Origin of the sequence: Winogradskyella sp. A3E31, assembly GCF_046720935.1 — a bacterium.
Lineage (GTDB): Bacteria > Bacteroidota > Bacteroidia > Flavobacteriales > Flavobacteriaceae > Winogradskyella.
Window position 1 is genome coordinate 1 of record NZ_JBHNWH010000011.1, and the last position, 114,649, is coordinate 114,649.

Annotated in this window: 108 protein-coding genes, 4 tRNA genes and 1 other RNA gene; 52 read left to right on the top strand and 61 right to left on the bottom strand. The window is 35.1% G+C overall.

Going from position 1 to position 114,649, the window contains the following annotated elements:
- Positions 1-1,811: HYR domain-containing protein (locus ACFEMA_RS13355; RefSeq protein WP_411768710.1), on the bottom strand; the 1,811-nt coding region annotated here is incomplete at its 3' end.
- Between the two features lie 469 nt (positions 1,812-2,280).
- On the opposite strand from ACFEMA_RS13355, the gene ACFEMA_RS13360 reads away from it, so the two are divergent.
- The 4 genes from ACFEMA_RS13360 to ACFEMA_RS13375 all read left to right on the top strand — a co-directional run bounded on the left by ACFEMA_RS13360 (position 2,281) and on the right by ACFEMA_RS13375 (position 6,474).
- The gene (locus ACFEMA_RS13360) at positions 2,281-2,769 is read left to right on the top strand and encodes a SixA phosphatase family protein (RefSeq protein ID WP_411768711.1); all 489 of its coding nucleotides are present in this window, start codon (positions 2,281-2,283) and stop codon (positions 2,767-2,769) included.
- A 108-nt stretch (positions 2,770-2,877) separates the two neighbouring features.
- Positions 2,878-4,926 (top strand): polyphosphate kinase 1, encoded by a 2,049-nt coding sequence (gene ppk1 / locus ACFEMA_RS13365; RefSeq protein WP_411768712.1) that lies wholly within the window; start codon positions 2,878-2,880, stop codon positions 4,924-4,926.
- 1 nt (position 4,927) lies between these two features.
- Positions 4,928-5,833, top strand: a complete 906-nt coding sequence (locus tag ACFEMA_RS13370) for a Ppx/GppA phosphatase family protein (RefSeq protein ID WP_411768713.1) — start codon at positions 4,928-4,930, stop codon at positions 5,831-5,833.
- A 101-nt stretch (positions 5,834-5,934) separates the two neighbouring features.
- Entirely contained in the window at positions 5,935-6,474 is a 540-nt protein-coding gene (locus ACFEMA_RS13375) for a porin family protein (RefSeq protein WP_411768714.1), read from the top strand.
- Positions 6,475-6,529: 55 nt separating this feature from the next.
- Here the strand turns inward: ACFEMA_RS13375 and ACFEMA_RS13380 are convergent, their stop codons facing one another.
- From ACFEMA_RS13380 to dnaX, 3 genes are read right to left on the bottom strand one after another with little or no spacing between them, the layout of a single operon-like run.
- The gene (locus ACFEMA_RS13380) at positions 6,530-7,111 is read right to left on the bottom strand and encodes a tRNA-(ms[2]io[6]A)-hydroxylase (RefSeq protein ID WP_411768715.1); all 582 of its coding nucleotides are present in this window, start codon (positions 7,109-7,111) and stop codon (positions 6,530-6,532) included.
- A complete protein-coding gene (locus ACFEMA_RS13385; protein WP_411768716.1) occupies positions 7,098-7,649 on the bottom strand; it encodes a hypothetical protein in 552 nt (183 codons plus the stop codon). Before ACFEMA_RS13385 ends, ACFEMA_RS13380 begins: the two co-directional genes overlap by 14 nt.
- A complete protein-coding gene (gene dnaX / locus ACFEMA_RS13390) occupies positions 7,642-9,372 on the bottom strand; it encodes a DNA polymerase III subunit gamma/tau (RefSeq protein ID WP_411768717.1) in 1,731 nt (576 codons plus the stop codon). Before dnaX ends, ACFEMA_RS13385 begins: the two co-directional genes overlap by 8 nt.
- A gap of 145 nt (positions 9,373-9,517) precedes the next feature.
- Between dnaX and rnpB the strand changes: the two genes are divergently transcribed.
- Positions 9,518-9,847: RNase P RNA component class A (gene rnpB, locus ACFEMA_RS13395), an RNA gene on the top strand.
- Between the two features lie 43 nt (positions 9,848-9,890).
- On the opposite strand, the gene ACFEMA_RS13400 is transcribed toward rnpB, so the two are convergent.
- From ACFEMA_RS13400 to ACFEMA_RS13420, 5 genes are all read right to left on the bottom strand, one after another.
- Positions 9,891-10,397, bottom strand: a complete 507-nt coding sequence (locus tag ACFEMA_RS13400) for a nuclear transport factor 2 family protein (protein ID WP_411768718.1) — start codon at positions 10,395-10,397, stop codon at positions 9,891-9,893.
- Positions 10,398-10,441: 44 nt separating this feature from the next.
- Positions 10,442-11,218: a hypothetical protein gene (locus tag ACFEMA_RS13405; RefSeq protein ID WP_411768719.1), complete on the bottom strand. Its 777-nt coding sequence runs from the start codon at positions 11,216-11,218 to the stop codon at positions 10,442-10,444.
- A 191-nt stretch (positions 11,219-11,409) separates the two neighbouring features.
- A complete protein-coding gene (locus tag ACFEMA_RS13410) occupies positions 11,410-11,946 on the bottom strand; it encodes an RsmD family RNA methyltransferase (RefSeq protein WP_411768720.1) in 537 nt (178 codons plus the stop codon).
- Positions 11,946-12,749, bottom strand: coding sequence for a DUF3822 family protein (locus tag ACFEMA_RS13415; RefSeq protein WP_411768721.1), 804 nt, complete (start codon positions 12,747-12,749; stop codon positions 11,946-11,948). Before ACFEMA_RS13415 ends, ACFEMA_RS13410 begins: the two co-directional genes overlap by 1 nt.
- A gap of 4 nt (positions 12,750-12,753) precedes the next feature.
- Positions 12,754-13,479 carry a hypothetical protein gene (locus ACFEMA_RS13420; RefSeq protein ID WP_411768722.1) on the bottom strand — a complete coding sequence of 242 codons (726 nt, stop codon included), beginning with the start codon at positions 13,477-13,479 and terminating at the stop codon, positions 12,754-12,756.
- 153 nt (positions 13,480-13,632) lie between these two features.
- On the opposite strand from ACFEMA_RS13420, the gene ACFEMA_RS13425 reads away from it, so the two are divergent.
- The 6 genes from ACFEMA_RS13425 to ACFEMA_RS13450 are packed head-to-tail and all read left to right on the top strand — an operon-like array spanning position 13,633 to position 18,832.
- Entirely contained in the window at positions 13,633-15,072 is a 1,440-nt protein-coding gene (locus ACFEMA_RS13425; RefSeq protein WP_411768723.1) for an ATP-dependent RecD-like DNA helicase, read from the top strand.
- 35 nt (positions 15,073-15,107) lie between these two features.
- Positions 15,108-15,836, top strand: a complete 729-nt coding sequence (kdsB, locus tag ACFEMA_RS13430) for a 3-deoxy-manno-octulosonate cytidylyltransferase (RefSeq protein WP_411768724.1) — start codon at positions 15,108-15,110, stop codon at positions 15,834-15,836.
- A complete protein-coding gene (locus tag ACFEMA_RS13435; protein ID WP_411768725.1) occupies positions 15,827-16,531 on the top strand; it encodes an HAD family hydrolase in 705 nt (234 codons plus the stop codon). Before kdsB ends, ACFEMA_RS13435 begins: the two co-directional genes overlap by 10 nt.
- A gap of 4 nt (positions 16,532-16,535) precedes the next feature.
- A complete protein-coding gene (locus tag ACFEMA_RS13440) occupies positions 16,536-17,153 on the top strand; it encodes a CatA-like O-acetyltransferase (RefSeq protein WP_411768726.1) in 618 nt (205 codons plus the stop codon).
- Positions 17,154-17,199: 46 nt separating this feature from the next.
- A complete protein-coding gene (locus ACFEMA_RS13445) occupies positions 17,200-18,282 on the top strand; it encodes an iron-containing alcohol dehydrogenase family protein (RefSeq protein WP_411768727.1) in 1,083 nt (360 codons plus the stop codon).
- 1 nt (position 18,283) lies between these two features.
- Positions 18,284-18,832: a 1-acyl-sn-glycerol-3-phosphate acyltransferase gene (locus tag ACFEMA_RS13450; RefSeq protein ID WP_411768728.1), complete on the top strand. Its 549-nt coding sequence runs from the start codon at positions 18,284-18,286 to the stop codon at positions 18,830-18,832.
- Between the two features lie 301 nt (positions 18,833-19,133).
- Here ACFEMA_RS13450 and ACFEMA_RS13455 read toward each other — a convergent pair whose 3' ends face one another.
- The 19 genes from ACFEMA_RS13455 to ACFEMA_RS13545 form a co-directional block, all read right to left on the bottom strand.
- Entirely contained in the window at positions 19,134-19,589 is a 456-nt protein-coding gene (locus ACFEMA_RS13455; RefSeq protein WP_411768729.1) for a nuclear transport factor 2 family protein, read from the bottom strand.
- 104 nt (positions 19,590-19,693) lie between these two features.
- Positions 19,694-20,335, bottom strand: a complete 642-nt coding sequence (locus tag ACFEMA_RS13460) for a peroxiredoxin (RefSeq protein WP_411768730.1) — start codon at positions 20,333-20,335, stop codon at positions 19,694-19,696.
- 49 nt (positions 20,336-20,384) lie between these two features.
- Positions 20,385-20,855, bottom strand: a complete 471-nt coding sequence (locus tag ACFEMA_RS13465) for a nuclear transport factor 2 family protein (RefSeq protein WP_411768731.1) — start codon at positions 20,853-20,855, stop codon at positions 20,385-20,387.
- Positions 20,856-21,073: 218 nt separating this feature from the next.
- Positions 21,074-21,787 (bottom strand): YebC/PmpR family DNA-binding transcriptional regulator, encoded by a 714-nt coding sequence (locus tag ACFEMA_RS13470; protein ID WP_411768732.1) that lies wholly within the window; start codon positions 21,785-21,787, stop codon positions 21,074-21,076.
- Positions 21,788-21,826: 39 nt separating this feature from the next.
- Positions 21,827-22,117, bottom strand: a complete 291-nt coding sequence (locus ACFEMA_RS13475; protein ID WP_411768733.1) for a 4a-hydroxytetrahydrobiopterin dehydratase — start codon at positions 22,115-22,117, stop codon at positions 21,827-21,829.
- 48 nt (positions 22,118-22,165) lie between these two features.
- A complete protein-coding gene (locus ACFEMA_RS13480) occupies positions 22,166-22,996 on the bottom strand; it encodes a sugar nucleotide-binding protein (protein WP_411768734.1) in 831 nt (276 codons plus the stop codon).
- 23 nt (positions 22,997-23,019) lie between these two features.
- Positions 23,020-24,102, bottom strand: a complete 1,083-nt coding sequence (gene gcvT / locus ACFEMA_RS13485; protein WP_411768735.1) for a glycine cleavage system aminomethyltransferase GcvT — start codon at positions 24,100-24,102, stop codon at positions 23,020-23,022.
- Between the two features lie 97 nt (positions 24,103-24,199).
- A complete protein-coding gene (locus tag ACFEMA_RS13490; RefSeq protein WP_411768736.1) occupies positions 24,200-24,643 on the bottom strand; it encodes a hypothetical protein in 444 nt (147 codons plus the stop codon).
- 30 nt (positions 24,644-24,673) lie between these two features.
- Positions 24,674-25,150: a hypothetical protein gene (locus tag ACFEMA_RS13495; RefSeq protein ID WP_411768737.1), complete on the bottom strand. Its 477-nt coding sequence runs from the start codon at positions 25,148-25,150 to the stop codon at positions 24,674-24,676.
- Between the two features lies 1 nt (position 25,151).
- The gene (locus ACFEMA_RS13500; protein WP_411768738.1) at positions 25,152-25,844 is read right to left on the bottom strand and encodes a LytR/AlgR family response regulator transcription factor; all 693 of its coding nucleotides are present in this window, start codon (positions 25,842-25,844) and stop codon (positions 25,152-25,154) included.
- Complete coding sequence (locus ACFEMA_RS13505; RefSeq protein ID WP_411768739.1) at positions 25,831-26,595, bottom strand: sensor histidine kinase; 765 nt, start codon at positions 26,593-26,595, stop codon at positions 25,831-25,833. Before ACFEMA_RS13505 ends, ACFEMA_RS13500 begins: the two co-directional genes overlap by 14 nt.
- A 289-nt stretch (positions 26,596-26,884) precedes the next feature.
- The gene (locus ACFEMA_RS13510; protein ID WP_411768740.1) at positions 26,885-27,544 is read right to left on the bottom strand and encodes a hypothetical protein; all 660 of its coding nucleotides are present in this window, start codon (positions 27,542-27,544) and stop codon (positions 26,885-26,887) included.
- A 108-nt stretch (positions 27,545-27,652) separates the two neighbouring features.
- Complete coding sequence (locus ACFEMA_RS13515) at positions 27,653-28,033, bottom strand: DoxX family protein (protein WP_411768741.1); 381 nt, start codon at positions 28,031-28,033, stop codon at positions 27,653-27,655.
- 82 nt (positions 28,034-28,115) lie between these two features.
- Complete coding sequence (locus tag ACFEMA_RS13520) at positions 28,116-30,527, bottom strand: thiamine pyrophosphate-dependent enzyme (RefSeq protein WP_411768742.1); 2,412 nt, start codon at positions 30,525-30,527, stop codon at positions 28,116-28,118.
- A 154-nt stretch (positions 30,528-30,681) separates the two neighbouring features.
- The gene (locus ACFEMA_RS13525) at positions 30,682-33,462 is read right to left on the bottom strand and encodes a metalloprotease (protein WP_411768743.1); all 2,781 of its coding nucleotides are present in this window, start codon (positions 33,460-33,462) and stop codon (positions 30,682-30,684) included.
- Positions 33,463-33,578: 116 nt separating this feature from the next.
- Positions 33,579-34,268 carry a TIGR00730 family Rossman fold protein gene (locus ACFEMA_RS13530; protein ID WP_411768744.1) on the bottom strand — a complete coding sequence of 230 codons (690 nt, stop codon included), beginning with the start codon at positions 34,266-34,268 and terminating at the stop codon, positions 33,579-33,581.
- 184 nt (positions 34,269-34,452) lie between these two features.
- On the bottom strand, positions 34,453-34,620 hold the full coding sequence (locus ACFEMA_RS13535; RefSeq protein ID WP_411768745.1) for a lmo0937 family membrane protein: 168 nt from the start codon (positions 34,618-34,620) through the stop codon (positions 34,453-34,455).
- Between the two features lie 121 nt (positions 34,621-34,741).
- Positions 34,742-37,570, bottom strand: coding sequence for an excinuclease ABC subunit UvrA (gene uvrA, locus ACFEMA_RS13540; protein ID WP_411768746.1), 2,829 nt, complete (start codon positions 37,568-37,570; stop codon positions 34,742-34,744).
- Positions 37,571-37,779: 209 nt separating this feature from the next.
- A complete protein-coding gene (locus ACFEMA_RS13545) occupies positions 37,780-38,130 on the bottom strand; it encodes a hypothetical protein (RefSeq protein ID WP_411768747.1) in 351 nt (116 codons plus the stop codon).
- Between the two features lie 163 nt (positions 38,131-38,293).
- Between ACFEMA_RS13545 and ACFEMA_RS13550 the strand changes: the two genes are divergently transcribed.
- From ACFEMA_RS13550 to ACFEMA_RS13560, 3 genes are all read left to right on the top strand, one after another.
- Complete coding sequence (locus ACFEMA_RS13550; protein ID WP_411768748.1) at positions 38,294-38,578, top strand: DUF2188 domain-containing protein; 285 nt, start codon at positions 38,294-38,296, stop codon at positions 38,576-38,578.
- Between the two features lie 262 nt (positions 38,579-38,840).
- Positions 38,841-42,542 carry a tetratricopeptide repeat protein gene (locus ACFEMA_RS13555; protein WP_411768749.1) on the top strand — a complete coding sequence of 1,234 codons (3,702 nt, stop codon included), beginning with the start codon at positions 38,841-38,843 and terminating at the stop codon, positions 42,540-42,542.
- A 3-nt stretch (positions 42,543-42,545) separates the two neighbouring features.
- Positions 42,546-43,070: a hypothetical protein gene (locus ACFEMA_RS13560; RefSeq protein WP_411768750.1), complete on the top strand. Its 525-nt coding sequence runs from the start codon at positions 42,546-42,548 to the stop codon at positions 43,068-43,070.
- 7 nt (positions 43,071-43,077) lie between these two features.
- Here ACFEMA_RS13560 and ACFEMA_RS13565 read toward each other — a convergent pair whose 3' ends face one another.
- The 5 genes from ACFEMA_RS13565 to ACFEMA_RS13585 form a co-directional block, all read right to left on the bottom strand.
- Positions 43,078-43,806 carry a hypothetical protein gene (locus tag ACFEMA_RS13565; protein WP_411768751.1) on the bottom strand — a complete coding sequence of 243 codons (729 nt, stop codon included), beginning with the start codon at positions 43,804-43,806 and terminating at the stop codon, positions 43,078-43,080.
- Between the two features lie 15 nt (positions 43,807-43,821).
- Positions 43,822-44,721: an ATP-grasp domain-containing protein gene (locus ACFEMA_RS13570; RefSeq protein ID WP_411768752.1), complete on the bottom strand. Its 900-nt coding sequence runs from the start codon at positions 44,719-44,721 to the stop codon at positions 43,822-43,824.
- An 8-nt stretch (positions 44,722-44,729) separates the two neighbouring features.
- A complete protein-coding gene (locus tag ACFEMA_RS13575; RefSeq protein ID WP_411768753.1) occupies positions 44,730-47,981 on the bottom strand; it encodes a PDZ domain-containing protein in 3,252 nt (1,083 codons plus the stop codon).
- 198 nt (positions 47,982-48,179) lie between these two features.
- Positions 48,180-49,886: a gamma-glutamyltransferase gene (ggt, locus tag ACFEMA_RS13580; protein WP_411768754.1), complete on the bottom strand. Its 1,707-nt coding sequence runs from the start codon at positions 49,884-49,886 to the stop codon at positions 48,180-48,182.
- A complete protein-coding gene (locus tag ACFEMA_RS13585; protein ID WP_411768755.1) occupies positions 49,883-50,485 on the bottom strand; it encodes an ACP phosphodiesterase in 603 nt (200 codons plus the stop codon). The genes ggt and ACFEMA_RS13585 overlap by 4 nt, the downstream gene beginning before the upstream one ends.
- Positions 50,486-50,554: 69 nt before the next feature.
- On the opposite strand from ACFEMA_RS13585, the gene glmM reads away from it, so the two are divergent.
- A complete protein-coding gene (gene glmM, locus ACFEMA_RS13590) occupies positions 50,555-51,943 on the top strand; it encodes a phosphoglucosamine mutase (RefSeq protein ID WP_411768756.1) in 1,389 nt (462 codons plus the stop codon).
- A gap of 34 nt (positions 51,944-51,977) precedes the next feature.
- Here glmM and ACFEMA_RS13595 read toward each other — a convergent pair whose 3' ends face one another.
- Positions 51,978-52,865 carry a lysophospholipid acyltransferase family protein gene (locus tag ACFEMA_RS13595; RefSeq protein WP_411768757.1) on the bottom strand — a complete coding sequence of 296 codons (888 nt, stop codon included), beginning with the start codon at positions 52,863-52,865 and terminating at the stop codon, positions 51,978-51,980.
- Between the two features lie 57 nt (positions 52,866-52,922).
- Between ACFEMA_RS13595 and ACFEMA_RS13600 the strand changes: the two genes are divergently transcribed.
- The 6 genes from ACFEMA_RS13600 (at position 52,923) to ACFEMA_RS13625 (ending at position 54,906) form a co-directional block, all read left to right on the top strand.
- Positions 52,923-53,576 (top strand): rhomboid family intramembrane serine protease, encoded by a 654-nt coding sequence (locus tag ACFEMA_RS13600; protein WP_391593190.1) that lies wholly within the window; start codon positions 52,923-52,925, stop codon positions 53,574-53,576.
- Between the two features lie 157 nt (positions 53,577-53,733).
- Positions 53,734-53,817: transfer RNA gene (locus ACFEMA_RS13605), tRNA-Ser, on the top strand.
- 74 nt (positions 53,818-53,891) lie between these two features.
- A tRNA-Pro gene (locus ACFEMA_RS13610) sits at positions 53,892-53,966 on the top strand.
- 66 nt (positions 53,967-54,032) lie between these two features.
- Positions 54,033-54,106 (top strand) — tRNA-Arg (locus ACFEMA_RS13615).
- A gap of 39 nt (positions 54,107-54,145) precedes the next feature.
- Positions 54,146-54,220 (top strand) — tRNA-Pro (locus ACFEMA_RS13620).
- Between the two features lie 92 nt (positions 54,221-54,312).
- Positions 54,313-54,906 carry a hypothetical protein gene (locus ACFEMA_RS13625; protein WP_411768758.1) on the top strand — a complete coding sequence of 198 codons (594 nt, stop codon included), beginning with the start codon at positions 54,313-54,315 and terminating at the stop codon, positions 54,904-54,906.
- Positions 54,907-54,909: 3 nt separating this feature from the next.
- Here the strand turns inward: ACFEMA_RS13625 and ACFEMA_RS13630 are convergent, their stop codons facing one another.
- The 4 genes from ACFEMA_RS13630 to ACFEMA_RS13645 all read right to left on the bottom strand — a co-directional run bounded on the left by ACFEMA_RS13630 (position 54,910) and on the right by ACFEMA_RS13645 (position 58,381).
- Positions 54,910-56,088, bottom strand: coding sequence for a THUMP-like domain-containing protein (locus ACFEMA_RS13630; protein WP_411768759.1), 1,179 nt, complete (start codon positions 56,086-56,088; stop codon positions 54,910-54,912).
- A gap of 1 nt (position 56,089) precedes the next feature.
- Positions 56,090-57,178, bottom strand: coding sequence for an AI-2E family transporter (locus ACFEMA_RS13635; protein WP_411768760.1), 1,089 nt, complete (start codon positions 57,176-57,178; stop codon positions 56,090-56,092).
- A 69-nt stretch (positions 57,179-57,247) separates the two neighbouring features.
- A complete protein-coding gene (locus ACFEMA_RS13640) occupies positions 57,248-57,754 on the bottom strand; it encodes a TrmH family RNA methyltransferase (RefSeq protein ID WP_411768761.1) in 507 nt (168 codons plus the stop codon).
- Between the two features lie 9 nt (positions 57,755-57,763).
- Positions 57,764-58,381 carry a DUF4159 domain-containing protein gene (locus ACFEMA_RS13645; RefSeq protein WP_411768813.1) on the bottom strand — a complete coding sequence of 206 codons (618 nt, stop codon included), beginning with the start codon at positions 58,379-58,381 and terminating at the stop codon, positions 57,764-57,766.
- A gap of 78 nt (positions 58,382-58,459) precedes the next feature.
- Between ACFEMA_RS13645 and ACFEMA_RS13650 the strand changes: the two genes are divergently transcribed.
- Positions 58,460-59,179, top strand: a complete 720-nt coding sequence (locus ACFEMA_RS13650; RefSeq protein ID WP_411768762.1) for a DUF1223 domain-containing protein — start codon at positions 58,460-58,462, stop codon at positions 59,177-59,179.
- On the opposite strand, the gene ACFEMA_RS13655 is transcribed toward ACFEMA_RS13650, so the two are convergent.
- The 3 genes from ACFEMA_RS13655 to tsaD all read right to left on the bottom strand — a co-directional run bounded on the left by ACFEMA_RS13655 (position 59,174) and on the right by tsaD (position 61,633).
- Positions 59,174-59,884 carry a 16S rRNA (uracil(1498)-N(3))-methyltransferase gene (locus ACFEMA_RS13655; protein WP_411768763.1) on the bottom strand — a complete coding sequence of 237 codons (711 nt, stop codon included), beginning with the start codon at positions 59,882-59,884 and terminating at the stop codon, positions 59,174-59,176. The genes ACFEMA_RS13650 and ACFEMA_RS13655 overlap by 6 nt on opposite strands.
- Positions 59,884-60,516 (bottom strand): peptidylprolyl isomerase, encoded by a 633-nt coding sequence (locus tag ACFEMA_RS13660; protein ID WP_411768764.1) that lies wholly within the window; start codon positions 60,514-60,516, stop codon positions 59,884-59,886. The genes ACFEMA_RS13655 and ACFEMA_RS13660 overlap by 1 nt, the downstream gene beginning before the upstream one ends.
- A 94-nt stretch (positions 60,517-60,610) precedes the next feature.
- The gene (gene tsaD, locus ACFEMA_RS13665; protein WP_411768765.1) at positions 60,611-61,633 is read right to left on the bottom strand and encodes a tRNA (adenosine(37)-N6)-threonylcarbamoyltransferase complex transferase subunit TsaD; all 1,023 of its coding nucleotides are present in this window, start codon (positions 61,631-61,633) and stop codon (positions 60,611-60,613) included.
- Between the two features lie 116 nt (positions 61,634-61,749).
- Between tsaD and ACFEMA_RS13670 the strand changes: the two genes are divergently transcribed.
- From ACFEMA_RS13670 to ACFEMA_RS13695, 6 genes are all read left to right on the top strand, one after another.
- Entirely contained in the window at positions 61,750-66,207 is a 4,458-nt protein-coding gene (locus ACFEMA_RS13670) for a translocation/assembly module TamB domain-containing protein (RefSeq protein WP_411768766.1), read from the top strand.
- Positions 66,208-66,347: 140 nt separating this feature from the next.
- Positions 66,348-67,334, top strand: a complete 987-nt coding sequence (pfkA, locus tag ACFEMA_RS13675; protein ID WP_411768767.1) for a 6-phosphofructokinase — start codon at positions 66,348-66,350, stop codon at positions 67,332-67,334.
- Positions 67,335-67,362: 28 nt separating this feature from the next.
- A complete protein-coding gene (gap, locus tag ACFEMA_RS13680) occupies positions 67,363-68,364 on the top strand; it encodes a type I glyceraldehyde-3-phosphate dehydrogenase (protein WP_411768768.1) in 1,002 nt (333 codons plus the stop codon).
- A gap of 60 nt (positions 68,365-68,424) precedes the next feature.
- Positions 68,425-69,288, top strand: a complete 864-nt coding sequence (locus ACFEMA_RS13685) for an N-acetylglucosamine kinase (protein ID WP_411768769.1) — start codon at positions 68,425-68,427, stop codon at positions 69,286-69,288.
- A 98-nt stretch (positions 69,289-69,386) separates the two neighbouring features.
- Positions 69,387-69,566 (top strand): hypothetical protein, encoded by a 180-nt coding sequence (locus tag ACFEMA_RS13690; RefSeq protein ID WP_411768770.1) that lies wholly within the window; start codon positions 69,387-69,389, stop codon positions 69,564-69,566.
- Between the two features lie 92 nt (positions 69,567-69,658).
- A complete protein-coding gene (locus ACFEMA_RS13695) occupies positions 69,659-70,999 on the top strand; it encodes a M24 family metallopeptidase (protein WP_411768771.1) in 1,341 nt (446 codons plus the stop codon).
- Here ACFEMA_RS13695 and ACFEMA_RS13700 read toward each other — a convergent pair.
- Together ACFEMA_RS13700 and ACFEMA_RS13705 are read right to left on the bottom strand one after the other, a co-directional pair.
- Positions 70,996-72,273, bottom strand: coding sequence for an MFS transporter (locus ACFEMA_RS13700; RefSeq protein ID WP_411768772.1), 1,278 nt, complete (start codon positions 72,271-72,273; stop codon positions 70,996-70,998). The genes ACFEMA_RS13695 and ACFEMA_RS13700 overlap by 4 nt on opposite strands.
- Before the next feature lies 1 nt (position 72,274).
- On the bottom strand, positions 72,275-73,918 hold the full coding sequence (locus ACFEMA_RS13705) for an acyl-CoA carboxylase subunit beta (protein ID WP_411768773.1): 1,644 nt from the start codon (positions 73,916-73,918) through the stop codon (positions 72,275-72,277).
- 155 nt (positions 73,919-74,073) lie between these two features.
- On the opposite strand from ACFEMA_RS13705, the gene ACFEMA_RS13710 reads away from it, so the two are divergent.
- The 7 genes from ACFEMA_RS13710 to ettA all read left to right on the top strand — a co-directional run bounded on the left by ACFEMA_RS13710 (position 74,074) and on the right by ettA (position 79,173).
- Positions 74,074-74,604, top strand: coding sequence for an NADPH-dependent FMN reductase (locus ACFEMA_RS13710; protein WP_411768774.1), 531 nt, complete (start codon positions 74,074-74,076; stop codon positions 74,602-74,604).
- Position 74,605: 1 nt separating this feature from the next.
- Positions 74,606-74,887, top strand: coding sequence for a GNAT family N-acetyltransferase (locus ACFEMA_RS13715; RefSeq protein WP_411768775.1), 282 nt, complete (start codon positions 74,606-74,608; stop codon positions 74,885-74,887).
- A gap of 35 nt (positions 74,888-74,922) precedes the next feature.
- Positions 74,923-75,360, top strand: a complete 438-nt coding sequence (locus ACFEMA_RS13720; protein ID WP_411768776.1) for a MarR family winged helix-turn-helix transcriptional regulator — start codon at positions 74,923-74,925, stop codon at positions 75,358-75,360.
- A 153-nt stretch (positions 75,361-75,513) separates the two neighbouring features.
- Positions 75,514-76,383 (top strand): pirin family protein, encoded by an 870-nt coding sequence (locus ACFEMA_RS13725; protein WP_411768777.1) that lies wholly within the window; start codon positions 75,514-75,516, stop codon positions 76,381-76,383.
- Between the two features lie 91 nt (positions 76,384-76,474).
- Positions 76,475-77,191 carry a pirin family protein gene (locus ACFEMA_RS13730; protein WP_411768778.1) on the top strand — a complete coding sequence of 239 codons (717 nt, stop codon included), beginning with the start codon at positions 76,475-76,477 and terminating at the stop codon, positions 77,189-77,191.
- A 108-nt stretch (positions 77,192-77,299) separates the two neighbouring features.
- The gene (locus ACFEMA_RS13735; protein WP_369972426.1) at positions 77,300-77,482 is read left to right on the top strand and encodes a CAL67264 family membrane protein; all 183 of its coding nucleotides are present in this window, start codon (positions 77,300-77,302) and stop codon (positions 77,480-77,482) included.
- Positions 77,482-79,173, top strand: coding sequence for an energy-dependent translational throttle protein EttA (gene ettA / locus ACFEMA_RS13740; RefSeq protein WP_411768779.1), 1,692 nt, complete (start codon positions 77,482-77,484; stop codon positions 79,171-79,173). The genes ACFEMA_RS13735 and ettA overlap by 1 nt, the downstream gene beginning before the upstream one ends.
- Before the next feature lie 70 nt (positions 79,174-79,243).
- Here the strand turns inward: ettA and ACFEMA_RS13745 are convergent, their stop codons facing one another.
- On the bottom strand, positions 79,244-79,468 hold the full coding sequence (locus tag ACFEMA_RS13745) for a hypothetical protein (protein ID WP_411768780.1): 225 nt from the start codon (positions 79,466-79,468) through the stop codon (positions 79,244-79,246).
- A gap of 115 nt (positions 79,469-79,583) precedes the next feature.
- Positions 79,584-80,381 carry an MBL fold metallo-hydrolase gene (locus tag ACFEMA_RS13750; RefSeq protein ID WP_411768781.1) on the bottom strand — a complete coding sequence of 266 codons (798 nt, stop codon included), beginning with the start codon at positions 80,379-80,381 and terminating at the stop codon, positions 79,584-79,586.
- A 167-nt stretch (positions 80,382-80,548) separates the two neighbouring features.
- Between ACFEMA_RS13750 and ACFEMA_RS13755 the strand changes: the two genes are divergently transcribed.
- The 11 genes from ACFEMA_RS13755 to ACFEMA_RS13805 all read left to right on the top strand — a co-directional run bounded on the left by ACFEMA_RS13755 (position 80,549) and on the right by ACFEMA_RS13805 (position 90,608).
- A complete protein-coding gene (locus ACFEMA_RS13755; protein WP_411768782.1) occupies positions 80,549-81,895 on the top strand; it encodes a microtubule-binding protein in 1,347 nt (448 codons plus the stop codon).
- Between the two features lie 3 nt (positions 81,896-81,898).
- Positions 81,899-82,972, top strand: a complete 1,074-nt coding sequence (locus ACFEMA_RS13760) for a hypothetical protein (protein WP_411768783.1) — start codon at positions 81,899-81,901, stop codon at positions 82,970-82,972.
- Positions 82,972-83,337 carry a four helix bundle protein gene (locus ACFEMA_RS13765; RefSeq protein ID WP_411768784.1) on the top strand — a complete coding sequence of 122 codons (366 nt, stop codon included), beginning with the start codon at positions 82,972-82,974 and terminating at the stop codon, positions 83,335-83,337. Before ACFEMA_RS13760 ends, ACFEMA_RS13765 begins: the two co-directional genes overlap by 1 nt.
- A 77-nt stretch (positions 83,338-83,414) precedes the next feature.
- A complete protein-coding gene (locus tag ACFEMA_RS13770; RefSeq protein WP_411768785.1) occupies positions 83,415-85,373 on the top strand; it encodes an AAA family ATPase in 1,959 nt (652 codons plus the stop codon).
- Between the two features lie 91 nt (positions 85,374-85,464).
- Complete coding sequence (locus ACFEMA_RS13775) at positions 85,465-85,872, top strand: hypothetical protein (protein WP_411768786.1); 408 nt, start codon at positions 85,465-85,467, stop codon at positions 85,870-85,872.
- A gap of 28 nt (positions 85,873-85,900) precedes the next feature.
- A complete protein-coding gene (locus ACFEMA_RS13780) occupies positions 85,901-86,479 on the top strand; it encodes an NUDIX domain-containing protein (RefSeq protein ID WP_411768787.1) in 579 nt (192 codons plus the stop codon).
- A 70-nt stretch (positions 86,480-86,549) separates the two neighbouring features.
- Entirely contained in the window at positions 86,550-87,785 is a 1,236-nt protein-coding gene (locus ACFEMA_RS13785; protein ID WP_411768788.1) for a DUF6638 family protein, read from the top strand.
- An 86-nt stretch (positions 87,786-87,871) separates the two neighbouring features.
- A complete protein-coding gene (locus ACFEMA_RS13790; protein WP_411768789.1) occupies positions 87,872-88,126 on the top strand; it encodes a four helix bundle protein in 255 nt (84 codons plus the stop codon).
- Positions 88,113-88,226 carry a hypothetical protein gene (locus ACFEMA_RS13795; RefSeq protein ID WP_411768790.1) on the top strand — a complete coding sequence of 38 codons (114 nt, stop codon included), beginning with the start codon at positions 88,113-88,115 and terminating at the stop codon, positions 88,224-88,226. The genes ACFEMA_RS13790 and ACFEMA_RS13795 overlap by 14 nt, the downstream gene beginning before the upstream one ends.
- Before the next feature lie 58 nt (positions 88,227-88,284).
- On the top strand, positions 88,285-88,821 hold the full coding sequence (locus tag ACFEMA_RS13800; RefSeq protein WP_411768791.1) for a hypothetical protein: 537 nt from the start codon (positions 88,285-88,287) through the stop codon (positions 88,819-88,821).
- 92 nt (positions 88,822-88,913) lie between these two features.
- On the top strand, positions 88,914-90,608 hold the full coding sequence (locus ACFEMA_RS13805) for a hypothetical protein (RefSeq protein ID WP_411768792.1): 1,695 nt from the start codon (positions 88,914-88,916) through the stop codon (positions 90,606-90,608).
- Positions 90,609-90,667: 59 nt separating this feature from the next.
- On the opposite strand, the gene ACFEMA_RS13810 is transcribed toward ACFEMA_RS13805, so the two are convergent.
- Together ACFEMA_RS13810 and ACFEMA_RS13815 are read right to left on the bottom strand one after the other, a co-directional pair.
- The gene (locus tag ACFEMA_RS13810; protein ID WP_411768793.1) at positions 90,668-91,033 is read right to left on the bottom strand and encodes a YbbC/YhhH family protein; all 366 of its coding nucleotides are present in this window, start codon (positions 91,031-91,033) and stop codon (positions 90,668-90,670) included.
- Between the two features lie 54 nt (positions 91,034-91,087).
- Entirely contained in the window at positions 91,088-92,563 is a 1,476-nt protein-coding gene (locus ACFEMA_RS13815) for a helix-turn-helix domain-containing protein (protein ID WP_411768794.1), read from the bottom strand.
- 119 nt (positions 92,564-92,682) lie between these two features.
- On the opposite strand from ACFEMA_RS13815, the gene aceB reads away from it, so the two are divergent.
- Both aceB and ACFEMA_RS13825 read left to right on the top strand, forming a co-directional pair.
- Entirely contained in the window at positions 92,683-94,281 is a 1,599-nt protein-coding gene (gene aceB / locus ACFEMA_RS13820; RefSeq protein WP_411768795.1) for a malate synthase A, read from the top strand.
- 74 nt (positions 94,282-94,355) lie between these two features.
- The gene (locus tag ACFEMA_RS13825) at positions 94,356-95,987 is read left to right on the top strand and encodes an isocitrate lyase (RefSeq protein WP_411768796.1); all 1,632 of its coding nucleotides are present in this window, start codon (positions 94,356-94,358) and stop codon (positions 95,985-95,987) included.
- A gap of 75 nt (positions 95,988-96,062) precedes the next feature.
- Here ACFEMA_RS13825 and ACFEMA_RS13830 read toward each other — a convergent pair whose 3' ends face one another.
- Together ACFEMA_RS13830 and ACFEMA_RS13835 are read right to left on the bottom strand one after the other, a co-directional pair.
- The gene (locus tag ACFEMA_RS13830) at positions 96,063-96,527 is read right to left on the bottom strand and encodes a GNAT family N-acetyltransferase (protein ID WP_411768797.1); all 465 of its coding nucleotides are present in this window, start codon (positions 96,525-96,527) and stop codon (positions 96,063-96,065) included.
- On the bottom strand, positions 96,517-97,533 hold the full coding sequence (locus ACFEMA_RS13835) for a formimidoylglutamase (protein ID WP_411768798.1): 1,017 nt from the start codon (positions 97,531-97,533) through the stop codon (positions 96,517-96,519). Before ACFEMA_RS13835 ends, ACFEMA_RS13830 begins: the two co-directional genes overlap by 11 nt.
- A gap of 101 nt (positions 97,534-97,634) precedes the next feature.
- On the opposite strand from ACFEMA_RS13835, the gene ACFEMA_RS13840 reads away from it, so the two are divergent.
- The gene (locus ACFEMA_RS13840; protein WP_411768799.1) at positions 97,635-98,528 is read left to right on the top strand and encodes a chromosome partitioning protein ParA; all 894 of its coding nucleotides are present in this window, start codon (positions 97,635-97,637) and stop codon (positions 98,526-98,528) included.
- A gap of 52 nt (positions 98,529-98,580) precedes the next feature.
- Here the strand turns inward: ACFEMA_RS13840 and hutI are convergent, their stop codons facing one another.
- From hutI to ACFEMA_RS13860, 4 genes are all read right to left on the bottom strand, one after another.
- Positions 98,581-99,816 (bottom strand): imidazolonepropionase, encoded by a 1,236-nt coding sequence (gene hutI, locus ACFEMA_RS13845; RefSeq protein WP_411768800.1) that lies wholly within the window; start codon positions 99,814-99,816, stop codon positions 98,581-98,583.
- A gap of 91 nt (positions 99,817-99,907) precedes the next feature.
- Positions 99,908-101,305, bottom strand: a complete 1,398-nt coding sequence (gene fumC, locus ACFEMA_RS13850) for a class II fumarate hydratase (RefSeq protein ID WP_411768801.1) — start codon at positions 101,303-101,305, stop codon at positions 99,908-99,910.
- A 71-nt stretch (positions 101,306-101,376) separates the two neighbouring features.
- Positions 101,377-102,039 carry an ABC transporter ATP-binding protein gene (locus ACFEMA_RS13855; RefSeq protein WP_411768814.1) on the bottom strand — a complete coding sequence of 221 codons (663 nt, stop codon included), beginning with the start codon at positions 102,037-102,039 and terminating at the stop codon, positions 101,377-101,379.
- Positions 102,040-102,083: 44 nt separating this feature from the next.
- Complete coding sequence (locus ACFEMA_RS13860) at positions 102,084-104,525, bottom strand: DUF5916 domain-containing protein (RefSeq protein WP_411768802.1); 2,442 nt, start codon at positions 104,523-104,525, stop codon at positions 102,084-102,086.
- A gap of 224 nt (positions 104,526-104,749) precedes the next feature.
- Between ACFEMA_RS13860 and ACFEMA_RS13865 the strand changes: the two genes are divergently transcribed.
- The gene (locus ACFEMA_RS13865; protein WP_411768803.1) at positions 104,750-105,028 is read left to right on the top strand and encodes a hypothetical protein; all 279 of its coding nucleotides are present in this window, start codon (positions 104,750-104,752) and stop codon (positions 105,026-105,028) included.
- A 30-nt stretch (positions 105,029-105,058) separates the two neighbouring features.
- Here ACFEMA_RS13865 and ACFEMA_RS13870 read toward each other — a convergent pair whose 3' ends face one another.
- The 8 genes from ACFEMA_RS13870 to ACFEMA_RS13905 form a co-directional block, all read right to left on the bottom strand.
- The gene (locus tag ACFEMA_RS13870) at positions 105,059-107,290 is read right to left on the bottom strand and encodes a TonB-dependent receptor (protein WP_411768804.1); all 2,232 of its coding nucleotides are present in this window, start codon (positions 107,288-107,290) and stop codon (positions 105,059-105,061) included.
- A gap of 45 nt (positions 107,291-107,335) precedes the next feature.
- On the bottom strand, positions 107,336-107,665 hold the full coding sequence (locus tag ACFEMA_RS13875) for a hypothetical protein (RefSeq protein ID WP_411768805.1): 330 nt from the start codon (positions 107,663-107,665) through the stop codon (positions 107,336-107,338).
- The gene (locus tag ACFEMA_RS13880; protein WP_411768806.1) at positions 107,662-108,156 is read right to left on the bottom strand and encodes a DUF6787 family protein; all 495 of its coding nucleotides are present in this window, start codon (positions 108,154-108,156) and stop codon (positions 107,662-107,664) included. The genes ACFEMA_RS13875 and ACFEMA_RS13880 overlap by 4 nt, the downstream gene beginning before the upstream one ends.
- A gap of 26 nt (positions 108,157-108,182) precedes the next feature.
- Positions 108,183-108,620, bottom strand: coding sequence for a DUF6146 family protein (locus ACFEMA_RS13885; RefSeq protein WP_411768807.1), 438 nt, complete (start codon positions 108,618-108,620; stop codon positions 108,183-108,185).
- 122 nt (positions 108,621-108,742) lie between these two features.
- Positions 108,743-109,381 (bottom strand): DUF937 domain-containing protein, encoded by a 639-nt coding sequence (locus ACFEMA_RS13890; protein ID WP_411768808.1) that lies wholly within the window; start codon positions 109,379-109,381, stop codon positions 108,743-108,745.
- Positions 109,382-109,474: 93 nt separating this feature from the next.
- Positions 109,475-110,425, bottom strand: coding sequence for a D-2-hydroxyacid dehydrogenase (locus tag ACFEMA_RS13895; protein WP_411768809.1), 951 nt, complete (start codon positions 110,423-110,425; stop codon positions 109,475-109,477).
- 147 nt (positions 110,426-110,572) lie between these two features.
- Complete coding sequence (gene serC, locus ACFEMA_RS13900) at positions 110,573-111,634, bottom strand: 3-phosphoserine/phosphohydroxythreonine transaminase (protein WP_411768815.1); 1,062 nt, start codon at positions 111,632-111,634, stop codon at positions 110,573-110,575.
- Positions 111,635-111,712: 78 nt separating this feature from the next.
- The gene (locus ACFEMA_RS13905) at positions 111,713-112,771 is read right to left on the bottom strand and encodes an acyl-CoA reductase (protein ID WP_411768810.1); all 1,059 of its coding nucleotides are present in this window, start codon (positions 112,769-112,771) and stop codon (positions 111,713-111,715) included.
- A 77-nt stretch (positions 112,772-112,848) separates the two neighbouring features.
- On the opposite strand from ACFEMA_RS13905, the gene ACFEMA_RS13910 reads away from it, so the two are divergent.
- Together ACFEMA_RS13910 and ACFEMA_RS13915 are read left to right on the top strand one after the other, a co-directional pair.
- Entirely contained in the window at positions 112,849-113,202 is a 354-nt protein-coding gene (locus ACFEMA_RS13910; protein WP_411768811.1) for a 4Fe-4S dicluster domain-containing protein, read from the top strand.
- Positions 113,203-113,519: 317 nt separating this feature from the next.
- On the top strand, positions 113,520-114,649 hold a 1,130-nt coding region (locus tag ACFEMA_RS13915), incomplete at its 3' end, for a hypothetical protein (protein ID WP_411768812.1).

Below are 114,649 nucleotides of genomic sequence, written 5' to 3' on the forward strand. Positions count from 1 at the left end.
CCGGTAGCAGTACCAGTAGCAGAAGGGTCAGTAGGATTAGTACACTCTACTGTTTCGTCCGCAGGCACGGTTAAAGAAGGAGCCGTAGTATCTACAATAGTAAATGTAGCTTCAGTAAATGAAGTATTGTTACAATCATCAGTTGCATTAAAACGTACCAGTCTTTCTAGAGTTCCTCCACAATTATTGGTAGTGCTTATAACTACAAATGAAAAGGACACATCATCATCGCAATTGTCTGAAGCAGCAGCTCCACCATTTGATTGTAACCAAGCATCATATTGTGTTGTATTACCACTACCATCACATTCAACAACAAGAGGGCTTGCCTGAGTGTCGATGTTAGGTGGTGTAGTATCTTGTACTGTAATTATTTGAGTATGTGTTATACTGTTGTTTGAAGCGTCTGTTGCAGTCCATGTTCTTGTTAATTGATAATTATCAGGACAAGAACCATCTGTTCTGGTTTGATCATAATCAACCAATACACCAGGACAGTTGTCCGATGCTGTCAAGACAGCAGGGTCTGGAATATTATCACATTCAACAGTAACATTTCCAGGGAGTGTTTCATTAAAAGTAGGATCTTGATTGTCCTCAACAACCACATTAAAAGTACAAGAAGATGCATTACTGTTATCATCACTTGCAGTTGCCATAACAGTAGTTGTTCCTACTGGGAAGTCATAAGGAAATGTAATAACGTTTCCACCAACAGAATAAACAATCGATGGATTCGATGTACAATTGTCTGTAGCTGTAGCTGTAAAGCTAAGAGATGTACTACATAAACCGTTATCTGCGTTGTAAGAACTATTTGGGGTTGGGCAAGTTATTGTTGGCCCTTCATCATCATCAATAACAGTTATAATAGCAGGAGTTGTAAAATAGGTTGTAGGGCATACATCCGTATTTTGAACTTCTACTCTATAATAGTAGTCGTTTCCAGCAACATATTGTGGGTTACTAGGATCTGGAGTATAGGAAGTTAATCCAGCAGTATTATTTATATCTGTATAATTAGCACCGTCATCAGTACTGATTTGCCATGTTACAATAGTATTATTAGTACCTCCATTAATTATAACGTTTAATTCATCTGGTGTTTCACCAAGACAAATTTCCTGATCTTCTTCGACGCTACCAGATAACTCTACGGTAAAGTCTAAAGTTTCACCTAAACAAAAGCTAGAGTTGGCAGAACCACCAGATACAGATGCATATTGGGCAATATTTATCTCACCTGGATTATCTTGATTACAGAGATCAAAATTAATTGAAGCAAAAGGAATGTAGAACTCAAAAAAGCGACCATCGCCACCATTTCCTGTAAAACAACCATTAGAATCTCCATTTTCACCAATAAGACCATTAGGTGGAATTTGTATTTTAGTATTTGGTCCAGTTGCTTGAAATAATGTTGTATTTCCGTTATTGGAATTTATCTGAAGAATATACTCAGCACCAGCTATAACTAGTGGGCCACCAAAAGTATCAGATATTAAACCTGTTGTTGGATTATTATCAGTATCTATATACACTCTAAATAGAGCTGTACCAGAGTTTCCAATCTTAAATCCCAACTTTAAAAATTCATTATCGATATCAATATCTGCCCAAATCTGCTGTATAGCACAAGTACCAGTTCCCATGGCATCAGGCGAAAAAGTTTGCGTGCCAGCATATTCATCCCCGACATCTCCAGGTCCTGGACAGTAACTACCATCGATTTGTGCATACGCATTAGTCATCCCAAGGAATACCAAAAGGATGAGTGTTTTTCGTAGCATCTTATAAGTATTAGTTTTCATAAGCTTTTGTTTTGTTTAACTACAACAACTTTGTTCTTTAAATATGTTATACTGCAATAGCAGTAGTATCATTGGTATTAACTGTCTTAACAAGGACTAACCAAACGTAATTCGATAAATTCTGAGGGAGGAAAAAATCGCCGATAAAATCTCGGCTCAAAGAAATAATTTGATTTGGGGTCATAATTAATTGATTAATAGCTACCAACAAAAGAACACATATAGTCAGTACGGTCAAAAAAAAACTTTTAAAGCACCTATATATTCGATAAGTGACTTCTAAATGCTAATCGTCGAAAAAATGTACTGTTTTATCGATACTGGTTTATTTTAATATTAATATTTAACTTTATACTTCAATTAATTCCTTAGTTTATAAGGGTTTAATTGATTAAAACGGTGCAATCTATGTATTTAATCCGATTAAAACAACATTTAATCGATAAAAATTATCATTTAATCGAATATTATGAAAGAACTTATTTTTGTTAGACACGGTAAATCGTCTTGGAAATACGATGTAGGCGATAGGGAACGTCCCTTAAAAAGTCGCGGTATTTCTGATGCTAAGCTTGTTTCACAAGTATTTAAAAATCAAAATGTTGGTATTGATGCTATTTTTTCGAGCCCTGCCAATAGAGCGTATTCAACCTGTAAGATATTTCTTCAAAACATGGATTTTGACCTTTCTAAAGCAATAATCTCTGATGAACTATACGATTTTGGAGGTGAATCGGTTTTAAATTTCATCAAAAACTTAGATGATTCACTTAGCTGTGTGATGTTATTTGGTCATAATCATGCCTTTACAAGTTTAATCAATGATTTAGGTGATCGCTTTATTGGTAACCTTCCCACTTCAGGATTGGCTAGGATTGCTTTTGATATTGAACAATGGCAACACGTTAAGCTTGGACAAACAAAATCATTAATCTTCCCAAAAGATCTAAAAGGATAATTATTCATACTTGTATAGTGATAAAAGATTTTACTTTAAAGTCACACTACCAATCGGGCATTTACATATAAATAAGATATATTTGTTTTTAGAGAACTAATACAATTAATGACAGAAAACAGATATATTAACCGCGAGCTAAGTTGGCTTCAATTTAATGCTCGTGTCCTACAAGAAGCCGCTGATGAAAACGTACCTCTGATTGAAAGGCTACGTTTTTTGGGAATATTTTCTAACAACCTTGATGAATTTTTTAAAGTACGTTACGCAACGGTTAAACGTATTGATGAAGCCGGTAAAGGTGGTAAAAGCCAACTTGGCGGTATTAAGGCTAGTGACTTATTGGAGGATATTACCGAAGTTGTTATTGAACAGCAAACAACGAGTTTAGAAATCCTTAAAACCATTCAAACTAGGCTAGAAGAAGAGAATATCTTCATTCTCAATGAGAAACAAATACAACCTCATCAGCACGAGTTTATAAAGTCCTATTTTTTTCAGGAAGTAAGCCCAGCATTAGTCACCATTGTATTAAATGACGATATAGAACTCCCTTTGTTGAAGGATAGTGCAGCCTATTTGGCGGTAAAAATGGATATGGTAAATGGAAAAAAGCAATTTGCGCTTATTGAGATTTCTAGATCCATGGATCGCTTTGTGGAGCTTCCAAAATCTGACGATAAAAACTACATCATTATCCTTGATGATTTATTGAGGTATTGTTTGCACGACATCTTTAATATTTTCGATTATTCTAAGATTTCGGCCTATATGATAAAAATCACCAGAGATGGAGAGCTAGACTTTGATAGTGATTTGAGTAAGAGCTTCTTGGCAAAAATATCAGACAGTGTAAAGGACCGTAAAATAGGAGAACCTGTCCGTTTTGTTTACGATAAATCCATAGATAAAGAAACACTTCAGTATTTTAAGGCTAAAATGGGGATTGAATCTTCGGATAGTGTAATTCCTGGTGGTAGATACCACAACCGAAGGGATTATATGTCTTTTCCAAGTTTGGGAAGAACAGATTTACTCTATAAAAAGATTGATCCGTTACCAATTAAAGACCTAGACCCAGAGCAAAGTATATTTAAAACCTTGGCAGAAAAAGATTATTTGCTCTACGCACCTTATCACACATTTTCTTATGTGGTCCGATTTTTAAGGGAAGCAGCTCTCGACCCAAAAGTTAAAACCATAAAAATTACCATATATCGATTGGCACAGATTTCCCACGTTGCTAGTTCATTAATCAATGCAGCCAAAAATGGTAAAAAGGTTACTGTTTCCATAGAATTACGTGCCCGTTTTGATGAAGAAGCCAATATCAGTTATGCTGAGCAAATGCAAGAAGAAGGTGTGCAAATGTTATTTGGGGTTACAGGACTAAAAGTACACTGTAAAATGTGTGTTATAGAGCGCGAGGAAAATGGTAAATTAAAGCGTTATGGATTTGTAAGTACAGGAAATTTTAATGAGTCAACCGCAAAAATTTATACAGACTTTACGCTGTTAACATCAAACTCAAAAGTATTAAAGGACGTCCTTAAAGTATTCGACTTTTTGGAAGTCAACTATAAGATTAAGCGCTATAAACATATTATTACATCTCCGCATTATCAAAAGAATAAACTTTTTGTCCTTGTAGATAATGAGATTGAAAATGCCAAAAAGGGTAAGCCTGCTTGGATGAAATTAAAAATGAATAGCATCAGCAGCTCTATAATGATTGATAAACTCTATGAAGCAAGTAGAGCTGGAGTAAAAATACAAATGGTCGTTAGAGGAATTTGTTGCCTGGTGCCGGGAATAAAAGGCATGAGTGAAAATATTGAGGTTATCAGTATTGTTGACAAATTTTTAGAACACACTAGATTGTTTATTTTTGGTAATAATAACGAGCCTAAGGTATTTATATCATCAGCAGATTGGATGACCAGAAATATAGATAATAGAGTAGAAGTCACCTGTCCTATATATAATGAAGACATTAAATCAGAGCTTCAGGATATTTTTGAGATTTGTTGGAATGATAATGTAAAGGCCAGGATAATAGATGAAGAACAGAGTAATGCCTACAAAAAGCAGACAGAGCCTTTAGTGAGGTCACAGTTTGCAACGTATGATTATTATCTCAAAAGATTAGAAAAATAGAATGCTGAAGATACAGAAATACGCTGCGATTGATATAGGATCTAATGCGGTACGATTATTAATTTCTAATATTATTGAGCAAAAAGATAAGCCCGTAGTCTTTAAGAAAAACTCATTGGTGCGTGTGCCTATTAGATTAGGGGCTGATGTTTTTATACACGAAGACATTTCTGAATATAATATCAAAAGGATGATTGATACAATGCAGGCCTTTAGTCTGCTCATGAAATCCCATGGTGTTGTTTTATACAAGGCATGTGCTACCTCTGCTATGCGTGAAGCTAGAAATGGCTCTGAGTTAAAGGATAAAATTGAGGAATTATGTGGAATAGGAATAGATATTATTGATGGTGAGGAAGAAGCCACAATAATAGCCGCAACAGACTTACATACATTTATAGATGAGAATAAAACCTATTTGTATGTTGATGTTGGTGGCGGGAGTACAGAATTTTCAGTAATCCATAATGGTGAAAAAATCACTTCAGAATCCTTTAAAATAGGTACTGTACGTTTATTGAATGACATCGTAAAAAATGAAACGTGGCGAGAGCTGGAAAGCTGGATTAAAACCAACACAAATAAATACGATAAAATTGAACTTATTGGTTCAGGCGGAAACATAAACAAAATCTTTAAAATCTCAGGAAAAGACATAGGGAAACCCCTGTCTTACTTCTACTTAACCAGTTATTATAATACGCTTCAAAACTACTCGTACGAAGAGCGAATTACAGAGTTAAACTTAAATCAAGATAGGGCAGATGTTATAATTCCAGCACTAAGAATCTATTTATCTGCGATGAAATGGAGCGGTGCAAAAGACATTTTAGTACCTAAAATTGGTCTTTCTGATGGTATCATTAAAAGTATGTACAATCAGACAATTCCAAGTACAAAACTGTAAATTTTTGCCGTTCATCCTACTTTTTCATTAATAAAACTAAAAAATGATTGAAAACTTGATATAAAATATATATTTACCAAGTATATAAAAAACAACTACTTATGAAAAAATTGATTACTATCGCCCTAGTAGTATCTTTTACTACAATTGGTTTTTCCCAAGCTAAACAAGATATAAAATACGGAGTAAGAGCTGGTTATAATATTTCTAATCTGGATTTTGACCCAGACGCTACGTTCGACAACCAACACCGAAACGGATTTGCCTTTGGTGGCTTTGCTGAAATACCATTTTCTGAAAAAGTATTTTTAATGACCGAATTGCAATGGTCGGCTGAAGGAGGTAAAGCAACAGACATCAGAGCTGATTATTTAAATTTACCAGTTCAATTACGTTATGCTATTAGTGAGAACCTAACTTTTGGACTAGGACCTCAAGCCTCGTTAAAAACATGGAAAAACAGAGATGGCTTTGAAACGTTTACGTTTTCTGCGGTTGCTGGTATAGAATATATGATTACGGTAGATATTTTCTTAGATCTACGTTACTCATATGGTTTAACAAACATTCTTGATGATGCGGCTGCCCCTTTCGAGGCAAAAAACAACAATATTCAAATAGGTATAGGTATTAAAATCTAAACGTGTTCAATTAATAATAAATAAGAAGCCTCAATTTTTTGAATTGAGGCTTTTTTTATCCGTGTATGGTTTCTTTTTTACTAAGGCCCTTCATAATATTAGCTTCATACTCTAAAAGTTGTTGCCATTTTTCATCCACTTCCTTACGGTTGCCGTATTGGCGAGCAAAACCTAAAAACATAGTGTAGTGATTGGCTTCACTGACCATTAGCTTTTTATAAAACTCAGCGAGCTCTTTGTCTTCAAGTTCTTCGGATAATAATCTAAAACGCTCACAGCTTCTGGCTTCTATCAAAGCAGCGTAGAGTAGGCGATGTACCATTTGTGTAGTTCTACTTCCCCCTTTGGGAAAGAATTTTAATAATTGAATAACATAATCATCTTTTCGGTCTCTTCCCAGTGTCCAACCACGTTCGATGATTTTATCATGAACCATTTTAAAATGGCTTATTTCTTCTTTTACCAAGGCTGTCATTTCTTGGACCAAATCGGTGTATTCAGGAAAACTGACAATTAAAGAAATAGCCGTGCTCGCTGCCTTTTGCTCACAATAAGCATGGTCAGTTAAAATATCTTCGATGTTTTTTTCTACAATATTAACCCAACGAGGATCTGTAGGTAGTTTAAGTCCTAGCATTTTGAGGTGTTATTTTATAGTTACCGTTGTTATCGATAATCATGTTGAAGATGTTCTCCTTTTTTGAATTGGGATTTAAAAAATGAAGATTAAGATGAATACCCTCTTCGAATAACGAGGCTTCTTCATTGATATAAGCAGCTCTTAGCACAAGGTTATCAAGAGAATTACTAACCATGTTTTGGTCTAATATGTGTCTTACAGTTCCAGTTTTTTCGTGCTGTAATTCAATTTCAACAATATGTTGTCTGTAAATTTCCTTATTAATAGTGTTATCTTGATTCGTTTCTACCTCAATATGAGATAACATATCGGTAGTGGTTTTAATCTTCACTTTATAGCCATTACTGAGAATGGTATCAGTAATACGTTCTGTATAGTATTCTGGGATATAGGTAACATTAGTCAATTCCACTTTTGCATTAAATTCTGAAATGCTTTTGTCTAATGCATTTTTTGAACTCATTCTTCCATCAAAAATTGTAAGTACAATGGCTGCAATAAATAGAAATAGCCCTATGTTTCTTAGTTTAGACATCTAATCCAAAGGTTTTTTTTAGGAGTTCTAAATTAGGATTTTTTTCTTTCAGTTTATTATACTTTTCTTTTGGAGTAAATGCATATTTCTTTGCTACCTCCTCATTGACCTTTATTTGCAAGTGCAGATCATAATTTTTTAATGTCTTTCTTAAGTACTGCATTAAGGGATATTGAGCACGTTCTAATTCGAGTTTGGACGTATTATTGGCATACTCCAAGCAGATAGCGGTGTCTTTTAACTTTGGGCTATCCATTTCCATAATGGAAGCCAAAATTTTCTCTCCCTTTTTATGAAGTGATTTTATATAGGTGTTCCAAACTTCGACCAATTCTTCTTGGGTTACGGGTTCTTTTGGCAAGTCCTCTTCGTCTATCACCACATCTAATTGTTTAATGTGATGCTCTTTCTTTTCTCGTATACTTTTTAATGAGAGGCCAGACGTGGTTTTTTGAATTTTGTCTATGGACAGTTTCGGAATTTCGGGCTCTGAAACTACACTTTCTTCTTTTTCAGAAACCGTTTCTTGCTTTACAGGCTCAGGTTCTGAAGAGGCTATTTTGGGTTTCTTGATTTTTACGGGCTTTGAAACGACGATAGGTTTAATGCCCTTAGCTTTAAAGTAGGATGGAGGGATTATGAACTGACTGCTATTTTTTTTTTCTCCATCAAAAGTGATAGAGGCCAATTGCATTAAAGTAAGTTCAACCAGCAGTCGCTGATTTTTACTCGTTTTGTATTTGAGATCGCACTCATTTGCTAGATCAATGCCCTTCATTAAAAAGGAATGCGAAGCTTTTTGACATTGAATCATGTATTTCTCTGCCGTTTCTTCTCCCACTTCTAACAGTTCTATTGTTGTTTGGTTTTTTGAAACCAATAAATCCCTAAAGTGAGATGCCAAGCCTGCAATATAGTGATGGCCGTCAAAACCTTTGGATAGAATAGTATTAAATTGAATCAACAATTCAGGAATCTTATTTTCAAGAATGAGATCTGTACTATCAAAATAAGTTTCGTAATCTAAAACATTTAGGTTCTCAGTTACGGCCTGTCTCGTCAGGTTTTTTCCAGAAAAACTGACAACCCTATCAAAAATTGAAAGCGCATCACGCATCGCTCCATCTGCCTTCTGGGCTATAATGTGTAATGCGTCATCCTCAGCTTCAATGCCTTGTTCTTTGGCTATATACTTTAAATACTCTTTGGCATCTTTTACAGTAATGCGTTTAAAATCGAATATTTGACAACGCGACAAGATTGTAGGAATGATTTTGTGTTTTTCGGTAGTCGCTAAGATAAATATGCAATGCTTTGGAGGCTCTTCTAGTGTTTTTAAAAAGGCATTAAATGCAGCTTGAGATAACATGTGAACCTCGTCTATGATATATACTTTGTATTTACCAACCTGAGGAGGTATCCTTACTTGATCCGTTAAATTTCTAATATCATCTACAGAGTTATTAGAAGCTGCGTCCAGTTCAAAAATATTAAACGCAAAATCTTCGGATTCGCTAGTGTTTTCATCACTGTTGATCATTTTAGCCAAAATCCGTGCACAGGTCGTTTTACCGACACCACGAGGCCCAGTGAACAAAAGGGCTTGGGCTAAATGATTATTTTCAATAGCATTTAAGAGCGTATTTGTAATAGCCTGTTGCCCCACAACATCCTTAAAGGTTTGGGGTCTGTATTTACGGGCCGATACTACAAAATGTTCCAATTGCTCTGAACTTGATTTAACACCTTACGATGCTATTAAATGTCTTTGAAAAAATTTATATACAAATTTAAAAATAACCAGCTAACTGGCATTTTGTGGTCTTTAAAAATACCATGAGTTATTAACAATTTACTTACTTTTGCCCTAAGTAAATCGCCTTATCGCTTTTGTGCTGAACTTGTTTCAGCACTTGGGAGGAAAGTCCGAACACCATAGTGCAATCATAATGGTTAACAGCCATCGGCCGTGAGGTTAGGAAAAGTGCAACAGAAAGAATGTACAGGTTAAGCTGTAGTGAAATCAGGTAAACTCTATGTGGTGCAATGTCATGTATACCAACGTTTGAGTGCTGCACGCACGATTGTTGGAGGGTAGGCAGCTAAAGTATGCTGGTAACAGTATATTCAGATAAATGATAAGGGTCAAGACGATAACTGTCTTGATACAGAATTCGGCTTATAGATTTACACAAAATAAAAAAACCCTTTTTTTAAAAAGGGTTTTTTTTAAAATTCTAATTAGTTTGATTCATCTGATTGTGATAATTCATCATCGGATGATGCCATCTCACTTTGTGTGATTTCCTCTACTATTTTGTTCATTTGCGTAGCGTCATAATAAACATGCTCTGCAACAATTTTTCCATCTTTAAACTGTACAGCGAGGTGCACTTGTAAATCTAAGCTCTTGCCGTTCGCGGCAAATGTACCATTGTGAGTTGCCCAATAATACACCCAAGTCTCATCGTCTTTGTCTAGAACCATTTCAATATAATCGTCAGAGTGATCAAAGCCATAAGATGACATCATAGTTGTCATTTGAGATAGATTTTCAGATCTTTCTGATAGAGACATAGGTTCTTTGGAATTAACGTAAATCTTTGCTGTATCTGCAAAATGACTTCTCCATGTATCCCAGTCGCCAGATTCATATGCCTTTATGCCTGCTTTTAGAGTTTCTATTTCAGATGAATCAGAAAAATAACGTTGTTTTTGTTCTTGGCAAGATGTGAATAGAACTACCATGAGCCCGAGTACTAATAAATTTTTCATTTTATTTTGAATTTTAGTTAATCATTATCGCCATTCATATAGCTTAATTCTGGTCTTACTGAACCTGTAAACTCTTCCATTTTTAAGGCGAGTCCGATAACCTTTTGAAATATAGGCCCTGCATCTTCTCCTAAAAGATTATCATTTTCTTTTGCTTTTTCTGCTAGGGCAACAGCGTCTTCACCAGCAATTGCAATCATATAAAATGAATCCATGGTTCCATAACCACTATGATAAACCCTGTATGATGATTTTGAATTTTTACTTTCAAATAATTTTTTTACGTCCATCATAGCCTCCCTCATTTTTGACCCATTTTGCGGCGAGTAATAGATGTAATAGAATTTTCTATAGTTTTTACCATCTGGTGTTTGCGATATACCTTCTGGCATATAGGTTAATTCTTTATCCATAAAAATGACATAACTTCCATGTCTATCGTAGCAGGGGTTAAATCCAGACATCATTTCACTAAAATCTTCTTGACCCATTTTCTCCCATAACTCACTCATCCCTGGATTTTCCTGTCCTAAGCTGTCGATTGGTCTAACACTTAAATATCTAAAATCATCTGTTGTTATTGTTAAAAAATCACCATCAGCGATTTTATGTTCACGCATTTTATCTGCAAATATTTTAGCAGTTTTCTCATATTGCGCCATCATAGATGGTTTCACTTGATCTTCATGTATCTCGTACATTTGATACATTTTTTCCTCCCCCTGTGCTAAGGACATAGAAACGAAAGCTATAGCAGTTGCGCATAGCATTACTTTAATTTTAATAAAATTCATAAGATGTTGATTTAAGTTAGTATATAATTGAACTATTAGTAATCACATCAAAAGGTTGCACATATTTTTAGGGGAGTAATGCAACGCTATAGTAACCTATAAAATAAGTAGAATAAAGTGGGTGAGCTTCAAGCGATTGTTAATTTACGAAATAAGTTTCACATTTTCAATGCGATGCAGTATTTAAATCACTATTTGTTAAAAAATGAAAAAGCATTGCCTCCATAATTTTTTTGTTCTGAGAAAAATTCTAAATCCGATAAATCTGTATGTTTTGAGTGTTCTACAATTAAAAGACCGTTTTCATTTAAACGATTATTCTCAAAAACTAAATCGGGGATTTTTGAAAACTCTTCTTTTGGAAAATCATAAGGTGGATCAGCAAAAATAATATCGAAAGATTCTGTAGTCATTTCCAAATACTTAAACACATCACTTTTAATGGTTTCTATGGGCATTTTAAAAGTATCTGAGGTCTCACTGATAAATTTTACACAGCCGTAATGGACGTCAACTGCAGTTATAGCCTCACAACCGCGTGACGCAAACTCATAACTGATATTACCGGTGCCTGCAAATAAATCTAATACAGAAAGCTCATCAAAATAATAGCGATTATTCAGAATATTGAATAAGGCTTCTTTTGCCATGTCTGTTGTTGGCCTAACAGGTAATTTGCTTGGAGCTGTAATTCGCCGTCCTTTAAATTCGCCAGAAATAATTCGCATTAAATGCTATTTAAAATAATGAAGTTATTAGGTAATCTATCTATTTCAGCTATTGTGTCACAATTAAAAGTAGTGCTACACTCTAAAACATCTACATGCCTTATGTATTTATAAATGGACTCAAATAGTGGGCTATCCTTTGTGACTGTACCAGATAGCTTTACGATTAAAGTCTCTGGGTTTAAGTTTAACTGTTCAGCAACAAAAAGAATGTAATATAAAAAGTCTTCAGTAGTGGTATAATCAAATCGGTTAAAAAGTTCAAGTTGCTTGTCCTTCATCACTATCACTTCCATGGAACCCTTATGCACATTGACAAAGAGTGTTTCGTCAAGGGTTGAATACTTTTCAATAATAGTATCAATTAATACTGTAGAAGCGTGTTTATAAGTAAACTCACCAAAAGTTTCGAAAATGTAATTGTTAATGTTTACATAAGGAATAAAAACATTAACCGCTTCAATGCTTTTTAGTTTGTCCTTAGTTATAAAATCTGTTTGTAGAATTTTTGAATTGAACTTTAGGTAGTCGGCATTGTTAGATGCGTCATAAAGTGCTTTTGGGACTAGAGTTGATAATTCATTTTGGTGTATTATAAGAACAGATTTAAAATCACCTGAGAAGACTGTATTAGAACTCAACTCAGCCTTTAATGCATTCAACGTGTCAAACGGCGTGAGTTTGGATTTAAACTCTAAACGTTTAAAATATGTGAATTTATCTTCTGAAGTGTCGAGAATACAAAAAGAAAGTCCATTCAAATCAACTTGAATGGACAGCTCTTTAGATATTTTATTTGTCAAACTCTTATTGATTAGAGAAATTTTTAGGCCAGTTACCAGTGGTCTTAACTTCAGTCATTGAACCAACAGTAATTGTTGGGCCGTTTACACCATCTACAGATACGGTTTGCTTTTCTTTATTGACTAAATTATTGTCTTGGTCAAAAAGAACAATTGACTTATCAACACTAGCTTCAAAGACAGGAATATCATCTAATGTACCAGCTTTTAATTCAAACTTTGCACCTTCTTTGCCAACACCAACATCAGCTAGGTTTTTATAGGTATCTTTTCCTTTAAATAAAGAATCTTTAACCGTATAGTAACCAAGTGTATCAATTAAAACTAATGTTTTTAAAGTTTCAACCCCACCAAAACGTCTTGTAGCTTCCTCATCAACTATAGAGGTATCTCTTCTTTGCGTAATAGGCACTTTAGCCGTATCAATGAATTTTATAAGATTATCAAAACTATCGGTGTACTTACCAGTAACCTCTTTGTGGGCTAATTGTGCATCCCTAACATCCTGTAAACGCTCAATTACAATTGCGTAACGCTTGTCTTTCAACTTGTTAAATTGAATTTCGCCATATACTGACATAAATGTGATGTAGCCCAAATAGATTATCAAAGCCCATAAGACAAGATGAATAAGTGGCTTAATTTTTTTAGGCACAAATTTATCAATTAACCATACAATTAAGATGGTTAAAAGTATAATAGCAACAACTGCAATAATTACTGTTAACATAGTTAGTTTATTTTATTAAGGTCTAACGCAAATCTACAATTTTTTTTTGTTCGTTAAAATCATTATAATAAAAAAACACCAAATAGTATTTTCGAGCATTTTTGTCATGGAAAGAATTTACATAATGGTATCTTGCTGGCAGATTACAAATTTATGATTTCTAACGCTTCAGAATTTTATTCACTTTTAAAATCTAAATTTCCTTTTACCACAACACCAAAGCAAGAGATTGTGTTACTTCAGTTGTCTGAATTTATTTTTAGCACTACATCAAACGGTCTATATTTATTAAAGGGATACGCAGGTACAGGTAAAACAAGTATTATAGGTACTATAGTGTCACAATTATGGCAAGCCAAAAAAAGTGCTGTTTTATTGGCACCTACAGGTAGAGCGGCTAAAGTGATCTCAAATTATTCTAAAAAGGAAGCATTTACCATTCACAAAAAAATATATTTTCCAAAAAAGGATAAAGGAGGTGGCGTAAAATTCGTTATGCAACCGAACAAGCATAGAAATACCATTTTTATTGTGGATGAGGCTTCTATGATTCCTGATATTCCGGCAGATTCAAAACTTTTCGAAAACGGATCTCTTTTAGATGACCTTATGCAATATGTCTATTCTGGGCATAACTGTAAATTATTACTGATAGGTGATAAGGCACAATTGCCTCCTGTAAAGTCAGAGTTAAGTCCGGCGTTGGATGCTGATAAATTAGAGTTGAATTACAATAAGCACGTTACAAGTATAGAATTAGACGAGGTTGTACGGCAAGAGCAAGATTCTGGTATTTTAGAGAATGCCACGGAATTACGTGCAGTTTTGGATACCGGTTTTTACGATAGCTTTAAATTTAATTTGAAGAATTTCAAAGACATCGTAAGATTGATAGATGGTTACGAAATCATGGACGCCATCAACGATGCTTACAGTACCAATGGCTATGAAGAAACCGCTATCATCGTTCGTAGTAACAAACGCGCTAACATGTACAATCAGCAAATTAGAGAGCGCATTTTGTTTAATGAGACAGAGCTTTCTGCTGGTGACTATCTTATGGTGGTGAAGAACAATTATTTTTGGATTAAACCAACCACGGAAGCCGGATTTATTGCCAATGGTGATATTATTGAGGTTTTAGAGATTTTTAGCCTAAAGGAATTGTACGGTTTCAGATTTGCTGAAGTAAAGATAAAAATGGTCGATTACCCAAGGATGAGACCTTTTGAAACCGTATTGCTGTTAGATACCATTACGTCCGAAACAGCTTCTTTGACTTATGATGAGTCTAACAAACTCTATCAAGAGGTATCAAAAGACTTTCAGGATGAAAAATCCAATTATAAACGCTTTTTAGGTGTAAAGAACAATTCATATTTCAATGCTCTGCAGGTAAAATTTTCCTATGCCATAACATGCCATAAATCTCAAGGGGGTCAATGGAATACGATATTTGTGGAACAACCTTATCTTCCAAATGGACCAGATAAAGATTATATTCGGTGGTTATACACTGCTGTAACAAGAGCCAAAGAGCAACTCTATCTTATCGGTTTTAAAGATAATTTTTTTGAGACGGATGGATTGTAATAAAACCTTTATTTTTGAATTAAGATAACTGATACATGAAAGTCATAGCCATGATTCCTGCGCGATATAGCGCATCCCGATTTCCAGGTAAATTAATGCAAGATTTAGGTGGTAAACCCGTCATTGTGAGAACTTATGAGGCGACAATAGCCACCAAATTATTTGAGGATGTATATGTCGTCACTGATAGTACTATTATTTTTGATGAGATTGTGGCTAATGGAGGTAAGGCTATTATGAGTGAAAAACCCCATGAGTCTGGCTCTGACCGCATTGCCGAAGCTGTGGCTAATGTAGATTGTGATATTGTGGTGAATGTGCAAGGCGACGAACCGTTTACCGAACGAGAAAGCTTAAAAAAGGTTTTAGATGTTTTTAAAACGGATAATGATAAAGACATCGACTTAGCCTCTCTAATGGTAGAGATTCACGATTGGGATGAAATTACCAACCCTAATACCGTAAAGGTGATCGTTGACCAAAATGACTTTGCCTTATACTTTTCGAGAAGCCCAATTCCATATCCAAGAGATAAAGAAACAAACGCTCGCTATTTTAAACATAAAGGAATTTATGCATTTAGAAGAGAAGCGTTATTAGAGTTTACCAAATTACCTATGCAGTTTTTAGAGGCTTCAGAAAAAATAGAATGTATCCGTTATTTGGAGTATGGTAAACGAATTAAAATGGTAGAAACCACTGTTGAAGGCGTAGAAATTGATACCCCCGAAGATTTAGAAAAAGCGAAACTATTGTGGAAGTAGATTTTAAGGAAATAGAAGTTATCGGTTTTGATGCCGATGATACACTTTGGGTCAATGAAACCTATTTTAGGGAGGCTGAAGAAGAGTTTGCAAAATTGTTGTCTCAATTTGAAACTCCTAACAAAATAGACCAAGAGTTGTTTAAGTTGGAGCTTAAAAACCTTCCGATTTATGGTTATGGAGTAAAAGGTTTTGTATTGTCAATGGTTGAAATGGCTTTAGAATTGTCTAACAATACCGTATCTAACGACACCATTAGCAGTATTCTAAATATTGGTAAAGATATGATAAACAAACCAGTAGAATTGCTGGACGGTGTAGAAGGAGTGCTAGAAGAACTTTCAAAAAAATACAAGTTGATCGTAGCCACTAAAGGAGATTTGTTGGATCAAGAACGAAAATTAGAAAAATCTGGCTTGTTAAAATACTTTCATCATATTGAAGTGTTGAGCGAAAAACAAGAAGCTAATTATAAAAAATTATTAGACCATTTAGAGATTAAGCCCAAAGCTTTTTTAATGGTGGGTAACTCATTAAAGTCCGATATTTTGCCATTGGTAAACTTGGGGTCTAAAGCAATTCATGTACCCTTTCATACCACATGGGCACATGAAAAAGTGGCTGATTCGGATGTAAAAAATAAAGAGTATTTGACCTTAAAACGAATAGATGAACTTTTAAAATATTTGAATTAATACATTGAAAACTATAAATAAACAGCATTGGAATAGACAACAGCAATTTGACCATTTTATGGGTTTAAAAGACCCTAGCTTTGCTATTACGTTCAAAGTAGATGTTACAAATGCCTATGCCTTTTCAAAATCGAGGTCTATTAGTTTTTTTGGAAAATACCTTCATGATTGTTTACGAGCTGTTAACTCTATTGAAAATTTCAGGTATCGTATAAAAGATGATGATGTCGTTGAATATGATGTTATTAATGCATCACCTACAATTTTAAGAGCTGATAAGACCTTTGGATTTTCATTTGTGAAATATGATGACAATCTCAATGCGTTTTTAGAAAACCTTTTAAAAGAAAAGCAACGTGTGCAATCTACTAAGAATTTATATCCTCCAGTAAATGGTGACGATTGCATTCATTGTTCGGCGTTGCCATGGATACCGTTTACAGGGCATAAAGAGCCAGTTTCCGGATTGGTAGAGTCGATTCCAGAGGTATCATTTTCAAAGGTAGAAGAGGTCGATGGTAACTGTATGATGAATGTAGCTGTTAGAGTAAATCATGCCCTGATTGATGGTTATCATGTTGGTCAGTTTTATGAAAAGTTTCAATATTTTTTGAATGAATAAACCAAAACACAATTGTATTTATATTTTTGTTGAAGAAATTGATTAAATGACGTATAAAAATTTCCCCATGGTGTCCAAAGTTATTTTTGGTCGCGGTAGTTTCAATCAGTTAGAAGAAATTATTGCTCCAAAACGTAATGGAAGGCATGCACCATTTATCTACTATGTTGATGATGTTTTTAAAGGCAACCATTGGTTGACCTCAAGAATAACTTTGTCCTACAAGGATAAAATCATCTACGTACCTACAAAAGAAGAGCCCAAGACGTCTCAAATTGACACATTAGTTGAAGATATCATTTTAGAATTCAGCGAAAAACCGTCAGGAATTATTGGTATTGGCGGTGGTATTGTTATGGATATTGCCAAGGCAGTATCTCTAATGTTGACCAATAAGGGTGAAGCTAAAGACTATCAAGGCTGGGATCTTATTAAAAATCCAGCAATATATCATGTCGGTATCCCAACCATTTCAGGGACAGGTGCTGAGGTGTCTAGAACAACGATACTTACTGGGCCAGAGCGTAAACTGGGAATCAATAGTGACTATACACCTTTTGACCAGGTGATTCTAGATCCAGAGCTGACCAAAGACGTGCCTAAAGATCAATGGTTTTATACTGGGATGGATTGCTTTATACATTGTATTGAATCCTTAAATGGAACATATTTAAATGCATTCAGCCAATCTTATGGTGAAAAAGCTCTTGATATGTGCAAGGACATATTTCTAAATGACACATTAGATACGGAAACGGCACAAGACCAATTGATGATGGCCTCTTGGCATGGAGGTATGAGTATCGCTTATTCACAAGTAGGTGTTGCACATGCGTTGAGTTATGGGTTATCTTATCTTTTAGGTATAAAACACGGTATTGGTAATTGTATTGTCTTTGATCATTTAGATGAATATTATCCAGAAGGGGTGAAGCTGTTTAAAGACATGAAATCTAAACACGGCATTGAACTTCCAAAGGGTATATGTGAAGATCTCGACGAGCATCAATTTGATGTTATGATAGACGTTGCCTTAAGTTTAGAGCCTCTTTGGGAAAATGCTTTAGGTAAAAAATGGCAGAAAATCATGACCCGAGACAAAGCAAAGGAACTGTATCAAAAAATGTAGTATGAGAGCATTGGCCAGATTCATCTATTTTAAATTACTAGGCTGGCAAATTGTTGGTAATACAGATTTTTCAAAAGACACGATTAAAAAAGCAGTTATAATTGCTGTGCCGCATACGAGTTGGCACGATTTCTATATCGGTCTCCTATTGCGCAAGATAGCAGGTGTAAAAACAAATTTTATAGGTAAGAAGGAACTTTTTAAATGGCCGTTTGGTTATTACTTTAGAGCTATAGGCGGGAGACCAATTGACCGAACTTCTGGTCAAAAAAAGGTTGAAGCTATTGCCAAGTTATTTAAGGAAAATGATGTTTTTAGATTGGCTTTAGCACCAGAAGGTACACGTAAAAAAGTTGAGCAATGGCGAACGGGATTTTACTATATAGCCAAGGCTGCACAGGTTCCGATTATAATGTTTACACTCGATTTTGAAAACAAGCAAAATAAGATCTCAGAGCCATTTTATCCTACGGATGATTTTGAGGCAGACATTGAGTTTATGAAATCTTTCTATAAAGGTGTGAAGGGAAAAGTGCCCGAATACTCATAAATGATTACTATCATTACAATTTTACACCCCTAAAGTCCCCTCAAGTGTTCATTTTTTTGGCTAAAAATAACTTTATAAGTTATATAAAGAGTTGAGCAAACACATTGGTTTGACCAGCATTCATAAACTTAAAATTACAAATTTTGGCATACGATTTGCATTTATTATAGTAACAATGAAACATAAAGTAAACGCAAGTCCCTAAAAAGAAACATTGTTATAAATAAGCTGCCTTTTAAGTGTTAATTTATGGCAGCTTTTTTTTTAGTAGATGATATACTGCTGTATGTTGTTTTCCTTTTTAGTCTTCTTTCTCATCGGGAAGAGCCATAGTATGGTTGGCGATTTGATAGCATTTATTATTGATTTTTACATAAGTCCTCATAAAATGGTAAGTAATTGGACTAAGGCCTCTGTCTATAACAGTAAATCCGCTGATAATACCAGTTGAACCAGAAATAATAACATTGACATCCTTGGAAACTCGGGATTTGGTGTCATTGGTATTAACATTTAGATATCGCTTTATCCTGTCTAAGACTGCTTTTTTATCATCAATCGTATTGGCATGATTATGAACCCATATATAATCTTCTGCCAGAATTGAGTCTATATGGTTGAGATCCAATTCTAATTGAGCCTTTTCCCAGGATGCATCTAATTGTATGAGACTGTCTTTGGTTAAACAATTTTCTTGCACTATTAGTGGGAAAAATGATAAACTGAATGCAATTATTACGGTACTAATTAATTTCATAGTATTTATTAGGTTGAGAATTTGCCACACAAGATTATCCCAATTGCTATTAGGATGCTATTAGCCAAAACTAACTCAGGACTTTCTTTTATTATGCTCTAAGACTAATTCAAATTTGGTTGAGGAGTTAGCCTTAAATAAGGCTTAACTTCTGTATGTCCCTTAGGAAACAAACTTGGTATTTCGTCATTTGAAACAGAAGGGACGATTACACAATCATCACTATTGTTCCAGTTGGCAGGTGTAGCAACTTTATGGTAGGCCGTTAGCTGTAACGAGTCAATGACACGAAGTAATTCGTCAAAATTTCTACCTGTTGATGCAGGATAAGTTATTGTTAGTTTTACTTCTTTATCGGACCCAATTACAAAAACAGACCTAACAGTATGCTTGCTATCTGCGTTAGGGTGTATCATATCATAAAGACTAGCGACCTTTCTATCTTCATCAGCAATAATTGGAAAGTTAACAGTTGTGTTTTGAGTTTCGTTAATGTCACTAATCCAACCCTTATGGGATTCTAATCCATCAACGCTCAGCGCTACTACCTTTACATTTCTTTTGTCAAACTCCGGCTTGTATTTTGCAACAGTTCCTAGTTCTGTTGTACAAACGGGTGTATAGTCTGCAGGATGAGAAAATAATACTCCCCAGCTATCACCAAGCCAGTTATGAAAATCAATTTCGCCTTCCGTGGACTGGGCTCTAAAGTTTGGGGCTTCATCTCCTAATCTAATTGTACTCATTTTCAGTATATTTAAGGTGTTGTTTTCAGATTTTTATATCAAGCATTATTTAATCCTTCTGCTCTTCAATATATTTTTCTAACATTTTTTTAGTCCTAAATTGTAATTTACGCTTAAAGTAACCTGTACCTCCCATTATAGCGCCTTTGACACCAAGGGCTTGCGAGGCCCATTTTTGTAGGTTAAAGCGATCTGTATGCTCAATGATCTTTCCGTCTTTAATCTTAAACTCAGCATCAATTTCATTATGTACTTTCCGACCAGTTCTACTAAAAATGTAATCTGCTTCCCAATGTGCTGTACCGCTTACTGCGTCTTCCATAACATCTGAGAATTCAATTTTAAAGCCCTTTCCAACTTGTGCTTCGCATAACATTTGCCACATATATTTTACACGATCGCCTTTTAGGGTTCCGAATGCAGGGTCATTAAAAACGATATCGTCGTGATATAATGAATTCATTTTTTCTGCATCGAGATTGGAAAATGCCGTATAGAATTGAGTAATAGTGTTCTTCATAGGTTAATAAAAGTGTCTTAAAACCGCTAACAAGAAATTTACGTAAGTAAGGTACAAATAAATGTTGCAATTAATTATGGTTTAGATGGTTAATTGCTATGAAAGAGAAGAAAGGCTACTGATACTATCAGTAGCCTTTTGTTTTTAGTTGTATCTTATATTTGGTTTGAGCATAGAGCCTCAATGTCCACACTTATAGCTAAACTTTACTACTCACCCTAAGATTCCTCCATAGTGTGGTACACATTCTGTACATCATCATCCTCTTCAATTTTTTCGAGAAGTTTTTCGACATCTTCGACTTCTTCTGGACTCAATGTTTTGGTAACCTGTGGAATGCGTTCAAAACCAGATGACAATATCTCTATGCCACGGGATTCTAATTCGGCTTGTATGGCACCAAAACTTTCAAAAGGCGCATAGATTAATATACCATCGTCATCAACAAACACTTCTTCAGCACCAAAATCTATAAACTCTAATTCAATTTCTTCAGGGTCTAAGCCTTCTGCCGGTATTCTAAAATTACAGGTGTGATCGAACATAAAGACAACAGAGCCAGAAACCCCTAAGCTTCCATCACACTTATTAAAATAACTCCGAATATTTGCCACTGTTCTGGTATTATTATCTGTAGCTGTTTCTACCAAAATTGCTATGCCATGGGGAGCATAGCCTTCAAAAACAACTTCCTTATAATCACCCTGATTTTTATCCGAAGCTCGTTTAATGGCACGCTCAATATTGTCCTTGGGCATATTAACGGCCTTGGCATTTTGTATTACCGCTCGTAATCTCGAATTGCTATCTGGATCTGGACCACCTTCTTTAACCGCCATAACAATGTCTTTACCAATTCTGGTAAAGGCTTTGCTCATGGCTGCCCAGCGTTTCATTTTCCGTGCTTTTCTAAACTCAAAAGCTCTTCCCATAACTCTTAATTGAAATTTTTGCTAAAGTATTAAAATGATTTATTCCTCGGGTTCTACTATAGCTTCAATTGCATCTACTAAAGCAAAGTCTTTTTGAGTAACTCCACCAACATCATGTGTTGATATTGAGATTTTAAGCACATTATAAACGTTGGACCAGTTTGGGTGATGATTAAGTGCTTCGCATTCAAAAGCAATGCGGCTCATAGCACTAAAGCAGTCCTTAAAGTTTTCGAATTCAAATTCTGCATTTAAGGCATCATCAAAATATTCCCAATCTGGAAATTGTAATAATTTGGCTTCTATTGTGTCTTTGTCTAGTGTACTCATATCTATTATTTTATTTGAAATGTAATAAATCCATTACCGACTTCCAAGCTATTTCTGTAACTCTTCTATAACGGTATGGCTTGTTAATTGTAAATGTTTTGGTAATCTGTTAAACTTTGGCAAAACAGCCAAGTAGCGGTCTTCATTTGTTGTAAATACATGTTTAAGCTGTACAGTTGTGTCCGAAATCATTGCCAGAATATCTTTAAAGAACTCATCATGATGCACTAAATCTGTACTGCCAGAGTGAAAAATACCATATTTATTCCTGTTGATGATATAATGAATCTGCTGGGTTACTTTTCTGTCTAAAGTGACATTCATTATAAGATTAGGGAAAATCTCAACCGCCTCTTTTTCTAAAATTAGTTGCTTCATTTCTTGAATGCGCGGAGAGTTTTGACCAAATACCATAGGCAACCTTATGATCGCTACTTGGCGTTTTGGCATGCGCAGTAACATATTTTCGATTTTTATCTTAAAGTGCCCATATATACTGTGACTCAGTGTTTTATCATTTTCATAACTTGGGAATTTGCTGTAGGCATCAAAAGCATTGGCAGACGATAGAAAAATAATTTTTGATTTATGCCTTAGCGCATATTCTGCCAAATGGATATGTGCAATGGTTTGTGCATGAAAATCGCCACGGAGTGCTGAAATAATAATAGAAGGTCTTGTGGCTTCTAAAATCTCCCAGATATCATCTTCTTCCACATTATAATGAAAGAATTGTTTGTTGGCTTCGTGTAATTTATTGGGCGTAAAATAAGTGCCGTAGGTTCTAAAATAAGGATAGAGCTCCTTATAGATTTCTCCACCCAAATAGCCGCTAACCCCTAAAATGAGAATTTTGTGTTTTTCTTGCTCCTTCGACATAAATCAGTTGCTCATACCTTGTGTTAGCCTTTGTAGAAGGGTAATTTAACAACAGTTGCAGGAAGGGCATTTTTACGGACTTGAATATAAATTTTACTACCAACATCTGAGAAAACAGGTGGTACATATCCGAGACCGATACCTTTTTTTAGAGAAGGTGACATGGTACCAGAAGTAACTCTGCCTATGGCTTTTCCATTAGAATCAACAATATCATAACCTTGTCTCGGAATACCTTTTTCATCCAATTCAAAAGCGACTAACTTTTGATCTAACACACGCTGTTTTTGTTCATACAAATTTTCAGAGTTTGTAAAATCTTTTGTGAACTTAACAATCCAGCCTAATCCGGCTTCAAATGGGGAAGTGGTATCATCAATATCATTGCCGTAAAGACTGTAGCCCATTTCTAATCTTAAGGTATCTCTTGCTGCTAAACCTATTGGCTTAATGCCAAAGTCTTTACCAGCCTCAAAAACTTTATCCCAAATTTGTTTGACTTCAGAATTCTTACAGTAAATCTCAAAGCCACCACTACCAGTATAACCAGTAGCAGAAATAATAACATGTTCAATCCCTGCAAAATCACCAACTACAAAATTGTAAAATTTAATATCAGATAAATCATGACTACTCAGTGACTGCATGGCTTCAACAGCTTTAGGACCTTGTATTGCCAAAAGGGAATAATCATCACTAAGATCTCGTAGTTGTGCTCCGACATCGTTTTTAGAGACAATCCAATTCCAATCTTTTTCAATATTACTAGCATTGACAACCAAGAGGTAGGTATCTTCTTTTATGCGATAAACAATAAGGTCATCGACAATGCCACCAGTTTCATTTGGAATACAGCTGTACTGTGCTTTACCAACAGTAAGTTTAGAAGCATCATTACTACTCACTTTTTGTATTAAATCCAAAGCATTTGGGCCTTCAACCAAAAATTCGCCCATGTGTGACACATCAAAAACCCCAACCGCATTTCTTACGGTTTCGTGTTCTATGTTTACCCCTTCGTATTGTACAGGCATATTAAAGCCTGCAAAAGGCACCATCTTAGCTCCGAGTGCTTTGTGAGTGGCTGTTAACGCAGTATCTTTCATAAAATTGACTTCAAAATTTGAATGTCAAAATTAAGTAAAATAAGTTGTTTTGTTTAATGCTTCAAGTATTAATTATCAAGAATAGACACCTCGAATTTTAGTTGGTATTATTCTTCTTCCATTTGATTTTCTCAGCAAGCTTGATGGCCATTTTACCACCTAACCATGCCATTGGAATGTAGGCCACTATAATATCTAATGCTGTAAACCACGTTGGTCCTGGTAAGATATAATTTACCATAATACCACCAAGTAAGAAGAGTGCACCGACAATCATGGCAAACGTCATTTTACGGTTTTCGGCTATAATACCAGCAATGAGAGCACCTGCCAGTGTTCCTAATGCATGGGCAAGAAAAGGAAAGATAAAATATTCTCCTGTTAAGGTCGGCATAACCTGAGCTAGAGCATCCATATCGGATGTGTCGACATTTTTTATCGGAAATATAATATGACCCAGTTGTATGAGTCCTAAGTTTATAATGCTGCCACTAAACCATCCGACAACGATAGCTAGTATTTTTCTAATAACAGGATACATATCTTACGTTTTATAGTTAGATTAAATGTACTAAAAATTTAATTCTTCAAGCTTTTGGTTATAGTCGAATTGCAAATCCTCGTGTAGTGCCTTTATTTTCTTTTCAATAGAGAGCACCTGTCTTCGGTACAAATTATCTAAGGTTTTATTTCGATGAATATCTGGTTTGAGACTGTTTAGACGCTCACAAAAGTAGAGGAGTAGCTCTACTTCGGTAGCCTTTTTCTGAGAATACCTGGCATAGGTTCTAATGTGACGAAGAATTTTACGAATGGTCTTTTTCATATAGAAGTAACTATCCGTATTTATGCCATTAAAATCGTCATCCAATGTGTCTTTTATACTTTGTATGTAACCATCTTCATTATGTGATTGAAACAATAAATACGTTAAAAGAGCCTTGTTTTCCTTTTTAAAACGCCCTAAACGAAGACAGAGCTGTAGCAAATCTTCTTTGGGTAAATATTGAAGCTCTTTTTTTATTGTGACTATGGATTCAATCTTCATATTATGGATTTATAATTTTGAGCACTTCATCTTTGTAGGTTTTACCAATTGGGATTTTATATTCATCTATGCCAATTTGGTTGCCCATAAGATAAGTCATTCGGTTTAAGTTGATACAAAATGATTTATGAACTCTTAAAAAATTAGGGGGAAGATTTTCTAAGAACTTAGAGAAGGTACTATGTACAGTAAGTATTTTGTTGTCGTAATGTACTTTTACATAATCACCGAAAGCCTCTATATAAGAAATATTGTCTAGCTTTACTTTATAAAGCGTTTTATTCTCCTTAAGTATAATGAAGTCTTTTTGTTCTCTTGAAACTTTGCTAAGTGCCTTTTCTACAGCTTCTAAAAAACGATGATAAGCAATAGGTTTTAATAAATAATCGGTGGCGTTAAGGTCAAAGCCTTGTAAAGCATATTGCGGGTAGGCCGTTGTGAAAATAACCTGTGGTGGATTTACTAAACGTTTATAAAAATCTAATCCTGATTCTTTTGGCATATTAATATCCAAGAAAATAAGATCTACATTCTTTTTTTCTTTAATTGTTTTGAAAGCCGATTCTGCATTTCTACAGGTCGCTATTAGATTTAGACCATTTGTCTCGCCCACAAAATGCTCTAAGACTTTCTGTGATGAAACTTCATCATCAACTATAATACATGATATAGTATAATTTTTATTGGTCTTCATCTATAATTTTGATGGTCACTTTAAATAAATCAGAGGTATTTTCAATCTTAAACTCATGTTGATTAGGGTATACCAAATTTAGGTTATCTTCAAGGGTTTTTAAGCCTACACCAGAATAGTCCTTATCTAAGTCGTTATTGTAATCGTTGTTTTTATTACTCACTTCAAAATAAAATCCTTTCCCTTGCTGAATTAATTTAATCTTTATTTTTGATGCTGAATCATCTGGGGATAATCCATATTTAAAACTATTTTCTAATAAGGGCAGTAGTAACATTGGATAAATCTTAAAGGCTATACTTTCAATATTTGTGTTAAACTCAATAAGCTCTGGGTTCAGACTCCTATAACTTTGAAAGGTGATGTAGTTTTTAATCAATTCAACTTCTTGTTTTAAGGTAACTCGCTCTGTATCTGAATCGTAAATGACATATCTTAAGAGATTAGACAATTCTACTATAGCCTTAGTGACATCTTTCTTTTGCTCTATTGCCATTGAATAGATGACATTTAAAGAATTGAACAAAAAATGCGGGTTCATCTGTGCTCTTAAAGCAGAGAGCTGTGTTTCAATATGTGTGTTTTTGAGTTTCAAGATTCTGTTTTCTGTGGCATTAAAATAGAACCAATCCTCTGTTAATTTCAAAAGGGTTGTTGCTACTAATACTATGATAAAAATAATATAGGCATTAATATCAGAGAGGTAAGAAATGAAGAAGAAATTTGGAAACAAGATGTCTATTATAGACATAAAGAAAAGTTGAAATACAAAAGCAAAAAAACATAAATTCAACAGAAATAAGATAATATATAGTTTATATTTTTCCGTTTTTAAAAAACTTGGAATTAGAATGTAAAAATTGATAACTACAGGTATAGCAATAAATACCAAAAACGAAAGCGTATATAAATAGTCTGTTTTTATGGGATTCTTTCCCTTAGAAAAAATAAATAACAGTATAATAAATGCCAAAGCCCATAAGCCTCCATTAAAAATGAGAGGCCTATGTGCATTTGTTTTCTTAATTATTTGGTCTAACCTAAGGGGCTGCATTGTAAGGCTCTAGTTTGTAAACATCATCATTATCCCATTTGTTATCTATTTCTGTTTTCATAAACTTTCTCAAAAATTGATATAATTCTTCAGAAGAGGCTGTCAATATTAAGTCGTTATCTACACCAGATTCTTCGTGTTTTAATCGTAGTTTTTGTTCTTCAAACAGTCGATTCATTACAGATTCTGACAACCACTTGAAAACAATGGATTTACCTGAATTAAATTGTACATAAGCCGTTGAATGTGTTTTTAGAAGATGTTCAGCAGCTAAACTGTTTATATCATCACTTTCATATTCAAAAGGTGTGACATCAATAAATAAGTAATCATCTACCATAAAAGGCATAGCAATAAAACTGGCTTGCTTTTTTGATCGCTCATAGGAAATAATATAACCGTCTTTATACCTTTCATAAGCTTCAAAATCTTCTTTCATTAATTTTGAAGGGTCTTTATTATCTTCTTTCCATTTGCTTTTAAAAGATACAATGTTCCAAGTGCTATTTCTTTGGTCTTTCCATTCGCCTACTAATTTGGTATTATACTTTAATTTACTTTTTATATAATATGGCTGAATTGATTTTACAATACAAGAACTAAATAGTCCTAAAGCAATAATTGATAGAAGGATTCGAGTTTTCATAAGTGTTGTTTTAAGATTGTTATACAAACCTCATAAAATTGTTGTGTTGCTACAATAAATTTCGACCAACACAAGTCTGCTAATGCCAAACACTTTATAAAAGAAAGATTATTTGGTTATTCTATCATCAACTGAATATTTCCCTGCTCCGGTAAAGAATAGAACAACAAAAACAAATAAATAGAGTAGTGCCATTTCTTTTCTGGCTAAAGGGTCGGATCCATGCACAATAAAAGCGGCAACTGCCATAGTTAACGCAGCTGGGATAGCAGCAAGTTTTGTTTTAAGCCCTAAAACTATAAGAACCGGAGCAACGACTTCACCAATTAGACATAAAATAAGTGAAGCTGTTGGTCCGACACCGATTGGATCTGGAAAAGAGGTTGGGTCTGATAGCCTTTGTAATTTTGGAATACCATGCGTAAGCATCATTCCACCAAAGCCTAATCTCAATATTAAAAGGCCAAGGTCATTAAATCTGGTAGTCATAATATATTATTTACAGATGCCTCTAAAATAAAAAAACCATCAAGTTAATTGATGGTTAATATTTATTTTTTACAAAAAGACTTTACCTCAACTTTGGGAAATCCGATGGATTAGCCTCGTGCATTATACCATAGACTACTTCAAAAATATCTTCAATAGATGGTTTTGAAAAATAATCACCATCCGTGCCGTAAGCAGGTCTATGTTCTTTGGCCGTTACGGTTTTTGGCTGACTGTCTAAATGCTGAAAGGCATTCTGTGTGTTCATAATCTCATTTAAAATATAGGCTGAAGCACCTCCTTTTACATCTTCGTCAATGACCAAAAGCCTATTGGTCTTAGCAACGCTTTTAACAATATCATGGTTAATATCGAATGGTAAAAGTGACTGTACATCTATAACTTCAGCATCTATGCCTACTTCCAATAATTCTTTTGCAGCTTGTTCTACCAAACGTAAGGTTGACCCATAAGATACCAAGGTAATGTCATCACCTTCTTTTAAAGTTTCAACAACACCAATCGGAGTTTTAAACTCGCCTAAATTAGACGGTAATTTTTCTTTAAGTCTATACCCATTAAGACATTCGACAATAAGAGCCGGGTCATCACTTTCTAACAGTGTATTATAAAATCCGGCGGCTTTAGTCATATTTCTTGGCACCAAAACATGAATTCCTCGAATTAAATTAATGATACCACCCATTTGCGAACCGGCATGCCAAATACCTTCCAAACGATGGCCACGTGTTCTTACTATAAGAGGTGCCTTTTGCTTGCCTTTTGTTCTGTACTGTAAGGTTGCCAAATCATCACTCATAATCTGAAGGGCATACATCAAATAATCGAGATACTGAATTTCGGCTATTGGTCTAAGACCACGCATAGCCATACCTATACCTTGTCCTAAAATTGTAGCTTCTCGTATACCAGTGTCAGCAACTCTAAGAGGCCCAAATTTCTCTTGTAGGCCTTCTAGTCCTTGGTTGACATCACCAATTTTACCTGCGTCCTCACCAAAAATTAAGGCTTCAGGGTACTTACTAAAAAGCGCTTCAAAATTATCTCTTAGTACAATTCGCCCATCAACTAAACTCTTATTATCATCATAAACCGGTGAGACTTCTTTTTGGTGTAAAGCGCTATACTTTGATGTACTGTGTAAATGAGAACTGTATTTTGGTTGAATCTTTTCAAAATAAGCGTTAATCCAATTCTGCAGTTCGGTTTTGGCGCTCGAAGATTCGCTAACTACGAAGCGTAATGCTTTTCTGGCATAAGCCAATATGTCTTTTCTTAAAGCTTCGTCCATAGAAGCTAGGTCATTTCGTAACTTTGATATGAAAGCCCCGTTGGCACTTGAGTTAGCCAAATTATCTAGAAGGCTTAGTATTTCCTTTAATTCGTGGTTAATTGGGTTTATAAATGCTTTCCAGGCGGCCTTTTTACCATCTCTAACAGATTTCTTAATCTGTTTTTCTAATTCAGCAAGTTCCTCATCCGTAGCGATACTGTTGGCAACCATCCATTCTCGCATTTTAAGATTGCAATCGTGCTCAGTTTCCCAATTAAGTCGTTCTTCACTTTTGTAGCGTTCATGAGATCCAGAGGTTGAGTGACCTTGTGGTTGTGTTAATTCTTGTACATGGATCATTACTGGGACGTGCTCTTTTCTTGCAACTTGCCCAGCGCGTTGGTAAACATCGATCAGTTCAGGATAATTCCAGCCGTTGACACGCATAATTTCATAACCATCTCCATGCTCATCTCGTTGAAACCCTTTTAAAATTTCAGAAATATTTTCTTTGGTGGTTTGGTGCTTTGCATGAACTGAAATTCCATATTCATCATCCCAGATACTTATAACCATAGGGACTTGAAGTACACCAGCTGCATTGATGGTTTCAAAAAATAACCCTTCGCTTGTACTAGCATTACCAATGGTACCCCACGCAACTTCCTTCCCTTTCTTTGAGAATTTTGAATCATCAATACCTTCAACATGCCTATATATTTTAGAGGCTTGAGCCAACCCTAATAAGCGAGGCATTTGCCCAGCAGTTGGGGATATATCTGCACTTGAATTTTTTTGGGCCGTTAAATCAACCCACTCACCATTATCATCCAAACTATGGGTTGCAAAATGCCCTCCCATTTGCCGACCGGCTGACATAGGTTCTTCATTTATATCTGTATTGGCATATAGACCAGCAAAGAACTGTTCAATAGTCAATTCTCCAATAGCCATCATAAAGGTTTGGTCACGGTAATAACCAGATCGAAAATCTCCATTTTCAAAAGCCTTTGCCCATGCGATTTGAGGGACTTCCTTTCCATCTCCAAAAATACCGAATTTGGCTTTACCCGTCAACACCTCACGACGTCCTAATAGACTACACTCACGACTTGTCACTGCAATTTTATAGTCGTTTAAGACTTCAGCTTTAAAATCTTCAAATGTAATTTCTGTTTTAGAACTTTCGTTAGGCTTCATTTACTAGGTGTTTAAGTGCTGCAAAATTAACAAAATTCACTCGGTTTTGCAATCCCTTATTATGTTATAATATTGAATAATTATTAACAAACTAGAGAAAAGAGTGTGGTTAATTAAAAATTATTCAAAAAATTAACTTTTAACTAACAATCCCTTAATACCATTTGCGTCTAAAAAGTCCTAAAAGTACTTGCGGATCTACCGTAAACATAAATCGGATTTTTTGGTCATAATTGGGTTGCCCAATTTCCCACCCCAAATTTGAATATATAGGAAAGAATATTTCAAAATAGTCCTCAACGAGGTTTAGTCGTATCCCAGAATCATACACAAAAACAGGATCAATAAATCTGTTTTTTACAAATCCAACATCACCATAAGCTTGAATATATCTCCAAATAGATGTACTAAAGTTTGCTGTTGCCATCCATTGGTTGGCAAAGGCTGGATTTAGTTTGGATTTAAAACCACCTTCAGCTATAATAATCTGCTGGCTAAAGAGTCCTGCATCTTCAGATCTTCCTAGATAGTTAAGGTCAAACAAATAGTCTGTTGGTCTATCTAGTGCAAAGCTAAAGAAGTTAGAATTTGGATCTGTATTGTTTTCTAAAAATGTACCTGCGTAGAATCTAAAGTTATAGTTTCTATTATTTTCGCTTAATTTTCTAAATTCATAATTGATTGATACTTTACTGAATTTATCCGCAATTTGAAAGTCAGCACCAAACCTTGAGAAATTGATAATCCCCGGGTTTGAGTGTATGTATCTTAAATTTAATACGCCGTAGTCTGGTTCATTAACTACAACTGTAGCGTCACTTCCGATATTGCGCTCTATACTAACATATCTCAAATCGATAAAATCCCGTTTATCTGATCGAAAATCGTCCTTATCCCTAAATACAAAACCCAACGTTGGTCTAATCCTTGTAAAAAATGCATCTTGGGCAAAAGATTGATATGCCATTGATATGCCGTAAGTAATATTGAAAAGATTTGAGTCCTCAAGATTATGGGTGTAAAATACCGTGCCGCCACCGGTAAACGATTTTGAACGCGTTGCATATTGCGGTGAAAATTTGTAATTCAATCGTTTTCTTAAAATGGTTTTGTTATAAAACTTTGCTCCTAGTGTTAAGCCGTCATAGATATTATTAAATTCTACTAGTGGCATTAAAAAAACCTGATTGTAGTAAGGGTCTTCTATATCCTTGAAAAGTCTAAATTGTAACGGCTTACGACCAAAAATTGACCCATTTGTAGATTTGTAATTATTCCTTCGGTTAAATTCAGGGATGATATTGTCATTGTCCAAGACCAGTTTATCAGCGCCATTATTTGGTATTGTAAACGACTTCATTTTACCAATATCCTCCAACCAATACTTGTCTATTACTGTATCGTTTTTTAAGGCAAACAGACTAATCGGCAACGTATTCTCTCGCTTGTTTTTAACGGTAAAGTTTATAGAATCTGATGTGGCTTTCACATCCATCAGCTTAAAATCTATTTTTTTACGGGCAGAAAGGTATTCGTCAAAGAACCAGTCAATGTTTTGCTCAGTATTGTTTTTGAGATAGTTCTCAAAGTCTTTTGCTGTTATTTGTTTGAGCGTGTTTTCTTCTATAAAATCCTTAAATAATAACTTAAGATTGGCATCTTGAGTAAAATCATCTAAATAGTGAAGTCCTAATCCTGTTTTGTATTTACCGGCAATATTAGCATTAAATTTAACTAGCGAGTCCTTTGAGGTTGTAATGGGTTGGTCATTATTTTTCCGCACCATTTCCATAGAGTAGAGGTAATATTGGTAATTGAAACTAAGGTCGGAAGCATGAAAAGCACGAACACCCCAAACATCTGCCAGGGTTCCTAAAAGTTTCATTTTTGGATAATTATCCTCTACATATTTCATCAAAAAATAAATTTGTAAACCTTCGTTTACCCAATGGTCACTGCGAGGGTTTACAATAAGCTTACTGTCTAAGTGGTTTTTTAAAGCTGTCTTTAAAATTTTCATTTCGTACTGAAAATCATCAGGGAACGGTCTTAGAAAATCTGGTAGTTGATTGAGACCGTAGAGTGGATTTCGATTATAATCAGTATTGGTAATTACCATTTTGCTATGAGGATAAGCACCTAGGTTTTCTGTTAGAAAGCGCGTTACCCTATCTGTTAAAATGGCTTTTTCAAATGGTTCTAGATCTTTTTCATCAATATTTGAAAGGATGGTAAAGTCATCAGTTTTTGTTGAGCTAAAATTAGATTGCTTTAATAAGGAAAAATAAGTGGTTGTTCTGTTTTTGCCTGTAAAAGTTTTAGTGGTTGAGTGCCCAAGTATTTGGGTGCTTTCTTCATTTAGCGCTGTAATAGTTTTGTAGTTGGTCGGGTAGGTAACTGTTAGCGCAACATCAGACACAGGGATGTGCATGTCATCCAGATTCTTGTTGCTGTAATAATGCCATTGCCCATCATAGACAGCAGGGGTAATGTACCAGTGCTTTAGCTTAAATTCACCTTCGTCCGTAAATCCATAATCCGTATAGGTAGCGTTGGGTAAGATTAAGGTGTATTCTAATTGAATTGTGTAACTTTCTTGTGGTGTTAATGGTTTATCTAATTTGACCTCTATAACATCGGGATATCCATCTGCATACTTATAATTTAAATCTTCAAGTAATTCATTTTTTATGTTGAAGATTTTAGTGTAACCACGATCTTCTTTTTTTGCTAAATGAAATTTAGTTGAGAACTCTTCTTCAAAACGTTCAGCTAAAGGTGTTTTTTTGCTGGAGTAGCTGTTGTTCCAATCATTCAGGTAAATAGTAGTAAGCGTATCCTTTGATGTGTTTTGGTAAGTGATGGTTTGAGAAATGGTAATGCTTTTTGTATTATCATCTACGTTAGCATCAACGGACATCTTATTTTGTCCCATTACAAAAATGGAACAAAAGCAAAAAACAAGAAAGATGTGGGGATGCTTTATCAAGGATTTTAGCTTATAGGGTTTATCACTTATAACACTTACGTTATGAGCGTGTTTAGGGTTTTTTAGAAATTTGGACTTAGGTTATATTCGTTATAGAAATTGTCTAAAATATCTATAACTTCAACTGCAGTATCCACAACGTGAATTAAGTCTAAATCTGATGCGCTAATATTATTATTAGCATTAAGAAGTGTTGTTTTTACCCAGTCCATTAATCCAGACCAAAATTCTGACCCAACAAGTATAATCGGGAAGGATTCTATTTTGTGGGTTTGGATAAGTGTAATGGCTTCAAACAATTCATCTAAGGTTCCAAAGCCGCCTGGCATTACTACAAATCCCTGTGAGTACTTTACGAACATGACCTTGCGGACAAAGAAATAATCAAAATCTAAGCTCTTATCATTATCAATATACGGGTTGTCGTGTTGTTCAAAAGGCAAATCGATATTAAGCCCTACAGATGTACCGCCAGCAATATGAGCACCTTTGTTACCGGCTTCCATAATACCAGGCCCACCACCAGTAATAACACCATAGCCATGTTCCACAATTTTTGAAGCAACTTCTTCAGTTAATTTGTAGTATTTGTGGTCTGGTTTTGTACGGGCAGAACCAAAAATGGATACACACGGCCCAATTTTGCTTAATTTCTCGTAGCCATTAACGAACTCGCCCATAATTTTAAATATGGCCCAAGAGTCGTTTGTTTTTATTTCATTCCAGCCTTTGTGCTTATGTTCTTTTCTCATTGAGGTAAAATAATTTCTTTTTTAGCAATTTGTTATCAAATTTGAAACAATCTGCATAATACTAAATTTTAATTAAATACTGCACGCAAATTTAAGTAATTACAGCGTTTCTTAATTGATATCTAATCCATAAAAAAGGGTAAACCTTTTGGCTTACCCTAGTGTATATATAATGTGCTTTAATTTATAGCATTTTACGTCCCGATATAATATTGTATAGTATAACGATGACCGCTATGACTATCAAAATATGTATTAAACTACTTGTTCCCAAACCTGGGATAATATCGAGCATGCCCAATAACCAAGCAATGATACAAACTACTGCAATTAACCAAAGAATACCTCTCATAATTATAAATTTTTAAGTTAGTGATAACAAATTACGAATAATTCTTAACACTTTAACATTTACAGTTGATAGGGTTAAGGAAATTAGTAAACGAGCTAAGGATGAGCTAATTGTTTAATAATCAATTAAGTTCCTTAGTTAAAAACTTAGCAGTGTAGCTTTTTTTATCTTTAATGATGTCCTCTGGAGTCCCTTTAGCTACGATTTTGCCACCGCCTTTTCCTCCCTCGTAACCTATGTCAATAATATAATCCACAGTTTTTATCACATCTAGATTGTGCTCAATGATGAGTACGGTATTTCCTTTATTGACGAGCTTATTCAAGACTTTTAAAAGTACATTGATGTCTTCAAAATGAAGACCAGTTGTAGGTTCGTCTAAAATATAGAATGTGTTTCCTGTATCACGCTTGCTCAACTCTGTTGCTAATTTTATGCGCTGAGCCTCACCTCCAGAGAGCGTTGTACTTTGCTGCCCTAAAGTAATGTAGCCTAAACCAACATCTTTAATGGTTTTAAGCTTGCGATATATTTTTGGAATATGCTCAAAAAAGTCAGTGGCCTCATTTATGGTCATATTTAAGACATCACTGATACTTTTTCCTTTATAGCGAATTTCTAATGTTTCGCGATTAAAACGCTTTCCCTGGCACGTTTCGCATTCCACATAAACATCTGGAAGGAAATTCATTTCAATAACGCGCAAACCAGCGCCTTGACAGGTTTCGCATCGTCCTCCCTTAACGTTAAAGCTAAATCGACCTGGTTTATAACCACGAATCATAGCTTCTGGTATTTTAGCAAAGAGACTTCTTATTTCGTCAAAGGTTTTTGTATAGGTAGCTGGGTTACTTCTTGGTGTTCTGCCTATTGGGGATTGGTTGATGTCAATGACCTTATCTATGTGCTCTAAACCTTTAATGCTTTTGTACGGCATCGGTTTTTTAACACCGTTGAAGTAATGGGCATTCATAATAGGGTAGAGCGTTTCATTAATTAAAGTGGATTTTCCACTTCCTGAAACTCCAGTAACACCTATCATCTTACCTAATGGGATTTCAATAGTGACGTTTTTAAGATTATTTCCTGTACACCCTTTTAAGACGATTTGTTTTCCATTGCCTTCTCGACGCTTTTTCGGGATTTCAATTTCCTTGTTGCCATTTAAGTACTCAGCAGTCAAAGTGCTTTGCTTTAAAAGCGCGCTAGGAGTGCCTTCACTTATAATTTCACCGCCATGTTTACCTGCAAAAGGACCAATGTCTATAACATGGTCTGCACGTTCTATCATGTCTTTATCGTGTTCTACGACGATAACCGAATTGCCCACGTCCCGAAGTGATACCAGCGAATTGATTAATTTTTCATTATCGCGTTGGTGTAAACCAATACTTGGTTCATCCAGGATATAAAGTACGCCTACTAATTGAGAGCCAATTTGAGTAGCTAAGCGAATGCGTTGTGCCTCACCCCCAGATAATGATTTTGAACTGCGATTTAGCGATAAGTACGTTAGGCCAACATCTAATAAAAACTGAACTCTATTTTTAATTTCTTTTATAATCTCTTCAGCTATCTTTTGCTGAGTGTTAGTAAGTCTGGTTGATAATCCTTCAAACCATTCGCCTAACTCAATAATGTCCATAGCAACCAATTCGGCTATGCTTTTACCATCGATTTTAAAATAGAGTGATTCCTTTTTTAAACGAGATCCTTCACAGGTTGGACACTGAACCTTATCCATATATTCTCTGGCCCAACGCACCAAAGACGTAGAGTTAGATTTATGCTGGTTTTCAATAAAGTTGGCTACACCCTCAAAATCGATATTATAATCACGAGCGACTCCTAGTAACTTACTTTCAACAGTAAACTTGTCTTTACCACCATATAGAATAATGTTTTTGGCTTCATCAGGAATGTCTTTCCACGCATCTGAAAGTGAAAACTCAAAGCGTTGGGCGATGGTTTCAAACTGTTTAAAAATCCAGCTCTTTTTTTGTGGCCCATGTGGAGCAATAGCACCATTTTTTATAGATAAAGACGTATCTGGAACAATCTTGTTTTCATTTACCACATAAAGCTCCCCGATACCGTTACATTTGTGACAAGCCCCTTTTGGTGAATTGAATGAAAAGTTATTCGGTTCTGGGTTAGGGTATGAAATCCCGGAAGATGGGCACATTAAATTTCGACTAAAATAACGTACTGCATTAGAATCTTGGTCAATGACCATAAGCACATCATCCCCATGATACATGGCAGTATTTATGGATTCCATCAATCGTTTTTCATTGTCGGTAGAGTCTTCAATTTTTAATCGGTCAATGACAATTTCAATATCGTGGGTTTTGTAACGGTCGAGTTTCATGCCTTTTTCAAGGTCCACAATCTCTCCATCTGTTCTTACTTTTACAAAGCCTTGTTTGGCGATTTGTTCAAACAGTTCACGATAATGGCCTTTACGAGAGCGAATAACAGGGGCTAGGATATTAATCCGCTTACCAACAAAAGATTCCATAATTAAATCCTTGATCTGCTCATCACTGTAGCTGACCATTTTTTCGCCTGTATTGTAACTGTAGGCATCGCTGGCACGGGCAAAAAGTAGCCTTAGAAAATCGTAGATTTCTGTGATGGTGCCCACTGTAGAGCGTGGGGATTTGCTGGTTGTTTTTTGCTCAATGGCAATAACAGGGGAGAGGCCATCGATTTTATCCACATCGGGGCGTTCTAGGCTGCCCAAGAATTGCCTGGCATAGGCTGAAAACGTTTCAATATAACGACGCTGTCCTTCTGCATAAATAGTGTCAAATGCTAAGGACGATTTTCCGCTACCGGAAAGCCCAGTGATGACCACGAGTTTTTCGCGTGGAATGGTAACATCAATATTTTTAAGGTTGTGAACCCGTGCTCCTTGTACTTCGATAGCGTCGTCGAATTGACTCATAAATAGTATAAAATTCTTCTTTTATTAGCAACCATGCCTAGAAAAAAACACTTCAGCAGGTAAAACTCGCTTTTGCCAAAAAGGCTTCTACGAACGAAGTTGCAAAGATACAAATTTTAAGGGTAAAAGAGGCCTATAAAGACCTTATGAGAAGGTATTAAAAAAGCCCTAATATTAGGGCTCGTTATTAATGAATATAAATGTCTAAATTAATTGAAAGAAACCAGTTCCCCAGCTTCAATTGCTTTGTTATAATTAGCTTTTATCGACGATTTAATACCAAAAAACTTACTGCCATCTTTTGTCTTTAACATCACATAGTTATTGCCATCATCATCTGTGATTACTTTGTCTATAACAACAGTCTTATCGTAAACACTTTTATAATTGGCTACTTTGGTGCGTTTGGTAAGGATATTACGCTTTGGGAAATCGATATTGTCGTAATTTTGATGTTTTGGTGCTTTTACAATTAACTCATCACCAACCTGAGGCACTTCTTGTGCAATTGCAGAAAATAAGAATCCTGTAAAAACTAGAGTAAAAAATACTTTTTTCATAATATAAAGGGTTTAAAATGAGTATACTTCAAATTTATTCAGTTATTTATAAACTTCAAAATTATTAACAACTATTTTAGAAAACCTCTCAGTAACTCAATATTTACCATATTGTTTTAGAGTAGATGGGTTTTAGTATATTTAAAATTGAATAAAAATTAAAATGCCAAAACAGAGAAATAATATCATTAATGCTATCCGAGACATCATAGAGGTCATTTTGAAAGCACTAGGAAACTCAAATAAAACCAGAACTTGGCACCAGCACGTTGTGCCTTACGAAGACGGTTGGGCTGTACGTCGCGAAGGCAATAAGCGAATTACTTCAAAACATCGCAAACAAAGTACGGCTATACGCAAAGCCAAAGCCATAGCAAAAAGAAAAGACTCGGATGTTATTATCCACCGAGAAAGTGGTGGTATCCGAGATAGAATAAGTTATGACTAATGATATTTTGCCAGTACATGATTCGTTTTAATTTATCAAGATATTATTTTTCTTAATTTACATGTGTCAATACAATAGGCTTATATCTATTTCTAAAAAAAAATAGGGCTTTGCAAAAAGATAAAAATTATCGTTATTTGAATCTACTAAATCACTTAAACTCAATACCTGAATGTTAAAAACTAAAACTATTTTTTCCCATACTCTATTTATAACCTTACTTTTCTCACAGTTTTTATTCTCTCAAAGCAGCAAAACGATTTTGAATTTGATTTTTGATAATCAAAGAGAAAATGCTCTTGAGGTAGTGAAATCAGAAAATTATAATACTACCGACATTGAAGCAGTTCTATTAAAGAGAATAGTTGAAGCTGAAAATGGATTATTAAAATACGATGATAAATTTATCGAGCAATTTATGTCTTTTGATGAATTTGAGTATTATTTGTATGCTTTTTGGACTCAATACTATTTTTTTGAAGATTACATAGGTAATGGATTTAATGAAAACCATGACAAAGTATTATCGGAAATTGAATTCCAAAAAGTGAAGATTCCGACAATTAGATATGGTTTAAATTACTTGAGTGCAGTCGTATCTAGGAGTAATAAAAACTGGAATGGTTTTAATAAAAACATTAACCAAATACCAGCCATTAGAAATTGGGAATATTGTGGTGTTTTTGAAAATTTAAACATGAGCGGGTTTGATATTGTCTATGAACCTGAAAATGAGCCTAATCTTAATACTGATTTTAATGCACAAAGTAACGGGAAAACCAATTGGTATAGATCCAAAACTACAGAAAGTGAAGTTTACAATTTTTTTTCCAATCATGCGGAATATGGTGCTGGTGTAAATTATGCTCAAACTTTTATACAGTCAGAAAGTGATAAAGATGTTCTACTAAAGCTAGGTAAGTCTGACTACATTAAAGTTTGGCTAAATGATCAGTTGGTAGTTGAGAATTCTGAAGTCCATGGTACTGAGATAGATGCCTTATCATATAAAGTTAATTTAAGTAAGGGGACTAATAGAATTTTAGTAAAAAGTGCTTCTAGAGGGACAAGCCCATATTTTGTAATACGCCTTAGTGATTATAATGGTGAGCCAATTAGAGGTATTGATAATGATCTTTCTAAAAGAGATTATAAAAAAAGTTCTTCAACAAGAAATATTTCTGAAGAGGTTATACATCCTGTAGAACTTTATTTTAAAAACAAAATTGAAAATGAAGATGGAAATCCCGAGCTAAACAAAATTTGCTTAGCAAATACTTATTTGAGGAATGGAAAAATTGATGAAGCGCAAAGACTTATAGAAGGTTTATACTCTGCCTACCCTAATAGCTCATTTCTTCGTTCTTACCTTATAACCTGCCACGAGAAGAAGGGAAACACTACCACAGTTGATAAGATTACTAAAAACATGGTACATGATGACCCTAATTATTACTTAAGTCTTTTTTCAGATATAGAGGATTTTGATGCTATGCTAAAATTGGATTTAAAAGATTTTGATGATAAGGTAAAACAAATAGAAGCCTCCACGAACTTAGATTATGTTGCTAATGTGGGTAAATTATTTAAGTACTTAAGAGTTGAGGATTTGTCAAAAGTTAGAGAAGTTTTAAACGATTATTTAAATGATAACACATTACCTTCAAGTACCTTTCATACGTTTGCTGATATTTACTCAAGTATGTTTAATGATGACGAGAAGACGGTTGAAGTATTAGAAAATTATAATAAAAATCATTTTAGTTGGGATGTAGTTTCTTACTTAAAATTTTACTACAAGAAGCAAAATAAATATGATAAAGCAAATAATCTATATATTGATTTACTAGATAGGCTAGTTGCAAATAATGATGTGAATTATAATATTATTACCAATTTATTTGAAATATCTAAATATCAAGAGGCTTTGCCTTACATTGATAAAGCATTAAATAATTTTCCCAATTCTTTCCTTTTTTTAAAATATAAGGCGGATGCATTATATCAAATTGGCAAGGTAGATGAAGCTCTACCCCTCTATAAAAAAGTGCTTTCTAAAAGAGCCAATAATAAAGAAGTGAGAGCTAAAATTGATGATATTGAAAACAAGTCAGACTTACTAAAAACCTTTGAGATAACAGATTTTTATGGTTATGTTAAAGCTCATAGAAATACAATTGATAAAAATAATTACGGACTTAATATACTATTGTCTCAGACTAATATATTAGCTTATGATAACGGTGGAGGAGAATACAGAACTACATTTATTTATGAGATAACCTCCCAAAATGGAATTAACATTCTTAAAGAATATGATTTAGGGTTAGGAGGTGATTATACAATTCATAAGTCAGAGATTATAAAAACGGATGGAAGTATCGTGCCAGCAGATAAAAATGGTTCTAAACTTGTCTTTGACGAATTAAGTATTGGAGATGTAATTTTAATTAATTACGATTCAGATTATTATTCTACTGGAAGATTCTTTGATGAACAAGTTTTGAATCGAAGTTTTGAAGGATATCATCCAAATATAAAAAATGTTTACAGAGTTATTTATGGTAAAAAGCAAATAAACCATGTAAAATCTAGTGACAAGATAAAATACAAAGTTTCATCACTTAATAGTTTATATGTACATGAATGGTCTTTGGAAAATTCCGAAGGAATAAGTCCTTCAGAAGATTATATGCCTGTATTAGGCGATTTAGTACCCAAAGTACATATTAGTACTATACAGTCTTGGAGTGAAATAGCTAATTGGTATGCTGATTTAGTTAGGAATCAACTTAAAGATGATGATGTAGTTGAACTAACATTCAATAAAATTTTTCCGAATAAATCCCATTTGCTTATACCCAAGCTAGAAAGAGCAGAGAAAATATACTACTACATCACAGAGAATCTTAATTATAGTTCAGTAAGCTTTAGACAAAGTGGATTTGTCCCTCAAAAACCATCTAAAACAATAACATCCAAGCTAGGTGATTGTAAAGATTTATCTTCACTATTTTTAGTGCTCGCCCAAAAAGCAGATATTGATGCCAATCTTGTATTAATATTAACGTCAGATTATGGAAAACAAGAGTTAGTATTACCCGATACTGATTTTAACCATTGTATTGCCAGAATCAACATAGATGATAAGACTTATTATTTAGAGTTAACTAATAAAAATTTGCCTTTTTTAAGTTTTCCTTTATCACTTCATAACGCTGTTGCTTTAGATATTCCAAATAAAAATATATCAAGTGAAATAAATAAAAGCGTGTATTTCCTTAACCCTACTGAAACAAGAAAACAAGCAAAACACAAAGCAGCATCAATAATTAGAGTTCCTAGCAGTGAGGAGGAAAATGCTTCTTGCTCCTATAACCACATTGCAACTGGACACCTTTCTTCTTATTATATAGACTTGCAAAGAACAAAAGAAGGAGACCTTTTTAATGAATCGGTTTTTAATGAATTGGATAACAGGTCTATATTTCAATTAGAATATCAGAATTTAGAATCCTTTAATAATGATATTTCTGAAGCGGAGGTGTCATACAACATAGATATTGGTATAGATTTAGAAATCAATAAAATAATGGAGTATTACACTTTTAAGATTCCATTTTTTTTACATCCATACAATCAAGATATTATTAAATTAGAAAATAGAAATCACCCTATAAACTATAAAACCTACGAAAATTCTGATTTTTATGAAGAGAATATTAACCTTATTCTTGAAGAGGGTTTTGAATTTGTTGATATACCAGAAAATTTAGATCTTAAATTTAAGAATCATAAATACAAGTTGACATATATACTTAAATCTAAAAACGACTTAACAATAAACATAGAATCTAATTTAGATTTTGAAAATATTTCACCGGATGAGTATAGTGATTTTAAAAATTTTGTAAAGAATGTTTTAGATTCACGTAAAGAAATTCTAAAATTTAAAGCACAGTAAAACATGAAATTATTAGGCATAGGCTCAAGAATTAACCACTCAGAATATGGTAAAGGTGTTGTTACCAACGTCACGTCACAGCATTATTGGGTAACATTTATTGATAATGGGTTGGAAACTATAGATTTGGATTCCGAGTTTGACATTATAGAAGCTGCAGAAGACGACGTTGATACGGTTAGTTTTTATGAAGTGGAAAGAAGCTTGAAACAGATTTTAAAGAAATGGTCCGATACCAGTGAAGTTATCAGTATTGCAGATAAGTGGAAGGGAGGTAAACTGATCATGGAACCTGGTGACACCAACCTGCAAGGCAAAGAATTACCGATTGACACCTTTTTTCATAAGATTACAATGGTACGTGATCGTCTCCGGGTTATGGAACAAAAGATAAACTCTAGTAATTTGGATGAACAAGAGAAAATTGATTTGCAACAGTATATTACACGGATCTACGGCAGTTTAACGAGCTTTAATGTATTGTTTAAGTTAAAAAGCCAGCAGTTTGTAGGTCAAAGAGGGAAATAGATTAGGGTTATTGAGCGGACGATATATTAGTAATTTCAAGATTAAATACTAATAATTTATGATTAGTGGGAAGCTTAGCACCACTTTCGGTAGTCATCCAGTCTTGCCAAGTAGCTTCTAAACCGCCTATTGGTAAAATGTCAACCCACATCTGAAAACTTTTAGGTTTACCACTATCGTCCAAATGCCATAAATAGGAGTCTCCTGGTGTTGAGCCTCCACGTGTATAGGTGACTAGTAAGGATTTCTTGCCGTCTTGGTCTACAACTAAGCGTCGTTCCACTCCTTGATCAAATACTTTGTATGGCGCAACGAGCCAAAACGAATCATTGTTAAAGTACTTCTCAGCTTTTAAAATATACTCGTGTTTTTGTTCTCCGTTATATTCTATATCACCAGCAAATACTTTAGATGCATCAATGTCACTAAAGTTTAATACAACCCTCATTTTATCCCAAGAGACGTGGCATTTTTCTTCTGATTTATACCATTTGTAATGATGACTACCCTTGAAAGACCACTCTATATAATCTGTGTTTTTGTAGGCTGATATATTTAGAGCCTTTGTCATCTTCTGTGCTAGTTTTTCTGCTTCCTCTCCCTGTTTTCCTGTCGGCAGATCCTCATCATATCTTAGGTACAAAAAACCAAAGAATAGGAGAGAAGGTAGGGTGAAGAAGATGATGACACCTCCAATGATTTTTAGAATGCGTTTTGTTTTTGATGTTTTAGTCATTTAGGGTTATAATAATTACGGATATAGCTTTTCTTTTATCGCTTTTGCTAATACACCTGCAGCTTCAGGATGATTTCTAAACCATAATTCTGGTTCTATCAATTCAAGTTCGGACACTGCCAGTTTATAATCGTTATCTTTAAAAATATCAACTCTGGCATACACAGGTAATTCAGGACAGCCTTTAACAGCGTTTTCTGCAAATTCTATCTCATGAATCGTCGGCGTATAGTTGTGCACTGTTCCACCAAAATCATCCTGTACCCTAAAATCCCCAGCTTTTGCTTTTTTTAGAACGGCATGTGTAAACTGTCCATTGAATACCATCAAAGATATTTCACCTTCAGAAACGATGTTATACTGAAACGGCTGCAATAGCATAGCTTCTTTCTCAACTAACTTTTGAAATATAGCTTCATGCTGTTCCAAATTTTCAGGATTCAATTTGTAGGTATGCCGCGCTGCTCCAGAAACACAAGGTTTTAATACGGTTTCTGTCCAGCCGAGGAATTCATGTAACTCTTTTAGTGTTATTTTAGAACCGACTTCTATGAATTTAGATTCTGGAATATCAATACCATGTTCACACAAATCTAATAGATAGTGCTTATCGATATTCCATCGAATCAATGCCTCTGAATTTATTAATTGAGTGCTCTGCGATACGTTTTTTAACCAACTTAAAAATTCATCAAAGCGGTCAAAATAGTCCCATGTAGTTCTAAAGAGTAAGGCTTTAGAGCTAGACCAGTCAAACGCTTTGTCATCCCAAGACCTTCTTGTAACTTTTAGATTTTGGTTACTCAACGCATTGGCGACCAACTGATCTTCCAAAAAGACATTGTGCTTGTATGTATCTTTACTATCCTTTAAGTACCTTCTATCTGTGAGGATAACAACATCAAACCGAGCCATGTAATCGATTAGTTATCGCTTTTATAACCTGCAGGACGTTTCCATCGAACTGGCGGTGCTGGTTCAGGCTTCATATTGAATTCCTCCGTTTTTAATAAGCGCATGGCTTCTTCAACCCCTCGACGTAATTGAGGGTCAATACCTTGAGCCGTTAATTTAGGGTCTTGAATCACTTCAATATCTGGAGCAATGCCTTCGCCTTCAACTGCCCATTCTCCATCGACATCAAAAAAGCCTCCTCGTGGTGCTACCATTCGTCCACCATCAATAAAACGCGGTGTATCCCAAGTGCCCACAAGTCCTCCCCAGGTTCTGGTACCGACAAGAGGTCCAATGTCTTTCATTTTAAACATATAGGGCAATAAGTCTCCACCAGACCCTGCTCGTTCATTAATAAGCATCACCTTTGGCCCCCAAATCCCAGCCATTGGTGTTGTCCAAGGTCTGTTGTTTTTAGATTTACTATTAAAATAACCAAAGAGTTCCCGAGACATAATATCTATCATATAATCGGCAGCCGAACCTCCGCCGTTATTACGTTCATCGATGATGACCCCTTTCTTGTCTTGCTGAGAAAAATAATAGCGATTGAAAGAGGTAAAACCACCACCACCAGTATTTGGTACATAGACATAAGCGAGCTTACCGTTGGATAGTTCATCTACTTTGCGTCTATTGCCTTCTACCCAATCTATGGTTCTAAGGCCTCTTTCGTTTCTTACTGGCTTAACCAATATTTCTTTAGAATTCGTTGTGTTAGCCTCTGAATTTACAGTTATGTATATTTCTCTTCCGGCTGTTTGCTCCAAAAGCTGATATGGGTTCGTGCCCTTTTTTAACTCACGACCGTTGATAGCCAATATATAATCTCCTTCGTTAACATTTATTCCTGGTTTCCCAAGTGGCGAGTCTATACCAGGATTCCAGCGTTCCCCATTGTATATCTTCTTAATGCGATAATGGTCTTTATCTAATTCCAGGTCAACACCAAGTAATCCGACTGGTACAAAATCCACATCTGGTAAATCTCCCCCTGAGACATAAGAATGGCCTATGGCCACCTCGCCACTCATTATGTCAACGACATAATTTAAATCTGTTCTGTGTCGTACATGGTCAATCCAAGGCGAATACCATTTGTAAACCTCATCCCAGGGCGCACCATGCACATTGTCCACATAGAGGAAGTCCCTCATATATCTCCAACCTTCTTTAAAAATTTGGTGTGCTTCCGCTTGTGGGTCTAACTTTATTTTCATGTTAGTATCTAACTTGCCGTCACTAGGCTTGGGCTTTGATTTTGTATCGACCAAATTCCAATTTCGCCCTGTATTAAGAAGTATTGATTTTCTGTCGTCCGAAACCACCATTTGTCTTACCCCATCTGCAAAGTCAGACGCTTCTTCTTTTTCAATATCATAAGAATGTACTTTTAAACCACTGGCGTTAGGAATTGCTTCGGCAACAAACACCTTGTGCTTTGGCCCTTTTGCTAAGGCCACATAATTTCTAGCTGGTAAATCTAAAGCAACAGCTCTGTCATAAATGCCATTTTTATCAATGACTACTGTAACACTTTCTTTTTTCTTGTCCTTGCTGTCATCTTTTTTATCTTCTGAAGCCTCTTCTTTTTTAACGTCCTCTTCATCAGTCTTAGGAAGATTAGGCGCTTTGTCTTTAGAATTTAGAACAACTGCATATAAACTTCTGGTGGTTTGTGGATCGAAAGAACTCATGTCTAACCAACCAGAGGCGAGTCCGTAATCTGTACTTGCTAAGGTGTAAAGGTATTTTCCTGAAGCATCCCAAACCGGGCTTATAGCATCGGCTATTGGGTCTGTCAGTTGCACAATTATACCAGAATCCACATTGTATCCAAAAATGGCTTTAAAGTGACTGTTTTGTTGTTTGGCATAGGCAATCCATTTACTGTCTGGCGACCATACAGGGTTCATAGATCGGTTTGGGTGCGCGTAGCCATCAGCATCCACTATTTTGGCTTTTTTAGTGTCTATATCTAAAACCCAGATATTGTAATGCGTATCGGTATATGCGAAGTACTTGCCATCTGGTGACCAATCTGGTACAAAATAAAATGTTGGATTTGGCAGCTTTATAGATTCTTGATTTTGGCCATCTTGATCTGCAATGACCAACTGGTATTCACCGCTTTTATCCGAAAACCAAGCAATCTTATCTCCTTTTGGGGACCAAATAGGATTTCTATCAGCTACGCCAGGTGAGTTTGTTAAGTTTCGCCAAGTACCATTTTCTTTTGGTACTGTGAATATATCGCCTCGGTGCTCAAAAACTGCTCTTTTTCCGTTAGGCGATACATTTGGGTTACTAAGGTCTCCCCCAGAAATGTCTTCCCAACGCGGTCTTGAAAAATTCAAATCTCCTTTGACATCAATGGAAAGTTGATCAGTTGTATTTGAATCGGGATTATACACATGTAAATAGCCTCCTTGTTCATATACAATGTTTGAGTCATCAGCATCTAAACTTTTTACGTCAAACTTTTTGTGAAACGTAATTTGCTTTTCCTCTTTAGTAACTGGATTAAAAGACCAAATATTAGCAGTATAATCACGTTCTGAAATAAAATAAACGATACCGTTCAGCCAAATAGGATCCAGGTGCCGTTCTTTAGTGGGTTGAGAGGTTCTAACTAACTCTTTTGTGTTGAGGTTAACCACCCAAATTGGCATGGCTTGTCCACCTCTATAATTTCGCCATTCTGCATCCCAACCCGTAATTGGAGTATAGGCTACATATTTTCCATCTTTCGAAATTTCACCATAAGCAGCTCGTGGTATATCCAAAGCTTCTGGTAAGCCGCCATCAACTGAAACTGTAAAAAATTTATTGGTCATTGTCGGCTGACTTTCCCGACCAGACCTAAAAAGAATCTTACCATCTGGTGTCCAACCTTGTACAAAATCTCCGCCAGGATGATACGTCAATCGTTTTGGCGTTCCACCTTCGGAAGGCATGACGTAGACATCAACATTTCCGTCATATTGAGCCGTAAATGCAATGGACTTTCCGTCGTCTGAAAAATGTGGACTAGATTCATAGCCATCATCACTAGTTAATCTAAACGCTGTACCACCATTGACTGAAGCTTTCCATAGGTCATTGGCGTAAACAAAAACAACGTCATTGTTGTGTATTGTAGGTTGTCTTAACAATTGTGTGCCTTGGGAAAAACTGAACAATGCATAGCAGAATGCTATAGAGGTAATAAAATTTTTCATTTTGATTGGTTTTATGAATTCTTAATTGAAAACTTAAGGTGCTTAAAGATACAATTTTGATTAAAGTATTTTTTGAATATGGTGTTAAAAACTTCATTAACTGTCATTGCGAGAAGTGAGGAAGGAATGACGAAGCAATCTTTTAAAATGAAGTTGTTATTAAACAGATTGCCACGCTACGCTCGCAATGACAGATAGCTAAAACCCTACAGCAGTATCATCTCCACGAGGGTCTGCGCCACCTTCGAGCGTTCCATTTTCTAGAACTAGAATACCATCGACGATACCGATAACCGGTGAACGTTCTTCGTTGATGATATATCCTAAACTTTCGAGCTGCTCAATTAATTTTTTATCAAAGCGATTGGGTTCTATTCGGATTTCATCCGGAAGGTATTGATTGTGAAAACGGGCGGCTTCAACAGCTTCTTGCATCGTCATGCCAAATTCCTCAACATTTAAAATGGTTTGAAGCACAGAAGTTATTATGGTGGATCCTCCCGGAGTACCAACAGTCATTAAAAGCTCTCCATCTTTTTCAAGAATTGTTGGCGTCATGGAGCTCAACATTCTTTTTTCTGGAGCAATACTGTTGGCTTCAGCTCCAATAAGGCCATAAACATTAGGGACTCCAGATTTACTGCTAAAGTCATCCATTTCGTTATTTAAGAAAAAACCGAGGTCGTCAACGAAAAGTTTAGACCCATAACCACTGTTTAGGGTTGTTGTTACGGCAATGGCATTTCCAAATTGATCTACTATAGAATAATGGGTGGTTTGGTCACTTTCATAGCCCTCAATTTTTCCATGTGAAATAGAATCTACAGGAGTAGGTGCTTTAAATGAAAAGTTACTCATACGCTGTTCTAAATAAATGTCACTTGTAAGTGTTTCTACAGGAATGTCAACAAAATCGGGGTCTCCTAAATAAAACCCCCGATCTGCATAAGCACGTTTTTCTGCTTCTACAATAACCTGAATGGCTTTTAGTGAATTATGGCCGTAGTCCTTAAGGTCAAAGGGCTCAATCATTTTCATGATCTGATTGAGGCATATCCCACCAGAAGCTGGTGGTGACATAGAAATTACTTTTAAGTTATCGTATTGAAATTCGATAGGGTCTCTCCACTTAGACTCATACGCTGCTAAATCCTCTAAAGTGATTATACTGCCTTTTTCATTCAAAAATTCAACTAACTTTTTAGCAGTTTCTCCCTTGTAAAACTCATTGACACCGTTTTCTGCAATTCGTGAGAGTGTTTCGGCCAAAGCAAAATTTAAAACCCGATCCCCTTTTTTTAGATCATTATTAAAAAGTAATTTATGACCATTTACTGCTCTAAAAATACTGTCCTTTTCTTTAAATCGTCCTTCTTGATTTTTAGTGACAATAAACCCGTTTTTAGCTAAGTCAATAACAGGTTGAAGCACCTCCTTAATAGGTAGCTTACCAAATCGTTTGTGGGCTTTAAATATACCGGCAACAGTACCAGGAATGCCAACTGCCAATGGGCCAACTGTACTTCTGTTAGGAATAACTTCAGCATTGGTGTCCAAATACATGTTTTTTGTAGCAGCCTTGGGAGCTTTTTCCCTATAGTCAAGACCACCTGTAGAGCCGTCAGCCAAACGATACACCATAAATCCACCACCGCCTAAATTACCTGCATAAGGATACGCAACTGCCAGAGCCATTTCTGTAGCCATCATAGCGTCAAAGGCATTTCCACCTTTTTTCATGATATCCGATCCAATTATGGAGGCTTCTTCACGTGCACTTACCACCATCGCTTTTTTGGTGATTAATCCTCGTTTTGAAGTTTGAACTTTATCCTTAGGAGGAGTGTTTTCCTTGCAAGATTGAAAAAGCAATAAAAGGGTAAATACAAAAAGGATGTTCTTCATAGACTAAACTGTTTTATTAATTCATCTTTTTTTACTTTACTAAACATTTCTAATTCTGAAAAGAATATCGTGAACTCCTTTTCAAACGCATCGTAATGCTCTTCTAGTTCTTTTGTGGCTTCATTCATTTTAGAAAGGCCTTTTGTTCTACGATTCATGCCATTTAATACCTTCTGGATGCCTTCTATATGTTGGTAACTTTCGAGCCAATTTTGTTCAATCATAATCGGTGTTAAACGTTTTACACGTTCTGGTAACACATCAAAATGTCTATTTAGACTGTCATAAAAATCTTGCACAAAAACTGGTAAAGCAATTGTAGAATAGGTGCTCCAATTTTTTGCCAGAAAATGATCGTAATAGATATCCACAATAACACCGCTGTAGTGACTGTAGTATTTATGCAAGCGTTTTGTACTTTGCTTTACTATAGGATGTGCATCTGTGTATGTATCGATTTCTCGGTGTAATAATATCCCAGCCTGCATGTCTAATGGGTATGTTTTATAGCTTTTTCCTCGTATGCCATCAGCTGAAAAATTACCAATTTTTAATAATTCGTTATCTCCTGATAGATAAATGTGGGCTAGAAAATTCATTGCCCGAATTTACAAATTCGTGCGCAGAAAACGAGTGTAACTATTTATATTTGCTAAAATTTGAAATTTATGACACTTATAAAATCAATTTCTGGAATTCGTGGTACCATTGGTGGAAAAGTAGAAGAGAACTTAACACCAATTGATGCCGTTAAATTTGCAGCAGCCTATGGAGTTTGGATTAAACAACAACGAGATAAAGACAATTATAGAGTAGTTGTTGGGAGAGATGCTCGAATTTCTGGAGAAATGATTCAGAATTTAGTGATGAATACTTTGGTTGGACTAGGAATCCACGTGATTGACTTAGGTTTATCAACAACACCAACGGTTGAGGTTGCTGTGCCTATGGAACATGCCGATGGTGGTATTATTTTAACGGCAAGTCATAATCCAAAACAGTGGAATGCTTTAAAGCTTCTAGATTCTAAAGGTGAATTTTTAAATGGAGTAGAAGGAGAAAAAATATTGAAAATAGCAGAATCTGATGCAATGACTTTTGCTGAGGTTGATGATTTAGGAAAGATTACCAAGAATCAAGCTTATATAGACATGCATATTGATGCCGTTTTAGAACTGCCTTTAGTCAATAAGAAAGCTATTGAGAATGCAAATTTTAAAGTGGTTGTTGATGGAGTTAATTCTACGGGTGGTATTGCTATTCCGTTACTTTTAGAACGATTGGGTGTGCATCCCATTAAATTATATTGTGAGCCTACGGGTCACTTTCCGCATAATCCAGAACCGCTTAAAGAGCACCTCACAGACCTATCTAATGCCGTTGTAAAAGAACGCGCAGATTTAGGTATCGTGGTTGATCCTGATGTAGATCGATTAGCCTTTATGGATGAAAACGGTGAGATGTTTGGAGAAGAATACACATTGGTCGCTTGTGCTGATTATGTATTGGGCAAAGTGCCAGGCAACACTGTTAGTAATATGAGTTCCACAAGAGCATTGAGCGATGTTACCGAGAAGCATGGTGGATCCTATGAAGCGAGCGCAGTAGGTGAGGTAAATGTTGTAGAGCTTATGAAACAAAACCATGCCGTTATTGGAGGAGAAGGCAATGGTGGGATTATTTATCCAGATTTGCATTATGGTCGTGATGCTTTAGTCGGGGTTGCCTTATTTTTAAGTTTATTAGCTGAAAAGAAAATGAAGGTCAGTGCATTGAGAGCGACGTATCCGAGCTATTTTATGAGTAAAAAGAAAATTGAATTGACCCCGCAATTAGATGTTGATGGTATTTTAAAAGCTATGGAAGAAAAATATTCACATGAAAAATTGACAACCATTGACGGAGTGAAAATTGATTTTTCAGACTCTTGGGTGCACTTAAGAAAGAGTAATACAGAACCTATTATTAGAATATATACAGAAGCCCCATCTCAAAATGAAGCTGATCAGTTAGCTGAGAAGATTATTTCTGAAATTAAAGAAATCGCAAATATTTAAGCAATATTCTATTGTTCAAAATCTAAATTAGACACTAATATTTCTCAGGGACTTTATTCCTATGTTTCCAGCGTTTATGCGTCCAGAGATAATACTGTGGAGCCTTATTTATTTGTTGCTCAACAAGTTTAAAAAATTCGTCAGTGATATCATAATCCTTATACTCTCTTGGGTTTTCCGTTATAACCGTAAATTCTGTACTATAGAAACCACGTTTTAGACGGGTCACATCAAAGAATACAACGGCCATATCCATTTTTTTTGCTAAAGTTTCGGCACCAGTGTACATAGGGACTTTGATGCCCATAAATTCACCCCAATGATAGGCCTTATTTACTTTAGGAGATTGATCAGAAGCAAAACCGTTCATGGTTAATTCTCCCTTTTTATGTGATTCCGCTAGGATACCAAATGTTTCTTTATTAGTAATTAAATAGGTGTCGAACTTCGCTCTAATTCGTTTTACGAGACGATCAAAATATTTATTGCCCAGACGTTTATAAACTGCATGGCCTTTATAACCGACATGTTTTTGTAAAATAAAAATCCATTCCCAACTTCCATAATGAGCACACATTAGGATAACGCTCTTTTGCTTTTCTTCAAGATCTGCAATGGCATCTATATTTGAAAATGTAAATCGTTTCTTTAGTTCTTTTTCAGTTATGGTCATTGATTTTATGGCCTCAACAATCATATCACATAAATGATGATAAAATTTAGAGGTAATTTCTGCTATTTCTTTTTCGGATTTATCAGTAAAGACAAGTCGAAGGTTTTCCTTTACTGTGGTCTTTCTGTAGCCAAATAGTTTAAAAATAAAAAGGTATAGAATATCAGAAAACGCATAGAGTAACCGAAAAGGCAAAATTGAAATGAGCCAAAGAATAGGGTAAATTAAAATATAGGCAATAAGTTGCATTAAAGAATGTTAAATTTGAAGCCACAAATATAATGGTTTTAAAGCTGAAAAGAGTTTATGTATAATTTAGGATTAGTAACTATTGCAATAATTGCAGCTAATGTAATAATGTCTTTTAAAGGATTCGGAGATCGTTTATTTTTCGAAAAGTACAAGTTTAATGTTGGGAGTATAAGACGCGGTGAGCAAATTAGGATGTTTAGTTCTGGATTTCTTCATGCAGACACCACTCATTTGTTTATGAATATGATTACGCTTTACTTTTTTGCTGATGCAGTCTTAGACGTTTTAGGTAATTTCAATTTTATTGTTATTTACATTGCAAGCCTTATTTTTGGCAATCTTCTTTCGCTTTATTTTCATAAAGACGAGTATTGGTATAGCGCGGTAGGAGCAAGTGGAGCAGTTACAGGGATATTGTACGCTGCTATTCTCATCCAACCCGAAATGAGTCTCTATATGTTTTTTATACCCATTCCGATTCCAGGTTACATTTTTGGAGTAGGTTATCTGCTATATTCTATTTATGGTATGAAGAAGCGAATTGGTAATATTGGTCATGATGCCCATTTTGGGGGAGCAGTAGGAGGTTATGTCATCACCTTATTATTACAACCTTCATTGTTACAGACAGATTTGGTTCATGTTGGACTACTAGCAATACCAATTATTATATTATTTGTAATGCACAAGACAGGAAAGCTTGGTTAGCGTTTTGAGTAATGATATCTAAATATTCTTCAAAAAAACCCAAAAAAATTATTGCGTTAATTAATATGAAAAGTTACATTTGCACCCGCTTAAATGATAAATAGAAATTTATTGTAAAAGCTTTCAATTTTAAGTCAAGTTCTTAACGTATTGAATTGGAGAGGTGCCAGAGTGGTAATGGAGCAGATTGCTAATCTGTCAACGCGTAAGTGTTGCCCGGGTTCGAATCCCGGTCTCTCCGCCTTCGCTCATCAAAGCTTTAGCGACGATGAGCATTTATTACGAGCTTCGGCGGATAACATCCGCTGAAGATTTCGGGGTGTAGCGTAGCCCGGTTATCGCGCCGCGTTTGGGACGCGGAGGTCGCAGGTTCGAATCCTGCCACCCCGACTTCGTTCTTCGAAGCTTTAGCGAAGAAGAACAATCACTATCATCACGCTTTAGGTGTGATTGAATGGTCGCATAGCTCAGCTGGATAGAGCACCTGCCTTCTAAGCAGGCGGTCCTAGGTTCGAATCCTAGTGCGATCACAAAAAGCCTTTCTAAATTTTAGTAAGGCTTTTTTGTTTCGGGATGTGGCGCAGTCCGGTTAGCGTACACGGCTGGGGGCCGTGTGGTCGCAGGTTCAAATCCTGTCATCCCGACTAATTAAGATGAAAAAGCTTACTCAGTCTTCCTAAATGAGCTTTTTCGAATTCCTGCATTAATTCAATTCAGAATTATCTAATTTTATGGTATGTCAACTTACAAGTCAGATAGAGCATTCTCTAATTATGTCCATCAGAACATAGCCATTGATAAAATTTACAAGTCTTTAGATTGGACTGAAGTGTCTTTTGAGTCCAACTACGGTATTCACATAGATATTGCAGATGGTGTGGACTATGTGTTTCTAAAGGACAAAAAATTAATAACAGTTCAAGAACGCTTTAGAGAAGCTAAGTATGAAAATTATAATGATTTTACCATAAGATATAGAAGAGATAAAAACAAGCATAAAGACCGCCACGAATCTGAATTCTATAAGTTGAAAGCTCAGTATTTTATATATGGTATTGTAAATGGAACTAAAACCCAACAAACGCACTGTACAGATTTTTTGAAATATGCGGTTATTGATCTAGAGAAGTTCTATGAAAAGATAAACTCTGGTTTCATTTACGTAGAGGACAACAACAAAAATTATAGCCAGATTATTGATGATTCAAAATTAGAATGCCCTATTAAGCATAATAGAGATGGTTCATCATCTTTTATTCCTATTGATATCACGCAACTTATTACACTTTGGGGAAATACTATGGTGATTGCACAAAAAGGGTTCTGTTAATATTTATACTCTTGACGTAACAATAATAATTTTCTCATCATTACAGTTTGTGGTAAAAAACAAATAAACTGACCCACCATCCTTTACATTGAATTTTTTTCTGATGTCGTGTACTGAAATAGGAAAATTCCTTGTTGTAATATTAGCCTTAGCTATCTTTAATTTTGAAAATTGATTTTTGTTAAACGGAATGACGTTTTCAATTTTAAATCGTCTGCCAGGAAATTCTTTTAATGTTTTGGACGTGTATAAATGCGAATGCTGATGGATTTTTAATACGCCTAATTTTTGACTAATAATTTTAAATCCCCCAGCTTTTAATATTGCTGAGTTCGGTTCGTATAAAAAGTGCAGTGGTAAGCTAAAACTAGATATTGCTTCAGCTTCATTTTCAAAATGAAAATTAAAACGCTGCTCTTTGTTTTTTTGGAGATTAATCGTTTTTATTTCTGGATTTAAAGTGTAATCTCTCTCTAAAATAAACAACAGTTCCTTTACCTCATTATTAACGGCTATTACATGTATTTCCTTTGTGAACTCCAAATCTTTAATAGTTAGACTGATATCCAAAAGCGGTGAAGTTTTTACCATTACGTTTTTGGCATACTTTAGAAAAAGTCTATTACATTTTTTAAGGTTTGGCGTACAATCTGAAATAAGGAATACCTTTTGTTTTAAATCATCACGTCTTGAGGGGTCAACATAAAGCCAATGATATAACTGGTCATATTCTTTAAGATATTCAATACCGTTATTTGCGGTACATTTTATATTTTTTGCACCTAATTGCTGAAAATTATGGGTGGCAATTTGTGATAGTGTTTCATTGATTTCACAATGTGTAACGCTTTTTACCTGTTTAGCAAAGTGATAAGTATCTACACCAAAACCACCAGTGGTATCGATAAGAGATTGCCCTGATACTAAACTCGCTTTGTAGTTTGCTGTAATTTCAGAAGAGGTCTGTTCAATATTAAGCTTGTTGGGGTAATAGATCTGCTCGGTGCTAAACCATGTTGGTAATTTTTTTTCACATTTTTTCTTTGCTTCAATTTGTTCTACAAGATCTTGAATAGACAGGTTTTTAAACGGACTTCCTTTTAATATAAGTTTGGAAATATCTGTGTTTAAATGTTCAGAAATAAAATCTTGAACCTCTTTATGTAGAATGGTATGATTCAATTTATAAGCCTTTGGTCAGCTTTTGTACAATACGATATTCGCTTAAAAATTCTTTTGCTATCACCTTAATGGATGTGTAAAGTGGTACTGCAATGATAAGTCCAACGGTACCGAAAAGTAATCCAAACACAATAATAATCAGGAAGATTTCTAGTGGCTGGGACTTCACGCTTTTTGAAAAAATAAACGGTTGGCTAAAAAAGTTATCGACCAACTGCGCAATGACAAATCCAATCATCACATAAATGGTTCTTGGTAGAATAACCGTGCTAAAATCTTGTCCCAAATTACTGCTAATGGTCAATAAACATATAAAAAAGGCACTTAGTACTGGACCTAAATACGGAATGATATTAAGTAAGGCACATAGTGTTGCTATTATCAAAGCATTGTTTATCCCAAATATTGAGAGAACTATAGAGTAGATGGTAAAGAGAATAAGGATTTGTAGTAGCAATCCTCCGAAATAGCGCGAGAGCAAACTTTTAATCGTGATTAGGATTTGTTTTAGCCGTCGATCTTCTTCCTCAGGGAATATTGACAATACACTTTTAGAAAGCATTGTACTATCTTTTAAAAAGAAGAATAATATAAATATAACTGAGAAAAGCCCAATGCTAAAACTGCCAAACCCCGAAATAACAGAATTTAGAAAATCGGGAATAATACCAAAATCGAAATCCGACAGCAATTTTGATTCCTTGAGTTGCGATTCCACATCGGTTCTATTAAACCCAAAATGATCAATAATCTCTGTATAAATGCGTTCAATATTGGTTTCGAGTTTGTTGACATCTAATAGAGATAAGTTTTGACTTTGCTCTATTACCAAAGGGATAAATAAGCTAATAATGCCTAATACAATACCAATAAACAAGACCATTACGGTAACTACTGCAACGGTGTCGTTAAATTTTAACCGCTTTTTTAAAAATGAAACTATAGGACTGCCCAATAAAGAAAGTATAGCAGCAATAGCGATATAACCAATAACCGTTCTAATAGCGTAAATAAAGTAGAGTAGAAGTGCAATACCAACTATGATAGCGAGTGCTCTTAAAATACCGTTGGCTATAGTTTTTGAGTTCATTCTGATTGTCTAAATGAAGTATAAATATAAATGTATTTTATAAAGCACGGATATACTCGGAAATAGTTTTTATTTACAATTCCCCATTTGCTTCGTCAATTCATACAATGCAACACTTGTAGCTTGGGTGACATTCATGCTACTATTATGACCATACATGTTAATATGAAAGGTATCATCAACAAATTCTAATACATTGTTCGAGATTCCTGTTATTTCATTACCAACAACAAGAGCAACAGGTTGTTCTGTTATTTTTAATTTTGAAATCGGTTGGCTGCTTTCAGTAATTTCTAGTGCAATCAACATATAACCCTGCTTTTTTAAGTCCTCCAAAACATGAAGACTATTATTTTCAATACCGTAGTTAACATATTTTTCTGTGGAACGCGAAGTTTTTTTATAGCGTCTCCCTAAGTTGAAATTGTCTCCGCAAAAAATGAGTTTTTCAACTCCAAAGGCATCCGCAACTCTAAATAGGCTTCCAACATTTGCTGCGTTAGAAATAGCATCACATACTAAAACAATAGGAAACTGTTGAGGCTTAAATTCTGAAGTATAATGCGTATGCTGCATCAGGTTTAATTAATTTTCAAACGCATATTTAATAATGTTCGCTCCCATTTTAAGAGCCTTTTCTCTAACATCTTCTGGGTCGTTATGTACTTCTGGGTTTTCCCAGCCATCACCAAGATCGCTTTCTAGTGTAAATAATAATACGAGACGATTTTCATGAAAAATACCTAAAGCCTTTGGTGCTTTTCCGTCGTGTTCGTGGATTTTTGGCAGACCGTTCGGGAAGCTGTAGGCTGTATTGAAAATAGGGTGGTTTTTTGGTATTTCAACCAATTCGGAATTAGGGAACACCTTTTTTATTTCCTCTGTAAAGTAAGGCTCCATACCATAATTGTCATCTACATGCAAAAAGCCTCCTGAGATTAAGTAATTCCTGAGATTTTCAGCATCATCTTCATCAAAATAGACGTTGCCGTGCCCCGTCATGTGTAACAAGGGATACTGAAATATATCGACACTACCTGTTTCTACAGTTTGTATGTTTTCATTGATGTTGGTATTGATGTTATCATTACAGTACTTCACCAGGTTTGGCAATGCAGTCGGGTTACTGTACCAGTCGCCACCACCTTTATATTGAAGCACTGCGAGGTCTTGAGACGAGGCAGTGAAGCTTGTTAAAAACATCACAAAGACTACGAACACTGTAAGTTTTTGACTATGTATAGTACTAAAAGACATACATCAAAAATACTGTTTTTTATAATGAAGAATTCAATCTTAACACTATTTATAATTCCTATATTTTTTCTAGGGCCATTTCAAATTAACGCTCAAAAAGCACCTGTAGTTTTAGAGCTATTTACGTCGCAAGGCTGTAGTAGTTGTCCACCAGCTGATAAGTTGCTTAATGACGTTAAGGCTGATAATGTTATTGCACTCTCGTATCATGTGGATTATTGGAATTACATTGGTTGGAAAGATCCATTTAGTTCAGATAAATTTACTGCAAAACAGCGCCAATATGGACTAAAATTTAATAATAGTACAATTTACTCACCACAGATGGTGGTCAATGGAGAAGAGCATTTTGTAGGTTCGGATGAGTTTAAATTGACTCAAAAAATCAGATCATACTCAAAGAAAGACGCTAAGGCAAAAATTAGGTTAAGTGATGTACGGCAAAATGAAGATTTGGTGACATTTTCTTATAATGCGGAAGGAGACTATTTGGGGAACTATATTCGGGTAATTCTGGTAATTGATAAACGTGTAACTGAAGTAAAAAGAGGCGAAAATAGAAACAAAACTCTTGTGAATAGCAATATTGTGGTTTCGGAACAAGAATTTAAACTAGATAAGGGTGTTGGTAAAGGTCGAATAGCAATTCCTGATATTGTGAATGATAATGATTCCTTGTCTTTAGTTGTACTTATAGAGACAAAGACATTAGATATTTTAGCAGGAGATACATCGAGTTTATGACCCTTCATTAAAAAACGCCACACTATGACAAGCCACTATAGCAGCAGTTTCTGTGCGTAAACGTGTTTCTCCTAAAGTAACTGGAATAAAACCTGTATGTAAAGCCAATTCAATTTCGGAAGTACTGAAGTCACCTTCAGGGCCAATTAAAATCGTTGTTTTTGAATTTTTTTTCAGTTGGGATTTTAAACTTTTTCGATCTGTTTCTTCGCAATGGGCAATAAAATTATCACCATCAAAAGGACCTTCTAGATATTCACTAAAAGCCATTGCGGGTTTCAATTCTGGTAAATAACACTGGTTAGATTGTTTTAATGCGGACTCAATAATACGTTGAAAACGTTCAGGTTTAATCACTTTGCGCTCACTGTGCTCACAAATAATGGGTGTAATGCTGTCAATACCAATTTCTGTTGCTTTTTCTAAAAACCACTCGTAGCGATCATTCATTTTTGTCGGGGCTACGGCTAAGTGAAGTTGATAATCCCTTTCTGGCAGAAGCTCTTGCGAAAGCAATTTTATGCTACAGTTTTTAATCTCAGCGGCTATTAATTTAGCTTTAAAAAGCCAGCCTTTGCCATTTGTAATATAAAGTATATCGCCAGTTCGCTTTCTAAGGACTTTTGCAATATGGCGGCTTTCGTCCTTGTTAAAATGGAATGTAGAATCACTTTCGCTGATATTAGGACTAAAGAATAATTGCATTATCTAATGGGTTCTGTCACTTTTAATACGGTAAGCTCTTCAATGGGTGTTGCGTCATAAGTTTTTAAAATGATATAGTACCAATTTCTGTCTTTAATGTCTAAAGTGAAAACATCATTAATTTCATGATTTTTAATGGCATTTTCAAAAATTGGATGCATTTGTCCGGCAATGAACCAACCTAAATCACCTCCTCGATTTGCATTCATATCCATCGAATACAATTTCGCCAATGCTTCAAACTTATAGCCGTTGTTATATTGACTCAATATTTTAGTTCTCTTATCATTAATCTCATCTAAAGTCAATTTGTTTCCATCAAAATATATGTAACTAACTCTATAATGTGTAACTTCTGCTTTATCTATAATCTTATAGAATGTTTTTTTGTAATCTGTTTTTATAATGTGTTTTCCACCTTTAGATAGCTTAAAAAGAGCTTCAGCTAATCGCGATTTATGCTTTTCTTTATTAAACGTCAATAATTTTCCTTTTAAATTCTTATTACCTTTTATAAAGGTTTTAGCGTCTTCTGATGTTGAAATAGAATCTAGTTCGGTATCTAATGGAATTTCAGTTTGAGCAATTAGAAATAATGGAAAGACGAAGATTGAATAAAGTATTTTTTTCATATTAAAAGTTTGGGTAGAACAAAACAACTGAATTTAAAAGTGGTTTAAAACTGATTTAAGAAAACTTATCAAAAAACATTTTAACAAGTGCTGACTAAAATTTCAATCTTGCAGTCGCCATTACGTCAATTTCTGAAAAGTCTTTTTCTAAATACTTTAAATACCCAACAATAGCAATCATTGCTGCATTATCCGTGGTGTATTCAAATTTTGGGATATATGTTGTCCATCCGAATTTTTGTTCAGCATCTTTTAATGCTTTACGGATTCCAGAATTAGCCGATACTCCGCCACCGATGGCAATATGAGTAATCCCAGTTTGCTTAACAGCTAATTTTAGCTTATCCATCAAAATTCCAATGATGGTGTATTGTATCGAAGCACAGATGTCATCGATGTTTTCTTTTACAAAATTTGGATTATTCTTCGTTTCATTTTGAACAAAATAAAGAATAGCCGTCTTCAATCCCGAAAAACTAAAATCTAACCCTTTAACTTTTGGCTTTGTAAATTTAAACGCTTTTGGATTGCCCAATTGTGCACGTTTGTCTATTTCGGGGCCTGCGGGATATCCCAAACCTAAGACCTTTCCACTTTTGTCGTAAGCTTCACCAACAGCATCATCAATGGTTTCACCAATAACTTGCATGTCAAAATAATCATTGACTTGTACAATTTGTGTGTGGCCACCAGAAATAGTCATCGCTAAAAATGGAAAAGGAGGTTTTTTATAATCCTTTTCATCAATAAAATGTGCTAAGATGTGGCCTTGCATGTGGTTAACATCAATCAATGGAATATCTAAGCCATATGCTAATGACTTTGCAAAAGATGTCCCAACCAATAAAGACCCCATTAAACCAGGCCCTCTTGTAAAGGCAATGGCATCTAGGTCATTTTTGTCAATCCCTGCTTTTTCAATAGCTTGGTGTACAACCGGAACGATATTAGATTGGTGAGCTCTTGAGGCCAACTCAGGGACAACACCTCCATATTCTGCATGTATTTTTTGGTTAGCGACCACATTACTTAAAATACTATTGTTTTTTAAGATTGCTGCAGATGTGTCATCGCAAGAGGACTCTATTCCGAGGATATAAATATTTTCTTTTGCCATAGCTCTATTTGGGCACAATAATTGTTAATTTTGAGATGAAATACAAATCATTCAACAAATTCATCGTAGCAAGTGCAAAGTTAAGCCTTTCTGCATATAATTTTTAAGCCTCGGCATTGTTTAAAAAAGCACTTAAAATATTTGGCAAAATCATAGCGATTTTAATATTGCTATTCATCATCTTGGTTTTGGTGCTATCTATTCCTTCCGTACAAACAAAAATTGGTAAATATGCTACAGATAAAATCAATGAAACCTACAAAACCAATATTTCAATTGGTGGTGTTGGGCTTCAGTTTAACGGAGATGTAGAACTTCTAAATGTCTTAATAAAAGATTATAAAAAAGACACCCTCATTTCTATTAGGGAATTGAACACCTCGGTGATTAGCTATAGAAATATTTACAATAATAGATTGAACTTCGGGGATATCCATATTGAAGGCTTGGTATTTAACCTTAAAACCTATACAGGAGAAGATGATACCAATCTTGATATCTTTGTAGCAAAACTCGAACAGGATAACCCAACTCCAAGTGAAAATCCATTTTTGGCGTCTAGTAGTGACATCACTATCGATGAAGGTGTTTTTAATATCATAGTTGAAGATAAAGAAGACCCAAATGTTCTTCAAATTTCAGAACTTAATGCCAACGCTACTAATTTTCTTATCAACGGACCAGAAGTTAGAGCAAGATTCAACAAATTAGATTTTAAAACTGCGAGAGGTGTTGTGGTTACAGAATTGATGTCGGATTTTGAATACACTCTTGATCACATGAGTTTTAATAGCCTCTCCATAGAAACCAAGGAGTCATTCTTAAAAGGGAATCTAAGGTTTAATTATCAACGAGAAGATTTGGCAGACTTTGTTAATAGGGTTGAGGTTGATGCTAGTTTTAAGGCTTCAGAAATTCAACTCAGTGAACTCAATGTGTTTTTTGATGAATTTGGCACCAATCAAAGAGCACAACTTAATGTTGATTTATCAGGAACTTTAAATAATTTAAACACCACTAACCTTGATGTGAGCACATCGAGAAACACACGGGTTATTGGAGACATTGCTTTTAAGAATTTATTCAGTAAGGATGAAGATGATTTTCAAATGATTGGCAAGTACGATTATTTGTCGTCTAACTACAATGACCTTACCGCATTGCTTCCCGGGATTCTTGGCCGTGTTATCCCAACATTTTTAGATAAGGTTGGCAATTTTAAGATTACTGGTACATCCTTTATTTCTAGTTCTATAATTGATGCAGATTTAAAAATCAATACGGACATCGGTTATGCAGAATCCAAGCTAAAATTAACCGAAGTAGCTAATATCGATAATGCCAGTTATGTGGGTAATGTGTTGTTGCAAGATTTTGAAATAGGAAAAGTTATCGAAGATCCTCTAGTGGGTAGCACATCCTTAAATCTCGATGTGGATGGTAAAAGTTTTAAGTTCGAAAAGATCGACACCAATGTAAAAGGGGATGTTTCATATTTAGAATACAATGATTATAAATATCAAGGGATAACGGTTTCTGGTGATATTGGTAATAATGTCTTTAATGGAATTTTAATTTCTAAAGATGAAAACCTTCAACTTAACTTTAATGGACTGGCAGATAGATCTAAGGATGTGGAAACCTATGATTTTAATGCAAAAGTGGCGTATGCTAACCTTAAAGCTTTAAATTTTGTGTCAAGGGATAGTATTTCAGAGTTTAGTGGAGAAGTCAATATGGCTGTTACCGGCTCAGATTATGATAACTTAATTGGTGAAATCAACGTAAAAAACACCACTTATAAAAATCAGGATAGCGAATACGAGTTTCAGGACTTTTCTATTGTTTCTACGTTTAAAAACGATATACGAACTATTGCAGTTAACTCTCCCGATATTATTGAAGGGCAATTGCAAGGGGTGTTTAAGATTGAAGAACTCCTAATGCTCACGGAAAATTCCATCGGTAGTATTTACACAAATTATAGTCCACACCAGGTTCAACCCAATCAATATGTGAATTTTAATTTTAAGATTTATAACCAAATAGCTTCAATAATTGACAAGGAGTTAAGTTTGGGGCCAAATACTGCGATTTCTGGAAGAATTGAAACCGACGAGAAGGGGTTTGAGTTAAAATTTAAAACACCAAGCATCACTTACAAAGAATATTTTGCCAATAATATCAATTTAGAAGTCGACAATAATAATCCTGTCTACAATACCTTTTTAGAATTAGATAGTCTTAACACAGGCACCTATAACATTGCAGATTTATCCTTACTTAATGTCACTAGGAGAGACACCTTGTTAGTAAAAACAGAATTTAAAGGCGGCGAATTGAGCAAAGATATTTTCAACCTTAATTTATTCTACACTATTAATGAGGACAACAAATCAGTAGTTGGTTTTAGAAAATCTGATTTTGTTTTTAAAGATTATGAATGGTTTATCAATTTCAATAAAGACAGTCAGAACAAGGTCGTTTTCGATAGAAGCCTGAATAATTTTGAAATCGATAACATTTTTGTAAATCAAAACAATGAAGAAATTTTATTGTCTGGTGTTCTTACGGATTCATCTTATAAAGATTTGGATTTAAATTTTAAGAATGTAGAATTGGTTAAAATCACACCGCGTATTGACAGTCTGGCTTTGGCAGGGCAGGTAAACGGTTATCTAAAGTTAGAACAGAAAAATGGTGTATATCTGCCAAGATCAGATATTGAAATAAGTGACTTTAATGTTAACGAGTTTGACCTTGGAAACTTAAAAGCATTAATTACTGGTGATAATTCCTTAACGCGGTATAATGTCGATGTAAAATTACAAAATGATAATGTAAGGTCTTTAGATGCTACAGGAGTTATCGATGTAAGACAGTCAAATTCTAGTGTTGACCTAGATGTCGTCTTTGATGATTTTTTACTAGAGCCACTTAATCCCTTGGGCGAAGGAGTTATAAGTAATATCCGTGGTCTGGTATCTGGTCAAGCAAATGTATCGGGCAATCTCAAAAACCCTGATATTGATGGCCGATTGCTCTTGGATCGTGCTGGGATGACCATTCCTTATTTAAATGTAGATTATAATTTCGACTTTGATTCAGAAGTCACCTTAAACGAGCAACGATTTGTGTTTAATGATGTTGTTTTAACGGATTCTGAATACTTTTCAAAAGGCAACTTAAACGGATTTATTGAGCATAACAATTTCTCTAATTGGTCTTTAGGGTTAGAACTTGAAACAGATCGATTATTAGTATTGAATACAGAGGATAATGGAGAAGAATTATACTATGGTACAGGATTTATAAGTGGGTCAGCACAAATTAATGGCCCAACAGATGAGTTGGTGATTAGTGTTGATGGTACCACCGCTCCAGGTACTGTTTTTAACATTCCGTTGAATGATACTGAGAGTTTTGGAGACAACTCATTTATTACGTTTTTAAGTCCAGAAGAAAAAGCAGCTAGAGCCAGAGGTGAGGGTAATTTTCAGCGTAAAGTGAAAGGATTAGAACTTGATTTTGATCTGGACGTTAACCAAAATGCACTAATAGAAATTGTAATTGATAAAGACACGGGAAGTTCCATTAGAGGAAGAGGTGAAGGTAACTTGTTATTTCTAATAAACACCAACGGTACCTTTAATATGTGGGGTGATTTTGCGGTTTTTGAAGGAGTGTATAACTTTAAGTATGGGGCAATCGTTGAGAAAAAATTCGTTTTAGAACAAGGTGGAAACATTGTTTGGGAAGGGGACCCACTTGGAGCAATAATAAATTTAAATGCAACATATACGACTACAGCTAATCCTTCTGTCTTATTGGATACACCTATAAACCAAAGCATACCTGTAGAGTTGGGTATTACCTTAACAGGGCAATTAGAAAGACCAGACCCAACGTTCGACTTTGATTTCCCTACCGTTAGTTCAACGGTACGATCCGAGTTGCAATACCGATTATCCTCTGTTGAAGAACGATCAAACCAGGCACTATTTTTATTGGCAACAGGTGGTTTTGCTAGTGGTATAGGAGACTTAAATGTTACTGGTACCATTTCAGAACGTATCACAGGTATTTTTAACAGTATAATTGGAAGTGAGAGCGGAGATCTTGCTGTAGGGCTGGATTTAGAATTGGCACAAAACAACCCAAATTTTGAAACCAATAATAGAGTCGGTCTAACACTTCAAACAAAACTCTCAGATAAAGTTCTTATTAATGGTAAGGTTGGTGTTCCGTTCGGTACTGTAGCTACACAATCCGTTATAGCTGGAGATGTACAAATCGATATTTTGTTAAACGACGAGGGAACGTTGCGTGCCACAATCTTTAATCGTGAGAATAACATTCGTAATTTCGGAGATAGAATTGGTTATACCCAAGGACTAGGCTTAAGTTATAATGTAGAGTTTGATACCTTTAAGGAACTACTTCAAATTATATTTTCAGGGAAGGATAAAAAGGAAAAACAAGAGGAGGAAAATAAGCAAAATGCTGAAGCCACAGAAGAGGAAAACTTGCCAGATTTCATCACAATGAAAAAAGAAAAGTCTAAAAACGACTAAAAAATCTTATCAAATTCTCAGAATTTTCAATTAGTTATTAACGAAAACGTTTGAATTTCTGTCCTACGTTATAATTTACTTAAATAGCTTAATTTTTATAGGCTTAGTTTACTAATTTTACATTATAAACTAAATAACGAATGTCCAAAGGGATAAAAAAAATAGGCGTAATGACTTCTGGTGGAGACTCTCCAGGGATGAATGCCGCAGTACGATCTGTAGTCCGTACATGTGCTTATCATAAGATAGAATGCTACGGTATTTATCGTGGCTATGAAGGGCTGATTGAAGGTGATTTTGTAAAAATGGATGCACGTAGCGTTAAGGGTATTATCAATAAAGGTGGTACCGTTTTAAAATCAGCACGGTCTAAAGAATTTAGAACAAAAGAAGGAAGGGCCAAAGCACACGAACAGTTTGTAAAGGCTGGTATTGACGGTTTTGTTGTTATTGGTGGTGATGGAAGTTTTACAGGAGCCATGGTTTTTAATCAAGAATATGGATTTCCTGTGATGGGGATTCCAGGCACAATTGATAATGATATCGTCGGGACTACGCATACTTTAGGGTATGATACCGCATTAAATACAGTGGTTGAGGTTATAGATAAGATTCGCGATACAGCAAGTTCTCACAACCGATTATTCTTCGTGGAAGTTATGGGGCGTGATGTCGGACATATTGCTTTAAATGCAGGTGTTGGTGCTGGTGCAGAAGAAATTCTTATTCCAGAAGAAGATTTAGGTCTAGAGCGTTTGTTAGATTCTTTAAGACGTAGTAAACAGTCTGGAAAGTCTTCGAGTATCGTAGTAGTTGCAGAAGGTGATAAAATAGGTAAAAGCGTCTTTGAACTTAAAGACTATGTAGAAGAAAACATGTCAGAATACGAAGTGCGTGTCTCAGTTTTAGGTCACATGCAACGCGGTGGTTCACCTTCATGTTTTGACAGGGTTTTAGCAAGTAGAATGGGAGTTAAGGCTGTTGAGAGTTTATTAGAAGGTAAAAGTAATTATATGGTTGGCCTTAAAAACGACCTTATAGAATTGACACCTTTCGATCAGGCAGTAAAAGGAAAAGCAAAAATTGATAAAGAACTCCTAAGGGTTTCTGATATCATGACAGTATAAATTAATAATAAAATAGAAATAAGATAAGATGGCAAATTTAAAATTAGGAATAAATGGATTTGGAAGAATTGGAAGAATTGTTTTTAGGGCAACCGTTAAAAGAGATGATGTTGATGTTGTAGCAATAAATGATTTATTGGATGTAGAACACTTAGCATACCTTTTAAAGTATGACTCTGTTCATGGACGATTTGATGGCACTGTTGAAGTAAAAGATGGGCACTTAGTAGTAGATGGAAAAACAGTAAGAGTTACTGCCGAGCGTGATCCAAAAAATCTTAAGTGGGATGAAGTCGGAACTGACGTTGTTGCAGAATGTACAGGTATTTTTACAACTTTAGAAACTGCCGATTATCATATTCAGGCAGGAGCAAAAAAGGTGGTGATTTCTGCACCAAGTAAAGATGCACCGATGTTTGTAATGGGTGTTAATGACAATGAGCTAACAGCAGATCATAAGATTGTCTCTAACGCATCATGCACAACAAACTGTTTAGCCCCATTGGCAAAAGTTGTGGATGACAACTTCGGAATAGAAGAAGCTTTAATGACAACTGTACACGCAACTACTGCGACACAATTAACAGTTGATGGCCCTTCTAGTAAAGATTACAGAGGTGGACGTAGTGCATTATTGAATATTATACCAGCTTCTACAGGTGCTGCTAAGGCAGTTGGTAAGGTAATACCTAAGTTAGATGGAAAACTAACAGGTATGGCCTTTAGAGTACCAACAGCAGATGTGTCGGTTGTAGATTTAACTGTAAAAACAAAGAAAGAAACTTCTTTGGAAGAAATTAAGGCAGCCTTTAAATCAGCTTCAGAAGGAGCAATGAAAGGTGTTTTGGGCTATACGGATGAAAAAGTAGTATCTCAAGACTTTGTTAGTGATGATCGTACAAGCATTTTTGATGCTGATGCGGCAATAGAATTGAACTCAAGTTTCTTTAAGTTAGTGTCTTGGTACGACAACGAATTTGGTTACTCAAACAAATTGGTTGATTTAGCTCAGAAAGTCAATAGCTTATAAACACTAATTATTAAATCCGTAAATTTAGGTTTACGGATTTTTTGTTTTTATACCCAAGATATGATACTAATTACTGACGGAGGCTCAACAAAATGTGACTGGATTGTTCTTGATGATACAGGAAAAAAAATAGGTGAAAAAATTAGAACTAAAGGCCTAAACCCTGCAATACTATCAGAAAAAAAGCTAAAAAAGATTATTGGCAAAAATGAAGAGCTGATGCTCATGAAAGAAAACGTTACCCATGTATTCTTTTATGGTGCTGGTTGTGGAACAGAAAAGCCGAAAGGCATGCTAAAACATGTTTTGCAAACTTTATTTTTAAATGCTCATATTGAGGTGGAAGAAGATACCATGGCTGCAGTAAGAGCTTGCATCAATTCGGATGATGAGGCAGCAGTAGTTTGTATATTAGGTACAGGAAGTAACTGTAGTTATTATGATGGCAATACCTTGCACCAGCGTGTTAAAAGCTTAGGTTATACTGTAATGGATGATGCTAGTGGTAATAGTTATGGTCGTCAACTCTTACGAGATTATTACTTTAATGTAATGCCCGAAACCATAAAATTTGCATTTGAGCATAAGTATAATTTAGATGCTGACTATATAAAATATAATTTGTACAAGCAGCCTAACCCTAATGCTTATTTAGCAAATTTTGCAGAATTTATGTTTTTGAATAAAGATTCCGACTACATTACAAACCTTATAAAAAATGGATTTAGGATTTTTGTTAAGAGCATGATATTACAATTTGAAAAGGAAATTGAAGGAGGAATACCTGTTCACTTTGCAGGTTCTATTGCCTATTTTGCTAAAAATGAGATAGAAGAAGTGGCAAAAGAGTTCGGGTTTAAAGTAGGGAATTTTAAGCGGCGCCCTATAGAAGGCTTGGTAACTTATCATGCCAAACGATTATAAGACTACTGTTTCTTTAATAAACTGTTGATAAATCTCGTTTGGCCTTTTGTGAATCTTATAATTTGGTTATATCTTTGTACGGTAAATAATAACAGACTATGTTCGAATTCGATCAATATTTAGGATTTTTAGCGTTTTTAACCATTTTAACAATAGGGTTTTGGTTAATGATATTCTTATTAACCTTTGTAATACCTTACTGGATATTTGGATCAGCTATTGAACGTTTTAAAGAAATTAAAGAAGAACGTAAAGCTAAGCGCTTAGCGTCAAAATAGTTTTACTTTAATCATATATAAAAAAGAGCATCGTCGATGCTCTTTTTTTATGCTCAATATTTAAGTATTTTTATTCAAATTAAAATACTACCATGAAATACAATTTACTGCTCATTGTTCTTTGTTTTAATTTATCAATTTCTGCTCAGCATATTTTACCAGAACGCCAGCGTGCTGAAGTTGTTGATGAGATATTGAAAGACCGTTTTGATAATTTGCTGCCAAAGCTTATGGATGAAACAGGCTTTGATATGTGGGTAGTGATTTCAAGAGAATATAATGAAGATCCTGTTTTAAAAACAATGTTGCCTGCAACGTGGTTAAATGCAAGACGAAGAACTATTTTGGTTTTTTACAGAGACAAAGCGAATAATACCATCGAAAAATTAGCTGTAGCACGATATAATTTTGGTGAAAACATTAGTTCTGCTTGGGATAAAGACAAGGAACCAGATCAATGGAAACGATTAATGCAAATTATTGAAGAACGTCACCCAAAATCTATCGGACTTAATTATTCGGACAATTTTAATATTTGTGACGGTATAGTAAAAACGGATTATGAAGCTTTTATGTCATATTTACCTTCAAAATTTAAATCTACAGTGAAATCTGCTGAAAAACTAGCTATAAGTTGGATTGAATCACGTACTGACACTGAAATGGTTATTTACAATCAACTAGTAGATATTACTCACAATATAATTGCAGGAGCGTTTTCAGAAAAAGTGATTACCCCAGGAATCACAACCACAACAGATGTAGAATGGTGGATGCGAGATAAAGTAACGTCGTTGGGTTTAGAGACGTGGTTTCACCCAACTGTAGATGTACAACGTACTGCTGAAGAATTAGGGAATCATCTCTATGCATTTTCTAACAGACCCGAAAACATGGTAATACTACCAGGCGATTTGTTGCATTGTGATTTTGGTATTACCTATTTGAGACTAAATACAGATTGCCAGGAATTGGCCTATGTATTAAAGCCTGAGGAAAAAGCTCCACCCAAATTTTTGGTTGATGCACTGAAGGATGGAAATAGGGTTCAAGATATTTTTACATCTAATTTTAAAACTGGAAAAACAGGAAACTCCATTTTAAAAGAATCTTTAGACCAAGGAAAAGCTGAAGGGTTGAGACCCGCAATATATACGCATCCATTAGGAACTTATGGTCACTCATCAGGGACGACATTAGGAATGTGGGATTCTCAAGGAGGAGTGCCTGTCAATGGGGATTATCCATTACACGAAAACACAGTATATGCGATTGAACTAAATACAACGGTAACTATTCCCGAGTGGAAAAGAGATATACGTATTATGCTCGAAGAAGCTGGATTTTGGGGTGAAGACGGCTTTAGATATGTTAATGGGCGGCAGACTGAATTATTGACAGTTCCTAGGGTTAAGAAACATCAAGGCAATTAGATTGCTTTTGTTTTTGAATGCCTGTAAAAAAAATAAGATGCAAAGAAACCAACAATTGTAAAAACAGCCATAATACCAAAGGCATTTTGTAAACCAACAGCACCAGGATCAGCATCCAAGAAAAGCCCCATTAATAAGCCAGCGAAAATATCTGGTGTATAACCAACTATAGAAATAAAGCCAACAGCTGTTCCTGTAACTGCCAACGGTATTTTAGCTTCTTCAAGCGTAGCAAAATAAAGCACCCTGGCTGAATATACACCTATAGCCATTGTTCCTATTGAGAGTATAAAAAGAAGTGTTTTTGAATCATTGATAATACCTAAATAAAATATTAAGCTTGTTATTGTCATTAATAAGAATCCAATTACAATCCATAATGAAGCTCTAGTTCTGTCCGCAAGTAAACCAATAGCAACTCCTATTACGGGCCTCATGTATAATAGATATGTGCCAACTTTGGCAGCCTCAATCTTATTGTAAAGCATCACTTGTTCAGCATATTGACTAAATAGATCTGTCATTTTGTACCCATAATAAGCACAAAGAATGACAATCATAAGTAACCAAACTGAGCGATATTTCATAACAATCCTAAAATTATCTAAGGTCAATAACTTGATTTTGCTTTCAGAATTTAATGTTATACTAGTGTTAAACTTCAGGAAGAAAAAGACAATAACCCCAATGGTCATAACAGCGAATGAAGTGTACCGGATGACTTCCTTAAATGCTATTTGACGCTCAGATACTGTTGTTAATTCAATGTCTTTGGTAATAAACAAAGAGAATATGAGCACTCCAACTGAGCCAAAAAGAGCAGCAACCAAGCCACGACCACCATCTAAAAACCCAAAAGCAATACCTTGTTTATCTGAACCTCCCCAGATTCTGGTGGCCTTAATCATAGGTGCCCAAAAGAGGAATATGGTTGTAAACCCCCAAAAACCATAGAGGACATGAAGATTGTATAGGTTAGGAAATGTCGCTAAATACAACCCGCCCAATCCGGTTAAAATAAGTGCAACAGACATTAAAGTATTGGGTTTAAATTTATCCGCAAGTGGACCACCAAAGAGATAAGATACGAGCGCTACAATTCCATAGGCCGAAAAACAGCTACCTATTTCAGTTTGACTTATATCAAAAGACTCCAAAAAGGTGGTTCTAAAAATACGTTGCAGTACAAATGGTAAAATAAAAACAGCCTCTGCCGCTAATATCAATAGTATTATAACGTATAAAGGCTGTTTTGTTGATTTCTCTTGTTGCATATTAAACTTGCAACACACCTAAATTAAAAGGTTTTTCAATGGGAGCATGATTAGCTGCTTCAATGCCCATGCTAATCCAAGTCCTAGTTTCTAATGGATCAATAACAGCATCCGTCCAAATTCTGGAAGCTGCATAATACGGGGAAACTTGATCGTCGTAGCGAGATTTAATTTTGTCAAACAATTCCTTTTCTTTTTCGGGTGTTATGGTTTCACCTTTCTTTTTAAGGGAGGCTGTTTCGATTTGCAGTAATACTTTTGCAGCAGAATTTCCACTCATAACAGCAAGCTCAGCACTTGGCCAAGCCACAATGAGTCTTGGGTCATAGGCTTTGCCACACATAGCATAGTTGCCTGCCCCGTAGCTATTGCCAATGACAATGGTGAACTTTGGAACAACGGAATTACTAACAGCATTAACCATTTTTGCTCCGTCCTTAATAATACCACTATGCTCAGACTTACTGCCCACCATAAAACCAGTAACATCCTGCAAAAAGACTAATGGAATTTTTTTCTGGTTACAATTGGCAATAAAACGTGTTGCTTTATCTGCTGAGTCATTATAAATGACTCCACCAAACTGCATTTCACTTGGTTTTGTTTTTGCCCCCTTTGTTTTTACGATATGGCGTTGGTTAGCGACTATTCCAACCGCCCAACCATCGATACGTGCATATCCTGTGATAATTGTTTGACCATAACCTGCTTTATATTCTTCAAATTCAGAGTCATCGACTAAACGCTTTATAATCTCATTCATATCGTACTGATCGGCACGACTCTTTGGTAGTATCCCATAAATATCTTGCGGGTTTTCTGACGGTTTTTTAGGTTCAGCCCTATTAAAACCAGCCTTGTCGTAATCTCCTATTTTACTAACGATATTCTTAATGGTGTCTAACGCATCTTTATCGTCTTTTGCTTTATAGTCAGTTACTCCAGAAATTTCACAGTGCGTGGTTGCACCGCCTAAGGTTTCGTTATCTATGGTTTCACCAATGGCCGCTTTAACCAAATAGCTTCCTGCTAAAAAAATACTTCCTGTTTTGTCAACGATTAGTGCTTCGTCACTCATAATAGGTAAGTAGGCACCACCGGCAACACAACTCCCCATAACCGCAGAAATTTGTGTTATGCCCATACTGCTCATCACCGCATTATTTCTAAAAATACGCCCGAAGTGCTCTTTGTCCGGAAAAATTTCATCCTGCATGGGTAGAAAAACACCTGCACTATCGACCAGATAAATTATAGGTAGTCGATTTTCAATTGCAATTTCTTGAGCTCTTAAATTCTTTTTTCCGGTAATAGGAAACCAAGCCCCAGCCTTTACTGTGGCATCATTGGCAACAACGATACACTCCTTTCCTTTTATATAACCAATTTTAACAACAACGCCTCCAGATGGACACCCCCCATAGTCTTCATACATTCCATCACCTGCAAAAGCACCGATTTCAATAGATTTTCTTTTGGGATCCAACAGGTAGTCAATACGCTCCCGTGCTGTCATTTTGCCCTTACCATGATGTTTATCTATACTTTTCTGACCACCTCCAAGCTTGATTTTTGCTAGCCGTGATTTTAAATCAGATACTAAAAGTTTATTATGATCTTCGTTTTTGTTGAATTTTATATCCATTCAGTTGAATTCTTTTGCCACGAATTTACGAAAGTTATAAATAGTTAGAACGTTTCATTTCTAAATGAAGTGTTAAAAATATGTTACATGGAATTATATTCCTTGGAATATAAATTTATATTTTGTATTTTTGAATTCAAATAAAAACATAGTTAATGAAAAACATAATAGCCTTAGCAGGAAGCAATAGTAGTAATTCAATTAATAAGAAATTAGCAATTTATGCATCTGAGCTTTTAAACGGTGTGAACGTTAAAGTGTTGGATTTTAACACTTTTGAAATGCCAATATATAGTGCAGACCGAGAACAAGCTAATGGTCAACCTAAAGAGGCCAAAGATTTTGTAAATGAAATAAAGAACTCCGACGGTATTATTTTATCGTTGCCTGAATATAATGGGGCTTATACAGGAGCTTTTAAAAATGTATTCGATTGGGCGTCTCGTGTAGAGCAAAAAACATTTTTGGGCAAGCCTATGTTATTGATGGCTGCGTCTCCAGGTGGTAGAGGAGGAGCTTCAGTCTTAGCTATGGCCAAGGATAGATTTCCTAGGCACGATGCTAAAATTATTGAAATATTTTCCTTTCCGAAATTCAATGAGAATTTTTCGGACGGAAAAATAATCAATGAGGAATTAGATAGTGAACTAAAATCTAAAGTAAAAATATTTCAAAATAGTTTGTAACATGGATATACAACATTCAGAATTTGAGAGAAAAGGAGAGTTTTATTATGAAAAAGACGGAAATAAATTAGGCCTGATGACCTACAGCAAAGCTGGTCCATCCAAAATTATTATCGATCACACCGAAGTTGATCCGTCTTTGCAAGGTGAAGGTGTGGGCTACAAATTAGTTGAAGCCGCAGTGGAATACGCGCGTGAAAACGATATAAAGATTATGCCTTTGTGTCCTTTTGCAAACGCTGTTTTTAAAAAACGAGAAGAATACAGGGATTTATTGTTTTAGAACAAAATGAAACTGAAAACTGACGACTAATAAAGATGGGAGATTTAGCTAAAGACATTAATTCTAAGTTTGAGAATAATAGAGTAAAAGCATTACTCAACATTATTTATACGGCAAACTGGATAACAAGTTGCCAGAATGAATTTTTTAAGGATTATGGCATAAGTCCACAGCAGTACAACATTTTAAGAATATTACGTGGAGCAGAGGAGCCCTTAAAAGTTCAGACCATTAAAGACAGGATGTTAGAACGCTCGCCTAATGCTACTCGTTTAATGGATAAACTTTGTGCTAAAAACTATATAGAACGTCTACCATCAGAACATGATAGGCGTGTTGTTAAAATAACGATTACTGAAGTAGGGAAGGCTTTATTAGAATCTATCCCCAATAATTTAAATAAAGATTTGTTGAAGAACCTCAATGAAGAAGAAGCAGAACAACTTAGCAATCTATTAGATAAAATGCGTTGACAAACGTATAGTTTGTCATGCTGAACTGACACACTGAGTAAGCCTGTGCTGAGCGCAGTCGAAGCATCAAAGCGTTGTTTCAGTATCATATAATTAATAAAGTATATTTTTTTAACCAAATAGTTTCCATGGAAACTATTAAATGAAAGTAGAATGAAACAAAACACAATAAAAAGAATAGGAAGAAGCGATTTCGTTAATATGGGACCAATTAGGTTACGACAACCGTTTCCGAAACAAAGTATTGATATGATAGATCCTTTTATTCTATTACATCATTACGGTCCTTATAAAATATCTGAAGAGCATAACCCATTCGATTTGGGTCCGCATCCTCATCGTGGTTTTGAGCCAGTGACGTTTCTTGTTCAAGGAGAACAACTGCATAGAGACTCTCTTGGTAATGAAAGCATTGTTAAAGCTGGAGATGTGCAATGGACAACGGCTGGCCGGGGAATAGTTCATGCCGAGGCACCGACCAAAGCTTTTGTAAAAAAAGGCGGTTATATTGAAGGCATACAGTTATGGTTGAATTTACCTGCGGAAAAGAAAATGATTCCAGCAAATTACCAGCATGAAAAACATGAAGACTTTAGGCGCGTCGTTTCGGAAGATGGAAAAGTAGAAATAAAGGTAATATCGGGAGAGTTGAACGGTACTTATGGAAGAATTTCTACTCAAACTTCAGTAAACGCTTTTATGATTGAAGCTAAAGAGGGTGGTATTTTTGACATTCCGATTAATAAAACACATCAATCTCTGATTTATTTACTAAAAGGAAAGACAAAAATAAATACCGAAATCTTAGAACTAGATAAAAATCAATTGATTGAATTCAATCAGGATGGTGAAGGATTTAGAATTGAAACCCTTGAAGACAGTCTTTTACTTTTTCTTTCTGGAGAACCTTTAAATGAAGAGGTGGCTACTTATGGACCCTATGTGATGAATACACAGACAGAGCTCATGGAAGCCATGCGAGATTACCAAATGGGTAAAATGGGGTTTCTTCCAGCTAATTAATAATTGTCATTCCTGCGAAAGCAGGAATCTCATACTATAAATAAGTATAACTAGATTTCCACTTTAGTGGGAATAAAAAACAAGTTTTTCTATGAAAACAATACTACACAAAGCAGACACAAGAGGCTATGCAGACCATGGCTGGCTCAAATCATACCATACTTTCAGTTTTGCAGGGTATCAAAACCCTGAGCGAATGAATTTTGGCATGTTAAGAGTTTTAAATGATGATGTGGTACAGCCAAAAATGGGCTTTGGAACTCACCCACATCAAAATATGGAAATCATTTCCATTCCTCTAAAGGGCGCATTATCTCATAAAGATAATATGGGAAATAAGCGTGCGATTGAAGTTGATGAAGTTCAGGTGATGAGTGCTGGAACAGGACTAACACACTCAGAATTTAACGATAGTAAAACAGAAGAGGTTAATTTTCTACAGCTTTGGATTCTTCCAGAAGAAATGAGTGTTGAACCAAATTACGAACAGCGTAAGTTTCCGAAAGAAGGGAGAAAAAACAAGCTGCAAACCGTTGTGGCTCCAAAAGACAAATTGGAAGGTGATGCATTGCCTATAAGTCAACAAGCTTTTATATATAGATCTGACTTGGAAAAAGGTAAAACCTTAGCCATAAGCCCTCAATCATCTAATAATGGATTATATGTTTTTAATGTCAGTGGAAATTTTAAAGTGGCTGATGTAGAGCTTTTAGATAGGGATGCAATTGGGATACATGATGTTGACGAGGTTGAAATTTTTGCTAAAGTAGATTCAGAACTTATCATTATAGAGGTTCCGATGTCATGACGCATTGGCGTTCATTAGAATATTAAAAGCATCCTAAACAAGGATGCTCTTTTAGTTAAAATCACGATATTTGTTTTTAACTAACTATCTAAAATTAAAAAAGCGATTATGGCGATGAATAAAAATACAGTGCTAGCATGGGCTACCACAATTATGATAATAGTAGGACTTGGATTGATTGCACTTGGTGCATTTAGATATGACGAAGTTGCCGGATGGGGATTTGCTTCAGTTGGTATAGGGTTTTTTGCTATTGCATGGGTGTTTAATGCTTTAAAAGGACGTGTATAATGAGTGACGATAAAAAAGTTATTTTTTCAATGGCAGGTCTTACTAAGACCTTCCAAGGTGCTAATACACCAGTTTTAAAGAATATTTATTTAAGTTTTTTCTACGGGGCTAAAATCGGAATTTTAGGTCTTAATGGTTCAGGTAAATCCACATTGCTTAAAATTATAGCAGGCGTTGATACCAATTATCAAGGAGATGTCGTTTTTCAGCCAGGGTATTCTGTTGGATTTTTAGAGCAAGAACCCATCTTAGACGATTCTAAAACCGTGTTAGAAGTCGTAAAAGAAGGAGCTGCTGAAACTGTCGCAATTCTTGATGAGTATAACAAAATCAATGATATGTTTGGTTTGGAAGAGGTGTATAGTGATCCAGACAAGATGGAAAAACTGATGAACCGTCAAGCAGAGCTCCAAGACCAAATAGATGCTGCCAATGCATGGGAATTAGACACTAAGCTAGAAATAGCCATGGATGCTTTGCGTACACCTGAAGGCGATAAAAAAATAGAAGTTTTGTCAGGAGGAGAGCGTCGTAGAGTGGCTTTATGTAGATTGCTTTTACAAGAACCAGATGTATTGTTGTTAGATGAGCCAACGAACCACCTTGATGCGGAATCTGTTCATTGGTTAGAACATCATTTAGCACAGTATAAAGGTACGGTTATAGCTGTAACACACGATAGATACTTTTTGGATAACGTGGCTGGATGGATTTTAGAGCTCGATAGAGGTGAAGGTATTCCGTGGAAAGGTAATTATTCGTCTTGGTTAGATCAAAAATCGAAGCGACTAGCCCAAGAAAGCAAAACAGCTTCAAAACGTCAAAAGACATTAGAACGAGAGCTAGAATGGGTAAGACAAGGTGCTAAAGGGAGGCAAACCAAACAGAAAGCACGTTTAAAAAATTATGATAAACTTTTAAGTCAAGATCAAAAGCAATTAGATGAAAAATTGGAAATCTATATTCCAAATGGACCTCGCTTAGGTACTAACGTCATTGAAGCCAACGGCGTCAGTAAGGCTTATGGAGATAAACTATTGTACGAAGATCTTAATTTTAATTTACCACAAGCAGGTATTGTTGGGGTTATTGGCCCAAATGGTGCTGGTAAAACGACCATCTTCAGAATGATTATGGATGAAGAGGCACCAGATAAAGGTGAATTTAAAGTCGGGGAAACGGCGAAGATTGCTTATGTAGATCAGAAACATGCTAATATAGACCCTGAAAAATCAATTTGGCAAAACTTTAGTGACGAACAAGAATTGATTTTAATGGGAGGACGGCAAGTAAATTCTAGAGCCTATTTAAGTCGTTTTAATTTTTCTGGTAGTGAGCAGAATAAAAAGGTAAAATTACTTTCTGGTGGTGAAAGAAACCGTTTGCATTTAGCAATGACACTAAAAGAAGAGGGTAATGTATTACTTTTAGATGAGCCAACTAATGACCTTGATGTCAATACATTAAGAGCTTTAGAAGAAGGTCTTGAAAATTTTGCTGGCTGTGCAGTTGTGATTAGCCATGATAGATGGTTTTTAGATAGAATTTGTACGCATATTTTGGCATTTGAAGGTGATAGTCAGGTGTATTTCTTTGAAGGTAGTTTTAGTGATTACGAAGAAAACAAGAAGAAAAGATTAGGTGGGGATATAATGCCTAAACGCATTAAATATAAGAAGCTAGTTAGGTAAACGATATCTCGAAAATGTAAAAAGGCACGCATAGCGTGCCTTTCTTTATTTATGTACTTGTGTATTGTATTTAATTATCACCGTATAAATGACCGCCAGTAAAATCTTTGTAAGTATCATCTAGACTATTATAGGCATTGGTTTCCATGAGTTTTTTATTTTCCGCCTTCAACTTGTACATCTTTATAATTGCAATACCAATAAAAACAAAAAAGACGGCAGCAACAACTATTAATATAATGGTCAATTGTTCTGTAGAGACCATTGTAGCTAAAATATGTAGGAAATTATACATAACTCACAGTTATTATGATTTGGATTAATAATCAAATATAGACTTTTTTCTAATTTGTAACCTATTAATTTTAAATTATTTAGAAAAAGTTCTTAACAAAAGCCTCGATTAACTGTTAGTTATACCAGCCCAACTGCACAACTTTTACATTAGAAGTACCTTTGTTTACTAGAGATTTAAAGGTTTCAACATCACTTAATCCATCTTTTCCTCTATAATGATAGGGATAAACTTCTTTAGGTTTAAAGTCTATAACAGCACTCGCAGCACTTTGAACAGTCATAGTGTATGGCAAATTCATGCATATAAAAGCTTTATCTATATCTTTTAGATTGCGCATTTCTGGTATATCCTCAGTATCTCCGCTGATGTAAACACGCTCATCTGTGATATTTAGCACATATCCATTGCCACGTCCTTTTGTATGAAAATTCTTTGCCTCTTCTCGTAAATTATACATGGGAATAGCTTCAATAGTCATCGAATTAACTTCTGTTGACTTACCATTATCTAAGACAATTATACTTTTTCCAAGGCCTTCTGGTAATTTTTCAGCTATAGCTTGTGGAACAATGATATCTGCATCTTCTAAATTAAGCGCTTCCAATGTTTTTACATTTAAATGATCACCATGTATGTCAGTAATTAAAACCATGGTTGGTACTTTCTGACCTTCAAAGGCTTCAGCACCTCCTACAGGATCGACATAAATCACTTGGTCTTCAGTTTCTAAGACCAACGTTCCATGGTTTATAGGAATAACTTTGACTTGTGAGTCAGTCATCGTAGCCTCAGTTGTTCCTTCATCTACTTCAGTAATTTCTACACTGTCTTGTGATTGGTTCTTGTCATTTTTACAACTATACAATAAAACTAAAGCTGTAAACAATAAGGTTAGGGTATTAAATTTCATAATTATTAGGTTTTTTATAAAAATAACGATTCGATATGGGAAACGAAATTGCTGTAACATTTTTCTGTTTTTTCCTACTTATAAATTGAAGCGAAAGTTTTTATACTCATAAAAATTGTCGAAATTGCTTATCCAAAATTTGTTCAATCCTTTAAAATTCAATCCTTATGTCTGATGAATTCGATTTATTAGAAACCAATTCCAACGAAAAACAAGAAAAAGTTGATGTCAATTGGGGCAAAGCTATAGATACCATGAAATCTAAATTGGCCCAAGAAGATGACCCTGAAGTACGTCAAAAAATATTGAATGCTACTTTGGATGATGTGGTACACATGGCCGAAAAGGACAGAACAACACTATTGGATGCTATTAAAGATCTTACAGATTACCAGGATGAGGTTGGGATTATATTTGAGGATTTTTCATCTTTAAATGCCGATGAACAAAAAATAATTGACAATGCCATTAAACGTTTAGAGCGTGCAAAGGTTGAGTTGGAGGATGCTGAAAACAAACCAGATACGTGGTGGAATAACCTTTGGGGGCGTAAAAGCAAAATAAGAAACGCTGAGGAAGAACTTAAAGCGGCTCAAAAAGACAGGGATGCTGCAGATAATAAGGCAAAAGCTATGTTTCAGCAACGTATAGAATCTGCTGATGTTCAGACCTTATTGAATGAATTGTCATTTAAAAGTCAGGCTGCTGTAAAGCGTTTAAAAGACCGCGAAATAGAAATTAAAGAGGTTGAGGACAAGTTACAAACGGCAATTGTAGAAGCGACGAAGAACCATACCAGAGCTTTAGAAAAGAAAAAAGAAGTTGAAGATAAGCTCGAAACTGAATATGCAAATCTTAAACAAGCACGACAGGCTTTAGAGGAAATTGTAGATAAACAGTCTGCAGAATATGCTGAAGCGATTGGGAAAGTCACAACGATAGAACAGAAGGTCGAAGAATTAGAGGGTCTCAAAAATGCTTATACGACCTTGGCTGCGAGTAAGGATAGTTTTGTACACAAGCATAACTTAACGATTAAAGTATTGACTTCTTTGAGAAGTAATTTACAGACGCATCGAGCTAAATTAAAATCGGATACCGAGGAGCGACTTAAATATTATGACGGTTATGTGGTGGCTTTAAAAGCGAGAACTGATCAAGAATTTGCAGCTATTTTGGAACACTTAGGAGTGAAAACTGATGAGCATATTGGCGAAACCCTCGCATCTATGCATACAGCTAGTGCTAAGGCACGTCAAGAAATGATGGATAACATTCCTGTTCACGAAAAAGTTATGCAAGGTGTTTACAGTAGCTATGCTGAGGCCTTACAGGAAATTCGTGCTAAAGATGTTGATATTCAGAAGAATTTCGCTGAGCGTTATGGTATTGATATGAAGGAGATTTTTGAAGAATACTATAAGTCTGATGGAAATGCTGAACCTTCTAACGATTCAGGTGGAGTTGGAAACGGTGCAACTGAAGACCAAAAAGAGGAAGATTTATTGTCGTAATACATGATTGTTACCCCATTAGATTCGGCTCATTTAGACTCAAAGGCTCAATATGAGTTCTATCATAGCATGGTGGATTTTACAATCAAGGAATTGATTGTTAAAATGCAGCAACAACATTTATGCAGCGATAAAGAACTCATTTTCTTTAAGCAATACTGTGATTTGTTTTTGTATTCTATTGAAGCCATGCGTGTAAAATACATGTATGACGATGAGGAAAACATGAAAATTGACCTCACTGATTCTGGTTTTCCCAATTATTTAGAATTTAGGTACCTCTTTAATGATTTAGCATTACGACAAGAATATCTCAATAAACTCACTGATATTGAAGTGTTACAAGAAGAGTTTTTAGATACTTTAATGCGAAAGAAGCAGCCCATCAAAAAATCGCGTTTGTTCCAAGCGGCTTCAATTGTGTATTACACTAATGTAAAGCAAGAATATATTTTTAATCGCTTTGTTCAGGGTAAAATAGTTGAAACACCAGAGGCAAAATCAACAGAGTATATGACCAGCTGGAGTTTTTACGATGTGGCACACAACCGACCTTTTGTTTGTTTTATGTATTTCGATTATGATGGTAGAAACCCCAATTCAGATAAAGTAACTATATACGAAGCCATAAAACAAGTCGCAGATCGTAAAATGAATTTAGATGCAATGGCTTATGCTATTGACCGAAAATTACCAGACGTTTTTCCTAAGCATATAAAACGGATTGATTTAGGGCCGTTGCATAATGTGTTTGCCAAAGATGAGAATGAAGTCACACATGCTATTTTGGAAAGTATTGGTAAGAAAGAAATTCCGATAGAATCGTATGCCTTTTCACTAGAAGTGGATGAAGTGTTCTCTGGAAGTGAATTTAAAGAAGGTAGTTTTTTTAGTAAACAAACCTTGCAACGTTGGAGTGATGTTGTAAAACAAAAGTATGTGTTGGCGCCTCACAGAATCATACAGATGCTATATAACAAAACACCAGAAACGATAAACAAATTGGCTAAGCCACCTATTGAAGTTAGCAGTCTTCAGTATACAGTCAGTAGTACATCTAAGAAAATGACTAAGTAATGAGTTTCAAAACATTATTAGCATATCAAAAAGGCTTCGATTTAGCTATGGAAATATTTCATATAACTAAAAGTTTTCCCAAATCAGAATTATTTGGATTAACTTCTCAAATGATACGATTAAGTAGAGCTGTGTGTTCTAACATTGCAGAAGGATACAGAAAGAGACAATACGAAAAACATTTTAAAAGTAAAATTTCTGATGCTGATAGTGAAAATTCTGAAACTCAATTATGGCTAGATTTTGCAATAGCTTGTGAGTATATTTCAGAAGAAAAAAGATTAGAATTACAAAATAAAAGTGAAGAAATAGGAAAGCTTTTAAATTACATGATAAACAATCCAGAGAAATTTGGTTTAAAATAAAAACTAATACAGTCATGAATAAGTGGAGTAGAAGAATTACTGAAAACTGCCAACTGCATACTGAATACTAATAAAAAATGGAACACAATTCAACTTTTCCTATAAAACAGAATGAGCTTGATATGCTTAGAGACGAAGCGACGTCTTACTTAAAAAGTATTCAATGGGAGCAAAGTCAACGTGCAAAAAATAGAGATAAGGACGCAAAAGACGAATCTATTTTATTGTATCTCTCTAGGGCAAATAATGGGGGAGGTTCAGCAGATGTAGTTTCTGTATCTAAAACGGTTTTGGCTTTAAAGAAGCGACTACTACCAGAATCTGTTGCGCTTCCGCTATTTTTAAATCAAGCATTATTCGCCATTCAAGAAGGCTTAACTTTAGGAATTTGGATTAAAGACAGTTATTATGACGCATCAGGATTATCGAGTTTAATAGAACGAAAATCAACTTTAGATGTAACAGCTAAGCGAGAGTACGAAAGCAAAATGCATACAGCCACGGCTTTTATGTTATTTTCAATAGCCTATAAAATCCTTCATGATTTAAAGCCTTATGCATCTGATGACCTCAGTGTGGTGAAGCAAAAGTTCGGTGGTTTACCCGAAGCCTCTTTGTTATCTCCTTTAAAAGGAATTTCCTGTGCTCTGTATTATTATGATAAGTATTTAAACCATCCTGAAATTATAAAATCCGATAAGGAAGTTATTGATTTCACGGTTGTTTATTTTGAAGCATTAATTGCCGAAATTCAGCTTAGAAAAAGCACATTAGAATACACTGAAACCATAACGGACAGAACCTATAAGCTCGAAAAGTCGGACTTTGCAATTTCTGGTTGGAACAATGCCTTCGAAGGCACAGCTAAAAGTGTTGAATTTAACAAAATTCAGTTTGAGCAAATTGTAGGAAACCGTGATGCAAAGCACTTTGCCAGACGATTGACTGAACGTCTTTTGAGTTATGATTTTGCGGTAAAAAAAAATCCGTTTCAAGAATTAGGCGGGTTTATGCCGGTGTTTATGGGTTATGGAATTCCAGGAACAGGAAAGAGTATGCTTATAGCAGCTATTGCGACACGACTTAAAGAGCATAGCGATAATCTAGACATCCCCTTTTTATTCCACCCGATGCCAGATACACTGATAAGCACCTTTCAGGGTGGCTCAGCAGAAAAGATGGTAGAGTGGATGAAACCCTTACAGGATCCTTCAAAGTTGATTTTTGCACCCATTGATGATGCAGAAAATAATTTACAAGAAAGAACGGCTCAAGGAGTTTCTGCAGGTGTTAAAGAAGTTATAGGCGTGTTTTTGAGATATACAGAAGGTGCTTATGCCGTAAATTATGGTAATAGTTCTATAGGCTTATTTACAAATTTGCCTGAGATGCTTGATAAAGCTGTTATTTCTAGAGTACAAGGTCGATTTAAAATTGATGGTGCTCGTACTGAATACGATTTCTTAGATCAAGATTATTTATGGTGGAATAAACTTAAAAACACAATGCCAGACTTTGTAAATATGGAAGATCCAAAGGGTTATAAGTATCTAGAAAATCAAGGATTGGCAAAATCTATGAGCGATATTTTAAATATGGTTGAAAAACCAACTGAAGAACGAGTTCATAAGGTATATGATAGAATTGAAAAAGAACATAAGCAAGAAGAGCATTTGTTCTATGCAGCACTTTATAAGGAGATTCAAAAGATTTTCCCGTTTTTCTCATCAAGGGATGTTAGGAATATCCAATCTGCAATTTCATTACGTTTAACCGATTTTGATTTAGAAAAAGATTGGTTCGAGAATCCTGAGACGTACTTTAAGAAAGATTACGACACTAAGTTTTCCATGCTGCAAGAATTAATGAAAGCTAACATGAAAGGCTTAGACTTTTCTGAAATTAGACGTCAAGAAGTGATTCGTTATTTAGATAACGTCGCTACAATTGCTGATACGGACTTCAAACGAAAAGTTGATGCACGTATCCATCAACTCAATATTGAAGCTGAGGCGAGAGATCAGTTTGAGAAATAGATATGTGTTATTTTCATTGCGTAAAATGATAGTGTTAACAATTAAAAATCTCTAAATATTAAAACTGAGATTTAGTAAAAGTATAGTTAAAATGGATGAATATGATTTGGATCGAATGATAATGACTTTAGGGGAAAATGCTCCACAAAATGAAGCATATTTTGGACTAACTAACGATGACTATCCAGATATAGAAGCAAATAAAGCTGGTTTATTGCTTTTTGCAAGACAGCTTTTAAAAGCAACTCGGTTATTTGAAGATAGAAAAAATAACGAAAATAAAAGTATAAGAATAGATCATGGTGATTGGTGTAAATTATTTGGGCTTTTTGAAAGTGTTGAGCCAGTATATGATTCTCGCTATGAATTTCTTCAATCAATCAAAAAACCCTCTCGATTAAGTGAAATAGCTAAAGGAATATTTTCTATAGCTTTTTTCATTATGCTGATTTTTTTAATCATAGTTGGCAGTATACAGGTTTTTAATTGGTGGTTTTAAGGGTTGTTACAATTTTAAAAATAAGTATTTGGTAAAAGTTAAAAACATACATCATACCATCCTATCCAAAGCCTGGGCGACATTAAAACGCATTGATTTTGATTATCAATTCAGTAGTGGTAAATGGAAACGACTTTCTAGAGAATGTTATAATCGTGGAAATGGCACGGCCATTTTTTTGTATAATCCACAAAAAGGCACAGTTATTTTAACCAAACAATTTAGGATGCCTGCTTACGAAAATGACAATAATGACGGTATGTCTATTGAAGTTTGTGCAGGCGCCATTGATTCTGGTGATATGCCTTTAGAGACTATTGTAAGAGAGGTAGAAGAGGAGGTGGGGTATAAGATTACTAATGCAGAGCAAGTTTCTACGGCTTATATGTCGCCAGGAGCAATAACTGAGAAAATGTATTTTTTTATTGCTGAATATAATGATAAGATGAAAGTAAACGAAGGTGGTGGATTGGATAGCGAGAATGAAGATATAGAAGTCTTAGAATTTCAATTTGAAGAGGTTTTAGAAATGCTGAGAGACCAAGAAATTAAAGATGCTAAAACAATTATGCTAATTCAATATGCTCAAATCCATAAGTTATTATAATGATAAAAGAAATTAAAAAATCAATGATCAAAAAGTCCTTTCCTTTGGAAAGGATTTCGGATAGGCTTTTATGAACAAACTTAAACAAGCAAATCTATATAGAAGTGAATTATTACCCGTAAGTGGTAAATTGGTAGAGCGCTATAACAAGTGTTTAGATACCCTCGGTTTTAATAGAACAAAACTTAAAACATTCTCTATTGATGGTATTGGCTGGAGTCCTGAAATTGCAGAAGAAAAAGAGGACCTCGACTACTTAAATCACGGGGAAGCAAATCCTCATGGAATTATCATATCTCCATTGCAAAAAGGGAAACCTGTGTATCTACCATATCATTCATTCGATAGGGACATGATGAAGCACGTCTTCCGAACACACGGGACAAAAATCAATGATATTACAAGAGATTCCGCTATTTGTATAGATTTTGACCAAGGCATTGATGTATTTTATGAGCCCCTAGATGTACTTAAGTATGATGAAATTAATGTTCGGTTTCGACTTATAGATGATTTAAATAAAATTCAGGAGCAGCAGCTTCAACTCGTTGAAAAGTTTAAAAGAGACCATAATTTTATTGATGAATCCCTCCAGACAGAACTGCTTAAATCTGCTAAAACTTATGGTGACTTAAGGAATCGGGATTTAGATCTTCATCCTATCGGGTATGCAACAGATTCTTTTTTCACAAGATCTTTTGGTGGTATTTATGTTTTGAGGGATTTTATAAAACCGATTATCATATTTGAGGATAAGGACGCTTACAAAGAAGCTATAAAAGATACAGTACACGATGTGTTGATTTATCATATAGCTCAAAAAGAATTGGTTATAAAACTGAGGGAGCATTTAATTATAGGTTATAATTTAGAAACCGCTGTAAATACCGATAAATACGATAGGATAAAGAAAAATGAACTGGCGTTTTGCCTTAAAAACACTAAACATCCTATCCGAGATATCTTAGAGGATAAAGTGTTGTTTAAGAGCTATTTGAATAAAATAAATATCGACGATCGAAAACGAGTGATGTCAGTAGAGCTTTATCTCGAAAAGTTAGAAAAAAGTAATGCTTATAAAATTGAAGATATTGTAGATGAGAAGTTGTTTTTTGCATTGCACCAGCCACACTCATCTTTGTCAGCAAGTCATAGAGACCTTATTCATAAGCTTTTGGTGAACATCGCTCCTAAAGATGTCCTATTTTTATATTGGTATGATAAGGAGCAGTTTTATAAAAATTATGATGCTTGGGATGATTCTTTTAAAGACTGGGTTATTGAGACCATAAGTAAGAATATATAGTTTGAAGTTAGGAGATTGAAGCCGGAAGTTAGGAGTAACGAGTTCATAATTATAGTAACAAATGCGTATTATTTAAGACATATAATATGAGGTTTAAGTTTGAAGATTTACTGATTTGGCAAAAAGCAATGGATTTGGGTGATGAAATGAATATACTCGTCGATGGTTTTCCAAAAAAAGAGATATATAATTTATCTTCACAATTAAGAAGGGCTTCAGATTCTATAGCATTAAATATATCAGAAGGTTCAATTTTGCAATCTGGACCAGAATATAGAAGGTTTCTTGGCTATTCAATTCGATCAATTGCAGGAAGTTGTTACTTGTTTGCACAAAGCTAAAAGAAGAAATTATATAGAGAATGATAAATTTGAAAGATATTACAAGGATTGTTTTGACATCATGAATATGACAATCGCATTTAGAAATAAGATTAAATAATAACCGAGTTAAGTGAGGACTTCATACTTCCTGCTTCTTAACTTCTAACTATAACATCATGGGACTAGAACTTGTTATTTTTATTGCAGCAATACTATTCGGAATTTTCTTGTATTGGCGGGAGTCTAATGGAAATGGTGCTTATCGCTTTTTAAATAAGATAGTGAATAGTAAAGAGCTGCAAATGTCTGCTGATAATCCAAAAGGCTTTGTCTATAAACAAGCGTTTATACCGCGACTCATTTTTGTGGTCTCTTTTTTCTTGGTTATTGCTTTGGTGCTTGAGTTTTTATTTCCTATTTCAGTATTTGCGAGTTATGATGGTATTTCAGCCTTTGCTTCAATTGCATCAGGGACACTTATTGGTACTTACGTTGCTCATTTTGTGATTCGTTCATCAAAAGTAATTGATGAGCAAAGCGATTCTTTAAGCGATTATGTCGAAAACACCTTTGAAAAAGGAAAAGACCTTATTGAGGATTTAAAAACCAAAGATGCTAAGGTTGTTGAAGAGGCCAAAAAAGAAATTGAGAATGAGCCTGAAGAAGAAAAGAAATCAGCGCGAGAACGCCTAAAGGATAAGGGTTTAATGTGACGCTTAGCGTCATCCTGAATTCATTTCAAGATCTCATAAATAATATATTAACTAATCAACCTATCCAAATAATTACAACCTAACGAAGTATTATGATAAAAAACTATTGGAATAAAGGACGTAAGCAAAAACGGATTGTCATTATTAGTGGATTAGTTCTGCTCATTTTACTGTTTGTACTGCGTGATGATTACCAACCTTTTCTTTTATTCCTTAGAAAATACTTATTCATCATTTTAGTGAGTGTATTGGTCTTATTTTTAGGACTTCGTAAGTTTAGAAATACACCAAGCACTGGACGTCGTTTAGGCATTTTAGGTCTATTAATAGCGTTATTCGGATTTTTATATGTATTTGGTTGGCATTATGAGTTGTACGATTATATGAAAACTTATAATGTATACAAGCACCTCAATAAAAAAGAAATACACGAGTTGCCTCTGACTCAGAACGAACGTATTCAGCCTCTTAGAAATATATTTTCTATGGCGAATGAAAGCGTCGGAGAGACGAAAGACGTTTCGCTTCCCCATTTAGTGAGAGTTGATAATGAGAACAAATGGACAATGGCTATTCAGCCGAGTGAAAAATACATTATGCAGCGTATTAGTGATAATACTGAAGAAGTATTTTCAGTAAGTAGCACAACACCTTTTCCACGATTTTCAAATGAAAACCGAATACCAGTTACCTTTTCTATAGGGGAGTCCTTAAAATTTAGTAGAAATACATATAACGCCGTAGTACAGCGCTTCAATCCGTGGATGCTATTCAATTATGAGCCGAGTGATACATTTTATATGAAAGATGATACTGGTGAGTGGGTGCAGGTCGTAAGCCTTATAAAGTGGAAAGGTTTCTTTTTTCCTTACCCAACCTTTGGAGGCGTGATGATTATCGAAAATGGAGAACACGACATCAATGATTATTTAGAGCGTATCACCATCGGGAAAGGTGCTTTTGTAAGTCCTGATGAAATTAAGAGTTACGATTTTTTATCTAAGCAGAATATTTTATCCGAAAAAGTCTCGCGGCTACAAGCAGAATCTTTAAAGTTTCTAGGTGGATTTACTAACCCTTTACCTTGGAATAGGGAAACTGCAGTAAAAATCCCTGAAATGCCAAAAGACCAAAACCAACAGCCTTATGTTACCGACTTTGATTTTGCAGGTACAAATACCAATGCCTATAGTGGTCTTTATCACTGGTTTGGATTAGAGCCTTTTGGTTTGGAGCGGACGAGCTTGAGCTACAGTGTTATTATACCTGCTGATGGTTCGGATAACTTATACTATTATGACCATGCCAGTAAAAAAGAGGGCTATGCTGGCGTTTCAGCAATGCCATTAAAAGTTAAAGAATCACGAAAGGAAATAGATTGGACAGCAAATACACCTGTAGAGTTTAGACCTTATGTCAAAGATATTGCAGGTCGCAAACGCCTATTCTTTTTGGGAACTGTGTCTGCGATTAGCGAAACCAACGCACAACAGTTCGATGGGTCTGCAACGCCAGACTTGGTTTTAATTGACAGTGAATACAGAGATGTGATTTGGATAGATGTAAAGCATCCAAGTCAATGGGATAAAACAGTTTATGATCAATTGAATGAAGCCTGGAGAGGCGAAGAAGGTATTGGTTACTACTATCAGGAAGAACTAAAAGATGAAGACATTAGGCAACAAGCAATGGACTCTATGATTGCTATTCCGCGAGTAAATAAAAATACTGATGAAATTGAACGCTTACAACGACAGATTGATTCGTTGAAATCTGTTGGGAATTAGTTATAAATTGCGAAAATACTTGGACTAAAATTAAACTATATAATTTTTGTGCAACTTTTTTATTTTCCATGTGATAGTCTTAATATTTTTCCATTCCAAGAGTCAAAAACTAATTCAAAAACGCCTCCTTTATAATTTTTTGGAAGTGTTCCAAAAATAACCCAGTAGTCATCAATCAGATAAACATGATAGGGTTTTTCAAATTCGATTTGTTCTTTTCCGTATTGCTCAAACAAAATCAATTCAGCGTATATAATTGCGCTTTCTTTTTTAGGAATCAACTTGAAATTCATTTTGGTTCGATCATAGTCAACTTTTAATGCCAGTTCGAGTTGATTTTTAGCATACTCTTTGTATTCAGAATCTTGAGCTTGAATATTTGTGAAAAATAGAATACAGGTTACTATTATAATTTTTAATTTCATTTTCAAATTGTTTTTCAAATAGTATATTCAATAATTAAACACACAAATAAAAAGCTAACTAAACTGCTTCTTTAAATCGTCAACAACTGTTTCAATTTGTTTGTTTTTGTGTTTACGCTCTAAAATTACAGCAGGTGCTTGTCGCACTTTACAGTCAGAGATTGTACATCGCTCACAAGTAACCCCAACGTTTTGAGATTTAATTTTACTGTCTTCTAAAAAGGACAACTTACGCTTCAGTTGTTTGTTAATAAGTAAACCAACGCTTATACTTCTGTAGTGTGTTTCTTTAAAAGGGTCTTTTGTGGCAGATGACAATACCAGATATTGCATATCATCCTTTGGGTAATGTGAAATTTGTATATCAAAAACGTGGTCTTTTTTGCTGTTGCTAATGTCTTTTAGAACATTGAGCGAAACCCATCGTCTGCAATAATGTTCATTGGTTTCATTGGCATGAGGCGAATGTTGATGCGATAAATGCAACTCTTTTTTTAAATAAAATCGCTCAGAATCTGTTTTATGTGTAAACCTTAAAAAGAATAAATTTTGAATATTAAAAGCTTTGGGTAAAATGTTGGTTAGTCTTTGGTAAAATGATTCTGGTGAAGCGTTAAACGAGCTTATCATCTTTAAAAACTGACGCTCATCAAATGTTTCCTTGTCAAATAAAGCTTCCAATTGTTCGGTTAGAGCTGCTTTCGGTATAATTAGGGCGCCTGCAAAATAGGACGCATAAAAATTGTTGAGTACTTGATCAAAATTTTCAAATTTTATCCAAGAAAAGGTGTATAAACGTTCCTTGTAATTAAGATAATTGTATGCAAGCTCCTTTGCGTAAATAAATGTACGTTGTGCATCATCTATGTGATTTGCCAACAACAAGGTTTTGGATTTCGGAATAAAAATAGAACGCAAAGTATCTAGTTCTTTATGCTTTTCTAAGTCTTTATTATTAATGGTATAACCATATTCTTCAATAAGTATTTCTTCTAAATCACTTGATTTTATAGGTTTTGTTAAATCAATTTGATAGGCTTTTGCAAATTTTATAACCTCTTGTTCTAAATCATCAAAGTAGTTGTTGTTTGCTTCCTGAAACGAACGCACAGAAGCCAAATAAAAACTCTCTTTACTAAAACTATAATGTTGAGCAATTTCAATAATGGTACTTATAAACGCATTCACTTTTGCTGGAGCATTGGCAACTATATCAATTAAATCACCTTCTTTAATTCCAAATAACTCTAACGGAATTTCCTTAAGAATACCCGATTGTAAAATCTCACCAATAGGAGCGAGATTTTTATCCAGTTTTAGTGACACCATATTGTCATAAGGCACGTCTAGTTTTTCAGAAAGAATGGAGATTTTATCAGGCTTAGGGTATTTTTTCCCTTTTTCAATCTCGTTTAAATACGACTTTGATAAACCTGAAAGCTTAGATAATCCAAACAACGATAAATTCTTCTCAGTCCTTATCTGTTTTAGCTTTAATCCAAAAATGAGTTTAATATATTCTTCTTCCATAAAACAAATATAGCATTATTTGCGAATTATTATATATAGCGAATTTATATTTTTAGCGAACGTTCGCTTGTTTTTTTAATTTGTTTGTTATATCATTGTATCCATAAAATATTAAGCGCATGGAAAACACATTATTAAAGCCTTTAAAATTTCAGTATTCAAGAGAAGTTAACAACTATTATCCTGAAGTTTTAACTGATGAAGCTCTTGAGTTCTTAACAGCTTTGCACGAAAAATTCAATACTAAAAGGCTGCAACTTTTAGAAAAAAGAGAACTACAACAACAAGATTTTGATAAAGGTGAGTTTCCAGATTTTCCCGAAGAAACAAAATCCGTTAGAGAAGGCGATTGGGTTGCGGGAGATATTCCTCATGATTTAATTGACAGACGTGTGGAGATTACAGGTCCTGTAGACAGAAAAATGATTATCAACGCACTTAATTCTGGTGCAAAAACCTTTATGGCAGACCTAGAGGATAGTAACTCACCAACATGGAAAAATGCTATTGAAGGTCAGCAAAACCTTAAGGATGCCAATAATAAAACCATTTCCCTTTACGATGTAAAGCGAGGTAAAACATATCAATTAAATAATGAAACTGCTGTTTTATTGGTGCGCCCAAGGGGTTTACATTTAAATGAAAGACATCTACTAATTAATAAAGAAGAGGCTTCAGGAAGTTTGGTTGATTTTGGCTTATATGTGTTTCACAATACAAAAACACGTTTAGAACATAACACAGCGCCTTATTTCTATTTACCAAAATTGGAGCATTATTTAGAAGCACGTTGGTGGAATGAGGTTTTTGAGTTTGCTCAAGACTATTTGAATGTGCCAACAGGGACATTTAAAGTAACTGTTTTGGTTGAAACGATTACTGCGAGTTTTCAGTTGGATGAAATTATCTACGAATTGAAAGACCATATTGTAGGACTGAATTGCGGACGATGGGATTACATTTTTTCGTATATCAAAAAATTTAGAAATCATGACAATTTTGTAGTACCAAACAGAGATCAGGTAACAATGACATCGCCTTTTATGGATGCCTATTCAAAATTGGTCATTCAGCGTTGTCACAAAAGAGGAATCCATGCCATTGGAGGAATGGCTGCACAAATTCCTATTAAAAATAATGATCATGCCAATATAGCAGCATTAGAAAAAGTGAGGTTGGACAAAGAACGTGAAGTGCAAAATGGTCATGATGGAACTTGGGTTGCTCATCCTGCTTTGGTAGAAGTGGCAATGAAAGAGTTTAACAAACACATGCCAACACCAAATCAATTGCACGTAACCAGAGATGATGTGAAAATCTCTAAGGAAGATTTGGTTGAGTTACCTAAAGGCACAGTGACTGAAGAAGGCGTTAGAAAAAACATAAATGTAGGTATTTTATATACTGAAGCTTGGCTACGAGGTCATGGAGCTGTTGCGCTTTACAATTTAATGGAAGATGCTGCAACTGCCGAAATTTCCAGAACTCAACTTTGGCAATGGCTCAAAAATGAAATGATTTTGGAAGATGGTAGAGTTTTTAACACTGAATTATATGCAGATATTTTTGATGACGAAGTAGAAAAACTAATTCTTCAGATTGGAGAAGAAAACATAAGAAATACCAAATTTAACCTAGCAATTAAACTATTTGATGAGCTAGTAAGTGCTGAAGAGTTTGAAGAATTTTTAACGCTTCCAGCATACCAATACATCTAAAACAAAAAATCCTGCGAATGCGGCAACATTCAACAGGATACTCATATTAATAAATAATAAAGCAACACAAAATTATGAAAAATTTGGCACAAAGCAATTATAGTTCTGCATTGGAAACAGTAAGGAATCTTAAAGCAAAGTACGGAAACACATGGAATGCAATTAATCCTGAAAGTGCAGCTAGAATGGTTACACAAAATCGTTTTAAAACTGGTTTGGATATCGCTAAATACACTGCGTCCATTATGAGAAAGGACATTGCAGAATATGATGCAGACGCTTCAAATTACACACAATCATTAGGCTGCTGGCATGGTTTTGTGGCACAACAAAAAATGATTGCTGTAAAAAAGCATCACAAAACCACAAGTAAGAGATACTTGTACTTATCAGGTTGGATGGTTGCTGCATTGCGTTCAGAATTTGGGCCATTACCAGATCAGTCTATGCACGAAAAAACAGCTGTTCCTAGTCTTATAGCTGAAATCTATGATTTTTTGCGTCAAGCAGATGCTATTGAGTTGAATGATTTGTTCAACAGGCTAGAAAGAGGTGAGGATGTACAAGACGAAATTGATAACTTCGAAACACATGTAGTTCCTATTATTGCAGATATAGATGCTGGTTTTGGTAATGAGGAAGCTACGTATTTGTTAACTAAAAAAATGATTGAAGCTGGCGCTTGTGCTATTCAGATTGAAAATCAAGTGTCTGATGCTAAACAATGTGGTCATCAAGACGGAAAAGTAACTGTACCACATGAAGATTTTATTGCTAAGCTTAATGCTATCAGATATGCATTTTTGGAATTAGGAGTAGAAGAAGGAATTATTGTAGCAAGAACAGACTCAGAAGGCGCAGGACTTACTCAAAAATTACCTGTGAGTCAAGAACCAGGAGATTTAGCATCTCAATATTTAGCTTTTGTAGAAGCTGAAGAAATTGATATCAATGACGCAAGAGAAGATGATGTGTTGCTAAAAAGAAATGGTAAACTGGTACGTCCTGTAAGGTTGCCAAACGGTTTGTATAAATTCAAAGACGGTTCAAACATAGATCGTGTTGTGTTGGATTGTGTGACGAGTCTTCAAAATGGAGCAGATTTATTATGGATTGAAACACCAACACCAAATGTGAAACAAATTGCACATATGGTAAACAGGGTTAGACAAGTTGTACCAAATGCTAAATTGGTTTATAACAATTCACCTTCATTTAACTGGACATTAAATTTCCGTAATCAAGCCTACGATGATATGGTATTGGAAGGCGAAAATATGACTGCTTATGACAGAAATAATTTAATGGACTCAGAATATGATAATTCAGAATTATGCTTTCGTGCAGATCAAAAAATTAAAACCTTTCAAATTGATGCTGCAAGAGAAGCTGGGATTTTTCATCACTTGATTACATTACCAACGTACCATACAACTGCGTTGCACATGAATGATTTAACTGAAGGCTATTTTGGAGACGAGGGCATGTTGGCTTATGTAAAAGGTGTACAACGACAAGAAATTAGAAAAGGCGTTTCATGTGTAAAACATCAAAGAATGGCTGGTTCTAACCTTGGTGATGATCATAAAACATTTTTTGCTGGGGATAAAGCATTAAAAGCTGGTGGCGAAAAAAATACGTCAAATCAATTTGAAACTAAAACTTGCAATACACAAGTTGAAGAAAAACTAAGCGTAGTTGCTTAAATACTAAAAATAAGAGAGTAATTTTTTATTTTATTGATTGGTTGGTTAAAAACACTCCTTAGTCGGAGTGTTTTTTTATAGAGGATATTCCATTTTGATATTACTTCGCTTATATGGTGAGTTGGCTTCAAGTGGCAACTCAATAAAGCCATACTTTCTGTAAATGTAAATTGCATTTTCTAGTTTTGTATTAGAGTAGAGCAGTAGTCTGTCAAACTTTTCAGATTTTGCAAAACCAATACATTGTTGCATCAGTTTTTGACCAATTTTATATCCTCTGTGATTTGGTGATACAGCCATTTTAGTGAGTTCAAAGACGCCTTTTGTTTTCATTGGCATTAATGCAACTGTACCAACAATTTCATTGTTAAGTTTTGCGAAAAAGATATAACCACCTTTGTCAATAATATATTGCTGTGGCTTGCTTAAAACTTCTTCATCAAATGGTTCTACATAAAAATAGGTTTGCAACCATTCTAAATTTAACTCGTAAAAATCCTTAGCGTACTTGTTATTATATGGTATAATTTTAACTTCCATTTGCTTTAATAAAATCGGTAATTAAATACGAAATGAGCTTGCCAACGTGCTGTTCGTCGTCTTCTGAAGGAGATGCTTCACAAATATGAAGATATTGCACATCCGCTTGTTGAGCGAAGTAATTGATGAAACGACGTACTTGTTTTACGCTAAAGCCACTTGGGGTCATAGCACTACTGGGTACATTTTCGATAGCATCACAATCAATTTCAATCCCGAATGGACTGTCCGCAATATGTTTGTGACTTTTCTCTATAGCAGATTTAAAGGGGATCGATTTCATCACTAATTTGTCGAAGGTCACATATTTAATGTTTTTCAACTTTTTAAAAGATTTTAATAATTGCGAAGACGTATAATTTTGATGCAGCCCAAAAATGAAATACTTTTCTAAAAAACCTTCAGCTAAGGCATAACTAAACCCATTGCCACTGTGCCGACCTTCTTCAGCCCTAAAATCTGAATGGGCATCTAGATTTATAACATTAATAGTAGAGTTTAATGCTAAAGCCGTGCCTTTTATATTTCCATAAGAATTGTTATGACCGCCGCCAATTACAATTGGAGTCTTACCTGCTTTAACTATTGTGTAAACTAAACGAGACACATCGGCATCGATGGTCTCAACGAATTGCCGTGCAATTTTAATTTGTTTTTTGGTTCTTTTTTTATTAAAATCGAAGTCATTATAAAACTCAGGATATTCCAAATGACCTAAGATGGCAACACGATCTGCTATTGTAAAATCGTTTGCTTGTATATTTAACAAAAATTTAATCGTAGCTGACCAAGCTCGTTTCGTGCCAGTGTTTCCGTAGTTTGCATATACACCGATGTCTTCAGAAATACCAAAAATTACATAGTCGACGTCTAAATTTTTAATTGAATCGTATATGTTAGTGAGGTCAGAGATGAAATGGATGTGCTCGCCAAATTTAGATTCACCCTTTCGGGTTTTTAATAAAGCCTTGCAAGATTTAGAATCAAAAAGTTGAAGATGTTGCATTCAAAATAAAATTAAGATATAAAAATACAGTTTTAACCAATCATTTTTAACTTCACGAAATTATAAAACAAGAATTAATAGTAACTTAAAACAAATCAATTATGGAAAGTTCAAACAGTTCAAAAAGTAATATTGGATTAAAAGTAGCCATAGGTATTCTATTGGCCCTATTTGTCGGTACTGCATTTTATGCTTCAAAACAGTATAGTGACAATAAACAAACGCAAGCAGAATTAGTTAGTGAAAAGGAACAGGTGATGCAAGATCTTAGCAATATGGCAGCTCAGTACGATGAGGCTATAGGAGAAAATGAAGTGGCAAACCAAAATTTAGTAGAAGCAAGAGAAAGAATCCAAGGATTAATGGACTCTTTAAAAGTGTCTCAAAATAGCGTGAATAGCTTATGGAGATATAAAAAGAAATTTTTAGCTCTTGAAGAAGAGATGGACGTATTATTAAAGGAAAACGACCGTCTTAAAGGAGAAAATGAATTGTTAGCAACATCCTTAGATAGCACCCAAGTTCAATTGGCTGAGCGTACCATGTTTACAGATTCTCTTTTAGTTCAAAATACAGAATTGGCAAATGTTGTAGAAGATGCTTCTACCTTACAAGCTGTTGAACTTAAAGGATTTGGTGTCATTGAAAGAAGTAGCGGAAAATTAATCCCTACAGAAAGAGCAAGACGTAGTGATAAAATTAGAATTTGTTATACAGTAGCTAAGAATAAATTAGCTGAACCAGGAAACAAAGCAATGTACGTGCAAGTTATTGATCCTAAGAATAATGTTTTAGGATTAAATGCAGAAGTACAATTTGAAACACAGTCTTTAAACTACAGTTTAATCAGTACGTTTAATTACGAAAACAGAAACTTAAATATCTGTGAGTTTATTGCCCCTAATGGAGATGAAGATTTTGAAGAAGGGCGTTACACAGTAAACGTATTTAACGAAAAAGAGTTGGTTTCTAGCTCAGAGTTTACTCTAAAGTAGAAACAATGGTTGGTTGGTTAAGAATCCGAAGCATCTCGCTTCGGATTTTTTTTTATAATGAAATGCCGTTTATAATAATACGGTCTATTGGATCCTGCCCAAACTCATAAGCAATAGATGCATAGTTATCCATCGGTTTGGTAATAATTAAATTAGCCTTTTTCCCTCTAGTGATACTACCATACATATTGCTAATACCCATTGCATAAGCACCATTTATTGTTGCAGCATTGATAGCCTCTTCTGGGGTCATTTTTAATTTTATACATGCCGAACTGACGACAAAGTTCATGTTACCGCTCGGAGCAGAACCAGGATTAAAGTCAGTCGCAATAGCAAGTGGTAAGCCGGCATCTATAATTTTTCGGGCTGGAGTATAAGGAATTCCTAAAAAGTAAGAACATCCAGGTAAGGCAACAGGCATGGTGATAGACTCTTTTAAAGCTTTTATGTCATCATCATTTAATTCCTCAAGATGATCTACAGATAGCGCATTGTACTTAACACCAAGAGCCACTCCACCAAGAATATTAAATTGGTTGACATGTATTTTTGGTTGTAAATGGTATTTTTTAGCAGCTTTTAATATGGCCTCTGTATCTTCAATACTAAAATAACCTTCTTCACAAAACACATCGATATATTCGGCAATCCTTAGGCTTGATGCCTTTGGTAACAGCTCATTTATAATAATTTTTAAATAAGATGCTTTATCACTCCTATATTTTTCTGGAATAGCATGAGCAGCCAAAAGTGTAGGTTTCACTTTGGCTAAGCTGTCTTGCTTTAGGCGCTTAATCACTTTAAGCATTTTTAGTTCAGCCTCAACGGTCAATCCATAACCCGTTTTAATTTCTACTGCTCCGGTGCCCATGGCAATTACTTCGTTGAGTCGTTTTAAGGATTGTTTATAAAGATCATCTTCTGATGTGTTTTGAAGTGTTTTAGCCGAGTTTAGAATACCTCCACCACGATTGGCAATTTCAGCATAACTTAAGCCATTAATTCGGTCTACAAATTCTGAAGCTCTATTACCAGCATAGACAATATGTGTATGAGAATCGCACCATGAGGGTAAAACTATTTTTCCGGTAGCATCTATCGTTTCTTCAGCTTTTATATCACCGATATTATCCATGCTTCCGTACTCTACAATAGTATCATCAACAATATAGACGTAGGCATTTTCTATGAGGGGAAGCGTTTTCATTTTTGCTCCCTTGACTATAGTGACATTGTCTTCGTGTACCTGTAGTAGCTGGTTAATATTTTTTATAAGAATAGACACAGTAGTTGATTTTTTGTAAAGATTGTCATTTTTGAGGATAAAAAAAAACGCCAGAGTAATGTCTGACGTTATATAAATTCGAGAAGTTAAATTACTTCAACCCACCAACCATGTCTTCAGGTTTTACCCATTCATCATATTCTTCGGCCGTAACATAACCTAGGTTAATGGCTTCTTCTTTCAGGGTCGTACCGTTTTTATGAGCAGTATTTGCAATTTCAGCGGCTTTGTAATACCCAATTTTGGTATTTAATGCTGTTACCAACATTAACGAGTTGTTTAATAATTGTGTTATAACAGAACAGTTCGGCTCTATTCCCGAAGCACAGTGTTCATCAAAACTCACACAAGCATCCCCTATAAGTTGCGCCGATTGTAACAAATTTGCAGCCATCATAGGCTTAAATACATTGAGTTCGTAATGTCCTTGTGTGCCACCAACAGTCACAGCGACATCATTACCCATCACTTGGGCACAAACCATGGTTAAGGCTTCACATTGTGTCGGATTCACTTTTCCTGGCATAATAGAACTTCCTGGCTCATTAGCAGGAATAATAATTTCTCCAATCCCTGATCGTGGACCAGAGGCCATCATACGGATATCATTTGCAATTTTATTAAGAGAGACAGCTAATTGTTTTAAAGCCCCGTGTGATTCGACAATTGCATCGTGGGCAGCCAATGCTTCAAACTTATTTTCGGCCGTTACAAAAGGCAATTCGGTAAATTCAGCAATATATTTGGCGACCAAAACATCGTAGCCTTTAGGTGTGTTTAATCCTGTGCCAACCGCTGTACCACCTAAAGCTAACTGGCTAAGATGCGAAAGCGTATTTTCCAGAGCTTTTAAGCCATGGTCTAATTGCGACACATATCCTGAAAACTCCTGACCTAAGGTTAGGGGAGTGGCGTCCATTAAATGGGTACGGCCAATTTTGACGACATCTTTAAACTCTTGCGATTTGTTATGAAGCGTATTTCTTAATTGAATGACTCCAGGAATTGTCGTCTCTACTACCTTTTTATAAGCAGCAATATGCATCCCTGTAGGGAACGTGTCATTAGATGATTGCGATTTATTAACATCATCATTAGGCTGAATCGTTTTTTCTCCATGACCGATAACATGTCCAGCAATTTGATGTGCTCTATTGGCAATAACTTCATTGACATTCATATTACTTTGGGTACCAGATCCTGTTTGCCAGATCACTAATGGAAACTGATCGTCGTGTTGCCCCTCTAAAATCTCGTCACATACCTTTGCAATTAAATCTCTTTTTTCTTCAGGCAAAACACCTAGTTCTGCATTGGTGTAAGCTGCAGCTTTTTTAAGGTACGCAAAGCCATAAACGATTTCTAAAGGCATTGATGCCGGAGCACCGATCTTAAAATTATTTCGAGAGCGTTCGGTTTGTGCACCCCAGAGTTTATCTGAAGGGACTTTAACCTCGCCCATAGTATCTTTTTCTATTCTAAATGACATAATGGTTATAATATTTTACCTATACAAAGGTACGATTTAATCATTTTTATTCGAAGTAATTACCTTACTTATTAGGTCGTAATCTTCCCATCAACCATAGTCAAAGTTCTATCAGCCATGGCTGCTAATTCCTTGTTATGAGTCACTATGACAAAAGTTTGTTGAAATTCTTCTCTTAGCTTAAAAAATAGTTGATGCAATTGTTCTGCAGATTCGCTATCTAAGTTTCCCGATGGTTCATCCGCAAAAATGATCTTAGGATTATTGATGAGTGCCCTTGCTACAGCGACACGTTGCTGCTCACCACCAGACATGCTATTGGGTTTATGGTGCATACGCTCGCTCAAACCTAAATAGGTTAGTAGTTCTTCAGCGCGTTTTTCAGCTTCTGCTCTTGGAGTTTTATGAATAAAAGCCTGAATACATACATTTTCTAAAGCTGTAAATTCTGGTAACAACTGATGAAACTGAAATATAAAACCAATATTTGTGTTTCTAAATTGCGCTAAGTCTTTGTCCTTTAAACCTTTAATAGATTTAGAATTGATAACCAATTCTGTTTCAGAAGTATAATCTGGTTTATCTAATGTGCCTAAAATTTGTAAAAGTGTTGTTTTTCCTGCTCCAGATGCACCGACAATAGAAATGATTTCACTTTCTTTAATGTCTATATCTACACCTTTTAAAACTTGTAAGTCTTTATAGCTCTTATAAATGTTTTTTGCTGAAATAATTGTACTCATACTGTGAAATTACCACTTAAAGCAGAACTAAACAATTAGGAGTTCTCTTTATTTTTAGTGAAGACCGATTTAATACCATTAAAGTCAATAAAGTATTGAAGTCGAAGCGATATTGTATTCTGTATGGACTGATCAAATAAGTCATTTAAACTTTCAGAAAAGCCTTCCTTACTCATTCCATTAATATTAAATAGTTGATTTCTGTAAAGGGCAGTTAAAAAGCTACCTGGAGCAAACTGCCATGTGTAACTAAGATCAACATTCCAAGTACTAAAATTTATATTAGGATCATTATCTACATTATCCACTGTATAACCCGTATCATTGGTTAATCTTCCATTGTCTAACAATGTAAAGAGCTCATCATCGTAATCAACTACATCCCAATAATGTCTGAATGATAAACGTAAAGTATGGTAAGGATTAAAGGTGTAATTTCCTGTAATACGATTGGTTATTTGCCTTCTGTTTCTTTCGCCAAAGATTGGCTGACCGTCTTCAAAAGTAGCATAACCACGCTGTCCGTTGTTAGAATCTAACTCAAAACGATAAATCAACAATGTATGTTCATTGAATCTAAAACGAGGGCTCAGCTCTAGCTCATAAGTAAATAAGTCACGACCTTTTTCTGCTATAGCACCAACTTGGAGTTTTATATCATAAGCGAAAGCCTCGTTATAGTTAGAGGAAATGAAACCACCAATATTTCCGAAGTTCTCAAAAATGAATGGGCGACCATCACGAGATTCAAAATAATCAAACTGCTTACCCGGCCTTACATTAATATCAAAACCGTAAGCATCAAGACTTTTGAGTTGCGCAAAATAACGTCCACCAAAATTAAAGCTTGTGAACGTATAAGGTATAGCTAAGTTTTGATAATTTGCGTACATATTGACCCTGTACTGGTTTTTATTGCCTTGAGGTTCAAATATTTGGTATGAGGCTTCAATACCAAAATTATTAAAGTTGTTTCTAAAGTTTAACCCTAAGTCATTTATGTCGAATTTAGTATCAGAATAGCTATGGTCAAACTCATATCTTAAATTACCATGGGTCTTGCTTATCTTAATAAAAGTATCAAACCCAGTAGTGACATCATTTATTCCTTGATAATTAACATTACTCATCCGCGCTCGAGAAAAGATGCGGTATGTGTTTCTCTTGTTCTGTATATTAGCTTCTAAGGCTGTTGCATTACCATCTCTAAACATGCCTTCTCGCAGAACATTAGTGTTGATAAGGCTTATGGACGAGTTACCATTAAATTGCTGATCCACAACCAATACATTATAATTGGTAAAAGGTTCTACAACTTCTCTGCGAGACTCACCTGTATCAGTATTGGTGATTTTAGCTTCTGTTGTTTCAGTAATAGCATTGAAAACACCAACGCCTAATCCTTTCTTAGTTCTACCAGAAACTTTGACAGCATTTAAGACTTTTACTTTTCCAGGAACGTTAGCAGTTTCATTTTCATTTAAAGATAACTGCCCTGATGGGGCATTACCAATACGTCTAGAAAAGAATAGGTTACCCTTTGAAAATAACTCCACACCTTCGGTAAAGAATTGACGCTGCTCAGAAAATGTCTGTTCAAAAGGTCCTAGGTTTAGTACAATATTGTCAAATCCAGCTTGACTAAAATCTGGAATCAGTGTGGCGTCTAATGTAAAATTATCCGTGATACCATATTTAAGATCTAAACCATAGGCTAAATCTGTTGTCGTTTCGCCGTCAAATGAATTGACAATTCCCGTAGCAAAAGGGTAGAGATTGAGTCGTACCGGTGGTTTAATGTTATCCAAACCTATCAACTCCCCATGGTAAAGTCCTATGTTGCCTTGAGTAGGGTCTAAAGGGTTCCAAGTAGATTGTGAACGTGTTCGTCGAAAATGACGATGGAATTGAATCCCCCACGTTGGTTCTTCTTGATCTGTAAACCGTAAGGCTCGATACGGGATTTTCATTTCAACAATCCAACCGTCATCAACCATTCTTACTTTACTTTCCCAAACGGCATTCCAACTAAAATCCTCACCAATGGTTGGGTTGGCGGTAGCATCACCTTGTGTCCCAGAACTTGTCACAAAAAAGTTTGTATCGTTTTGAGCGTCATTATTCGGATTAAAGACGACTGCAAAAAAATCTGATTGTCCAAAATTATCTCTTTCTGTAAATTGGCGCATTATTAAACTAGGGTCGTCATAGAGGTATGCTGAAACATAAATGGCCTGGTCATCATAAACCATTTTTACTTCGGTTCTTACATCTTCTAGATCTTGAACTCCTATTTCTGGTCTAAACTGCACAAAATCTGTAGCTATATCTGCAGAATTCCAAGCATCTTCATCTAATACAGCATCAATTTTTGGTGGTGTTTGTGTACGCTGTATTTGCAACGTTTTTTTTGTTTGTGAATGTCCGGTAAATGTTATGATAAAACAGGATAGGGCGAAAAGTAAGCTTTTGTGCATTAACAGTTAAGGTTGACGATGTGCTATGTAATCCTTTTTGAAATAAAGATCAGTACAAATCTAAGATTCAAATTTGCTCTATCTTCCTAATTAAAAGTTAAAAATCCTTTATTAGCATTGCGTTTTATTGAATATTTAACAAAATGTCGAAAGAATTAAATTGCTAATATGTCATTTTCATAACTTTGGAATACTTATTGAATTGATTGAATAAAAATAACTGAATGAAAAAATACTCGAAACTTATACTTAGTATTATATTGGATGCGCTTGGTTACGTCTCTTTTGTAATTCCTGGTATAGGTGAATTCGCCGATATTGTTTGGGCACCTTTATCGGGTTGGATAATGACAAAGCTATACAAAGGGAAGCCTGGTAAGATTGCTGGTGTCATTACCTTTGTTGAGGAGGCATTACCATTTGTGGATGTTGTGCCAACATTTACGTTAATGTGGTTCTACACCTACGTTTATAAAAATAAGGAGATAAAGGAAATTGAATAAAAAAAGCATCCGTTTATGGATGCTTTTCTTTTAAAGAGTATAGGTCATACCAACAATAATATTACGGCCTGGATTAAAGATGTCATTTGGTTTTAATCGAGACAAATGATGTATATATGTAGTGTTTAAAAGGTTTTTCCCAGTGATCCTAACAGTTAGATCATTATCTAGAACATTAAGTGTTGCGCCCAAGCCCGCACTCAGTAAATTATAACTATCGGTTTCGGTTTCAAATGCACTGACATTATTTTGTTGAAATGTTGATTTCAACGTCACAAAAGCGTAACTGTTTTTTAATTGGTCATCATTAAATTCTACTCTAAGTGTATTTGTTAAAGAGTTTGCAGGAATAAGGGGTAGAAACTCACTATTGTCTTGCTTTCCTGTTACGGTTTCAAAGCTAGATTCTAAATGCAACCAATCAATGGGGTGTGGGTGCAAATGCATGCCGAATTCACCTCCATAAAGTTTTGCATTGTCTTGGTCGTATAAAAAGACAGGGTCTCCATCAATAAAATCACCGTTAGGATTAAGAAAAATATAATTGTTTACTTTATTGTAAAAACCATTAGCAAATATCTCTACATGCTCATTTTTAAATTCCAAGGCTAAATCTGCTTGAAAATTTTGTTCATTATCTAAATTAAAATTCCCGATTTCATAGCGATTGGTACCTTCATGTTCTCCGTCGGAACCTAATTCTGCAAGATTTGGTGCTCTAAAACCTGAAGCTAGGTTTAGTCTTACACTTAGTTTGTCCACAATGTTGGTTTTTACACCAAAGGCACCATTAAAGCTATTAAATGACCTTGAGCCCAATTCTATGATATCGATGTTTCTATTGTCAAAACGTACTCCTAACTGAATATCTAGGGTATTGAAGTGAATGTGAGATGTCGCTAGAATCCCAATATCATTAGTCGTTGCATCTGGTATTAACTGTTCTTCACCGTAGTTTGTGTTTACCTGGTTCATTCCTTGTACGCCAACAATAGTCTCAAACTTTCCAAATTGCGGAAAATTATACTTTATGTCATAGTTGAAAGTTTTTAACTTCATGTGTAATGCTGCTTCTTCAACTTCTTCCTCTTCCTCATGCTCTTCATCTTCATGTTCCTCTTCTTCATGTTCCTCTTCACCTTCGTGATGGTGGTCTTCGAACTCTCGCCTGTTGTTATAAATATAACCCGCAGTAACATCCAAGCTAGAATTTTTAAAGAACACAGATGATTTTAAACTAAAGATGTGGTTTTCAATATCCTGATAGGGTAGAAGTACAGAACGATTAGTGGACTGTTCTCCAATCTCTTCAGGTATTCCCAATTCGGAAGCATTGATATTATAACGAAGTTCAGTCTTAAAATTAACGTCCTGAAAACCAATTCCTGCTTTAAAATCCTGTTCTCTAAACCTTGAATTAGTAACACGGTAATCTTCCGTATTATAATCAGAATGCTCAGCCAAACTACCTCTAAAAAGGTATTTTAATTTTTCACCAGACTGTTTGTAGCCAGCATTAGTGCTATAGCCTTTGGTATTGCTAAAATATGTTCCAGAAGCATCCGCGCTACTTTCGTGTGTATTTGCAAAACGTTCGGGGTTAATGTAAAGCACTCCACCGAGGGCATCACTACCATACAATAAGGAAGCAGGGCCTTTTATAACCTCTACACTCTCTACACCAGCATCGTTAATGCCAAGCCCATGTTCATCACCAAATTGTTGATTTTCTAATCGAACACCTTGAGTATAGACTAAGACACGGTTACTACTTAAGCCTCTAATAACAGGTTTGCCAATACTATTGCCTGTTGAAATACTTTCAACCCCAGCAATTGTTGTGATACCATCAGCAAGCGTTAGTTGACCATTGGCTTTAAGTTCGTTGATGCTAACCTGTTCTACTTTCATAACGTTTTCACTTTGAAGTTTATGAAATGGAGTAGAAACAATAATCTCTTCCATTTCAATCGCAGATGGCACTAACTGTACTATAAGACCAGATGTGTTTTCATTAACTGTTATGGATTGCGTAGCGTAGCCAAGACTAGAAATGACCAATTTGTTGTTTCCGTTGGGAAGCTCAATAGAAAAACTTCCGGTGTCATCAGTTGTTGTGCCTTTTTCTAGTTGGGGACTGTAAATAGTAACATAAAAGAGAGGTGAGCTTGTTTCTGAGTCAACAACCTTACCAGTTATAGTGGTTTGTGCAAAAATGGGACAAGCTAGCAATATGCTTAGCCATAGGGTAAATAGTTTCATTGTAATTGATTTAATGTTTTAAAATAAATGTTTAAAAACGGGTAATTAAATCAATATAGGAGGGCCGCGTAGGGCAAAAGGTAATTTTTGGTAGTCACTTACGAAGTGGTACTGTGAAGCAACAATATTTGTAGTTATTTGGTTTTGAATCTGAATAGGGTTTTCAAAAACATGATAAAACTGAGTGCTTAATTTGAATTTGTAGAACTCACAATCTATGTCAAAGTCATGAAGGTGCGAATCTGTCTTTCCTAAACACACTTGGTGTTCGTGTTTTTCAAAAATATGGGAAAACTTAACAGCAGTCGGGATGAGCAGGGCTATAACCAAAACTAGGCCCAATCCTTTTATGATGTATGCTGTTTTATTGTTCAATCTAAAATACGTTTTAGTCCCATTCGCTTCAACATTTTCTTTTCAAACTCCCAAAAGAACTTGAATTGTCCAAACAACCAGCCAAAGGTGACCAATAGTATTTGGTAGAAGATGAGCCCAATGATAATAAATAAAATCCAGTAGAGTATGGGGTTTAAGTTTTCTTTAGTAATTCCGATGAGTTGCATAATTGGTCTTCCTACATACATTGACGATGACCCTGTAATTGCAAAAACGATAAATACCCGAATCATTTCCCAGCGGTAATCTAACACCCATTTGCTTTCTAACTTTTTAAAAATGAATAATGTGAATTTAAGAAGAACGAAAAAAAGAATACAAGAAGTTAATCCCAACAAAACTAAACTATCATCAGTAACCATAACTTTTGAAAGCCTAAACACTGAATAACCTAAGCCAATTAATCCTAAAAAAGGGAAAAGAAGTTGCCAATTCTGTTGAATTTCCCAGCGTTTTTTAAATTTTTCCATAGCAGTTTTTGATGCTGCAAATGTATTTAAATTCGGGGAATAAAACCACTTAGGCGTTGGTTGTACTTCCTTTGGAAATAGATAAAATAATTGTAAAGTTTATAATTTACCTCATAGCCATAATCCGTTCTACTATTATAATCTATTTGTAACTCGTATAAGTTTGGGTCATAAACACTTGGTTGCAACACACGTTGGTTCCATGCTTGTACTAAAATCTGATTTCTGGTTTCTAGGAAATTTTGGGAATAATAACCCTCTGGTCTTGCTATGGATTGTAACCAAGCGTTAAATCCTGGCTCAATAATTATAATTTCGTAAGTGGTTTCATCACTGCCAATAACAACAGTATCATTGTCCACTAAAGCCTCTTCACGTTCGCTTGAGGAATTGTTTTGTGGTTCAATAGATTTACAACTGTTAAAGCCAAGAGCCACCAGTAAGAGTAGTATGATTGTTTTCATAGCTTTTAATTTTAATAAAGATACAAAAAAGAGATGGTGTTAGCTGCTTATTTTACAAGCATTTAACATAGAAAAAGCCACGCATGGCGTGGCTAAATATGTATAGATTTTATAAACTAGAACTACCTTTTCCCAAATAGCCCTCCAAGTAAACCTCCAAGACCACTTTTCTTTTTGTTACCGCCAAGAACCATACCTGCGACATCATCTATGACACTCCCGTCACCATCAGCATCTAAAATGCTTTCTAAGAAGCTTTGTTCTTGCTGAGGAGAATTGTCTTTAATTAAGCCTCCCAATAGACCATCTAATGCCGATGGACTTGAAACATTGTTTTGACGTTTTTGTTTGCCTAGCATACCCATTAATATGGGTGCTGCAATTTTTAGAATTTGTGAAACCGAACCCGCATCTATACCGGATTTTTGACTCAGAGCAGTTTGAACATGCTGTTGCTTGCCACCAAGCACATGACCTAAAATCTTCTCACCATCATTCATTACATTTTGATCCACACCACCAGAAAAAAGACCTCCAAGATTGTCTAAAATACTACCGTCATGCTTACTGTTAAGGGCATTAAGTAAACCTTCAGCACCTTGTGAAGTAGAAGCATTTCGCTTCATGGCCTGCATTAAAACGGGCATTGCCATAGTCATTAAGCTACTTGTTTTGTCCTCGGGCGCACCTGTTTGTTGGGAAACTCCACTGATAAGTTGCCTTCCCATATCGCTATCTAATAAATCTAATATTCCTGCCATTTCTTTGTTTTTTGGTTAGATTTTCAAGTTACGAAAAAAACCTTCAAATGAGTTTTGAAGGCTTATTATCAGAGTTAAGAAGCTAGTTTCTAATTATTTTAGAATACTTATAATCTGTGAAGCGAGTTCAGACCCAATTCTGTCTTGTGCTTCGTTGGTCGCAGCCCCTGTGTGAGGTGTTAATGACAAAGCTGGGTTCATTAGTAATTGGATTTCTGGAGTTGGTTCTTTTTCAAAAACGTCTAAAGCTGCACCTGCGACTTTTCCGCTTTCGATAGCCTTTACTAATGCTACCTCATTAACCACACCACCACGAGCGGCATTGGCTAAATAAACACCATCTTTCATTAATTTAAATTCGGCGTCATCAATAACATAATCCTTTTGTGCAGGAACGTGCAGTGTAATAAAGTCCGATTGTTTTAAAACATCTTCCTTAGAAATGGTCTTGATTTCAAAATTCAATGTTTGTCCATCAAAAAATTCTAGTTCAAGATCCGTTTTTTCAATAAAAGGGTCAAAGGCTATGACTTTCATACCTGCCCCAATGGCCACTTTAGCAGTAGCTTGCCCGATACGACCAAAACCAAAAACACCCAAAGTTTTGCCTTTTAATTCAGTACCTTTTGCATAGGCCTTTTTTAAATTTTTAAACTTACTATCGCCTTCTAATGGCATATCCCTGTTAGAATTGTGTAAATAACGAGCAAGTCCATAAAGGTGCCCAAAGACTAATTCTGCAACCGAGTGTGAAGATGCTGCAGGAGTATTGATGACATGGAGCCCTTTGTTTCTTGCATAATCCACATCAATATTATCCATACCGACACCACCACGACCTATAACTTTAAGACTTGGACAATTGTCGATGATATTTTTACGAACTTTTGTAGCACTTCTAACCAATAATACTACGATATCATTTTTGTTGATATAATCTTCAAGTTGTTCTTGGGCTACAGTTGTAGTTATTACTTCAAATCCTGCTTTTTCTAAAGCAGTTATTCCACTTTGTGAAACACCGTCGTTTGCTAATACTTTCATTGAAAATTTTAATTTTCGTTCCCATGTTTACCTTTCTAAAGAAAGGATAAGAGGAAATCTTTATAATTAATTTCAGTGGTTGAAATCCTCAGCCACCAGTACATATTTGTTAGAGATAGTAAGCATTGTAAAAACTGCTAACTAATTTTAAGCTTTGCTCTCCAATTCGCTCATTACCTCTACAAGTGCCTTTACACTGTCTAAGGTTAGAGCGTTATACATTGATGCTCTATATCCACCAACACTGCGATGACCATTAAGGCCATTGATGCCAGCCTCTTTGACCATAGCATCAAAGGTTTCTTTTAAGTTTTCATTTTCCAAAGTGAATGTAGCATTCATCATGGAACGATCTTCTTTAACCGCATATCCTTTAAATAAAGGATTAAGATCAATTTCAGAATACATAAGTGTTGCTTTCTTTTTGTTTTCCTCCTCAATAGCAGCAATACCACCAAGATCCTTCAACCATTGTAGGGTAAGCATGGATGTGTACACTGCAAAAACTGGAGGGGTATTAAACATACTGCCTTTGCCAATATGCACTTTGTAATCCATCATCGACGGAATTTTACGCGATACTTTTCCTAAAACATCTTCTTTTACAACCACTAAAGTGGTTCCTGCTGGTCCCATATTTTTCTGTGCGCCAGCATAGATAAGATCGAATTTTGAAAAATCGAGTTGACGAGAAAAGATGTCACTACTCATGTCACATACCATGGGAACAGGAGAATTTGGAAATGCCTTTATCTGAGTCCCAAAAATGGTGTTGTTAGATGTGCAATGGAAATAATCATAGTCATCTGGGATATCAAAACCTTTTGGGATGTAATTATAGTTTGCCGCTTTAGATGAAGCTACTTCATAAATATCATCATAGATTTTAGCTTCTTTTATAGCCTTGTCGGACCATGTACCTGTGTTGAGATAGCCCGCTCTCTTTTCTAAAAGGTTTAAAGCAACCATTAAAAATTGAGTACTCGCTCCACCTTGTAAAAATAAAGCTTTGTACCCTTTTCCTTGAAGGCCTAAAAGTTCTAAAGCCAATGCACGCGCTTGCTCCATAACATCAACAAAAGGTTTACTTCTGTGTGATATTTCGAGTAAAGACAAACCGTTATCGAAATCTAATACAGCTTCAGAAGCTTTTTGCATCACCGATTTTGGTAATATGCATGGACCAGCACTAAAATTATGTTTCTTTATCATTTTAAATTAAAATTACAGGTAACAAAGGTGCTAATTATAAGTCAAAATTGAGGTATCAAATTAATAATATTTGCCCTATGTTTTTAACAAGAATTCAACAGTGTCCACATTATCTGCATAATCCCATAATTGAGGTTCTTGTGTTTTTCCGAATGCTATTTCATTTTCAGTAAATCCATAAGCGACAATACACTGTATGTCCTCTTTTTTAGATTCTAAATATCCTTTTAAACTGTTAGAATCATTGTAGTGCTCATAAAAAACCGTAGCAATAGGGGATGAGAAGCTTTCATCTTCTTTTAGCATTAAGAAGCCATTTTCCAATAGCTTAAATTCACTCATTAAGTAAACGGCCTTGTTGTAATCATAGTTATTGGCATACTTGTTTTCGTGAATTATTGAGTGCCATTTATAGATGGCCTTAAAAAAAGCATCAAAAGCGTAATCTTTAGGGACAAACACTTTTGAAACATTTCGACAACCTAATCCATAGTATCTAAAAATATCATCAGATAGTGCTTCGAGCTGTTCATGAGATTCTTTTCCTGATAAAACAGCAACTGAATTTCTGTTCTTTCGTATTATGGACGGCTTATCTTTAAAATAGTATTCAAAATAGCGCGCTGTATTATTACTGCCTGTGGCTATGACAGCATCGAAACCTTCTAACTTTTCTTCTATAAATTTGATTTTACCTTTAAATTGAGGCTCAATGGTTTCTAGATATTTTGCCAGGTAAGGCAGAAGGTGTTTATCGTTTGTGGATTGTTTGACCAAAACAGAGTGGCCTGTAATCAGTACGGATAAAAAATCATGAAACCCGACCAAGGGAATATTTCCCGCCATTATAATAGCAATGGTTTTAGGGTTAACATCATCAAAACTATATTTAGATGTCCATGTATTAAGGTTGTTTTCGGTCAGAGCATTAGCCCATGACTTCAATGCAAAATTGAGATTATTCTTTGTAAACCAAGAATTGTGTTCTTCTGCTAATTTTAATTGGTGCCTAAAACCGTCTAAAAACAGTTTGTTATTTTCAGCATTTCGTAATTTAACAGGTTCTTCGATTACAAATTGCCTTAGAAACTCACCTAAAATTTTAAAAGCGTTAATTCTTTGTTGTAAATCCATAAAGAGTTTGGTTAACCGATGTATAGGCTTTATTTTTGCTGCTGCAAAATTAAGCAAACAAAAACAGAATTTACGCTATGGCGATTATAATCACTGACGAATGTATTAACTGTGGAGCCTGTGAACCAGAATGTCCAAACACCGCGATCTATGAAGGTGCAGATGATTGGCGCTATAAGGATGGAACAAGTTTATTAGGAAATGTGGTTTTACCAAATGGAAAGGAAGTAGATGCCGACGAACCACAAGAACCCATAAGTGATGAGGTCTATTATATAGCTCCAGATAAATGTACAGAGTGTATGGGCTTCCATGAAGAACCACAATGTGCTGCTGTTTGCCCTGTGGACTGCTGTGTCCCAGATGACGATAATGTAGAAACAGAGGAAGAATTATTGGGCAAGCAACGCTTTATGCATCCTGAAGATTAGTTGACATGTTTAAATAGTTGACAACCAATTAACTATTACATCTCAAAAACACACCTTTAGGTTTTTACTTACAAAGAGTATTCACATTATCGGATATTGATGCGGTATCTCTAAAAGTTAAGAATTACTTCATCTAAACTTCTGAATGACAGAATAATATTCTTACTTTAGATATTGGTTTATTTCCCTTTTATACAATTAATAGCGTTAATTGTCCAAAATTTACCTTTAGAAAGAACATACTTATAGTTAGGGTTTCCCTCTATCTGCATTGAATGATTCCATAATGTTATGGTTAACGTAATATTAATTAAATCATGTCAACTATGGATGTTCAAAACTCTACTCTCAATGAGGGCAATTTCTTGTCTTCAAAGATTCCCAAATTAGCTTTTAAGTTTCTGTTGGTTGTTCTATTATTTGGATGGAGCAGTCAATCAGTAAATGCACAATGTGACGATGAAATTTCTGCTTGTAGTGCTGCAGGTACAGGTTCAGGTAATAATTTTATGCCTACAGGTAATGGCCCTACTCCAGATATGGCCAAATTATATTGTTCTAACAGTTCAGCTGTTAGTAATGGTATCATCAATTGTACAACTGCAGCAGACACTGACGGTTGCGGTATTGATGCCAGTGCTCCCGGTGCAAATGTTGCCTTTACCGATGATACACTTTTTGTTAATGAGGGTGTTCCAGCGGTTTGTTATAGTTCGGATGGTGATCTCTATAATTATATACAATGGATTGTGTTTGCAACTCCAGAGAATATTAATTCAGTAAAACTTCAAGGAGTAGGGAAAATGGATGCTTGGGCTGTGTTTCATGCAGGTTCTATAAATACAATTGGCAAAGATGATGCTGCAATCACAATGGAGATTCAAAATTTTTCAACAGCAAGCTTAAATTATGTTGAAGATGCTTGTAGTGACCAAAATCAATATAAAACTTGGATAAATGAAGATGCAGTAATTTCTGATAATGATATTAATGTATACTTCATAGCATTGATGTATGATGTTGTAAGTAATGGTTCTATAAACTTTAAGGTAAAAGAGTGTGATTTAATTGATACTTGTGAACCAGAATTAAATTGCCCACCAGATGCTTTAACTTTTTGTGAAGGTGAAGGCGATCTTGAAATTATCCAAACATGGTTAGACGGATTTGATAGAACAGAATGTGGTAACACATTTACGTCTACAATTTCGGGTAATGGTTCTAGCGGGCCATTTGATGCCAATGCAGAAACTATTGCTGCTTTAGCGCCAGGCACATATACTATCACTAATACATTAAGTTCTGATAACAATCCAATGATTGCTCAATGTATGGCGACTATTATAGTCTACGACAACCCGGATATAACGACCGACGACTTAGATGTCTGCGAGGACGGTGATAGTGGTGAAGGAACATTCGATCTTAATGATGGGGTAACAGATGC

Excerpts from the sequence above, each read along its gene's own strand:
- ACFEMA_RS13885 (WP_411768807.1), bottom strand. The coding sequence starts at position 108,620 with ATGAAAACAATCATACTACTCTTACTGGTGGCTCTTGGCTTTAACAGT.
- ACFEMA_RS13840 (WP_411768799.1), top strand. The coding sequence starts at position 97,635 with ATGGAAAGTTCAAACAGTTCAAAAAGTAATATTGGATTAAAAGTAGCC.
- ACFEMA_RS13370 (WP_411768713.1), top strand. The coding sequence starts at position 4,928 with ATGCTGAAGATACAGAAATACGCTGCGATTGATATAGGATCTAATGCG.
- ACFEMA_RS13420 (WP_411768722.1), bottom strand. The coding sequence starts at position 13,479 with ATGTTAACAGTAATTATTGCAGTTGTTGCTATTATACTTTTAACCATC.
- ACFEMA_RS13560 (WP_411768750.1), top strand. The coding sequence starts at position 42,546 with ATGAAATTATTAGGCATAGGCTCAAGAATTAACCACTCAGAATATGGT.
- ACFEMA_RS13690 (WP_411768770.1), top strand. The coding sequence starts at position 69,387 with ATGTTCGAATTCGATCAATATTTAGGATTTTTAGCGTTTTTAACCATT.
- ACFEMA_RS13750 (WP_411768781.1), bottom strand. The coding sequence starts at position 80,381 with ATGAAATTTAATACCCTAACCTTATTGTTTACAGCTTTAGTTTTATTG.
- ACFEMA_RS13895 (WP_411768809.1), bottom strand. The coding sequence starts at position 110,425 with ATGAAAGTATTAGCAAACGACGGTGTTTCACAAAGTGGAATAACTGCT.
- ACFEMA_RS13810 (WP_411768793.1), bottom strand. The coding sequence starts at position 91,033 with ATGAAATTAAAAATTATAATAGTAACCTGTATTCTATTTTTCACAAAT.
- ACFEMA_RS13535 (WP_411768745.1), bottom strand. The coding sequence starts at position 34,620 with ATGAGAGGTATTCTTTGGTTAATTGCAGTAGTTTGTATCATTGCTTGG.
- ACFEMA_RS13450 (WP_411768728.1), top strand. The coding sequence starts at position 18,284 with ATGAGAGCATTGGCCAGATTCATCTATTTTAAATTACTAGGCTGGCAA.
- ACFEMA_RS13445 (WP_411768727.1), top strand. The coding sequence starts at position 17,200 with ATGACGTATAAAAATTTCCCCATGGTGTCCAAAGTTATTTTTGGTCGC.
- ACFEMA_RS13635 (WP_411768760.1), bottom strand. The coding sequence starts at position 57,178 with ATGAACTCAAAAACTATAGCCAACGGTATTTTAAGAGCACTCGCTATC.
- ACFEMA_RS13460 (WP_411768730.1), bottom strand. The coding sequence starts at position 20,335 with ATGAGTACAATTAGATTAGGAGATGAAGCCCCAAACTTTAGAGCCCAG.
- ACFEMA_RS13685 (WP_411768769.1), top strand. The coding sequence starts at position 68,425 with ATGATACTAATTACTGACGGAGGCTCAACAAAATGTGACTGGATTGTT.
- uvrA (WP_411768746.1), bottom strand. The coding sequence starts at position 37,570 with ATGAGTCAATTCGACGACGCTATCGAAGTACAAGGAGCACGGGTTCAC.
- ACFEMA_RS13760 (WP_411768783.1), top strand. The coding sequence starts at position 81,899 with ATGATTGTTACCCCATTAGATTCGGCTCATTTAGACTCAAAGGCTCAA.
- ACFEMA_RS13695 (WP_411768771.1), top strand. The coding sequence starts at position 69,659 with ATGAAATACAATTTACTGCTCATTGTTCTTTGTTTTAATTTATCAATT.
- ACFEMA_RS13905 (WP_411768810.1), bottom strand. The coding sequence starts at position 112,771 with ATGGATTTACAACAAAGAATTAACGCTTTTAAAATTTTAGGTGAGTTT.
- ACFEMA_RS13475 (WP_411768733.1), bottom strand. The coding sequence starts at position 22,117 with ATGAGTACACTAGACAAAGACACAATAGAAGCCAAATTATTACAATTT.
- ppk1 (WP_411768712.1), top strand. The coding sequence starts at position 2,878 with ATGACAGAAAACAGATATATTAACCGCGAGCTAAGTTGGCTTCAATTT.
- ACFEMA_RS13600 (WP_391593190.1), top strand. The coding sequence starts at position 52,923 with ATGTATAATTTAGGATTAGTAACTATTGCAATAATTGCAGCTAATGTA.
- gcvT (WP_411768735.1), bottom strand. The coding sequence starts at position 24,102 with ATGAAAGATACTGCGTTAACAGCCACTCACAAAGCACTCGGAGCTAAG.
- ACFEMA_RS13705 (WP_411768773.1), bottom strand. The coding sequence starts at position 73,918 with ATGGATATAAAATTCAACAAAAACGAAGATCATAATAAACTTTTAGTA.
- ACFEMA_RS13480 (WP_411768734.1), bottom strand. The coding sequence starts at position 22,996 with ATGTCGAAGGAGCAAGAAAAACACAAAATTCTCATTTTAGGGGTTAGC.
- ACFEMA_RS13720 (WP_411768776.1), top strand. The coding sequence starts at position 74,923 with ATGGGAGATTTAGCTAAAGACATTAATTCTAAGTTTGAGAATAATAGA.
- ACFEMA_RS13375 (WP_411768714.1), top strand. The coding sequence starts at position 5,935 with ATGAAAAAATTGATTACTATCGCCCTAGTAGTATCTTTTACTACAATT.
- ggt (WP_411768754.1), bottom strand. The coding sequence starts at position 49,886 with ATGAAGAACATCCTTTTTGTATTTACCCTTTTATTGCTTTTTCAATCT.
- aceB (WP_411768795.1), top strand. The coding sequence starts at position 92,683 with ATGGAAAACACATTATTAAAGCCTTTAAAATTTCAGTATTCAAGAGAA.
- ACFEMA_RS13570 (WP_411768752.1), bottom strand. The coding sequence starts at position 44,721 with ATGGCTCGGTTTGATGTTGTTATCCTCACAGATAGAAGGTACTTAAAG.
- ACFEMA_RS13865 (WP_411768803.1), top strand. The coding sequence starts at position 104,750 with ATGAAAAAATACTCGAAACTTATACTTAGTATTATATTGGATGCGCTT.
- ACFEMA_RS13725 (WP_411768777.1), top strand. The coding sequence starts at position 75,514 with ATGAAACAAAACACAATAAAAAGAATAGGAAGAAGCGATTTCGTTAAT.
- ACFEMA_RS13360 (WP_411768711.1), top strand. The coding sequence starts at position 2,281 with ATGAAAGAACTTATTTTTGTTAGACACGGTAAATCGTCTTGGAAATAC.
- ACFEMA_RS13910 (WP_411768811.1), top strand. The coding sequence starts at position 112,849 with ATGGCGATTATAATCACTGACGAATGTATTAACTGTGGAGCCTGTGAA.
- ACFEMA_RS13655 (WP_411768763.1), bottom strand. The coding sequence starts at position 59,884 with ATGCAATTATTCTTTAGTCCTAATATCAGCGAAAGTGATTCTACATTC.
- ACFEMA_RS13730 (WP_411768778.1), top strand. The coding sequence starts at position 76,475 with ATGAAAACAATACTACACAAAGCAGACACAAGAGGCTATGCAGACCAT.
- ACFEMA_RS13550 (WP_411768748.1), top strand. The coding sequence starts at position 38,294 with ATGCCAAAACAGAGAAATAATATCATTAATGCTATCCGAGACATCATA.
- ACFEMA_RS13455 (WP_411768729.1), bottom strand. The coding sequence starts at position 19,589 with ATGAAATTAATTAGTACCGTAATAATTGCATTCAGTTTATCATTTTTC.
- ACFEMA_RS13785 (WP_411768788.1), top strand. The coding sequence starts at position 86,550 with ATGAACAAACTTAAACAAGCAAATCTATATAGAAGTGAATTATTACCC.
- ACFEMA_RS13660 (WP_411768764.1), bottom strand. The coding sequence starts at position 60,516 with ATGAAAAAAATACTTTATTCAATCTTCGTCTTTCCATTATTTCTAATT.
- pfkA (WP_411768767.1), top strand. The coding sequence starts at position 66,348 with ATGTCCAAAGGGATAAAAAAAATAGGCGTAATGACTTCTGGTGGAGAC.
- ACFEMA_RS13645 (WP_411768813.1), bottom strand. The coding sequence starts at position 58,381 with ATGTTTTTAACAAGCTTCACTGCCTCGTCTCAAGACCTCGCAGTGCTT.
- ACFEMA_RS13400 (WP_411768718.1), bottom strand. The coding sequence starts at position 10,397 with ATGGTAGTTCTATTCACATCTTGCCAAGAACAAAAACAACGTTATTTT.
- ettA (WP_411768779.1), top strand. The coding sequence starts at position 77,482 with ATGAGTGACGATAAAAAAGTTATTTTTTCAATGGCAGGTCTTACTAAG.
- ACFEMA_RS13425 (WP_411768723.1), top strand. The coding sequence starts at position 13,633 with ATGATTTCTAACGCTTCAGAATTTTATTCACTTTTAAAATCTAAATTT.
- ACFEMA_RS13380 (WP_411768715.1), bottom strand. The coding sequence starts at position 7,111 with ATGCTAGGACTTAAACTACCTACAGATCCTCGTTGGGTTAATATTGTA.
- ACFEMA_RS13735 (WP_369972426.1), top strand. The coding sequence starts at position 77,300 with ATGGCGATGAATAAAAATACAGTGCTAGCATGGGCTACCACAATTATG.
- ACFEMA_RS13515 (WP_411768741.1), bottom strand. The coding sequence starts at position 28,033 with ATGACTACCAGATTTAATGACCTTGGCCTTTTAATATTGAGATTAGGC.
- ACFEMA_RS13770 (WP_411768785.1), top strand. The coding sequence starts at position 83,415 with ATGGAACACAATTCAACTTTTCCTATAAAACAGAATGAGCTTGATATG.
- gap (WP_411768768.1), top strand. The coding sequence starts at position 67,363 with ATGGCAAATTTAAAATTAGGAATAAATGGATTTGGAAGAATTGGAAGA.
- ACFEMA_RS13700 (WP_411768772.1), bottom strand. The coding sequence starts at position 72,273 with ATGCAACAAGAGAAATCAACAAAACAGCCTTTATACGTTATAATACTA.
- ACFEMA_RS13880 (WP_411768806.1), bottom strand. The coding sequence starts at position 108,156 with ATGGAAAAATTTAAAAAACGCTGGGAAATTCAACAGAATTGGCAACTT.
- kdsB (WP_411768724.1), top strand. The coding sequence starts at position 15,108 with ATGAAAGTCATAGCCATGATTCCTGCGCGATATAGCGCATCCCGATTT.
- ACFEMA_RS13385 (WP_411768716.1), bottom strand. The coding sequence starts at position 7,649 with ATGTCTAAACTAAGAAACATAGGGCTATTTCTATTTATTGCAGCCATT.
- ACFEMA_RS13575 (WP_411768753.1), bottom strand. The coding sequence starts at position 47,981 with ATGAAAAATTTTATTACCTCTATAGCATTCTGCTATGCATTGTTCAGT.
- ACFEMA_RS13545 (WP_411768747.1), bottom strand. The coding sequence starts at position 38,130 with ATGAAAAAAGTATTTTTTACTCTAGTTTTTACAGGATTCTTATTTTCT.
- ACFEMA_RS13835 (WP_411768798.1), bottom strand. The coding sequence starts at position 97,533 with ATGCAACATCTTCAACTTTTTGATTCTAAATCTTGCAAGGCTTTATTA.
- ACFEMA_RS13405 (WP_411768719.1), bottom strand. The coding sequence starts at position 11,218 with ATGAATTTTATTAAAATTAAAGTAATGCTATGCGCAACTGCTATAGCT.
- ACFEMA_RS13765 (WP_411768784.1), top strand. The coding sequence starts at position 82,972 with ATGAGTTTCAAAACATTATTAGCATATCAAAAAGGCTTCGATTTAGCT.
- ACFEMA_RS13710 (WP_411768774.1), top strand. The coding sequence starts at position 74,074 with ATGAAAAACATAATAGCCTTAGCAGGAAGCAATAGTAGTAATTCAATT.
- ACFEMA_RS13595 (WP_411768757.1), bottom strand. The coding sequence starts at position 52,865 with ATGCAACTTATTGCCTATATTTTAATTTACCCTATTCTTTGGCTCATT.
- ACFEMA_RS13800 (WP_411768791.1), top strand. The coding sequence starts at position 88,285 with ATGGGACTAGAACTTGTTATTTTTATTGCAGCAATACTATTCGGAATT.
- ACFEMA_RS13520 (WP_411768742.1), bottom strand. The coding sequence starts at position 30,527 with ATGAAGCCTAACGAAAGTTCTAAAACAGAAATTACATTTGAAGATTTT.
- ACFEMA_RS13410 (WP_411768720.1), bottom strand. The coding sequence starts at position 11,946 with ATGCGAATTATTTCTGGCGAATTTAAAGGACGGCGAATTACAGCTCCA.
- ACFEMA_RS13565 (WP_411768751.1), bottom strand. The coding sequence starts at position 43,806 with ATGACTAAAACATCAAAAACAAAACGCATTCTAAAAATCATTGGAGGT.
- ACFEMA_RS13775 (WP_411768786.1), top strand. The coding sequence starts at position 85,465 with ATGGATGAATATGATTTGGATCGAATGATAATGACTTTAGGGGAAAAT.
- ACFEMA_RS13815 (WP_411768794.1), bottom strand. The coding sequence starts at position 92,563 with ATGGAAGAAGAATATATTAAACTCATTTTTGGATTAAAGCTAAAACAG.
- ACFEMA_RS13890 (WP_411768808.1), bottom strand. The coding sequence starts at position 109,381 with ATGGCAGGAATATTAGATTTATTAGATAGCGATATGGGAAGGCAACTT.
- ACFEMA_RS13745 (WP_411768780.1), bottom strand. The coding sequence starts at position 79,468 with ATGTATAATTTCCTACATATTTTAGCTACAATGGTCTCTACAGAACAA.
- ACFEMA_RS13825 (WP_411768796.1), top strand. The coding sequence starts at position 94,356 with ATGAAAAATTTGGCACAAAGCAATTATAGTTCTGCATTGGAAACAGTA.
- ACFEMA_RS13465 (WP_411768731.1), bottom strand. The coding sequence starts at position 20,855 with ATGAAGAACACTATTACTCAATTCTATACGGCATTTTCCAATCTCGAT.
- ACFEMA_RS13490 (WP_411768736.1), bottom strand. The coding sequence starts at position 24,643 with ATGTATCCTGTTATTAGAAAAATACTAGCTATCGTTGTCGGATGGTTT.
- ACFEMA_RS13830 (WP_411768797.1), bottom strand. The coding sequence starts at position 96,527 with ATGGAAGTTAAAATTATACCATATAATAACAAGTACGCTAAGGATTTT.
- ACFEMA_RS13870 (WP_411768804.1), bottom strand. The coding sequence starts at position 107,290 with ATGAAACTATTTACCCTATGGCTAAGCATATTGCTAGCTTGTCCCATT.
- ACFEMA_RS13530 (WP_411768744.1), bottom strand. The coding sequence starts at position 34,268 with ATGAGAAAAGAACATAAGCACAAAGGCTGGAATGAAATAAAAACAAAC.
- ACFEMA_RS13495 (WP_411768737.1), bottom strand. The coding sequence starts at position 25,150 with ATGAAGATTGAATCCATAGTCACAATAAAAAAAGAGCTTCAATATTTA.
- ACFEMA_RS13790 (WP_411768789.1), top strand. The coding sequence starts at position 87,872 with ATGAGGTTTAAGTTTGAAGATTTACTGATTTGGCAAAAAGCAATGGAT.
- ACFEMA_RS13510 (WP_411768740.1), bottom strand. The coding sequence starts at position 27,544 with ATGAAAACTCGAATCCTTCTATCAATTATTGCTTTAGGACTATTTAGT.
- ACFEMA_RS13625 (WP_411768758.1), top strand. The coding sequence starts at position 54,313 with ATGTCAACTTACAAGTCAGATAGAGCATTCTCTAATTATGTCCATCAG.
- ACFEMA_RS13505 (WP_411768739.1), bottom strand. The coding sequence starts at position 26,595 with ATGTCTATAATAGACATCTTGTTTCCAAATTTCTTCTTCATTTCTTAC.
- ACFEMA_RS13640 (WP_411768761.1), bottom strand. The coding sequence starts at position 57,754 with ATGCAGCATACGCATTATACTTCAGAATTTAAGCCTCAACAGTTTCCT.
- ACFEMA_RS13585 (WP_411768755.1), bottom strand. The coding sequence starts at position 50,485 with ATGAATTTTCTAGCCCACATTTATCTATCAGGAGATAACGAATTATTA.
- ACFEMA_RS13755 (WP_411768782.1), top strand. The coding sequence starts at position 80,549 with ATGTCTGATGAATTCGATTTATTAGAAACCAATTCCAACGAAAAACAA.
- tsaD (WP_411768765.1), bottom strand. The coding sequence starts at position 61,633 with ATGGCAAAAGAAAATATTTATATCCTCGGAATAGAGTCCTCTTGCGAT.
- ACFEMA_RS13805 (WP_411768792.1), top strand. The coding sequence starts at position 88,914 with ATGATAAAAAACTATTGGAATAAAGGACGTAAGCAAAAACGGATTGTC.
- ACFEMA_RS13525 (WP_411768743.1), bottom strand. The coding sequence starts at position 33,462 with ATGGGACAAAATAAGATGTCCGTTGATGCTAACGTAGATGATAATACA.
- fumC (WP_411768801.1), bottom strand. The coding sequence starts at position 101,305 with ATGTCATTTAGAATAGAAAAAGATACTATGGGCGAGGTTAAAGTCCCT.
- glmM (WP_411768756.1), top strand. The coding sequence starts at position 50,555 with ATGACACTTATAAAATCAATTTCTGGAATTCGTGGTACCATTGGTGGA.
- ACFEMA_RS13470 (WP_411768732.1), bottom strand. The coding sequence starts at position 21,787 with ATGGGAAGAGCTTTTGAGTTTAGAAAAGCACGGAAAATGAAACGCTGG.
- ACFEMA_RS13860 (WP_411768802.1), bottom strand. The coding sequence starts at position 104,525 with ATGCACAAAAGCTTACTTTTCGCCCTATCCTGTTTTATCATAACATTT.
- ACFEMA_RS13500 (WP_411768738.1), bottom strand. The coding sequence starts at position 25,844 with ATGAAGACCAATAAAAATTATACTATATCATGTATTATAGTTGATGAT.
- ACFEMA_RS13650 (WP_411768762.1), top strand. The coding sequence starts at position 58,460 with ATGAAGAATTCAATCTTAACACTATTTATAATTCCTATATTTTTTCTA.
- ACFEMA_RS13715 (WP_411768775.1), top strand. The coding sequence starts at position 74,606 with ATGGATATACAACATTCAGAATTTGAGAGAAAAGGAGAGTTTTATTAT.